A 113,913-nucleotide genomic window follows, 5' to 3' on the forward strand; every position below is an offset into this window, starting at 1 on the left:
TGTAGGAGACGGCCCTGGTGCCCATGGCGGGCATGCACACCAGCACCGGCGCCGAAGGCTCTTCGGGCCTGCGGTGCAGCCGGACATGGACCGTGGCGCCGTCCTCGGCGCGCACGGTCTCCGTGGTCACTTCGGTGGACGGAATTACAGGCCTCCCTCACTCGTGGCCATCCTGCGCATCTCGCGGAACACGTTGAGCAGCTGGATCTCGCTCGACCCCTCGAAGATCGTGAGGGCGCGCGCGTCCCGCCAGCGCTTCTCGACCCCGTAATCGGCGGCGATGCCCCGCCACCCGTACAACTGCAGGATCTCGTTGGAGGCACGCACGGCGAGCTCGGTCGCCGCGTACTTGGCCATGGAGCTCTCCCTGCCGAAGGGCAGCCCCCGGTCGGCCAGGCCGGTCGCCTCCTCCAGCAGTTTGCGCGCCGCGCACAGTTCCACGTACAGCCGCCCGAGGGTCAGCTGCACATGGCTGAGGGTGTCCATGCGGTCGTCCGGGTACACCCGGCGCTCGCCCACCCAGGTCAGTGCGTCGCGGAGCATGGCGGCCACGATCCCCGTCCCGCAGGCGGCCCCGCCGATCCGGATGGTCGCGAGGAGCTCGTTCAGCAGGAACTCCCCGTCGCCGGCCCGCCCGATCAGGCTGACCGGCTCCAGGGCCACGTCCCGGAAGGTCACCGCGGGCGTGGGCAGGCAGCGGAACGCCGCCTTGTCGATGTCCTCGCTCACGGTCACCCCCGCAGCGTCCCGCGGAACGGCGAAGAACGACAGACCGCGTTTGCGGTTGTCCACCACCGTGTTGGCCAGAACGATGAACACGTCGGCGACGGTCCCGTTCCCGGACATGCACTTGCCGCCGTTGAGCAGCCAGCCGGACTCCGTCCGCACGGCGCGGGTGCCGGCCGCCAGCAGGTTCGAGCCGTTCTCGGGCTCGGTGAGCCCGAGGGCCGCGTACCCGTTGTCCTTCAGGAGCCGGGTGACGAAGAGCTCCTTCTGCTCCGCGGTGCCGGCGGCGACCACGGGATGCAGCGCCCCGCGGTTGAACACCAGCGTCCAGGTCATCCCCGGGCAGACCGCCGACAGCTCGCTGATGCCCTCGGCGAACTCCGTGTAGGACAGCCCGGCGCCGCCCAGCTCCTCGGGGAAGGCGGCGTTGAGGATCCCCTCGGCCGCGGCCCGTTCGTGGATCGGGACGGGGAACGTCCGCTCCTCGTCGTAACGGCGGACGTGCGGCGCCATCACCTCATCGGCAAAAGTGCGGAACGTCTGCTTCCACTCTGATCGACTGCGTGATTCTTCCACGACCATCCTAAGAAACGGTGATGACGAACTTGCCGATGTTGGCCCGGTTGCGGAGCTGTGTGATCGCCCGTGGCGCCTCCTCGAAGGGGAAGACCCCGCCCACGGCGGGACGGAACACGCCCGCGTCGATCAGCTCGACGAGGCGGTCCATCAGGGGCCGGAGCCTGGCCGGATCACGTGCCAGGGCACCCACGTTCACCGTGCAGAAGGAACGGCTGCTCATGAACAGGTCCCGGCCGTTCACGGCCAGGTCGAGCACCCCCGCCGCACCGATCTCGACGAAGCGGCCTCCCGAGCGCAGCAGGGCCAGACCTCGGCCCACGGCGTCGCCGGAGAGGGAGTCGACGATGAGGTCCAGTCCCTGATCAGGGCTCAGTTCCCTTACTGCGTCGGCGAAATCGGCCTCGGCGTAGTTGATCGGGTACTGGACGCCCAGCGCCCGCAGGTGCTCCAGCTTGGCCTCCGTACTCGCCGTGCCGAACACCGTGGCGCCGTGGTGCAGCGCCAGCTGGACGCACGCCGTCCCGGTCGCGCCCGCCGCCGCCTGGATGAGCACCCGGTCGCCCGGGTCCACGCGCGCCCCGCGCTCCAGGCAGGCGATCGCGGTGAGTCCGCTGATCAGCATGGCCACCGAGTCCGTGAACGAGACGCCGGCGGGCAGCGGAGCCACCGTGTACGCCTCGGTCGTCACGCGGGCCGCGTAACCGCCCTGCAGGGTCAGCGCGAGGACCTCGTCGCCGGGCCGGACGTGCTCGACCGCGTCACCCACCGCGTGCACCACACCGGCCACCTCGTGCCCGGGGACGAACGGCGGGGTGGACAGGAACGGATGGAAGCCGGTGGACGCCAGCACGTCGATGAAGTTGACGCCGACGGCGTGCACGTCGATGACCACCTCGCTCGGTGCGGGCCTGCGCACGGGTACGTCCTGCAGGCGCATGTCGAGCCCGGACGGCCCGGCCACGACGGTGTAACCGCGCACGGTGCTGTGGCGCTCCGCCTCGTCCAGCGTGATCTCCCGGGCGCTCTCCACCGGCGTCCCGCCCGTCGCGGCGGGTGCGTCGGGTGCGTCGGGGCGTACGTCCGGCTCCGGGGACTCCGCCGCGAGCAGGCCCTCCAGATGGAGCCCGACCGCGTCCACGGTCCGGTGGTTGAACATGAACGTCGCCGGCAGTTCGAGCCCGAAGTGGGCCCCGATCCGGCGGGTGAGGGAGACGGCGAGCAGCGAGTCGATGCCCAGGCGGTCGAAGCGTACCGAGGTGTCGATCTCGGCCGGCGGGCGGCGCAGCGCGCGGGCCAGCTCCGCCCGGACGAACTCGGCGGCGGAGCCGGCCCCGTCCTCCGCGCGCGCGGCGCCCGCGGCGCGCGGCCGCGCCGCCCCGGCCTCCCCGGCCGCGCCGGCCCCGCGGTTGAACCGGGCCACGAGCCCGTCGGCGACCTCGTCCCGTACGTCCAGCACCGCCAGCTGCAGGTGGGTGCCGGCCAGGGCCTTCAGGAAGGCCTCGGCCCCCGCCTCGGGGGACATCGGGTGCAGGCCCGATTCCAGGAGCCGGGCCTGGTACCTGGGGTCCGCGACCATCCCCAGCTCCGCCCACGGGCCCCAGTTGATCGTTCGCACGGGCGTGCGCCGGCTGCGTACGGTGCCGGTGAGCGCGTCGAGCGTGGCATTGCCCGCCGCGTACGCACCCTGGCCCGCCGTCACGAACAGGCTGGCCATGGAGGAGAACAGGACGATGAAGTCCAGGTCCTCCGCGGCCACCGCGTCGATCAGGATCCGGGCGCCCCGCTCCTTCGGCGCCGTGATCGCGTGCATGCGTTCCGCCGACGTCGACCCGATCAGCGCGTCGTCGAGGATGCCCGCGGTGTGGATCACACCGTGCAGGGCGCCGAAGCGCCGGAGCGTCTCGTCCAGGGCGCGCCGCACGGCGGCCTCGTCGGTCACATCGGCCTGGAGGTAGAGCAGCCGTCCCCCCGCGGCGTCGACCGCCTCCTCCAGCTGCGGGTCGACCTCCGCCCGGCGGCCGGTGAGCACCACCCGTGCCCCCGCCTCGCGGGCGAGGGTGACCGCGAGCGTGGATCCCAGGCCGCCCTGCCCGCCCGTGATCCAGTAGACGCCACCGGGCCTCAGCTCCGCCGGGGCCGCGGAGGCCTCCACCGGGGTCAGGGACGGGAGCGTGCGCTCGCCGTGCCGGTAGCGGACGCAGAACGCGTCGGGCCGTACCGCGAGCTCCGCGGCGATGTCGCGGGCGAGTTCACGGGTGGTGAGCGCGTCGGCCTCCACCCGGATCGCCCGCCCCGACCAGCTCACGGTCTCCTGTTCGAGCGCCCGCAGCAGCGGGGGCAGTGCCACGTCACCGGTCACCAGGGCGAGCTCCCGGCGCGCCGTCGACGTGCTCTTCGTGGCGCTCCGCAGCAGCGCGAGGAAGGCCTCGCGCTCCGGTTCGACGACGAGCAGCCGAGCGGCGGCCGGCAGGCCCTCCAGGAACCGCGGACCGTCCTCCTCGCCGCAGGGCAGGGCGGCGACCGAGACGGTGGCCCCGCCCCTGCGCAGCTCCTCCACCAGCGGCACGCAGCGTTCGGCGTCCCCGGTGAGCAGGACGACCTCGCCCGGCCTGCCGGCGGCCTCCGCGGGCCGCGGCTGCGGCCGGGCGTCCACCGCGAGGAAGCGCAGCGAGTGCCGGTTGCCCATCCGCTTGAGGGAGACCCCCGTGAACTCCACGAGGACCTGCCCCTCGGGGTCGAGGATCGTCACGTCGCAGTCGAACGTGTCCGCGTCCGCGTCGAGTTCGCTCCGCAGCCGCACATGGGCCAGGGTCGGACCGGACCACGGCGCGAACACGTCGACCCGGCGGTAGCCGAACCCCACGAAGGTGCCGCTGGCTCCCGCGTCGACGGACAGCCCGGCGATGGACTGCATCGCTCCGTCCGCGACGTCCGCGGGAAGCGGGCGGCCGAGCGTCCGCGGGGACGGCGGCGCGAGCCGGGTGAGCAGCTCCTTGTCGCCCAGCCACATCTCGGTCACCATCCGCATGGTGTCCCCGTACGAGAGCCCGGACGCCGCCAGGTGCTCGTACAGGGCGTCGGTCTCGACGCGCCGCGGGCACCGCAGGAGGATCGCGGCCGGATCGGCCGGCGCCGGGGCCGGCCCGGTGGCCGACCAGCCGGCCGAGACGTGCTCCTCCCACGCGGCGCCGTGCTCGTGCGCCGCCCGGCTCTCCACGGACAGGAACGGCTCGTCGCCCGCGCGCAGCCGCCGCGAGACCCGTACCTGCCGGGACTCCTCCCCGGCGACCGCCAGGGAGTTCGTCACCAGGACGTCGCTGAGCCCGTATCCGCCCACCTGCTCGGGGTTGAGTTCCCGCAGCGCCGCGTCGAGCATCCAGGCGGCGGGCGCGATCGCCCGCTCCTGCACCCGGTGGTCACGGATGACCGGCAGCGAGCCGGTGACCAGGACGCCCTCCGCGCGCGGGCCCGCGGGCTCGACCCAGTGCTCCTGGCGCTGCCAGGGGTACGGGGGCAGCCGCCTGCCGGCGCGCGGCCGGCCGGCGTGGAAGGCGACCCAGTCGATCTCGCAGCCGGCCTCGAAGAGCGCGGCGACCGACTCGTACGGGGCCCGGTCGTCCGCGCGGCGCATCGCCGGTACGGCGGCGACGTCCCGGTCCTCGTCCTCCAGGCACTCGGTCACCGAGACCGACAGCAGGGGGTGCGGGCTCATCTCCAGGAACACGCGGTGACCGGCCGCCCCGGCCCCGCGGACCGCGTCGGCGAACAGCACCGGCTCGCGCAGGTTGCGCCACCAGTACGCGGCGTCCAGCCCGGTGGTGTCGAAACGCTCCCCGGTGAGGGAGGAGTGGAAGGCGACCGTCGCGGGACGGGGCGACAGCCCGGCGAGTTCCGCGACCAGGTCCTCCCGGAGGTCCTCCAGCAGCGCGCAGTGCGAGGCCACGTCCACCTTGACGCGTCGGCCGAAGACGCCCTCGGCGTCCATGGCGGCGACGAACTCGTCGACGGCCGCGGTCTCGCCGGACACGATGGTCGTGCTCGGGCCGTTGTGCGCCGCGAGCGACAGTCGCTCCCCGTAGGGCTCCAGCGCCTTGCGCACGTCCGACACCGGCAGGGAGACCAGCGCCATGGCGCCCTGCCCCCGGTGCCGCATCATCAGGGCGCTGCGGCGGCAGATGATCCGCGCCGCGTCCTCCAACCGCAGGGCGCCCGAGACATGGGCGGCCGCGACCTCTCCCATGCTGTGGCCGATGACCCCGGCGGGCCGGACGCCCCAGGACCGGAAGAGCGCCGCCAGCCCCACCTGCATCGCGAACACGGCGGGCTGGACGACATCGATGCGCTCCAGCAGGGGAGCGGCGTCCTGCGAGGTCAGCACCTCGCGCAGGGACCAGTCGACGTGCGGGGCGAAGGCCTGCTCGCAGCGGGAGACGGCGAGGTCGAAGGCGGGCTCCGACTCGATCAGGGCCCGCCCCATTCCGAGCCACTGGGCACCCTGCCCGGGGAACACGAAGACGACGCCCGCCTCGTCGGGCACGTGCCGCGCACCGGTGAACGGCTCGCGCAGCCGTGCGAGGAGCTCGCCGCGGTCCGCGAAGGCGAAGGCCGCGCGGACCTCCCGCCCCCGGGGGCCGCCCCGGCCCCGGACCTGTGTCGCCGCGGCCGAGCCCCGGCCCACCTCGTCCTCGTCCAGGCCCTCGGCCCACGCCGCGTGGTCCGCGGCCTGTGCGTGCAGGGCCGGTTCGGTGGCGGCCGACAGGGCCAGCAGCTGTACGGGGCGCCGCGCGGGCCGGTCCTCGCAGGCCCCGGTGGCCGCCGGGGCGGGGCCGAGCACCGCGTGGGCGTTGGTGCCGCCGAAGCCGAAGGAGCTCACTCCGGCCACGCCGACCTCGTCGGGAGACTCCCAGCGCCGCAGCGAGGACTGCACGCGCAGCCCGAGTCCGTCGAAGTCGATGTCCGGGTTGGGCTCGTCGCAGTGCAGGGACGGCGGCAGGGCCCCGTGTTCGAAGCACAGCGCCAGTTTGATCACGCCGGCGATGCCCGCCGCCGCCTCCAGGTGCCCGACGTTCGTCTTCACCGAACCGATCGCGCACGGCCGGTCGGCGGCGCGCCCCCGGTTCAGTACGCCGCCCAGGGCGGCGGCCTCGATCTGGTCGCCGATGGCCGTGCCCGTCCCGTGGGCCTCGACGTAGCCGACCTCCCGCGGCCGGGCGCCCGCCCGGCCGAGCGCCTGGCGCACGACCTCTTCCTGGGACCGGCGGCTCGGCGCCAGCAGGCCGTTGGTCCGCCCGTCGGAGGTCACCGCCGAGCCGCGGATCACCGCGGAGACGCGGTCGCCGTCGCGCAGCGCCTGGCTCAGCGGCTTCAGCACGACCACGCCCGCGCCCTCGCTGCGTACGTAGCCGTCGGCCTGCGCCGAGAAGGTCTTGCAGCGCCCGTCGGGCGCCATGACGCCGGATTTGTCGAAGGCCTCGGTGATCGCCGGGGACAGGATCACGTTCACCCCGCCGACGATGGCGACGTCGCACTCGCCGCGCCGGATCGCGTCGCACGCGAGGTGGACGGCGACGAGGGAGGAGGAGCAGGCCGTGTCGACGGCCAGGCTCGGCCCGCGCAGGTCGAGCAGGTAGGAGAGCCGGTTGGCGGCGACGCTGGAGGCTCCGCCGAGCAGCGAATAGGCGTCCGCCGAGGGCGAGTTCGCGAGGGCGTCGCGGTAGTCCGAGCTGGAGATGCCGATGAAGACGCCCGTGGGCGAACCGGCCAGGCCGTACGGATCGAGACCTGCGTCCTCGACGGCCTCCCAGGCGACCTCCAGCATGAGCCGCTGCTGCGGGTCGAGTTTGGCGGCCTCGTGCTCGTTGATGCCGAAGAAGTCGAGGTCCAGGCCGCCGATCCCGGTGAGGAAGCCACCGAGGGCGGCCCGGTCCGTGCCGCCGTTCCCGCCGCCCCAGCGGGCGAACCGGTCGTCGGGTACCCGCCCGATGGCGTCCCCGCCCCGTTCGAGCAGCTCCCAGAAGGCCTCCGGGCCGTCCGCTCCGGGGAACCTGCACCCCATGCCGATGATCGCGACCGGTTCGTCCGGGGTCGTTCCCGTGGCCGCGCGCTGGGGCGCGGCGGTCGCGCCCCGCTCGGGCCGCCCGTCCCGCAGGTGCTCCAGGATCTCCCGGAGCGTCGGGTACTCGTACGCGATCGTCGGTGAGACCTTGCGGTCCAGGAGCGCGCCGAGCTCTCCCGCGAGCGCGACCGCGTCGATCGAGGACAGGCCGTAGGCGGCCAGTGGTTCGTGGACCGAGATGTCCTCGCCCGAACCGAGACGGGCCAGCTCGGCGATGCGCCGGCGCAGCCAGGTTTCCAGCTCCGTGTCCAACATGTGCTCCCCCTGTGTTCTGCTGTGGTTCGAGTCAGCGCTGCGCGTTCCACGGAGACCGGCCGGTCAGGTACTCCTTCCGGGTCTCCCCGCGCTGCAGCTTCCCGCTCGACGTCTTGGGAAGGGTTCCGGCGGGAAGGAGGACCACGTCGCGTGCGGTCAGCCGGTGTTCCTGGGCCACGGCGTGCCGTACCGCGTTCGCCACGGCCTCCGACTCCGAGCGGTCCTCGCCGGCGGCGGCCCCCGGCCGGAGTTCGGCCGCGACCACCACGCTCTCCTCCCCGTCCGTGGTCACGCCGAAGGCGGCCACGCAGCCGGGCCGGATCGCGGAGTGCGCGCTCTCGGCGGTCCGCTCGATGTCGTGGGGGTAGTGGTTGCGTCCGCCGACGATGATGACGTCCTTGATGCGGCCGCAGACGAACAGGCCGTCCTCGGTCCGGAAGCCGAGGTCCCCCGTGCGCATGTACGGGCCCTGTCCGCCGTCGCTCGGCGTGGCCTCGAACGCCTCCCGGCTGAGGTCGGGCCGCTGCCAGTAGCCCACGGCGACGCTCTCGCCCGCGACCCAGATCTCGCCGACCTCGCCCGGGGCGCACCGGGTGTGCCGCTTGGGGTCGACGATGGCGACGTCCAGCGTCCGGCTGATGCCGCAGCTGACGAGGACGCGCGCGTTCGGACTGTCCTGCGGCACGATCCGGGCGACGCCCTCCTCGAGCTCGCTCTCGTCGAAGGACCGGAAGATCCACGGCTGTTCGATCGGCGCCCCGCTCACCAGCAGCGTGCTCTCGGCGAGACCATAGACCGGAATAATGGTTTCCGGACGGAACCCGCAGGAGGCGAAGGCCGCGGAGAAGCGCTTCATCGATTCCGCGCGAACGGGTTCGGCGCCATTGGTGGCGACGGCCCAGGACGACAGATCCAGCGTCGCGCGGTCCTCTTCGGACACTTTTCGGGTGCACAGGTCGAACGCGAAGTTGGGCGCGGCCGACAGGGTTCCGCGGTACTTCGAGATTGCGCGCAGCCACCGCACCGGGTTCTGCAGGAATGCCACGGTGGGCATCGAAACGGAATGGATCCCCAGCATCGCCGGCGCGACGATCATCGAGATGAGCCCCATGTCGTGATAGGGCGGCAGCCACCCCACGACGACGGTCGAATGGTCGAGTCCGAGCGATGTGCGGATGAGGTCGGTGTTGTGGGCGAGGTTCCGGTGGGTGACCATCACGCCCTTCGGCTGACCGGTCGAGCCGGAGGTGTACTGGAGGAACGCGAGGGAATCCGGATCGGGGGCCGGGGCGGACCAGCCCGCTCCGCCGGCGTCCGGAATCTCGTCGACCGCCAGCCAGGCGGTTTCCTGGAGTTCCGGAATCGAGCGCGCCGTGGTCTCGATGGCCGCCTGTATCGCGGAGGTGGTCAAAATGGCCGCGGGCTGGGCGTCCTCGGCGATGCCGGCCAGCCGGAGCAGCCCTCGCGCACGCTGCGCGGGGTGCGGCAGGTAGGCGGGGACGGCGACGACGCCGGCGTACAGGCAGCCGAAGTACGCGACGACGAAGTCCTGGCCGGGCATGAACAGCAGCAGGGCCCGGGAACCGGGCTCCACCTGCGCACGGAGGCTTGCGGCCACGGCCCGCGCCCGGGTGTCGAGCATCGAGAAGGTGAGTGAGGGTTCGGCCTCGTCGCCGTCGGGCAGGAAGGTGAACAGATCGTGATCCGGGATGCGCGCAGCGTGTGCGTGCAGTGCGTCGACCACCGTTTCGAAGCGGACCTCGTCCAGGGCGGTGGGGGACAGCGCGAATGACTCGTCAAGCATTCTCAGCCTCATTCAGTGCCGATCGGATGCTCGCACCGGGTGCGGGCCGGCAGGCAAATGGCGAAAGCGGCGCGCGGCTCCACGAGCGCGCTCCGCGCGAGATGCCCGTTCCCGGGGATACCGGAGCACGGGATGCCGGAGCTCCAGGGCTCACGGCGACAGCGGTCTGTACGGAGCCGCGGATCTGCGGACAGGGTGGTGCGCTGCTCTCCGGGGCGAATGACCCGAGGTCACGCAACCGGCGTCAATCGCATCCTGATCCGCAAACATCAACCTTGTCTTCCGGTGAGTTTCGATCCGCAGCACAGCGCGGACGCGGAGAAGGATTGATTCATTCCGCATGCGTCCGGTCGTTCTGCGAGCGCGTTCCATGTTCGTGCGGCCCCGAGAGGGGCGCCGGCTATCGCGCCGGGGCGATAGCGCCTGCAACTTGGTGGGCTTGGCGGAGGTACAGACGGAAACAGCCAAAGGCTGGAAGAGGGGTTCTGGGCAGTACTGGTCCAAACCTTAGGGCGGGCCCCTGGATTCGGTCAACTCGCGCTTAATGGCCGGAAGTTGACTGCGAATGCAAGAAGACGAGGGAATTTTCGGCCAACCTCCGGCCGGTGCGGACGGCGCTCGGGAGGGGGTGCCGCGGCTCCGAGCGGGGCGGACGACAAGGGGGCCCGGTGACCGTAGTTGATGCTTGCTGAGCGAAACTGATCGTTTCCCTGGCGGGTATCCCGCCATTCGGGCAAGCCATTCGCTCGCTCCCGAGAAGCCCGGGAGCGCCCCGACGAAGATGGGAGAACCGGCCGTGACCGGTATCGAGTTCCTCGCCTCGTTCCTCAGGACCGGACGACTGCACGGGATCGGCATCGGCTCCACCCTCGGCGAGGTGGACCGGGCCGTCCGCCACCGCTTCGTCGACGTGGTCGACGAGGACGGCCGGTCGCTGCGCCGCGACTACGGATTCGTCGAGTTCTACTTCAACGCCGGGAACGAGTGGGTGATGTCCGGCGGCTCCATCGAACTGCACCGGCTCGCGTCCGGCCGGTACAGGGCGAAGGAATGGGCCCGGACCATGGAGATCGCGTTCCCCCGCCATGTCGCCTGGCGGGACCTGCGCGACGAACTCGCGCGCATCCCCGGAGCCCCGGAGCTCACGGTCGGTGACCAGGGCGGTTTCCTCGAGTACCGGGCTTCGGCGTCCGGCGTCTCGGTCCTCGTCGTGGACGACGAGGAGGAGGAGCGGGGCTGCCACGCGGGGCACGGGGACGTGTGGAGCGTCAGCCTGTGGGCGCCCGTACGGGCGAGGTGACCGCCCGGCCGTCGCCCTGCTGCTCCTGGCCCTGCTGAAGAACTCCGAACGCAGGGCCGAACACGCGATCCAGCGCAAGCTCGACGCGATCGCCGCCGCCCTCCTGGAGCAGTTCGACGGCGAGCCGGGCCGCGCGCACCAGGAGCTGGTCAAGGCCATCGGGATCGAGGACGGCGAGTAGCGCAGCCGCCCCGGGGGCGCCCTGCCCCCTTGGGCCGAGCGGACCCCGGAACGGGCGCTTTCGAGTGACCCGCCGCGCGGGCCTCGGCCACGGGCGGCCCGAACTCCCCGACCATCTCAGGCGGCCGGTCATGTTCCGGCCACGGGCCGCCGACCAGGCCGGGCACCGCGCGCACGCGGCTCCGGGCCGCGCCGCTGGGAGATCACTTGTACGTCCTGCTCGTGGCGAGCGCGTTCAACAGCCTCACGCAGCGAGTCCACGCCGAGCTGCGCGACCACGGCCACCGCGTCGCGGTCGAACTCGCCCTGCCCGGCGCCCCCCTGGGCGACGCCGTACGCGCTCACCACCCCGACCTCGTCATCGCCCCGATGCTCCGCACCGCCATCCCCGAGGAGATCTGGGCCGACCGCACCTGCCTGGTCGTCCACCCCGGACCGGTCGGCGACCGCGGTCCCTCCTCCCTCGACCGCGCCATCCAGGACGGCGAGCCCCGATGGGGGGTGACCGTCCTCCAGGCCAACGCGGAGATGGACGCCGGCGACGTCTGGGCGAGCGTCGAGTGCCCCGTACCGCCCGTCGGCAAGAGCGACCTCTACCGCGGCGAGATCGCCGACGCCGCGCTGGAGGCCGTCCTGCTCGCGGTGGAACGCTTCGCCTCCGGTACGTACACCCCGCAGCCGCAGGCCGCCGGCCGGGCCCGGCCGCTGCTGCGCCAGGAGGAGCGACGGATCGACTGGGAGCGCGATGGCACCGCGGACGTCCTGCGCGCGCTGCGCGCCGCGGACTCGCAGCCCGGCGTACAGGACGAGCTGCTCGGCGGCGAGTGGTTCCTGCACGGCGGGCACCGCGAGGAGCGGCTGCGCGGGTGCCCCGGCGAGCTGCTGGCCACCCGGACCGGGGCCGTCTGCCGGGCCACGGCGGACGGCGCCGTCTGGATCCCGGAACTGCGCGCCCGCCGCCTCCCGGGCGGCCCGGTCGCCGCCAAGCTGCCCGCGACGCTGGCACTCGCGGACCGGCTGCCACCGCTTCCCGAGGTCCCCGCGCCGCCGGACAGCGGCCCGCACCGCCGCACCTGGTCGGACATCGGCTACCACGAGGACGGACAGGCCGGTTTCCTGTCGTTCTCCTTCCCCGGCGGCGCGATGAGCACCGCGCACTGCCGCCGTCTGCTGGACGCCTACCGGACCGCCTGTACCCGCCCCACGACCGTCCTGGTCCTCGGCGGCGGCCGCGACTTCTTCTCCAACGGCATCCACCTCGGTGTCATCGAGGCCGCGGACGACCCGGCCGAGGAATCCTGGGCCAACATCAACGCCATCAACGACCTGGTCGAGGCGGTGCTGACCACCACCGACCGGCTCGTGGTCAGCGCGCTGGGCGGCAACGCCGCCGCCGGCGGGGCCATGCTCGCCCTCGCCGCCGACGAGGTCTGGTGCCGCTCGGGCGTCGTCCTGAACCCGCACTACCGCCTGATGGGGCTGCACGGCTCCGAGTACTGGACGTACACCCTGCCGCGCCGCGTCGGCCCCTCCCTCGCGGAACGCCTCACCGCCGAGGCCCTCCCGCTGAGCGCAGCCGCCGCGCACGGGCTCGGACTGGTCGACCGTACGCTCCCCTGCCCGCCCGGGGAGTTCACCGCCGAGACGGAGCGCCTCGCGGTGCGCCTCGCCGGGCTGCCCGCCACCGCCTCCCGGATCGCCGGGAAGAAGGCGGCGCGCGAGCGCGACGAGGCCCTGCGGCCGCTCGCCGCCCACCGCGAGGCCGAGCTGGCCCTGATGCGGCGGACCTTCTTCGACCCGGACGCCCCCTACCACGCCCTGCGCCGCGCCTTCGTCCGCAAGGAACGCCCTGCGGCCACCCCGCCCCACCTCCGGGGGCCGGGATAGGCCCCGCGGCACCGCGGCCGTCCGTCCGCCCGGTGTCACTGGACTGGCCGTACCTGACGCGGCACCCGGGCCGGACTGCTGTTAGCAAGAAAGGTGTGGGTGAGGCAGGCCGCCTCTCCCCACCCCCTCCCGATCCCCTCCCCGAGGAGCCGTCCCATGGCCACAGCGACGCAGGAAAAGGTTGAGGATCCGCTGATCCACATCCTCTGGATCAACGCGGGGCTGAGCTGCGACGGCGACTCCGTGTCCCTGACGGCAGCGATGCAGCCGAGCATCGAGGAGATCGTCACCGGTGTACTGCCCGGTCTTCCGAAGATCGCCGTGCACTGGCCGCTGATCGACTTCGAATGCGGCCCGGTCGGCGGCGCCGACACCTTCATCGAATGGTTCTTCAAGGGCGAGCGGGGCGAGATCGATCCCTTCGTCCTGGTGGTCGAGGGGTCCATCCCCAACGAGAAGATCAAGCCCGAGGGCTACTGGTGCGGCTTCGGTGACGACCCGGAGACCGGTCAGCCCATCACCACCAGCGAGTGGATCGACCGGCTGGCCCCCAAGGCCCTCGCCGTCGTGGCCATCGGCACCTGCGCCACGTACGGCGGTATCCACGCGATGGAGGGCAACCCGACGGGCGCCATGGGCGTGCCCGACTACCTGGGCTGGGACTGGACCTCAAAGGCCGGCATCCCGATCGTCTGCGTACCGGGCTGCCCGATCCAGCCGGACAACTTCTCGGAGACCCTGACCTACCTGCTCTACCAGGCGGCCGGCTCCGCCCCGATGATCCCCCTCGACGACAAGCTGCGTCCGACCTGGCTCTTCGGGGCCACCGTCCACGAGGGCTGCGACCGGGCCGGCTACTACGAGCAGGGCCAGTTCGCCGAGACCTACGACTCCCCGCTATGCCTGGTCAAGCTGGGCTGCTGGGGCCCCGTCGTCAAGTGCAACGTGCCCAAGCGCGGCTGGATGAACGGCATCGGCGGCTGCCCCAACGTCGGCGGCATCTGCATCGCCTGCACCATGCCCGGCTTCCCCGACAAGTTCATGCCGTTCATGGACGAACCTCCCGGCGCCAAGGTCTCCACGAAGGCGAGCGGCGCGTACGGCGCCCTGATCCGCCGGCTGAGGTCCGTCACCGCCCACACGGTCGACGAGGAACCGAAGTGGCGGCAGACCGGCCGGGCCCTGACCACGGGCTACCGCCCGCCCTGGTGACGCCCCCCGGAAGCACACCCCAACTCCCGCTCTCCGCACCGAAGAAGGGTCACGGCACAAACGATGACACCGAAGACGAAGGCGGCCGCAGACGGCAGCGGTCTGGTGGAGATGGCCTGGGATCCGATCACCCGGATCGTGGGCAGTCTCGGCATCCACACGAAGATCGACTTCAAGCAGAAGCGGGTCGCGGAGTGCTACAGCACCTCGTCGGTCTTCCGCGGCTACAGCGTCTTCATGCGCGGCAAGGACCCCCGCGACGCGCACTTCATCACCAGTCGCATCTGCGGCATCTGCGGTGACAACCACGCCACCTGCTCGGTGTACGCGCAGAACATGGCCTACGGGGTGAAGCCGCCCCACCTCGCCGAGTGGATCATCAACCTGGGCGAGTCCGCGGAGTACATGTTCGACCACAACATCTTCCAGGAGAACCTGGTCGGGGTCGACTACTGCGAGAAGATGGTCCGCGAGACCAACCCGGGGGTCCTGGAGCTCGCCGAGCGCACCCCCGCCCCGCACGCCGGCGAGCACGGCTACAGGACCATCGCCGACATCATGCGCTCCCTCAACCCCATCGAGGGCGAGTTCTACCGCGAGGCGCTCCAGGTCTCCCGCTACACGCGCGAGATGTTCTGCCTGATGGAGGGCCGCCACGTGCACCCCTCCACCCTCTACCCGGGCGGCGTCGGCACCATCGCCTCCGTCCAGCTCTTCACGGACTACATGAGCCGCCTGATGCGGTACTGCGAGTTCATGAAGAAGGTCGTCCCGCTCCACGACGACCTGTTCGACTTCTTCTACGAGGCCCTGCCCGGCTACGAGGAGGTCGGCCGCCGTCGCGTCCTCCTCGGCTGCTGGGGCGCCCTCAACGACCCCGAGTACTGCGACTTCACGTACGCCAACATGACCGACTGGGGACGGAAGATGTTCGTCACCCCGGGCGTGGTGGTGGACGGCAAGCTCGTCACCAACGACCTCACCGAGATCAACCTCGGCATCCGCATCCTGCTCGGCAGCTCGTACTACGACGACTGGGAGGGGCAGGAGCAGTTCGTCACGCACGACCCGCTCGGCAACCCGGTCGACCCGCGCCACCCGTGGAACCAGCACACCATCCCGGCCCCGCAGAAGCGGAACTTCGACGACAAGTACAGCTGGGTCATGTCGCCCCGCTGGTTCGACGGCAAGGACCACCTGGCCCTGGACACCGGCGGCGGCCCCATCGCCCGCCTGTGGTCCACCGCGCTGTCGGGGCTGGTCCACACCGACTACGTGCAGGCCACCGGTCACAGCGTCGTGATCACCCTGCCGCGCACGATGACCAAGCCCGAGACCCGCTTCGAGTGGAAGATCCCGAAGTGGAGCAACGCGCTCGAACGCAACCGCGCGCGCACCTACTTCCAGGCCTACGCGGCCGCCATCGCCCTGCACTGCGCCGAGAAGGGCCTCGCCGAGGTCCGCGCCGGGCGCACCCAGACCTGGGAGAAGTTCGAGGTCCCGGACGAGGGGCTCGGCGTCGGCTTCACCGAGGCCGTACGCGGCGTCCTGTCGCACCACATGGTGATCCGCGACGGGAAGATCGCCAACTACCACCCCTACCCGCCGACCCCGTGGAACGCCAGCACCCGCGACACCTTCGGCACGCCAGGACCGTACGAGGACGCCGTGCAGAACACCCCGATCTTCGAGGAGAACACCCCGGAGAACTTCAAGGGCATCGACATCATGCGCGCCGTCCGCAGCTTCGACCCCTGTCTGCCCTGCGGAGTCCACATGTACGTGGGCGGCGGCAAGACGGTCAAGACGATGCACGTGCCCACCGGTCTGAGCGGACTGGGCGGATGAGGGCCGCGATCGACGGCCCGCAGGCCGGGCGCCGGGTCGAGGAGGTCCTCGACCGGCTCGCCGCCACCGGCGACCGGGCGGCCTGCGAGGCGGCCGAGGAACTGGTGCGCGTCCTCATGGACTTCTACGGCGCCGGGCTCGCCCGGATCGTCGAGAAGGTCGGAGAGGCCCCTCTCAAGGCCGTCCACGACGACGAGCTCGTCGCGAGCCTGCTCTCCCTGCACGGCCTGCACCCCGAGGACGTGCACACCCGCATCGGCCGCGCCCTGGCCGCCCACGGCGAACCGCTGGAACTGCTCGGCTTCGACGAGCACACCGGCATCCTGCGGCTGCGCCCCTCCGCCGCCCCCACCGGCTGCGGCTGCGGATCCGGCGGCCAGGACGGCGCCGGCCGCACCCTGGAGGACAGCCTCGCCTGCTTCGCCCCCGAGGTGACCGGCGTGGAGCGGGAGCCCGCCCCGGCCCCGGCTCCCGCACTGCTGCAGATCGGCACCCGGCCCCCGAGCCCGGCACGGGTGCCGTGAGCGGGCCCGGTCTGCGTCACGACGCCCCGCGCGCCCCGCGCGGGCTGCGCCGGTTCGCGGGTCCGCGCCCGCCCCGGCCCGAGACCTGCGAACTGTGCGGGGTCGTCGTGCCCCCCGACGGCCACCGTCACCTGGTGCAGACCGAGCAGCGCGCGCTGGTCTGTGCCTGCACCGCCTGCGCCCTGCTCTTCGACCGGCCGGGCGCGGGCACCGGACGCCTGCGGACCGTACCGGACCGCTACCTCACCGACCCCGGGCACCGGCTCGACGACGGCGCATGGGAACTCCTCCAGATCCCGGTCGGCGTCGCGTTCTTCTTCCGCAACGCCGCCCTCGACCGGCTGGTCGCCCTCTACCCGAGCCCGGCCGGAGCCACCGAGAGCGAACTGGACCCCGAGACCTGGCAGACCGTACTGGGCGCCGGCCGGCTGTCGGAGCTCCTCGAACCCGACGTCGAGGCGCTGCTGCTGCGCCGCTCGGAGGGCCGCACCGCGTGCTACCTGGTGCCGATCGACATCTGCTACGAGCTGGTGGGGCGGATGCGGCTGCTGTGGCAGGGCTTCGACGGCGGGGCGGAGGCCCGGGCAGCCCTGGACACCTTCTTCGAGCAGGTGGAACGGCGGTCCAGGGCGCTGGCCGAGACGCCGGCGACGCCCCCGGCGGCGACGGCGGCGAGGGTGGAGGACGGGGTCCGATGACGGAATTCGCCTTCACCTGCACCGGGGTGCGCGCCGACGCGTACGCCGCCGGCCCCACCCTCGTCTTCCGGCTGCGGATCACCGCAGCCGGGGGCGCCCGGGTGCACGCCATCGCCCTGCGCTGCCAGATCCGCATCGAACCGGCCCGGCGCGGCTACGGACCCGCCGAGGCGGAAGGCCTCGCGGACCTGTTCGGCGAGCGCTCCCGGTGGGGCAACACCCTCCAGCCCGTGCAGTTCGCCCAGGTCTCCGTCATGGTCCCGAGCTTCACCGGCGAGACCGAGACCGACCTCGTCGTGCCCTGCACCTACGACATGGACATCGCGGCGACCCGGTACTTCCAGGCCCTGGCGGAGGGCGAGGTGCCGCTGCTGATGCTGTTCTCCGGCACCGCCTTCACCGGGGACGCCGGGTTCCGCGTCGAGCCGGTGCCCTGGGACCGCGAAGCCTCGTACCGGATGCCCGTGGCCGTGTGGCGCGAGATGGTCGAACAGCACTTCCCCGGCTGTGGCTGGCTCCGGCTGCCCCGCGACACCATGGACGAGCTGCTGGCCTTCCGCTCCCGCCACGCGCTCGCCTCGTGGGAGGCGACCGTACGGACCCTGTTGGACGCGGCCGCCCCGGCGGAGCCAGCGGCCCCGCCGGGTCCCGTCCGGCTCGGCGCGATCCTGCCGCGCCTCACCGAGAGGACGGCGCCGTGACCACGACGACCACCCCGGGCTCCCGCTTCGCCGTCGCCCGGCAGGTGGCGGACGCGGTCCTCCTGGAGGGGTACGTGCTCTACCCCTACCGGGCCTCGGCCGCCAAGAACCGGCTGCGCTGGCAGTTCGGCGTCCTCGTACCCCCGGCGTGGGGCCACGCCCACGAGGAGCACGTCCTCCAGCAGACCGAGATCCTGATGGAGCCCCGGGGCGAGGCGACCCTCGCCCTCGAACTGCGCTTCCTGCACGCGCAGCGGCGTACGGTCCAACAGGCCGAGGGCGACGGGGACTTCACGGACGTCCCCGAGCTGCACCTGACCGACCGGGTCCTGATGCCCTGGGACGAGGGCACCGAGGAACGGGTCGAGGTGAGCGTGCCCGTCGCCGAACTGCTCGGCGACGAAGGCGTCACCTTCCCGTTCCGCCGCCCGGCCCGTGTCGACACCGAGCCCGTGGTCGATGCCGACGGCCGCACGGTGGGCCGCCTGGTGCGGCGCACCGCGGAGATCGAGGGGCGGCTGCGCCTGCGCGCTGTCGAACTCCCCGGCGCCTACCGGGTGTTCAGACTCCGGGCCGTGGTGGAGAACACCAGCCCGTGGACCCCGCCCGCCGGAGCCGGTCCCCTCGACCGGGAGGCCGCACTGCCGCACTCGCTGGTCGCCGCCCACCTCCTGCTCGGCCTGGACTCCGGATCCTTCCTGTCCATGACCGACCCGCCCGAATGGGCCCGGCAGGCGGTGGCCGCCTGCGAGAACCGCCACACCTGGCCGGTGCTCGCGGGCGAACCGGGCCGCGCCGACGTGGTCCTGTCCTCCCCGATCATCCTGGAGGACCACCCGGCCATCGCCCCCGAGAGCGCGGGCGCCATGTACGACGCCACCGAGATCGACGAGATCCTCGCCCTGCGCACGGCCGCCCTGACCGAGCAGGAGAAGCGCGAGGCCCGCGGCACCGACGCCCGGGCCGCCGCCGTGATCGACCTCGCCGACTCCATGCCCCCCGAGGTGCTGGAGCGACTGCACGGCGCCGTGCGGGCCCTGCGGGAGGTCACCGGCCCGGAGCAGCCCCCGCTGCTCACGGAACTCCCCGCCGAGGACGTGGTGTTCAGGCCCGACACCCCCTGGTGGGACCCGGCCCGGGCGGACACCGCGGACCCGGCCCGCGACCGGATCGCGATCGACGGCGCCTCGGTGGGACCCGGCAGCCGCGTCCTGCTCCGCCCGGGACTGCGGCGCACCGACGCGCAGGACCTGTTCCTCCAGGGCCGTACCGCGCTGGTCGAGGCCGTCCTGCACGACGTGGACGGGGGAGTGCACCTCGCCGTCACCGTGGAGGACGACCCGGGCGCGGACATCCGCCGCGAGCAGGGCAGGTTCCTCTACTTCCAGCCCGACGAGGTCACCCCGCTGGAGGACGCGTGAACGCCCGGGTCCTGGTCGCCGGCATCGGCAACGTCTTCCTCGGTGACGACGGCTTCGGCGTCGAGACCGTACGGGCGCTGGCCGCGCACCCGCTGCCCGAAGGCGTCGAGGTGGTGGACTTCGGCGTCCGCGGTGTCCACCTCGCCTACCAGCTCCTCGACGGCTACGACACCCTGCTGCTGGTCGACGCCACCGCACGCGGCGGCGAGCCGGGCACGCTGTACCTGATCGAGGCCGACGGGAGCGCGGGCCCGGAACCGGGCGGCGCCGGGGCACCGTCACCGCCCGTCCTCGACGGCCACCACATGTCCCCCGACGCCGTCCTCGCCCTGCTGGACACCCTCTGCGCCGGGACCGGCGCCACCCCGCCGCGGCGCACCCTCGTCCTCGGCTGCGAACCGGCCGGGGTCGAGGAGGGCATCGGACTGAGCCCACCGGTGGCCGCCGCCGTACCGGAGGCCGTACGCACGGCCCTGGACCTGATCCACGGCCGGGACCCCGACGAAACCGACCGGCCTCGCCGCGAACTGAGGAGAACCCCATGAAGAAGGCCGTCATCGGCGGGGCCGTGGCCGCCGCCCTCGCCGCCGTACTGCTGCAGATGCTCCCCGACCTCCGACGCTACCTGCGCATGCGCCGGATGTGACACCGCCGGGGCGCGGCCGTCGATGCGGATGCGGATACGGGCGCCCGAATGGCGTACGGGCGCGCCGTCCACCGGCGTGCCGACCGCACGGACTCCGTCCCGCCGGTTCAATGAGCCCCGGCAGGACGGAGTCCGATGCACGAGATGTCGATCGCCATGGCCGTCGTGGGCCAGGTGGAAGAGGCGGCCCGGGCGGGCGGCGCGCACGCCGTTACCTCCGTACGGCTGCAGGTCGGTGAGCTGGCGGGGGTGGTCCCCGACGCGCTGGCCTTCTGTTTCGAACTGGCCTGCGCCGGAACGGTCCTCGAAGGAGCCGAACTCGTCACGGAGTCCGTGACGGCCCGCGCCCGCTGCGGTTCCTGCCCCGGCACCTGGGCGGTGGGCATGCCCCCCGAACTGTGCTGCCCCGGATGCGGCAGGGCCACCGACGTGGAACTGCTGTCGGGCCGTGAGCTGGAGATCCTCAGCGTGCGCTGGGAAGACGGCCCCGCCGGTGCCCCTACCCGCGAACCGATTCCCGAGGAGGCCTGAACCATGTGCCGAGTGGTCGATCTGCGGCAGGCGGTGCTCGCCAAGAACGACGAAGCCGCCCAGGTCCTGCGCACCGAACTCACCGCCCGCGGAACGACGGTGGTCAACCTGCTCTCCAGTCCCGGCAGCGGCAAGACGGCGCTGCTGGAGCGCGAACTGCTCCTCGCACGGGAGCGGGGCGTGGCCGTGGCCGCGCTGACGGCGGACCTGGCCACCGAGAACGACGCGCTGCGGCTGGCCCGTTCGGGCGTACCGGTCAAGCAGGTGCTCACCGACGGGCTGTGCCACTTGGAGGCCGCGATGCTCGGCCGGCACCTGGACGGCTGGCTGCCCGGGGACACCCGGCTGCTCTTCGTGGAGAACGTGGGCAATCTGGTCTGCCCGGCCGGCTACGACCTGGGGGAATCGCTGCGGGTGGTGCTCGCCTCGGTGACCGAGGGCGAGGACAAGCCGCTGAAGTACCCGACCGCCTTCGGCCTGGCCCAGCTGGTGGTGGTCACGAAGACCGACATCGCGCGGGCCGTCGAGTTCGACGAGGCCGCCTTCCGCGCCAACGTCGAGCAGGTCAACCCCGGTGTGGAGGTCGTCCTCACCTCGGCGCGGGCGGGCGAGGGACTGGGCGTCCTGCTCGACCGGGCGCTGGCGGTCGGGGCGGGCGGCGGGGCGCACGCCCCGGTGATGGCCCGTCAGCAGCACGCAGAAGCACACGGACACGGACACGGACACGGACACGCCCACGCAGACGCGCACGGGCACAGTCACGGACATGGCCACGACCACGACCACGACGACGACCACGATCACGCCCGGGACGAGGGCCACGATCACGATCACGACGGGGACCACGAGCACCCGCACGTCCAGACCGTCGCGCAGACCCGCTGATGGAGGCGGTGCAGCGCCGCCGGGTCACCGTCCGGGGCGTGGTCCAGGGCGTGGGCTTCCGCCCCTACGTCTACACCCGCGCGACCGGGCTGGGCCTGGCCGGGCACGTCACCAACACCCCCGAGGGCGTCGTCGCCGAGGTCGAGGGCGCCCCGGACGCGGTCTCGCGGTTCTGCGAACGGCTCGCGGCGGACGCGCCCCCGCTGGCCGTGGTCGACGCCGTCGACCACTGGGAGGTCCCCGTCGCGGGCGGCGCCGGATTCACCATCATCGCCTCCCGGACCGGCGGCCCCGCCCGGACACTCGTCTCCCCGGACGTGGCCACCTGCGCCGACTGCCTCGCCGAACTGGCCGACCCGACCGACCGGCGCCACCGCCACCCCTTCATCACCTGCACCCACTGCGGGCCGCGCTTCACCATCGTCACCGGGCTGCCGTACGACCGTGCCCACACCACCATGGCCGCCTTCCCCCTGTGCCCCGACTGCGCCCGCGAGTACGAGGACCCGGCCGACCGCCGCTTCCACGCCCAGCCCGTCGCCTGCCCGGCCTGCGGCCCCCGCCTCAGGCTGCTCACCGGCCGACCGCCCCGCGAGAGCGCCGGCGCCGACCCGGTCGCCGAGGCCCGCCGGCTCCTGGCCGCCGGGGCGATCCTCGCCGTCAAGGGCCTGGGCGGATACCACCTGGCCTGCGACGCCACCCACCCGGGCGCCGTGGCCGAACTGCGCCGGCGCAAGGCGCGCGGGGACAAGCCGTTCGCGCTGATGGCCCGGGACCTCGCCGACGTCGAGCGGTTCGCGCACCTCGGCCCCGAGGAACGGCAGCTGCTCACGGGTGGCGTACGGCCCATCGTGCTGCTGCGCCGCCGCGCGGGCACCGACGGCCCGGACGGGGTCGCCCCGCGCTGTCCCGACCTCGGGGTGATGCTCCCGTACACCCCGGTGCACCACCTGCTGCTCGGCCTGCCCGGCGACCCCCCGGGACCCCGGCTGCTCGTCATGACCAGCGGCAACCTCGCGGGGGAGCCCATCGTCACCGACGACGACGAGGCCCTGGACCGGCTCGCCGCCCTGGCGGACGGCTGGCTGACCCACGACCGCCCCATCCACGTGCCGTGCGACGACTCCGTGGTGCGGGTCTGCGACGGCGAGACGCTGACCCTGCGGCGCTCGCGCGGGTACGCCCCGCTGCCGCTGACCCTGCCGGTACCGGTGCCCGCGACCCTCGCGGCGGGCGGGGACCTGAAGAACGCCTTCTGCCTCGGCGAAGGACGCAAGGCCTGGCCGTCCGCCCACATCGGCGACATGGACGACCTCGCCACCCAGCACGCCCTCGAACGCGCCGAGCGGCAGCTGGAGTCCATCACCGGCGTCACCCCCGTGCTCCTCGCCGCCGACCGGCACCCCGGCTACCGCTCCGCCGGTTGGGCCCGGCGCGCCGCGGGCGCCCGGCCCCTCGTGCGCGTCCAGCACCATCACGCGCACATCGCCTCGGCCATGGCGGAGCACGGCCTGGGCGGGGGCCGTCCGGTGATCGGGGTCGCCTTCGACGGCACCGGCTACGGCGACGACGGCGCCGTGTGGGGCGGTGAGGTCCTCCTGGCCGACTACGCCGGGTACACCCGGTTCGCCCACCTCGCCTACGTCCCGCTGCCGGGCGGCGACGCGGCCGTGCACCGCCCGTACCGCATGGCGCTGTCCCACCTGCGGGCCGCGGGCATCGCGTGGACACCGGACCTGCCCTGCACCGCCGCCTGCCCGCCCGGAGAACTGCGGGTGCTGGAGCGGCAGCTGGAGCGCGGCCTGAACTGCGTCCCGACCTCCAGCATGGGCCGCCTGTTCGATGCCGTCTCCTCCGTGGCCGGCATCTGCCACCGGGCCGGGTACGAGGCCCAGGCCGCGATCGAGCTGGAGGGGGCGGCGTACGCAGCGCACGGCGACGGCGGCGGCCACGGCGACGGTGAGGCCGGCGGCCACGGCTACGCCTTCGGCCTGTACGTGCCGCCGGACCCCGGCGGCGGCCCGGTCACCGCCGATCCGTCGCCCGTACTGGCCGCCGCGGTGGCCGACGTACGCGCAGGCACGGCCCCGGCGCTGATCGCCGCCCGCTTCCATGGCGCCGTCGCGGCCCTCGTCACCACGCTGTGCGAGCTCGCGCGCGAGCGGCACGGGCTGGACACCGTCGCCCTGACCGGCGGGGTCTTCGCCAACACCCTGCTCTCCTCGGCGTGCGCCCGGCCGCTGCGCGCCCGCGGATTCACCGTCCTGCGGCACGGCCGGATCCCCCCGAACGACGGCGGGCTGTCCCTGGGCCAGCTCATGGTGGCCGCCGCGCACCACACCCCCTGACCTCACCACAGCAAGGAGAAGCCCATGTGCCTGGCGGTGCCCGGCAGAGTGCTCGACATCGGGGAGAAGGACGGCACCCGCATGGCCACCGTCGACTTCGGCGGTGTGCAGAAGGAGGTGTGCCTGGAGTACCTGCCGGACCTGCAGGTGGGGGAGTACGCCATCGTCCACGTGGGCTTCGCCCTCCAGCGCCTCGACGAGGAGTCGGCCAAGCAGACCCTCGAACTGTTCGCTCAACTCGGGATGCTGCAGGAGGAGTTCGGAGACCCCTGGGAGCAGGCCGCGGCGGCCGGTGGCGAGCCCTGGCCCTTCGCCGACGAACCCGAACCCGAAACCGCACCCGAGCCCGTCCTCGCCGCGCCGCAGGAGGAAGTCCAGCCGTGAAGTACATCGAGGAGTTCCAGGACCCCGACCTCGCCCGCCGGCTGCTCGACGACATCCACGCCACGGTGACCCGCCCCTGGGCCCTGATGGAGGTCTGCGGCGGCCAGACCCACACGATCATCCGGCACGGCATCGATCAACTGCTTCCGGAACAGGTTGAGTTGATCCACGGCCCCGGCTGCCCGGTGTGTGTCACCCCGCTGGAGGTCATCGACAAGGCGCTGGAGATCGCCTCCCGCCCCGATGTGATCTTCTGTTCCTTCGGGGACATGCTCCGGGTGCCCGGGACCGGCCGTGACCTGTTCCAGGTGCGCAGCGAGGGCGGCGACGTCCGCGTCGTCTACTCCCCGCTCGACGCCCTGCGGATCGCCCAGGAGAACCCGGCGCGCCAGGTGGTGTTCTTCGGCATCGGCTTCGAGACCACCGCGCCGCCCAATGCCATGACGGTCCACCAGGCGAAGAAGCTGGGGATCCCCAACTTCAGCCTGCTCGTCTCCCACGTCCGGGTGCCCCCGGCGATCGAGGCGATCATGCAGTCGCCGAGCTGCCGGGTCCAGGGCTTCCTCGCCGCCGGACACGTGTGCAGTGTGATGGGCATGGGCGAGTACCCCGAACTGGCCGAGCGCCACCGGGTCCCCATCGTGGTGACCGGCTTCGAGCCGCTGGACATCCTGGAAGGCGTACGCCGGGCCGTTCGGCAGCTGGAGCGCGGCGAGCACACCGTCGACAACGCCTACGCGCGCGCCGTCCGTCCCGAGGGAAACCCGGCCGCCCTCGCCATGCTGGAGGACGTCTTCGAGGTCACCGACCGGGCCTGGCGCGGCATCGGGGTCATCCCCGACAGCGGTTGGCGGCTGTCCGACCGCTACCGGGACTTCGACGCCGAACACCGCTTCTCGGTCACCGGCATCAACACCCGGGAGCCGGCCGAGTGCCGCAGCGGCGAGGTGCTCCAGGGGCTGCTGAAACCGCACGAGTGCGAGGCCTTCGGCACGCTGTGCACCCCGCGCAGCCCGCTCGGCGCCACCATGGTCTCCAGCGAGGGCGCCTGCGCCGCGTACTACCTCTACCGGCGGCTGGAGCTGGGGACCGTGCCCGCGGCCGCGCCCGCTGCGAGCCCGGCGACCGCGCCCCCTGCGACCGCCCCGACCCCCGTGAGCGCCCCGCTGGAGGCGAGCCCCGTTGTCTGACACCGCACTCGACATCACGGGCTGGACCTGCCCGGCCCCGCTGCGCGACCGCCCCCGCGTGGTGATGGGCCACGGCGGCGGAGGCGCACTCTCCGCCGAACTGGTCCAGCACCTCTTCGCCCCCGCCTTCGGCGGTGACGTACTCGCCCAGCTCGGGGACTCCGCGGCCGTCTCCCTCGGCGGCGTCCGCCTCGCGTTCTCCACCGACTCCTACGTGGTGCGGCCGCTGTTCTTCCCCGGCGGCGGCATCGGCGACCTCGCCGTCAACGGCACGGTCAACGACCTGGCCATGAGCGGCGCCGAAGCGGCGTACCTCTCCTGCGGGTTCATCCTGGAGGAGGGCGTCGAGATGTCGGTCGTGGCGCGCGTGGCCGAGGCCATGGGCGCGGCCGCGCGCGCCGCGGGCGTGGAGGTGGCGACCGGAGACACCAAGGTCGTGGAAGCGGGTCACGGGGACGGCATCTACATCAACACCGCGGGCATCGGCGTCATCCCCGACGGGGTGGACCTGCGCCCGCAGCGCGTCGTACCGGGTGACGTCGTCATCGTCAGCGGCGAGATCGGGCTCCACGGAGTGGCGATCATGAGCGTCCGCGAGGGGCTCGAATTCGGGGTGGACATCCAGAGCGACTGCGCGGCCCTGGGCGGACTCGTGCGGACCATGCTCGCGGTCACGCCGGACCTCCATGTCCTGCGCGACCCCACCCGGGGCGGGCTGGCGGCGTCGCTGAACGAGATCGCCGCCGCCTCGGGCACCGGTGTCGTGATCCACGAGGGCCGCGTCCCGGTGCCCGCGGCCGTCGCGAACGCCTGCGCGATCCTCGGACTCGACCCGCTCTACGTGGCCAACGAGGGCAAGCTGGTCGCCTTCGTGCCCCGCGAGCACGCCGACGCCGTCCTCGACGCCATGCGCGCGCATCCGCTGGGCCGCCACGCGGCGGTGATCGGCGAGGCCGTCGACGCCCACCCGGGCCTGGTCGTGGCCCGCACCGGCCTCGGCGGCACCCGCGTGGTCGACCTGCCGATCGGCGAACAACTGCCGCGCATCTGCTGACCGGTCCGCAAGATGGGTGCCGGCCCCGATGCGCGGGGCCGGCGGGACGGGTGGTGCTCGGGGAGGAACACCCCCTGCATCCCTTCGGCGCCGACGTGGAGCGGCTGGTGCCCCCGGCGGTGATCCCGCTCCTGCGTCGTCGCCCGACCGACGGAAAGGAGCGGGGCCATGCCGCGATCCGACGACACGAGGACCACCGGCCCCGGTACCCGGCCCGGGTACGGGGATCCCGTACGGAGCCGGAGCCGGAGCCGGAGCCGGAACCGAAGGCGGGCACGGGCCCCGGGCGAACCGCGCCCGCACCGCCGCGCGTACCGGCGGGCGGGCGCCTGGCTGGCCGTCGCCCTCGGGATCTGGGCCGCGGTGGCCGGGGCCACCCTGCCCAACGGGCTCGTACTGGCGGCCGGGCTGGTCGTGGCCGCGCTGGCGGTGAACCGCCTGGGCGCGGCGGACCCGCGCGCCGGCCGCCGGGCGAAGCCGATGGCCCCGCCCTGACAGCCGGCCGCCCCGCCGCCGCCCACCGCTGCGGCTACGGCTACGGCTACGGACGCCCGGCGGGGTCCTGGTCGGGGGCCGGCTCCTCAGCGGCCTCCGGGGACTTCGCGGGGGAAGGTACGGCCGCGAGCAGCGGGGTGCTCACGGCGCGGCGCTCCCTGAACCACGCGGCCAGCGGCTCGGTGTAGCGGGCGGTGAGCGGGCCGATCACCACGAGGATGAGCACGTAGGCGGTGGCCAGCGGCCCGAGGGCCGGTTCGATGCCGGCGGTGACGGCGAGACCGGCGATGACGATCGAGAACTCGCCGCGGGCCACCAGGGTGCCGCCGGCCCGCCAGCGGCCGTTGATCCCGACCCCGGCGCGCTTCGCGGCCCAGTACCCGGTGGCGATCTTCGTGCCCGCGGTGACCAGTGCGAGCGCGAGCGCGGGCAGCAGTACGGGCGGAATGCTCGCCGGGTCGGTGTGCAGGCCGAAGAAGACGAAGAACACCGCGGCGAACAGGTCCCTGAGCGGGCTGAGCAGGGTGTGCGTCCCCTCGGCCACCTCGCCGGACAGGGCGATGCCCACCAGGAACGCGCCGACCGCGGCGGACACCTGCAACTGCTGCGCGATGCCCGCGACCAGCAGGGTCAGACCGAGGACGACGAGCAGCAGCTTCTCCGGGTCGTCGCTGGAGACGAACCGAGAGATGAGCCGGCCGTAGCGGACGGCGACGAACAGCACCGCACCCGCCACTCCGAGGGCGATCGCGAGGGTCAGGCTGCCCGCCGCGAGACCGACCCCGGCCAGCAGCGCGGTGACGATCGGCAGGTAGACGGCCATGGCCAGGTCCTCCAGGACCAGGACGCTGAGGACCACCGGGGTCTCACGGTTGCCGAGCCGGCCCAGGTCCCCCATCACCTTGGCGATGACGCCGGAGGAGGAGATCCAGGTGACCCCCGCGAGGACCACCGCGGCCACCGGCCCCCAGCCCATCAGCAGCGCGGCGACCGCGCCGGGTACGGCGTTGAGGGTGAAGTCGACCAGTCCGGCCGGGTACTGGGTCCTGAGGTTGGAGACCAGGTCGGTGGCCGTGTACTCCAGCCCCAGCATCAGCAGCAGCAGGATGACGCCGATCTCGGCGCCGATGGCCACGAACTCCTCGCTCGCGCCCATGGGCAGCAGTCCGCCCGTGCCGAAGGCGAGACCGGCCAGCAGGTACAGGGGTATCGGAGAGAAGCGGAACCGCCCGGCGAGCCTGCCCAGCAGACCCAGGCCCAGGATGATCGCACCGAACTCGATCAGGAAGACGGCGGAGTGCACAGGCGATCACTCCCGTCCGAGTATGGAGGCGGCCGCGTCGACGCCCTCGCGGGTCCCGATCACGATGAGCGTGTCCCCGCCGGCGAGGCGGAAGTCCGGCGCGGGGGAGGGGCGGGCCTCGGCCCGGCGCAGTACCGCCACGATCGAGACGCCGGTCTCCGTCCGCATCCGGGTCTCGCCCAGCAGCCGCCCGTTCCAGTGCGAGTGCGCGGACAGCTCGATGCGCTCGGCGACCAGGCCGAGGTCGGTGGTGTGCAGCACGTTGGGGCTGTGGTGGGCGGGCATCAGGGCGTCGATCAGCGAGGCGGTCTCCGCCCCGGTCAGGTGCAGGGACTGGGCGCACGCGTCGGGATCGTCCGCGCGGTAGATGTTCACCGTGCGAGTCCCGTCGCGGTGGGCGATCACCGACAGGTGGCGGTGCTCGCGGGTGGTGAGGTCGTACTGGACCCCGATGCCGGGCAGTGGCGTGGTGCTCATCCGTGGAGCAGGCACAGCTCTGTCCCCCCTTGCTTCGTGTTCGGCCGTGGTGCGGCGCGGCCCTGGCGGAAGGCAGGTTCCGGCGGCCGCGCGGGGCTCATGGTGCCACCTCGCGCGGGGGGCGGGATATGGGTGTCGGCACGGATGGACAAGGCCCCCGGCGGACGGCAGGGTGGGGGCGGGGACATGGATCCCGCCGCAGGTCAAGGCGGGTCACCGCAGGTGCGGGGAGGTGCCGGCGGGGATAGTGGAAGCGAGCGGTCCGCCCGGGCGGCGGACACCGGAGCGAGGGGAGGGAGGACCGTGTCGCTGTACTGGCGGATCTTCCTGCTCAACGCGGCCGTCCTCGTCACGGCCGTCCTGCTGCTGCTCGGACCGGTCACCGTCTCCACCCCGGTCGTCCTCGGGGAGGCCGTGGTGCTGCTCGCCGGACTGGCGGCCATGCTGATCGCCAACGCCGTCCTGCTGCGCATCGGGCTGGCGCCGCTCGGCCGGCTGACCCGCGCGATGAGCGCGGTCGACCTGCTGCGCCCCGGCAGCCGCGCCAGGGTGGAGGGCCCCGGCGAAGTGGCCGGGCTGACGACCTCCTTCAACGCCATGCTGGGCCGGCTGGAGGCCGAACGGGCCGGCAGCACCGCCCGCGCCCTGTCCGCGCAGGAGGCCGAACGCCGGCGCATCGCCCAGGAGCTCCACGACGAGGTCGGCCAGACCCTCACCGCGGTCCTGCTCCAGCTCAAGCACGTTGCCGACCGCGCTCCCGCCCCGCTGCGGGAGGAGCTCCACCAGGTGCAGGAGACGACCCGCACCAGCCTGGACGAGATCCGGCGCATCGCCCGCAGGCTGCGCCCCGGGGTCCTGGAGGAGCTCGGACTGCACAGCGCCCTGCGCGCGCTGACCGCGGAGTTCACCAGTGGTTCGCTGACCGTGCGGCACGTCATCGGCCCCGGAGTGCCCCGGCTGGACGAAGCGGCCGAACTCGTCGTCTACCGGGTCGCCCAGGAGGCCCTGACCAATGCCGCCCGGCACGCGGGCGCGAGCGCCGTCGAGGTGCACCTGTCGGGCCGACCCGGCGGTGCGGTGCGGCTGCTGGTACGGGACGACGGCAGGGGGATCGGCCCGGCGGGCGAAGGCGCGGGAATCCAGGGCATGCGCGAACGGGCCCTGCTCATCGGCGCGGAGCTGGCCATCGGGGACGGCCCGCGGGACGGCACCGAGGTACGGCTGGACGTACCCGCCGTCGACACGGCCGCCGCTGCCGCTGCTGCCGTGTCGACGGCCGGGTCCGGGTCCGGGTCCCGGTCCGGGTCCGGGTCCGCCGGAGACCTCGGGGAGGGGAACCGTTGACCGCCCCGGAACGGCCGCCGACCCGCGTCCTGCTCGCCGACGACCACGCCCTCGTACGGCGCGGGGTCCGGCTCATCCTCGACGCCGAGCCCGACCTCACGGTGGTCGCCGAGGCCGGGGACGGGGCGGAGGCCGTCGCCCTGGCCCGTACCGGCGAGGTGGACCTCGCGGTCCTCGACGTGGCGATGCCGCGGATGACGGGACTGCAGGCCGCGCGGGAACTCTCCCGGCTGCGACCGGACCTGCGCATCCTCATCCTGACCATGTACGACAACGAGCAGTACTTCTTCGAGGCGCTCAAGGCGGGGGCGGCCGGCTACGTCCCCAAGTCGGTCGCCGACCGCGATCTGGTCGAGGCGTGCCGGGCCGCGATCCGGGACGAGCCGTTCATCTACCCCGGGGCCGAGACCACCCTCATCCGCAACTACCTCGACCGGGCCCGCCAGGGCGATCCGCTGCCCGCCCGGGCCATCACCGAACGCGAGGAGGAGATCCTCAAGCTCGTCGCCGAGGGCCACTCCTCGAAGGAGATCGGCGACCTCCTCGTCATCAGCGCCAAGACCGTCGAGCGCCACCGGGCCAACCTCCTCCAGAAGCTGGGGATGCGCGACCGGCTGGAACTGACCCGGTACGCGATCCGGGTCGGGCTGATCGAGCCGTAGCCGGAGAGACCCGCGGGCCCACCCTCGTAGGTGCGAGGTGGTGCGCCCGGCCCCCACCCCCGAACATGGCGCCGGGACCGCCCGACCGGGCGCCGTCCACAGGGGCCGGGAGGGGAAGACGTGCTGCGGTATCTGAGCAGGTTGCGGACGGTGGTGCTGATGTGCGTGGCGGGACTGGTGCTGGCGGGAACGCCCGCGTCCGCCGCCACCACCGATTCGGCCGGCGGCCGCGGGGAGACGGCGGCGGCGGCCGCGGCGAAGCCGCTGTTCCAGCTGCCCTTCCCGTGCGGGACCAACTGGCAGCTGAACACCTGGGGCCACAATCCGGCGCTGGACATCGTGGTGGAGGGCAACACCGGATCCGACGCGCTGCCCGTCCTGCCGTCCGCCGCGGGCACGGTGGCCGCCACGTACTGGACCAACGGCTCGGGCAACACCATCCAGATCAACCACGGCAACGGCTGGTTCACGGCGTACTACCACCTGAAGGACGACCCGGCGACGTACGTCAAGAAGGGCGACCCCGTCCAGCCGGCCACCCGGATCGGCCGCATCGGCACCTCGGGCGCCTCCACCTGGTCCCACCTGCACTACGAGCAGCGCTACCTCGCCTCGGGTGACTTCACCGACGAGAGCCACCGCGTTCCGGCCCACTTCGACGGGGTCGAGTACTCGGGCGACGCGAAGGAATGGCCGAGCGTCACCAGCCGCAACTGCACCGGCACGCCGCCCCCCGCCTGGCAGGACTGCCCGTCCGGCAACGTCTGCTTCTACTCGGGACCCGACGGCACCGGCACCGTCTGCCGCTCCGCCGGCGACGAGCCCCGCAGCACGTGCGGGCTGCGCAGGTCCTTCTTCAACAACGGCACGACGCAGCCGGGTTATGACCACGTGCAGGTGTACTTCAAGGAGGGCGGCAGCGCCTGCCTGCACCGCGGCTGGGACGAGGGACGCGGAAACCTTCCCGCGGGCGGCCGGACCATCGACCGTTTCCACTGGCGCGGCGAGTGCTGAGTCCCCATTTGTTGCCTGAACGAGTCATTCCACTGACTAGCCTTCCCCTGGATCCCGGGGGAAGGAAGCAGTGTGAACAGCATCATCGTGGTTCCGGGGCGCACCATGTCCCCGGCCGAACAGATCCGCCTGGCACCGGGGCAGGCCCTCCGGTTCGGCCGTGAGCCCGCCGGCAGCGGACACGGCGGAGCCCCCGGAGGCCCGCCCACCCTGTACCTCCCGCACGCGGGCGTCTCGCGCTCGGCGGGGCTGATCACCGCCACCGGCACGTACTGGTCGCTGAGCAACTTCTCGCGCTCGGCGACCTACGTGGTCGAGAACCCCGAGGGCGCCGGCGAGCACATCAAGATCGCCCCCGGCAGGCTGGACGCACCGGTCCCCTTCGAGTTCGCCCGGATCGTCCTGCCCGCCGGCTCCGAACTGCTCACCCTGGACGTCTGGGCGCCGCGCCACGACTACGCCGACCTCGACGAGCCGGGCGAGCCCGGCGAGCGCGACGGGGAAGCGACCGTACTCCCCTTCCCCCTCGACCGCTCCAGCCGCTACTTCCTGGTCCTCACCGCGCTCTGCGAGCCGCGGTTGCGCGGCGAACCGCACGCGCCCCTGCCCACCGTCGAGCAGGTCGTCGAACGGCTGAAGCCGTCATGGCCCGCGGGCAACCGGGCCACCGTGCAGTGGAACATCGACTACCTCGCGGTCAAGCTGCGCCTCAAGCCCGGCCCCGACACGGCCGACCCGGGACCGCGGCTGGTCGGCAAGAAGGAGACCCTGGTCTCCCTCGCCCTGCGCTTCGACCTCGTCCGCGAGCAGGACCTGGCGGCCCTCCCGGCCGCCCCGACCGGTACCGCCCGCTGACCGGACGAGCCGGAGCACCCGGCGCCCTCACCGTCCCGCCCGGCTACCGGATCGGCCCCTGGGTCGTCGGGCACCTGCTGGGGGCCGGCGCCTTCGGCAGCGTGTACGCGGCCCGGCGCGCCGGACCTGAACGGGGGCTGCCCGCCCGCGCCGCGCTCAAGTTCCTGCCGACCGGCACCCGTACCCCGCGCCAGCTGCGGCACCTCAGCGAACTCGCCGAGCGCGAGACCGAGGTACTGCGCCGGGTGCGCACACCCCGGTTGATCCGGCTGTACGAGGTCCTCACGGTCGACGACCCCGGCCGGCCCGAACTCGACGGCGCCACCGTGCTCGTCCTGGAGGAGGCGGCCGGCTCCCTGGACACCCTGCTCGCCTGCGGCGGGGCGCCGCAGGCCGGTCCGGCCCTCCTCGCCCAGGTCTGCGAGGGGCTCGACCAACTGCACGGGGCGGGCTGGGTGCACGGCGACCTCAAGCCGGGGAACGTCCTGCTGATGGCCGACGGCACGGCGCGGCTGGGCGACTTCAACATGGCGGCGGAACTGGAGGGCACCCACGCCTACTCACCGGCCTTCGCCACGCCCGACTACACCCCGCCCGACCAGTTCTGGGCGGAGGTCGGCGAACGTGGGACGAAGATCCGCCCGACGGCCGACATCTGGGCCTTCGGCGTGCTGGCGCACGTGGTCCTGACCGGCTCGCTGCCGCTGCCCGGCGGCACCTCCGCCGCCCGCCGGGACGCCGCCCTGCGCTACGCCAGGGGCGAGGAGGAGCTGCGCCTGTCGCCGGAACTGCCGGAGCACTGGCGGGACATCGTCCAGGACTGCCTGGCCCGCAGGCACGAGGACCGGGCCGAACACACCGCGGCCTCGCTGCTGGGCCGGGTCCGGGCCGCGGCCGCCGGCCGGGCGCCCGCCCCGCGCGACTCCTTACCGAGGCGCCGCCGGGCGCTGATCGCGGCCGGCGCGGCGGCCCTCGCGGGCCTGGGCGCCGTATGGAGCTCGGGCCTGCTGCCGTTCGGGGACTCCGCCGGGGAGGCGGGGTACGAACGGTGCCGGCGCGGGGCGGTCTGCTTCTTCTCGGAGGAGGACGGCCGGGGCGAGATGTGCTCCTGGGTCGACGGCGGCGCCGACTGGATCGGAGGCCCCACCCCCTGCCCCTGGTCGGCCCGCACCCCGCCCCGCTCGGTCTACAACAACGGGTTCGACCTCACCGAGGGAGCGAGTCAGGTCGACGTCCTCTACTACGGGCAGCCCGCCCGGCAGGAGCTCCTGGGCTGCGTGAAGGTGGGCACCAGGACCAACCTGAGCGGCACCTTCCGCCTGCGCTCCCACGCCTGGGTCCCGCACTGCTGACACCAAGCGTCCGGGAGCGGTTGCTGTCACCCGCCCGCCCTTCCGCGCACCCCGAGCGGCCGGAAGACTCCTCACCGGGAACAACCCTCCCAGGACCGCCGGAAGAGAGCCCCGCCATGCCCCGCACACCCGCCACCCTCACCCGGGACTGACCGGGGTCGTGCACCTCGTCATGACCCTGCTGTCCCTGTCGCCCCCCACCCGAATCATCACGAGAGCCCTCATGGGAGCCCCCGTCCTGTCGGGCTGGAGCACCTCACCGTGACCGAGCGCCGAGAGCAGGTTTCGCCGCGCCGGTTCCTCAACCCGGCCAGTGCCCGTGGCACGCGGCTGCACCGCGACTCAGACGTCCGGTGTGAAGACCATCCAGTGCCAGGCCGCACCCCGGTAGCGGGTGCCGAACTCGTCCAACCGCTTCCAGCCGCTCATCCACTGTCCTCCGCCGTGGTATTTCGCCCGGCACGAGCACGTGCACTCGAACAGGCGCGCATGCCTGCACGCCCCGTTGCATTTTTCCTTCGGGTTGTATTCACGGCCGAGGACGATCCGCTGGTTGCGGCGCAACAGCTTCCTGGCCACGCTGAGGAAATGCTGGCTGGCGAAGGTCCAGCACTTCCTGTCCCCGTTCCATTCAAGACTGTGTGTGGTGGGAAGCAGATCTCCGATCTGCCGCTGGTGCTCGGACATGCTGCGCCGGGGGAGCCAGACACCGGTGCGGCTGCCCGCCGGCAGAGCGAGCGCGGGCACGTACCCGTCTCGCCAGGCAGGAACCCACTCGGGTACCGGAACAGGCGTGTTGTCCTCTGCCCGTGAGGAATGCCTCGTGCCGAACAGGACGTTGCTGTTGCGGCTCCGTTTGCCGAGGGTCGCCCGGGGCGCCTGAGTCCGCCTCGTCCACCGTAGCTGCGGTTCTTCCTTGGCCAGAGCCAGTGGAACCTCCCGGCCGGAAGCCGTGCAGCGGTAGGGCATGTCCCTTGAGCGCCAGTGCGGGACGATTCTGCCGTTCATGACCGTGACGATCTGGCCGCACGTTCCGCAAACGGGTTCCTTCACCAAGGGACGCCGCCCCCCTCCCTTGCACGGCAATCCTGCTACTGCCGGAGGGTAGGCCGCTGCAGCCTTTCAGGTGGTGCCAATCACGGATTGCCTTGGGAAGAGGCCAGGCCCTGCCCATCCCCTGCCCATCCCGAACCCGGGTCTTTGCGAAGAACTCGCATCCGATCGACGGTCGCTCAGGGACCGCAGTGGTGGGGGTGTCGGGTCAGCGGCAGAGTTCCATGATGATGTCGTCGAAGTCAGGGAATTCCTCGGCCGCCAGCTCGATCACGGCAGCGGCTGTCCGGCGCTGGTGCGGTGCGAATCCTTCGGCGATGGCTGCCAACTCCTGATCGGGGCGGGCGTTCCAGTCGGGCTCGTACGAGGTGGCAGCCTCCCAGGGGCCGCCGAAGCCGTCGGCCAGCAGCGACAGGAAGTCGCCCGGGTCGCGCGCGACAACACCGGTCTCACCCTCTGATCCGAGGAAGACCACGGGCTGCTCGGCCGGCGGCCGGCTCGGGCGGATCAGCCAGAACGCCGTGGCCGGCGCGGCGGGGAACTGTCGGTCATCGGTGGGCGTCACAGGACGGTAACTCCTGGCCGGGTACGGCTGCCGGTTCACAGGGGAACAATCGCTGCGCTCCCCGACGCCCAGCCCGTGGCGCCACCCCTGCCCACCGGCCCGCCTCTGGCCGGAAAGGGAACCGGCCCTCCGCGTCCGGACGAGACTGGCGGAAGACGATCACCAGGATGAACAGGAGCAAGGGGCCCGATGAATCCGTACGCGTACGTGCCCGCCGACGATCCGCTCTTCGGCGCGGTCCGGATCGAACTCGACCACGAGGCCGGGACGCTGGGCGTGAGGGGGGACGGTCTGCCGCCGGTCGACATCCGGCGGGCCCCGCACACCATGCCGGAGAGCCATGTGCCGATCGGGACGCGCGACCCCGAGCACCTCACTCTGCTCATCGACGGTTCAGAGGAGACCCTGCGGCCGTCCAAGGGATTCCTGACCCGGCGCTCGTACCGCGTCGAGGTCGTCTCAGGGGCGCGGAAGTGCAGCTATCTGCTGGTTCCGGACTCCCTCGGCACCAGTCGGCTGCTGCGTGACGAGCGGCTGCTCGGCGTCTTCACATCGAGCGGCGACGGGCGTGTGTCGGCCGACTGGGAGGCGGCGGGCGAGTCCGAACGTGCCAGGGACCCGTACGACGCGTCCGTGGGGTACGGGCTCGCCGCGGCATTCGGCACCGGTGCCGAACCGATGTGGCAGCTCACTCTGAACGCCGCGCTCGACCTGTGGCCGTGAGAGAACCTCAGTCCTCCGCCGGGGGCAGCAGGTGGGAGCAGGTCGAGCGTGCTACGAACGCGATGCCGTCATAGTCCTCGGCCGGGACGAGCGGGGCGGTGTTCAAGCGGTAGAGGAACCGTTGGACGTTGGCGCCGAAGCTGCGCTGCGCGTGCGGGGCGTTCAGCCAGGGCGCGGCGTCGGCGGGGGAACCCGCGGCGCGGAAGTCCGCGTAGTAGTCGCCGGGTACGGCGTGCGTGAGTCTGGCCTCCAGGGAGCGCAGGCCGGTGCCGATGCGGTGGCGGGCCGGCGGGCGCTGAAGGTCGTTGCCGCGGCGGGCCAGGAAGGAGCCCTTACCGAAGAGGAGGGCCAGCGCGTAGTAGGTGTCGCCGTACCGTTCGCGGAGTCTGCTGCCGAGGGCCGGCACCTGGTCCCCGTACGTGCCCTTCGCGATGTGCCCGTTGTGTGCCCAGACCATGACGCGAGCCTCGGGGTCGTCGTCCACGAGCCGTGCGACGGCCTCGGCCATGTAGCGGTCACGCGCGGCGAGCACGCCGTCCTCGCCGGCCGAGGCACCGAAGGGCCGGGTCACCAGGTCGGCGGCGCGGACGAGGATCCGCGCGTGTTCCAGAGCCTCGCCGGCGTCGTCTCCGGGACCCGACCGCTCGACGTGGCCCGCGACGAGGCGGGCGATCTCCTCGGCGCGCCGCAACAGGGCCTTGTCCGGGTCCGGACGCGAGCCCGGGCGGGCCCGCGCCAGCACGTCCAAGGCGCCCACGCGCCCGGCCTGATCGGGCGCCGTCCGGCGCACAAAGGCGGCGACGGCCTCGACCGAGTCGGCGCAGAGCTGGGGGTCGGTTCCCACGAAGCGGACCCGGCGCTCTTCGGGCAGGTCGCGATTGTGGGCGCGCAGCCACTCGACGAGGTCGACCATCTCCCGGGTGCGCCAGGTCCAGAAGCCCAGCCTGGCGACGAGCCGTTCGGGGGAGCCCGTGCCGTACCGGACGTACGCGTCGAGTGCGTGGGCCGCGGACTGGCTGGCCTCCATGGCGAGGGTGGTGAACCCCTCCTCACGGACCAGGAACTCCACGATGCGGTGCTTCAGCCGGAAGAACTCGCCCGTGCCGTGGGTGGATTCCCCCAGACCGACGATCCGTGTCCCCCGCAGTGCCTCGCCCAGGGGTTTCAGGTCCTCCACCGGCGCGCCGGGGGTCAGGGTACTCAACGGGTTGGCGTGCTCGTTCAGCCATCGGGTGATGTCGTCGGGCACCGTCTTGCTCTCCTCACCGCGTGCGGGAGGGCGGCACGCGGTCGTGCCCCGGCCTCTCTCACCCGTTCATGGGTCAGTTCGTCGCTTCCCGGCAGGCCGCGAGGATCTCCTGGAGGTCCCGTACGGCGTCCGGTCGGCCATGCTCGGAATACAGTCCCGCGACGTTGACGACAACTTCGTCCACCCCCGCCCGATCGAATTCGGCCAGCTGTGCGGCGATGTTCCCTGGCGTGCCGTAGAGGAAGACTCCGGAGTCGACGAGGGCGCGGGCGCCGAGGCCCGGGCGGCTGTGGTGGACGCGCAGTCCGGCGCGGCGCAGCATGTCGCAGTAGTGCGGCCCGGCGAGGTGGACGTGGGCCGCTGCGAAGGCGAGCCGGTAGGCGTGGCGTCCCGGGCGGTCGACGGCGGCGTGCACAACGGTGACCATGCGGGGCACCGGGCGGCCCGACTCGGCCGCGCCCTTCGCCATGGCGGGCAGCAGGGTGTCGCGGACGTATCCGTCTGTGGTGGCACCACGGCCGCGTCTACCACAGGCTGGCCCTCCTCTGGGAGGCTCTGCACCTGGCGTTCCCGGAGGACGCACTCGAACGCACCGGGGGCGGTCGCCGCCGGGACGCGCTGAGTCCGCGGGGCGTGCACCGGCGCTACTACCGGCGTGTCATCGAGTGCCGGGACGGGCTCGTCCGGATCAGTCCCTATCTGGCGCTGGAGGCGGCCACGGCCGACGCCGAGGCACCACTCACGCCCGAGGTCGCGGCGCGCCATCTGAGGACCGCGTTGCGGGCGTACGCCTCCGGAGAGGATGCGCCCTCCCAGGCCGTCCCGGTCGCCCTGCCCGGCGAGGGCGACGGCAGTCTGGAGAGTGATGTACGGCAACTGATCCGGCTGTCCGAAACTCTGACAGCGCAATTCTGAACGAGGAGTGGCGATGGACACCCTGATCTCGGCCCGGCGCGTGGTGATCGGACCGCACGGCCAGGTCCTGGCGGACGGCGCCGTGCTGGTGCGAAACGGCGTCATCGCGGACACCGGACCACGCCACGAGGTGGAGTCTCGTGCCCCCGCGCGCACTCTCCGTCACGACTACCCCGACGGCACGCTGTTGCCGGGGCTCGTCGACGCGCACGTCCACCTCGTTCTCGACGCGGGGCCCGATCCGGTCGCGGCGCTGCGGGAGGCGGACGATGCGACGGTGGCCAAAGGCATTGCGGAGCGGGCACTCGGTCTCCTGAACGCCGGCGTCACCACAGTGCGGGACCTCGGCGACCGGAACGGACTGGTGACGGAGTTCCGCGACGCCGTCAGGGCGGGACGGTTGCCGGGACCCCGTGTCCTGGCGGCCGGCACTCCTGTGACGGGACCCGGCGGACACTGCTGGTTCCTGGGCGGAGAGGTGTCCGGCGAGGACGCCGCCAGGGCGCTGGTCCGCCGCAACGTGGAGCGGGGCACGGACCTCATCAAGGTGATGGCCACGGGCGGGGGCATCACCAAGGGCGGGCCGCCGATCTGGGCGCCCCAGTTCACGGCCGAGGAGCTCCGGATCATCGTGCAGGAGGCGGCGCATGCGCACGGCACCGCAGGCATCGTCGCGGCGGTGGAGGCCGGGGTGAGCACGATCGAGCACTGCACCTGGATCGACCAGGATGGCTTCCGGCTCCTCGACGACGTCGTCGACGAGATCGCCGCCCGGGGCATCGGGGTCTGTCCGGCGGCCAGCCCCGACTGGCGCGGCTTCGCCGAGCGTTTCGGACGTGAGCGCGCGGAGGAGATGTTCGGCGGGATCCGCCGAATGCGCGAGCGCGGGGTGCGGCTGCTCACCGGCACGGACGCGGGCGTGAGCCGGGCGGTCTTCGATGACTTCGTGTCCAGTCTCGAGTTCTTCGCCCATCTGGGCTGCACCTCCCAGGAGATCGTCGACCTGGCCACCTGCGAGGCGGCGGAGGCACTCGGGCTGGGCAAGGTCACGGGGCGCCTGCTCCCCGGCCTCCGCGCGGACCTCCTGGTCGTCGAGGGTAATCCCCTGAGCGATCTCCAGGCCCTGCGCCGCGTTCGGCTGGTGATGGCGGATGGCCTTGTGTATGCCTGACGGGCTACCGCTGCCGGTGCCCCCCGTTGGTGCGTGAGGGGTCAACTGACTCCTACAGCCAGTCGCGCTTCTTGAAGATGACGTACAGGCTTGTGCAGACCACTGCCATCAGGAGGATCGCGAAGGGGTAGCCCGCAGCCCAGTGGAGTTCCGGCATGACCTCGAAGTTCATGCCGTAGATGGTGCCGACCAGGGTGGGTGCAAAGAGGATGGCGGCCCAACTGGAGATCTTCTTGAAGTCGTCACCCTCACGCCGCTGACTTGAGAAAACAGCCTGCGCGGGTCAACTCCCCGGGCTGCCGCAACCGGTCGATGTTCAGGGCGTTAGTCCATCGAAACGGACGGCGCAGCCTCCTCGCATGCAACTCCTCGAGCTCAAGGAGAAGACAGGTGTTCCCCACAGTCGAACGCCGGTTCTGGCGGTCGGTAGCCGTCGCGGCCACCGGAGTGCTCGCCGCAGGCCTCCTCGCTGCGCCGCCCGCCGGAGCCGACACGGCGGGGCCGGTGATGGGCCGGAACTTTCCCGATCCGGATGTCGTGAAGGTGGGCCGCACCTACCACGCCTACGCGACCAACGGTGAGGCGGCGAACATCCAGCACGCCACGTCCACGGATCTGGTCCACTGGTCCCCGGCCGAGACGGACCCCCTGCCCCGCCTCGGGGACTGGGCGGAGCCGATGCGTTCTCTCGTATGGGCGCCGGAGGTATTCGCCAACGGACACGGATTCACCATGCATTACACCGCTCGCGACCGGGCCAGCGGCAAGCAGTGCATCGGCGTCGCCCTGTCGTCCTCACCCGACGGCCCGTTCCTGCCCACCGGCAAGGGACCACTGGTCTGCCCGGCCGAGCAGGGGGGCGCCATCGACGCCGCGAGCCATACGGAGGACGGCCGGCGGTACCTGCTCTGGAAGAACGACGGGAACTGCTGCGAGCTGGCCACCCGGATCTACCTGCAGCCGGTCTCCTCGGACGGCACCCGTACGACGGGCGAGCCCGTCGCTCTGATCGGGCAGGACCGCGAGTGGGAGGGGAAACTTGTCGAGGCCCCGACCCTCGTGCGGCGTGACGGCCGCTACGTGCTGTTCTACTCGGCCGACTTCTACGGTGACCACCACTACAAGACGGGCTACGCGGTGGCCAGTCGGCTGACGGGCCCCTACGTCAAGGCGACGGCGCCGCTGATGTCCACCGAGTCCTTCAGCGGCATGGTCCGCGGCCCCGGAGGGCAGGATGTCGTGACCGGTCCGGACGGGCAGGACCGGATCCTCTTCCACGGCTGGAGTCATGACGGCTCCGAGCGACGCTTCCTGTACGCGGCGGACCTCGGCTTCGCGGACGGCCGTCCGGTCGTTCGGGGCAGCAAGGTACTCCATCAGGCGGAGAGCGCACGGGTGCACCGGGCGGTCGTCCGTGATGCGGCAGAGGCCCTTGACGGTCGGGCGGTCGGCGGGATCGACCATCCGGACAGCTTCGTCGAGTTCTCCGTCTTCGCCGCCTCGGCGGGACCGCACACGCTGACGGTCCGGTACGGCAACGGTTCCCGGGACGGCGCCGACGTGCCGGTACCGGCCTCCCACAGCCTCACCGTCAACGGGCAGGCTCCGGCCGACGGGCGGGTGGACTATCCGTACACCGGATGGGACAACTGGCAGCAGGCGAGCGTGCCTGTCTCCTTGCGTCGGGGCTGGAACACCGTACGCCTGACCAAGGACGACTACTACGCGGAACTCGACTCCGTGGAAGTGGCCTGAGGCTGCCTCAGCTGGTGCGGGTGGAGGGTCCGCGGCGGACCCTCCACAACGTCAGCCCCACTTCTGGTGATTCGAGCCGTCGCAGGGCACGGCCCGCAGCCCTTGGCTGTCGTCCAGACAGGCTCCGGTGGTCCGGCTCCTGATCTCTACCGATGCGTCAGGCAGGGGTGCGACCACCCACTTCTGTGTGGCGGCCTTGCTGCAGGACGCCCCCTGCAGCGCGGAGTCGCCGCTGTCCAAACAGGCGCCGGTGGCGTGGTTGCGCAGTTCGCTGGTGCCGTCGGGAAACGGGTGGACCGTCCACCTCTGGTAGCTCATTCCGTTGGGCGCGAAGGAACGCAGGCCCTTGTCGAGGCTGTGGTCCAGACAGTTGCCCGTGACCCGGTTGACGAAGATCCGGCTGTGGTCGTCGAGCCGCGGTCCCGCCTTTCCGACCGCCTTGGGGGACACCGCCTGCCGACCCGGTGCGCCTTGCCCGGGTGCTGAACCCGACGGCCACGGACCGAACAACGCCAGAGCGCCGCCGCACAACAGGCCGGCGCACGCACCGCCCGCGGCCCACACCCAGCGGTGCGATACCCACCGGCCGGCCGTACGCCGCCAACGGCGCCACCGGCCCTCCGTAGCGGCGGACGGGCCCGCGCCCGCGGGCGGTTTCGGCTGGCACCGGTCCGCCGCCTCCCACAGGGCGCGGTACTCAGAGGGGTCCGCGCCCAAGGCCCGGCACAGGTCGTGGACGGTCGACCACGGCGGGACCGTGCTGCCCCGCAAGTAGCGCGACAGCGACGAGTCACTGGTCATCACCTCGGATTCCAGTGAACGCAGCGTGCGACCGGATCGCCGCTGCAAAGCCTTGAGCGCACTCCCCAACTGCTGCGCCGCACTGCCGTGCGGTCCGTCGAGGCCCGTCACGTTCGCCCCCTTCCGACGGCCGCACACTGATGCTTCGCAGGCCGCTTCATGTCCCGGGATGGTCATGTCCCAGCAGGTCAGAACCTTAGGGATCCCGACATCGGTGAAGCAAACGGGACAGCCTTGCCCTGGCCGCATCGCCGCCCGCAGACTCCTTCTCGTCCGGCCCCGCAGCCCGTGCAAGCGCCGCATCGCGGCCTCGCATCTCCGGCACGGGTGTCACGGAGGGCGACCGAACCGTCCCTCCCCCCCCGACCCCAGGGCTTCGCAGCCTTCACCGCCACGGCCCGTATCGGCTTCCGTGTCGGCCTGGAGTCCCGACGCCCTTGCCCGGCCGCGTGGACCGGCGCCTCCATCCGCCACGAGCGAGAACACAGAAACAGGAGAATCCACATGTCCAAGAAGACCACCCGCCGTTGGGGTGTGGCAGCGTTGACAGCGGTCCTGTGCGCCGGGTCCGTCGCCTTGTCTGCGCCGTCCGCGCCCGCGGCTCCTTCCGTATCCGCGGCGTCCGCGGCGTGGGCGACCGCCGAGGTGGGCGGTGCCCTCGCGCCCTGGGCCGATCGGGCCGGATCGGCCCCCGCGGTCCAGGCGGCTCCCCGTATCACCCGCGCCCAGGTGCTGGCACGGGCGAAGACCTGGCTGACCGCGAACAACGGCCGACCCGTCCCCTACAGCCAGAACAAGCGGTGGAAGGACGGATACCGGCAGGACTGCTCCGGTTACGTCTCGATGGCGCTGGGGCTGTCGAAGCCCGGCCCCAACACCGTCTCGCTGAAGAACGACGGGTTCACGCGCCGGATCTCAATGAAGGACCTGGCTCCCGGCGACCTGGTCATCAAGGCCAACAGCAACAACCCCGACAACCGCCACGTGGTCATCTTCGACGGCTGGGCCAACAACGCCCACACCGTCTACAAGTCCTACGAGCAGGCGGGCGGGGTCGGTACCCGCTGGAAGCAGCACTCCTACGGGGTGAACGGCCGCGACGGCTACCACGCCTACCGGCCCGTCAACATCGTGGGCTGATCCGTCCGTCCATCCATCCATCCGTCCGTTCGCGCGGGGCGGGGCGGTGCTCCGCCCCGCGCAGCCATCCGTAGAACCCCTCCCCATCGACCGAGGAGAGCCATGAACACCGTTCCGACGACCACGAAGAGGCTCCGGGCAAGCGTCGCGTGCGTGCTGCTCGCAGCGGGCCTGGCTACGGCCACCGCCACCCACGAGGCCGACGCGGCCCCGACGAGCGCGCTCGACAGCGTCCAGAGCTTCCGCAACGATGCGACGTCGGCCTGCCTGGACGACAGCGAGCACGGGATCCGGACGTACACCTGCCTGGGCAACGAGCACCAGAAGTGGAACGTCCACCGGTGGGCCGACGGCACCCGTGAACTGCGGAACATCAAGACGGGCAGGTGCTTGACCGACAGCCCCGGGGGCAAGGTCACGCCCTATCCGTGCGACAAGGCCAAGGACCAGAGCTGGATCGTGCACCGCTACCCCGACGGGGCCGTCGAGTTGAAGAACCAGCAGACAGGCCTGTGCCTGGACGACAGCCCGGCCCACCACCTCCGTACCTTCCCGTGCGGAACCCACAGCCAGAAGAGCCCGTACCAGACCTGGCGCTGAGCGGGTAGGCGGCAGCGATCCTGGCAGCGGGGACGCCGCTGGCCGGGCCAGGCCGTACGCCGGCCCTGCGGCGGCCAGGATCGCAACCGTTTGGACACGCGGCTGGCAGGGCAAGCGCCACCCGCGGGGCTGCAGCGGCCTCTCGAATGCGTCGGCCATCGGAAATCCGGTGGGCCTGGTGCGCCCTGGTCTACAGCCAGTCGCGCTTCTTGAAGATGACGTAGAGGCTGACGCAGACGACTGCCATCAGCAGGATGGCGAAGGGGTAGCCGCCGGCCCAGTGAAGTTCGGGCATGGTCTCGAAGTTCATGCCGTAGATGGTGCCGACCAGGGTGGGGGCGAAGAGGATGGCTGCCCAGGCGGAGATCTTCTTGATTTCCTCGTTCTGTTCGAAGCCGGCCTCGGCCAGGGCGCGCATTTCGGCGTTCTGTTGTTGGGAGACCAGGGTGGCGTTGACCGTCAGGATGTCCGTCAGGGCCTGGCGGAAGACGTCGACGCGTTCGCTCGTGTGCGTCACGTGGTCGGCGACGTCGCGGAGGTAGCGCTGGAGTTCTTCGTCCGTGCCGTACTTCGCGAAGCCCGCCATCAGGCCGTGGAGCATCCCGACCAGGGGGCGGGTGGCGCGCTGGAACTCGACCATTTCGCGGGAGAGTTCGTAGATGCGGCGGGAGACCGTCGGGTCGCCGCGGAAGACCTCCGTCTCGATCTCGTCGATGTCGGTCTGGACGCCCTCGACGACCGGGGCGTAGCCGTCGACCACCGCGTCGAGGATGGCGTACAGGGCGGCCTCCGGGCCGAGGGAGAGGAGGTCCGGGTTCGCCTCCATGCGGCGGCGGACCGCGGAGAGGTCCGGGGCGCCGCCGTGGCGGACCGTGATCAGGAAGTCCGGGCCGACGAAGATGTGCAGCTCGGCGAAGTCGACCTCTTCCTGGGCGTCGAGGTAGCGGGCGGCCCGCAGGACGACGAAGAGGGTGTCGCCGTAGCGTTCCAGTTTCGGGCGCTGGTGGGCTTCCAGGGCGTCCTCGACCGCAAGTTGGTGGAGGTTGAACTCGGCTGCCAGGGAGTGGAGTTCGGGTTCCGTCGGGCGGTGCAGGCCGATCCAGGCCATCCCGTCGGGCTCCTCCCGCAGCTGCCGGAAGGTGTCGGCCAGGGTGGCCGGGGAGGCGATCCGGCGGCCGTCGCGGTAGACGGCCGAGTCGATCACGCTGTGGTGGCTCGGGGGAGCGGCCGCGGCCGCTGCCGGTGCGGGCTGCGGTGTGGACGGCGGCCCCGCCGGAGGGGTCTCGGCGGGCGGGGAGGCGGGGCGGCGCCACCCCGCGCGCTTCGCGGCGGACGGCGAGTGGCGGCGGTCAGGGCGCTCCGACATCGCAGGTCAGCTCCCGGTCGAACGTGTGTTTACGGGCAGGGGGCAGGATATCGGGGGAAAAGGGTGCCCGGTGTGCCCTGTGCCTGCCCGGTGTCGGGGACTCCCTCCTTTTCGGCCGCCTCGGCCTCGGTGGGGAGTTGCGGACAGGGCCTGTCCGCAAGGGCCGTTAGCGTGTCGGTATGGCTTCCAGGACGACACATCCCGTACTCGGCACCCGCGCTCTGAACCGTGCCACGCTCGCCCGCCAATTGCTGCTGAGCCGCGCCGAGATGTCCGCCCGGGACGCCGTCGCGCACCTCCTCGGGCTGCAGGCGCAGAACGTGAAGCCGCCCTACTTCCAGCTGCACGCCCGGCTCGCCGGCTTCCGGCCCGCCGAGCTGGCCGGGCTCATGGAGTCCCGCGAGGTGGTCCGGATGGTCACCATGCGGTCGACGATCCACACGCACACGGCCCACGACGCCCTGACGCTGCGGCCCCTCGTCCAGCCCGCCCGCGACCGGGAGGTGGCCTACTTCCGCAAGGGGCTCGCGGGAGTGGACCTGGACCGGCTGGGGGAGCGCGCCCGCGCCTTCGTCGAGAGCGAGCCGCGCACCATGGGCGAGATCCGCGAGGAACTGCTCCGGGACTGGCCCGATGCCGACCCGCAGTCCCTGTCCGTCGCCGCGCGCTGCCGGCTGCCCCTGGTCCAGGTGACACCCCGCGGGGTGTGGGGCCGCAGCGGCCAGGTCCGGCTCACCACCGTGGAGAAGTGGCTCGGGAAGCCCACCGGCGGGGCGCCGGCAGCAGCCGCGGCGCAGCCCGTGGACGAGGTCGTCCTGCGCTACCTCGCCGCCTTCGGGCCGGCCTCCGTCAAGGACATGCAGACCTGGGCCGGACTGACCCGGCTGCGCGAGGCCTTCGAACGACTCCGCCCGGTTCTGGCCGTCTTCCAGGACGAGAACGGCGTGGAGCTCTTCGACCTCCCCGACGGCCCCCGCCCCGACGCGGACACCCCGGCGCCGCCGCGTTTCCTGCCGGAGTTCGACAATGTGCTGCTCTCGCACGCCGACCGGACCCGCGTGGTCGCCCCCGAGGTCAAGGGGCGCTCGTGGACCGGCAACCAGGCCCACTGCACCCTGCTCGTGGACGGGTTCCTCGCCGGTCTGTGGAAGCTGGAGGGGCGGGAACTCACCGTTGAGCTCTTCGGCCGGGTGACGAAGGCCGCGAAGGAGGAGATCGTCGCCGAGGGAGAGCGGATGGTGGAAGGCATGGGGGAAGGGGCGGGCGAAGCGATGGGGGAAGGGGCGGGCGAAGCGGCGGCGGACGGAGCGAGTGCGTCCGGTGGGAGTGTGCGGTTCGGGGCGATCAAGGGCTGAACCGCCCGCCGGGCCCCCGCGCGTGGTCAACTCGCGGCTGACGCCGCACTGGTGGTCCGTACACCGAACGGGGCACGATGCCTGTCATGACGACCGAAAGTACGCGGGACAGCGCCACCGCCCAGTTCCTGGCAGCGCGGGACTTCCTCGTGGAACGCCGCGGGGACTACGAGGCCGCACACACCGGATTCACCTGGCCCCGTCCCCCACGCTTCAACTGGGCCCTGGACTGGTTCGACCACATCGCCACCGGGAACGGCGCCGACGCCCTGCGCATCGTCGAGGAGGACGGAAGCAGCCAGAGCCTCACCTTCGCGGAGCTCGCCGTACGGTCCGGCCGGGCCGCCAACTGGCTCCGCGACCAGGGCGTCGCGCCGGGCGACCGGATCCTGGTCATGCTCGGCAACCAGCGCGAACTGTGGGAGGTGATGCTCGGCGCGATGAAACTGCGCGCCGTCGTCATCCCCGCCACCCCCCTGCTCGGCCCGGCCGACCTGCGCGACCGGGTCGAGCGCGGCCAGGTCCGTCACGTCATCGCGCGCGCCGAGGACACCGCCAAGTTCGACGGGGTGCCGGGCGACTACACGCGGATCGCCGCCGGCGATCACGACCGGGCCCCCGACGGCTGGCTGCGGCTGGCGGACGCGGAGGCCGCCGACGGCGCATTCACGCCGCAGGGCGAGACCCTCGCCACCGACCCGCTGATGCTGTACTTCACCTCCGGCACCACCGACCGCCCCAAGCTCGTCGAGCACACGCATGCCTCGTACCCCATCGGGCACCTCTCCACCATGTACTGGCTCGGGCTGCGCCCCGGCGACGTGCACCTCAACATCGCCTCGCCCGGCTGGGCCAAGCACGCCTGGTCCAACCTCTTCGCCCCGTGGAACGCCGGAGCCACCGTCTTCGTCCACAACTACACCCGCTTCGACCCCGAGCGCCTGATGGCCGAGATGGACCGGCACGGCGTGACCACCTTCTGCGCCCCGCCCACCGTGTGGCGGATGCTGATCCAGTCCGACCTCACCGCCCTGGCCAAGCCTCCGCGCGAGGCCGTCGCCGCGGGGGAGCCGCTCAACCCGGAGGTCATCGAGAAGGTCCGCGCGGCCTGGGGCGTCACCATCCGCGACGGCTTCGGCCAGACCGAGACCACCCTCCAGGTGGGGAACTTCCCCGGGGTGCCCGTCAAGCCCGGCTCCATGGGCCGCCCGGCCCCCGGCTACGAGATCGTGCTGCTCGACCCCGTCACCGGCAAGGAGTCCGCCGACGAGGGGGAGCTCTGCGTGGACCTGCGCACCCGGCCCGCAGGCGTGACCACCGGCTACCGCGACGATCCGCAGCGCACCGCCGAGGCCATGGCGGACGGGCTCTACCGCACCGGTGACATCGCCGCGCGCGACGCCGACGGGTACCTCACCTACGTCGGTCGCTCCGACGACGTCTTCAAGGCCTCGGACTACAAGATCAGCCCGTTCGAGCTGGAGAGCGCCCTGCTGGAGCACGAGGCGGTGGCCGAGGCTGCCGTCGTACCGGCCCCGGACGAGCTGCGGCTGGCGGTCCCGAAGGCGTACATCACGCTCGCGGGCGGCTGGAAGCCCGGGCCGGAGACCGCCCGGCTGCTGTTCGAGCACTCCCGCGCGGTGCTGTCCCCGTACAAGAGGATCCGCCGCATCGAGTTCGGCGAGCTCCCGAAGACCGTGTCCGGCAAGATCCGCCGGGTGGAGCTGCGGGAGCTCACCGCGGCCGGGTCGGCGGCGGAGTACCACGAGGCCGACCTCGGCTGAGCCGTGCGCGAGCCACGCAGCGCCGCGCCGGCGACTACGGGCTGCCGGTCGAGGCCCGGCAGCCCGTAGGGCGGACGCGCACGTACTGCGCCGCTACGCCGGCAGCTGCGCCTCGATCGCGGCGATGACCTCGGGGGCCTCCGGCTCGGTGCGCGGGCGGAAGCGCGCCACGACCTCACCGGCGGGGGAGATCAGGAACTTCTCGAAGTTCCACTGGATGTCCCCGGCCTCGCCCTCCGCGTCCGGGGTCTTCACCAGCTCCCGGTAGAGCGGGTGCCGGTGCTCGCCGTTGACCTCGGACTTCTCCAGCATCGGGAAGGTGACGCCGAAACCGGCAGCGCAGAAGGTCTGGATGTCCTCGGCGTTGCCCGGCTCCTGCTCGCCGAACTGGTTGCAGGGCACGCCAATGACCGTGAAGCCCTTCTCCTCGTACTTGAACTGCAGGCGGGCCAGTCCCGAGTACTGCGGGGTGAGCCCGCACTGCGAGGCGGTGTTCACCAGGAGGATCGCCTTGCCCTTGTGGGCGGCGAGGCTGGTGGGCTCGTCGGACAGGGTGGTCAGCGGGATGTCGTACAGGCTCATCGGGCTCTCCTGGGCAGGAAGTAGGCAATGCCTACGAGCTTAGGGGGTAGCTCCCCGGTCCTGCCCGGTTCACCGGCTCGGGCTCCTGCCCGGTTCACCCGCTCCGGGAGGGCCTACGCGTCCGGGCCGACCAGGGTGTCCGCCGGATCGTTGACCGGTTGCGGCATGCCCGTCAGGTCCATGACGAACAGCGGTATGCCGAGCTCGTCCGCGCGGGCCCGGGCGTCCTCCGTGTACCCGGCGAGGGAGAAGTAGACGCTCGTCGCGGAGGCGGTGAGCCCGTTCAGCCAGACGCACTCCACCGCCCGCAGACCGGCCGGAGCGGTGGTCGGGTCCACCTGGGCGACCAGACCCGGGGCCCGCAGGTCCACGGCCGCCGAGGGGATGGGACGCCCGTCGGGCTGCCGTACGTCCCGGAAGCCGAGCCAGCGCAGGTACAGCGCGGCCGTGGCCACCGCGTCGCGGGCGGTACGGATGGTCACCGGCCGGAACGCGGGCCGCGGCACCGGCGTGGCCGGCGGGGGCGGGATGTGCGCCGGGGGCCCGCCCGCGGCTCCGCGCCCGGCGGCACCCGGACCCTGCCGGGGTTCCTGGCCCGGTTCCTGCCCCGGCCCCGGCCGGGCGCCGGCCGGCCCGCCCGCACCGGCCGGATCCGCCGCGCCCGCAGGGCTCTGCGTACCCGGAGTCCCCGGCCCCGCGCCGCTCCCGAACTCCACCCGCTCCAGCGGGTGGACCGGAATCAGCACCACCGTCCCGCACGATCCGCAGCCCAGCTCCGGATGCGGCCACTCGCTCTCCCGCCCGCAGGACGTGCACCGCACGGTCACCCAGGTGTCCGACCAGGTCCGGTGGGTCAGCTGCACCGGCGGCGCCGAAAGATCGAGCGGGGGATGGACCGGGCTTCCGCAGGCGCAGGGGAAGACCGGGGCGGTGTAGCCGTTCTCGCGCAGGCACGCCGGGCAGCGCACCGGTACCGCTTCCGCCATGAGACCTGGACCCCCTCCGTCGCTGTGCGTAGGTCCATGCTCCACCACCGGCGACCGCCCGGGGGACGGTGCGCTCCTTTTCCGGGGGATTCCCGCCGGCGGATCAGTGATTTGTACAAGTCGTCGAGCTAGATGCGGCTTTTGGTGGCTTCCGGGGTCCCCTACCGCCTTGACGTCGAAGGAGCCGCCGCTTAGCTTGTTCCGTATAGCAGAACAAAACTTCCGGATTACGGAAAAGCCTGACCGCCAGACCCGCAGGAGAACTCGATGCCTCGTATGACAGCCGCCGCCGCTGCAGTGGAGATCCTCAAGCTCGAGGGTGTCGAACAAGCGTTCGGTGTCCCCGGTGCTGCGATCAACCCGTTCTACCGAGAGCTCAAGAACGTGGGCGGCATCGCGCACACCCTGGCCCGCCACGTCGAGGGCGCGTCGCACATGGCCGAGGGCTACACCCGCGCCAAGGCGGGCAACATCGGCGTCTGCATCGGTACGTCGGGCCCGGCCGGCACCGACATGATCACCGGCCTGTACTCGGCCATCGCGGACTCGATCCCGATCCTGTGCATCACCGGTCAGGCCCCGGTCTCGAAGCTCCACAAGGAGGACTTCCAGGCCGTCGACATCGCCTCGATCGCCAAGCCCGTCACCAAGAAGGCCACGACCGTCCTGGAGGCCGCGCAGGTCCCGGGCGTGTTCCAGGAGGCCTTCCACCTGATGCGCTCCGGCCGTCCGGGCCCGGTCCTGATCGACCTCCCGATCGACGTCCAGCTGACCGAGATCGAGTTCGACCCGGCCACCTACGCGCCGCTGCCGGTCTACAAGCCGCAGGCCACCCGCGCCCAGGCCGCCAAGGCCCTGCAGTTCCTGCTGGAGTCCGAGCGCCCGCTGATCGTCGCCGGCGGCGGCATCATCAACGCCGACGCCTCCGACCTGCTGGTCGAGTTCGCCGAGCTGGTGAACGTCCCCGTCATCTCCACCCTGATGGGCTGGGGCACCATCCCGGACGACCACGAGCTGGCCGCCGGCATGGTCGGTGTGCAGACCGCGCACCGCTACGGCAACGCCACGTTCCTCGAGTCGGACTTCGTCTTCGGCATCGGTAACCGCTGGGCCAACCGTCACACCGGCTACAACCTCGACGCCTACACCAAGGGCCGCAAGTTCGTCCACGTCGACATCGAGCCCACCCAGCTCGGCAAGATCTTCGCCCCGGACTTCGGCATCGCCTCCGACGCCAAGGCCGCACTGGAGCTCTTCATCGAGATCGCCAAGGAGCTCAAGGCCGAGGGCAAGCTGCCGGACTTCTCCGCCTGGGCCGCCTCCGCGCAGGACCGCAAGGCGACCCTGCAGCGCCGTACGCACTTCGACAACATCCCCCTGAAGCCGCAGCGCGTCTACGAGGAGATGAACAAGGCCTTCGGCCCGGAGACCCGCTACGTCACCACCATCGGCCTCTCCCAGATCGCCGCCGCGCAGTTCCTGCACGTCTACCGCCCGCGCAACTGGATCAACTGCGGCCAGGCCGGCCCGCTCGGCTGGACCATCCCGGCCGCCATCGGTGCCGCCACCGCGGAGCCGGAGACCCCGATCGTCGCGCTCTCGGGCGACTACGACTTCCAGTTCATGATCGAGGAGCTGGCGGTCGCCGCCCAGCACAAGGTCCCCTACGTCCACGTCCTCGTGAACAACGCCTACCTCGGTCTGATCCGTCAGGCGCAGGGCGGCCTGGGCATCAACTTCGAGGTCAACCTCGAGTTCGAGAACATCAACACCCCCGAGCTGGGCGTCTACGGCGTCGACCACGTCAAGGTCGCCGAGGGCCTGGGTGTCAAGGCGATCCGCGTCACCGACCCGGACAAGCTGGGCGAGGCCTTCGAGGAGGCCAAGAAGCTGGCCCAGGAGTTCCAGGTCCCGGTCGTCGTCGAGGCCATCCTGGAGCGCATCACCAACATCGCGATGAGCAAGACGGTCGACATGAGCGACGTCACCGAGTTCGAGGAGCTCGCGACGGAGCCGGGCCACGCCCCGACCGCGATCAAGGCCCTGCAGGTCTGATCCCCCCGCACGCCCCGACGGCCCCCGTCCCTCCTTCCGGAGGGGCGGGGGCCGTTCGGCGTTCTCCCCTCGCCCCGGCCGAGGGCCGGACGGGGCCGGGCCCTCGGATCAACGTCGTCGCGTGGTCGGATCAGACCGCGAAGAGGGCCACCACTGGTCGGCGCAGCCGCTGTTGGGGTGGCACTGGAAGGCCTGTGCGCCCTGGACGAGCCATTCCGAAGTGATCGTGCTCAGCTTGCCGATGGGCCAAGGGGCCATTCGATGGCGTGCTGCTGGCCCGTGGACATGCATGCTGCCTGCGCCGAAGCGGGCTTTGCGTCCCTCGAGAAGCCGGCGAAGTAGATGACGCTCGCCGCACAATGGAGGCCGGAGCTGGTGCTGCTTGTCCCGGGCCGCTCACGGCAGCTGCCGAATCCCTCCCCGGGGCTTCAACTTAGCTGGTCGCGCACGAGATCAAGGAATGCCTGTCGGCTCGGATGGATGTGCGCCCAGACCTTCTCATCCTGTGGCTCTCCCGGGTCTTCGGGGCCCTTCCTGATCACCTCCTGTACTGCCCACGCGAGGCTGCGTGCCGCTTCGCTGACCTCGGACGCGCAGAGTACGTGGATCGTCTTCTGCGCCACCCACACCCTGTCAAGGACCTGCCTTGCCCGGGTCTGCCACTGCTCGTCAGCCAGGTTGTGGTGATACCGATCCACCGCGACTCGTTCTGCTTCCTGCACCGCAGACAGAAATGCGATGAGGTGCGTGAGACGCTCGTTGCGGCGCGCCTCGGCAAGTTCACGGACACTGCGGCGCGCCTCGCCGCGTTCCAAGGCGCGTCCTGCCGAGCGTTGCGCCAGCATCGACATGAGCCCGCCGAGCAGGACGCCGATGAGCGGCGCAAGCATTGTCCACATAACGTCCGATTATGACATCGATGGCATGAACACGGCACGGGGTTCGGGCAATTTCGGGCCGGGACCGGCGCGCGCAGACGGCCAGGTTGTCGCAGCCTTCGACAACGGCGGGCAGCAGACGGCGGAAGATCTGAGATCTTCGCGCTGCCCTGGGCGCTCTTGGCCACAGCGCGGACCGGGAGGTCCGGTACTGGGCATGAGGTGGCGTCCGGCCTCCCGTGTCTTGTCGGCCTGCTCAAGCGTGAAGCCGGGCAATCGGTCAGCCCCCTGCCGGCGGCCGGAGAGACAGAGACAGGGCGGCCAAGATCGTTCTGTGACGAATGACCTGGACGCCCTGCTCACCGCACTGTATGTGAAGATCGACGACGAGATCACGGACACCCGGTGGCTGGGACGCCCTCCCCGGCTGACCGATTCCGAGCTCGTGCGCCTCGCCGTCGCCCAGGCGATGCTGGGCTTCACCTCGGAGTCCAGGTGGCTGCGGTTCGTCCACTCCCGCCTCGGCAAGATGTTCCCCTTCGTGCCGAAGCAGCCGGGCTGGAACAAGCGGCTGCGGGCTGCGCTGCCGCTGGTCAAGCGGGCTGTACGGCTCCTTGCGACGGACACCGACTTCTGGTTCGACAACCCCCGGGCAGGGCCGGAAGGTGCCGGGGAACAGGAACAGCAGAGCGCCGAGTCACGGGACCGTCCGTGACTCGGCGCTCTGGGTTGTTACCGCCCGACGGAGCGAGGCTGGCGCGACAGGACGTTCGCACCGCCGGGCGGGGTATGGGGGGAGGAAGGTTCCTCCGCGTGCAGGGGGCTCTGTGCGCAGCCCCTGTACGCGGAGGATTGGCTGGGACCGTGGCGGGCGGGCGACGAGAACTCCGGCGTCGTCTCCCTCAGGTCAAGAGACGGGCCTCGGAACCCATTACCACCGCACTGGCTCGCACGCTCGCCACGGTCCTCGTCCTGCCCTCACCGCGTACCACCCCTCATCCGGGTCCACGGGTCGGGCTGAGCACCCGGGGCCTGACCTCCCGTCAGGCCCCCGGTACATCCATCGGCTCAGGCGTCGCGCAGGGCGCGGACGGCCTCCTCGACGCGCTTGCCGTAGTCGGCGTCGGCGGCGTGGAAGTGAGCCAGGTTCTTCTCGATGACGTCCTCCAGGGTGACCTGAGACAGGCCGCCGGCGATGTTCGCCACCAGGCGCTGCTTCTCGGCCTCCGACATCAGGCGGTAGAGCTCACCGGCCTGGAAGAAGTCGTCGTCCTTGGTGTGGGCCGGGGCCTCGTGGGTGCCCGTGTAGCCGGAGACGGCCTTCGGGGCGCCCAGTGCCAGACCGGTCTCGGCCGGGCCCTGGTACGAGTTCGGCTCGTAGTTCTTGTCGTGGCGCGAGCCGTTGCGCAGTGCCATGACGCCGTCGCGGCCGTAGTTGTCGGCCGTCGTCGCCTTCGGGGCGTTGACCGGCAGCAGGGTGTGGTTCACACCCAGGCGGTAGCGCTGGGCGTCGGCGTACGCGAAGAGGCGGCCCTGGAGCATCTTGTCCGGCGAGGCGGTGATGCCCGGGACGAAGTTGTTCGGGGAGAAGGCGGACTGCTCGACCTCGGCGAAGACGTTGTCCGGGTTGCGGTCGAGGACCAGACGGCCCACGCGCTGCAGCGGGTAGTCGCTGTGCGGCCACACCTTGGTGAGGTCGAACGGGTTGAAGCGGTAGTCCACGGCCTCGGCGGCCGGCATGATCTGCACGTACAGGGTCCACGAGGGGTTCACACCGCGCTCGATGGCCTGGAGCAGGTCGGTCTGGTGCGAGTTGGCGTCCTTGCCGACGAGCTCGGCGGCCTGCTCGCCCGACAGGCAGCGGATGCCCTGGTTGGTCTTGAAGTGGTACTTGACGAAGAAGGCCTCGCCCTGCTCGTTCGTCCACTGGTACGTGTGGGAGCCGTAGCCGTTCATGTGACGGTACGACGCCGGGATGCCGCGGTCACCCATGAGCCAGGTGATCTGGTGCGTGGCCTCGGGGGCGTGCGCCCAGAAGTCCCAGACGTTGTCCGGCTCCTGCTTGCCCGTGAAGGGGTCGCGCTTCTGGGAGTGGATGAAGTCGGGGAACTTGATCGGGTCCTTGATGAAGAACACCGGGGTGTTGTTGCCGACGAGGTCGTAGTTGCCCTCTTCGGTGTAGAACTTGAGCGCGAAGCCGCGCGGGTCGCGGACCGCGTCCGCGCCGCCGAGCGAGTCGGCGACGGTGGAGAACCGCAGGAAGGTCTCGGTCTTCTTGCCGACCGTGTTCAGGAACGCCGCGCTGGTGTACGCGGTGACGTCGTCGGTCACCTCGAAGTAGCCGTACGCCGCCGAGCCGCGGGCGTGCACCACGCGCTCCGGGATGCGCTCGCGGTTGAAGCGGGCGAGCTTCTCGAGGAGCTGCTGGTCCTGGACCAGGAGGGGGCCACCGACGCCGGCGGTGGCGGAGTTCTGATTGTCGGCGACCGGGGCGCCGGACTCGGTCGTCAGCGTGCGCTTCGACATGGTGACCTTCCGTACGGGGTAACTGCTGACGGAAAGCGTCTTCCGTCATGCGGAACAGCCTAATTTCGGCGAGAACTAAACGTCAACAGTTTGTTGAACGAAGTTGAAGAGTGAGTGGTAATCCGGACGGCGCCGGCGCTTGGGCGCGACAGGACAGGTGTCAGCACCGGCGCCATCCGGAAACTCAGGTCCCCTGCGGGAGGGGGAGCGCTCAGATCTGAGCGCCGGAGAGGCGCTCGACGGCACGGAGCAGGGCCGAGTGGTCGAGGCCGCCGTCGCCCTGGGCGCGCAGCGAGGCGACCAGCTGGGCGACGACCGCGCCGACGGGCAGGGCGGCACCCACGTTGCGGGCGGCGTCGGTGACGATGCCCATGTCCTTGTGGTGCAGGTCGATCCGGAAGCCGGGCTTGAAGTCGCGGTTCAGGAAGTTGTCCTTCTTGCGGGTCAGGACCGTGGAGCCGGCCAGACCGCCGTTGAGGACGTCCAGGGCGGCCTCGAGGTTCACGCCGGACTTCTCGAGGAAGACGACGGCCTCGGCGCACGCCTGGATGTTCACCGCGACGATGAGCTGGTTGGCAGCCTTCACCGTCTGGCCGGAGCCGTGCGGACCGCACAGGACGATGACCTTGCCGAGGGCCTCGAGGATCGGCAGCGCGGCGTCGAAGTCGGCCTGCTCGCCACCCACCATGATCGACAGGACGGCCTCGATGGCGCCGGCCTCGCCGCCGGACACCGGGGCGTCGATGACGCGGATGCCCTTCTCGGCGGCGTTCTTCGCGAGGTCGATCGAGGTCTGCGGGGTGATCGACGACATGTCGATGATCAGCGCGCCGGACTTCGCGTTCTCCAGGATGCCGTTCTCACCGTAGGAGATGGCCTCGACCTGCGGGGAGGCGGGCACCATCGTGATGATGACGTCGGCGTCCTTCACGGCCTCGGCGATCGAGCCGGCCGCGGTGCCACCGGCGGCGGCCAGGCGGTCCAGCTTGTCCTGCTCCAGGGTGAAGCCGGTGACCGGGTAACCGGCCTTCAGGAGGTTCTCGGCCATGGGGGAGCCCATGATTCCGAGTCCGACCCAGGCGATCGACGGAAGCGCAGCGGAGTTGCTCATGATGAGGGTCCTTCTCTTAATGCTTTGTACGAAAAGTGCGTGACGTGCCTGGCTGATCGCCTGGACTTGGTCCGCCTACTGGGCGGCGCGGGCCTCGGCCGGCAGCCACGCGAAGGAGGCGGCGGCGTCGGCGGCCTTGTACTCCAGGCCTACGTAGCCCTGGTATCCGGCCTTCTTCAGCTGGTCGAGCAGCTTCTCGAGGGGCAGCTCGCCGGTGCCGGGGGCACCGCGTCCCGGCTTGTCCGCGATCTGGACGTGCCCGGTCTTGGCGGCGTACTTTTCGATGACCTCGGAGAGGTCCTCATCGTTCATCGCCAGGTGGTAAAGGTCGAGCAGGAACTTGGCGTTGCCGAGGCCGGTGGCCTCGTTCACCTTGTCCACCACATCGATGCCGGCCGGGGCGCTCACCAGGGGGTAGAGCGGCGACTCGGGCTTGTTGAGGGTCTCGATCAGGAGGATCGCGCCGACGCGGTCCGCGGCCTGAGCCGCCACGACCAGGTTCTTCAGCGCGAGCTCGTCCTGAACGGCCGGGTCCACGCCTTCGACGCGGTTGCCGTAGAGGGCGTTCAGCGCCTTGCAGCCGACCGAGGCCGCGAAGTCCGCAGCCACGTTGATGTTGGCGTTGAAGCGCTCCGACTCCTCACCGGGAACCGAGACCGCACCGCGGTCCGGGCCCGGCAGCCGGCCGGCGTAGAAGTTCAGGCCCACGAGCTGGGTGCCGGCGTCCTCAAGAGCGTTCTTGAGGGCGTCGAGCTCCTCCTGTGCGGGGGTGGGGGTCTCGATCCAGGGCCACCACAGCTCGACCGCCGTGAAGCCCGCCGCGGCGGCTGCCGCGGGGCGCTCCAGGAGCGGGAGTTCCGTGAAGAGGATCGACAGGTTCACATCGAAGCGCTGGTCCGTGTATCCCATGAGGGGTGTGCGCTCCTTCCGTATTGCGGAAGTTATTTTCTGTCTGATGGAAGGTTGCATGGGGTGCCGCGCGGATGTCAAGTGCGGACTCCCGAAAAATCCCCCCTGCCCGTCGCCCGGCCGCCACCCCTCGCGGGGGCGCTGTCGCGCCGCCCCCGCTTGCCCCGGTAGCTTGACGGCGTGCGATTGAGAGTGGAGTTCACGACCGAGCCCTTCGATCTGGAAGAGGCTCCTGCCCATGCCGTGGCGGCCCGCGAGGTCATCCAGAAGGCCCAGCTGGACGCGGTGGACGTCGGCCCGTTCGGCAATACCGCAGAAGGGGAGGCCGGCCGGGTCCTGGCCGCGGTGGAGGCGCTGCTGCGCGACTCCCTGGAGGCCGGCGCCACGCGTGTCTCGCTCCAGGTCAACGTGATCGGGGAGGAGGTGTCATGACCGAGCCCCGCGATCACCCCTTCGTCACCGCGGTCAAACCGCTGGTGGACGCCATGGGCGGCGAGCTGATGGATCCCTCCCTGGCGCAGCCCGACGACGTCGTGCTCACTTGGGAGGGTCAGGACCTGCTGGCCGTGCGCCTGCCGCAGCTCTCGGACTCGCTGGACCACATCCTGGCGGCCCTGGAGCGCCGGTTCGGCGTACCGTTGGCACAGCTCGACCGGAAGTCCAAGCAGGACGTCGTACGCATACTCGAGGCGCGGGGCGCCTTCTCCGTGCGGCACGGTGTGGAAACGGTCGCGGGCGCTCTAGGCGTGAGCCGCTTCACCGTCTACAACTACTTGAACAGGGACTCCGGCGCCCCCAAGGGGACGGGCAAGAGCAGCCAGGAGTGAACGATGACTGACTCACAGTGACGAGCCGCCGCCCAATTCACCCGGGCGGCGGCTTTTGTGTACGGGAAGTTTCAACAAAGTGTTGACGCCGTGTTGTCGAGGGCGTTAGCTATGCGCAGCCCGTCAAAGCAACAACAGGCCACGGAGGCCTACCGTGACTTCGAGTCCGACCCCGGGTCTCACCCGGTTCAACACCTTGGACGACAGCGCGGCCACGGCCGAGCTGCACGAGGTGTGCGCCAGTTCGGCGTGGGGGAGCAAGATGCTCGCCCAGCGCCCCTTCGCCACCGCAGAGTCCCTGTTCGCCGCGAACGAAGCCGCCATGGCGGAGCTCACCGCGGACGACCTGGGCGAAGCGATGGGAGGCCACGCGCCGATCGGCCGGCCGAAGCCGGGAGACCCGACCTCCGCCCGCGAGCAGCGCGGCATGGCCGGTGCCTCGGAGGAGCTCAAGAGCGAACTCCTCGAACTGAACCTGGCCTACCAGGACAAGTTCGGCCACGTCTTCCTCATCTGCGCCACCGGTGCGACCGGTGAGTTCATGCGTGACGCGGTCAAGGTCCGGATCGACAACTCGCCGGAGCAGGAGCGGGAGATCGCCCGCGGCGAGCTCGTCAAGATCAACAAGATCCGCCTCACCCGTCTCGTCGAACTCGCAGAAGGAGCGTAACCATGAGCACCGAGACCACCGCGTCGGTGTCCACGCACATCCTGGACACCAGCATCGGCAAGCCCGCCGAGGGCGTCGCCATCTCCCTGTCGGCCCGCACGGGTCCCGGCGGCGAGTGGGCGGCCCTGGGCGGCTCCGCCACCGATGCGGACGGGCGCTGCAAGGACCTGCCGGCGCTGCCGGAGGGCACCACCCACGTGCGTCTCGATTTCGAGACCGAGACGTACTTCTTCAAGAAGCAAGCCGAGGCGCAGCAGGACGCCCCCCGCGTAAGGGACAGCGGTGCGTTCTTCCCCGAGGTCATCATCACCTTCGCGGTGAACCCGGGCGAGCATTACCACGTACCGCTGCTGCTCAACCCGTTCGGCTACTCCGTTTACCGAGGGAGCTAGCATGGCCACGATTCTGGGCCAGAACCAGTACGGCAAAGCAGAGAACCGCGTCGTCAAGATCACGCGGGACGGCGACACGCACCACATCAAGGACCTGAACGTCTCGGTCGCCCTCTCCGGCGACATGGACGACGTCCACTACTCCGGCTCGAACGCCAACGTCCTGCCGACGGACACCACCAAGAACACGGTGTACGCGTTCGCCAAGGAGTACGGCATCGAGTCCGCCGAGCAGTTCGGCATCCACCTGGCGCGCTGGTTCGTGGGCAGCCAGGAGCCGATCCAGAAGGCGCGCATCCGGATCGAGGAGTACTCCTGGTCCCGGATCGCCACCTCGGACGCCAACTCCAAGTTCATCGGCTCCGACGAGGTGAACCACTCCTTCGTCCGCGAGGGCCAGGAGACCCGCGTCACCCAGATCACGTACGACGGCACGAACTGGGAGGTCATCTCCGGCCTCAAGGACCTCGTCGTCATGAACTCCACGAACTCCGAGTTCTGGGGTTACGTGAAGGACAAGTACACGACGCTGAAGGAGGCCTACGACCGGATCCTGGCCACCCAGGTGTCGGCTCGCTGGCGCTTCAACTGGTCGGACGACGAGCAGCGGATGCCCAACTGGGAGAAGTCCTACGCCGAGACCCGCAAGCACATGCTGCAGGCCTTCGCGGAGACCTACTCCCTGTCGCTGCAGCAGACCCTGTACCAGATGGGTTCGCGCATCATCAACCACCGTTCGGAGATCGACGAGGTCCGCTTCTCGCTCCCGAACAAGCACCACTTCCTCGTCGACCTGGAGCCCTTCGGCCTCAAGAACGACAACGAGGTGTACTTCGCCGCGGACCGTCCCTACGGTCTGATCGAGGCCACCGTCCTGCGTGACGGTGTGGACGCCCGCATCCCCGTGGACATGACCAACCTCTGACACGGCACGCCCGGTCCCGGGGCTCCGCAGTGGCCCCGGGAACCGGCGACACCCACCCAGCTTCCTGAATCGGCACCCGGACGTATCACACGGGGCGGCAGTACTGTCAGCTGTCAAGGCCCCCGGCTCCGGCACTCAAATCCCCCGGGCCTTGCCGTGCCCCCACCGCCACTGAAAGCACGAGGAAGTCCCATGGCAGCATCGGCAGCCCTTGACAGCGCGGTCGAGCGCATCGTCATCGAGAACTGTGCGATCGCGACCGTCGACGCGAACGACACCGAGTACGCCTCGGGTCACATCGTCATCGCCGGCAACAAGATCGAGTCCATCGGCGCGGGCAAGGCCCCCGAGAACCTCGACAACGTCGTACGCCGCATCGACGGCACCGGGCACCTCGTGACCCCCGGTCTGGTCAACACGCACCACCACTTCTACCAGTGGATCACGCGTGGCCTGGCCACCGACCACAACCTCTTCAACTGGCTCGTCTCGCTGTACCCGACCTGGGCGCGCATCGACGAGCAGATGACGTACACGGCCGCGCAGGGCTCCCTCGCCGCAATGGCCAAGGGTGGTGTGACCACCGCGATGGACCACCACTACGTCTTCCCCAAGGGCTCCGGCGACCTCTCCGGCTCGATCATCCGCGCCGCCTCCGAGATGGGCGTCCGCTTCACCCTCGCCCGCGGCTCGATGGACCGCAGCGAGAAGGACGGCGGCCTGCCGCCGGACCACGCCGTCGAGACCCTCGAAGGCGCGCTCGCCGACACCGAGGCGACCGTGAAGAAGTACCACGACGCCTCCTTCGACGCGATGACCCAGGTCGCCGTGGCCCCGTGCTCCCCCTTCTCGGTCTCCACCGAGCTGCTGAAGCAGGGCGCCGAGCTGGCCCGCCGCCTGGGCGTGCGCATGCACACGCACGGCTCCGAGACCGTCGAGGAAGAGCAGTTCTGCAAGGAACTGTTCGGCATGGGCCCGACCGACTACTTCGAGTCGACCGGCTGGCTCGGCGAGGACGTGTGGATGGCGCACAGCGTCCACATGAACGACTCCGACATCGCCGCGTTCGCCCGCACCAAGACCGGTGTCGCGCACTGCCCGTCCTCCAACGCCCGTCTGGCCGCCGGCATCGCCCGTGTCCCGGACATGCTCGCCGCCGGTGTCCCGGTCGGCCTCGGCGTGGACGGCACCGCCTCCAACGAGTCCGGTGAGCTGCACACCGAGCTGCGCAACGCGCTGCTGATCAACCGCCTGAACCCGGTCCACCGCGAGCGCGCCCTGAACGCGCGCCAGGCCCTGCGCCTCGGTACGTACGGCGGCGCCCAGGTCCTCGGCCGCGCCGACAACATCGGTTCGCTGGAGGTCGGCAAGTGCGCCGACCTGGTGCTGTGGAACTTGAACACCTTCCTGCACTCCTCGATCGCCGACCCGGTCACCGCCCTGGTCTTCGGTGCGGCGGCCCCGGTCACCGCTTCGTTCGTCAACGGCAAGCAGATCGTCGAGAACAACCGCCTCCTCTTCGCCGACGAGGACGCCATCGCGGTGTCCACGCGGGCAGAGGCCCAGCGCCTCGCGCGGATCTCCGCGCAGGCCTGATTCCCCCCGGAGTCCGGCCGGGGGGGACGGCCCCCGGCCGGCCGCCGCGGACCCGAGCGGGGTCCGTGGCAGCCGTTCCCGGGTAGCGCCTGAGGAGATCCGAAGGCGCCCCCGGGGGCGGTGACTCGTGCCACCAGCTCTACGGCGCGCATCTCGCGCCACTGCCGCGGCACCTCCAGCTCACGATCCGGTTCCGGCCGGAGCCGGGAGCCGGACCGCAGCGCGGAAGCGAAGATCGGGCGAATCGTTTCCGCACCCCTTGGGACCAGCAGTAGCACCACCCACAACCGCATACAGGCTCGACTCGCACCGCTTTCGCACCACCTCCAAGACACCCACGTCCCTGCCGACGTGTTACCCGACCGGAGGAAGCCGTGGCCCTGCCGCCCAGGTTTCGCAAAGAAGCAGTCGCAGTACCGGAGGAGAAGCATCCGGTCGACGAGACCCTGCCTCCCCTGAAGATGTTCACGAGCGGCCTCCAGCACGTGGCCGCCATGTACGCGGGTGTCGTGGCCCCGCCCATGATCGTCGGCCCCGCCGTCGGACTCTCCGCCTCCGAGACCGCCTTCCTGATGGGCGCCTCGCTCTTCACCGCCGGCCTCGCCACCCTCCTCCAGACCCTCGGGTTCTGGAAGATCGGCGCCAAACTCCCCTTCGTCAACGGCGTGTCCTTCGCCGGTGTGACCCCGATGATCGCGATCGGCAAGGGGGAGGGGGACGATGCCATCCCCGTCATCTTCGGCGCGATCATCGTCGCCGGGGTCATCGGCTTCTTCGCCGCCCCCTACTTCGGCAAACTCGTCCGTTTCTTCCCACCGGTCGTGACGGGTACGGTCATCACCCTCATCGGCGTCTCGCTGCTGCCCGTCGCCTTCAACTGGTCGCAGGGCGGGAACCGCACCGCCGGCGACTACGGCTCCATGCGGAACATCGGCATGGCTGCCGCCACCCTGGTCATCGTCCTGCTGATGCGCAAGTTCCTGCGCGGCTTCCTCCAGCAGATATCCATCCTGCTCGGCCTCGTCGCGGGCACGCTCATCGCCCTCCCGCTCGGCATGACCGACTTCGACGCGGTCAGGAACGCCTCGGTGGTCGGCTTCCCGAGCCCCTTCCACTTCGGCGCCCCGCAGTTCCAGGTCGCCGCCGTCATTTCGATGTGCATCGTCATGCTGGTCTGCATGACCGAGTCCACCGCCGACATCCTGGCGCTGGGCAGGATCGTCGGCCGTCCTGCGGACGCGAAGACCATCGAGGGCGGGCTGCGCGCCGACACCCTCGGCAGCGCGATCAGCCCGCTGTTCAACGGGTTCATGTGCAGCGCCTTCGCCCAGAACATCGGTCTGGTCGCCATGACCAAGGTGCGCAGCCGCTTCGTCGTCGCCGCGGGCGGAGGCATCCTGATCCTGCTGGGCCTGTGCCCGATGGCGGCCTCCGTCATCGGAGTGGTCCCGCTGCCCGTCCTCGGTGGCGCCGGCATCGTGCTCTTCGGCTCGGTCGCGGCCAGCGGCATCCAGACCCTGGCCGGGGCGGCCATGGAGAAGGGCGAGAACGCCCTGATCGTCGCCGCCTCCGTGGGCATCGGCCTGATCCCGATCGCCGCGCCGGAGTTCTACCACGCCTTCCCGAAGGACCTGCTGGTCGTCCTCGACTCCGGCATCAGCACCGGCTGCGTCGTGGCCATCCTGCTGAACCTGGCCTTCAACCACCTCGGCGCCAGGAAGGGCGCGGCCTCGGGGGCCGCTCCGGACCCGGTGCCGGTGCACTGACGCCCGACCCGCCCCCGTCAGCAGGTCGAGTGGAACAGGCCGGCGACCCGCTCGGTGGCGGCCAGCCGGTTGTAGACCTCCACCGCCGCGGTCGTCTCCGCCACGTGCACCTCGACCCCGGCCGCCCGCAGCACCTCCACCGTCTGCCGGGCGATCCCGAGGCGCTGGTCCATGCCCTGGCTCAGCACCACCGCCGTCACCCCCAGGTCGAGGAACTCGCGCACCTCCTGCGGCTGGACGCCGGGCTCGTGCCGCGTGCCGTGCTCAAACCAGTCCCAGGGGCGGCCGCCGCCCGGGTAGAGCCTGAAGTCCTTGCCGGGGGCGAGCCCTTCGGCCTCGATCCGGCCCCACGAGAGGTGCGTGATGCGCGGGGACCGCTCCGCGTCCGGTTCCGGCACCGGGGGAGTCCACAGCATCAAGTTGCTCATCAGCTCGGCCTGTTCGATCGCGTCGTCCAGGGCGTGGTGCGTGTGGCGGCGGCGCGACAGCAGTGCGCGCGGCATCCGGCCCTTCACGGCGGCCCGCAGCGGCACCCGCGCCTTCGTCGCGTAGAGCGTCTTCATGTCCAGGCACCCGGAGTGGCCGAAGGGGCTGTCCGCGCCGAAGCGGATCAGGTACCAGTACAGGAAGGTCCAGTCGAAGGACGCCGGATAACCGCACATCACCGGCTGCGCCCCCGCGGACACCTCCCGTACCCAGGCCCGGAACTCGGTCATGGCCACCGCCGGATCGGTGCCTTCCCGCACCAGCCGGTCGCGGTCCAACCCGCTCACGGCCAGCGCCTCGGGCACGAACTCCTCGCTGATGGGACGCAACTCCCGATAGAAGGTGAGCTGTTCCGGATCGGCGGCCGTATACGAAGACCCGTCCTGACGTCCCGCGACCGAGGCCCCGAAGCTGATCATCGAATACGGTCCGGGAATGGGTCCGTCGGCCTCGATGTCGACGGAGATGTACAGGCTGGGACGTGCGGTGCGGGCTGCCATGCGCCGAGGATGCCAGCATCCCGCGCCACCGCTCACCCCGTTTTCCGCGGGCGCCGGTGTGCGGAATCGACTCCGGGCCGTCCCGGGGGGAGCATGGGAAGCGGGGTGCCCCGGACCGAAGGAAGGGCCATGTTCGAAAACAGCAGGGCATTCAGCGGATTCGCGGTCGACGACCTGGACAGGGCCAAGGAGTTCTACGGCACGACCCTCGGCCTGAGCGTCTCGCAGGACGAGGAGATGGGCCTGCTCCGCCTGGACCTCGCGGGCGGCACGACGGTCATGGTCTACCCGAAGGAGGACCACCGGCCCGCGGTCTATACGATCTTGAACTTCCCCGTGGACGACGTGGAACGGGCCGTCGACGAGCTGACCGCCCGCGGTGTCACCTTCGAACGCTACGAGGGCTTCGAGGCGGACGCCAAGGGCATCGTGCACGGCGATGAGGGCACGCCCACCATCGCCTGGTTCAAGGACCCGGCGGGCAACATCCTGTCCGTGCTCAACGGCGGGCCCTGACCGGGCCCGGCCGTCGTGCTCCGCCGGTCGATCACAGGTGGCCCAGGACGTTGACGACCCGGCCGTCGGGGTCGCGTACGAAGAACCGACGCACCCCCCACTCCTCGTCCTGGAGGGGGTGCACGATCTCCGCACCGCTCGCGCGCACGACCGCGTAGGCCGCGTCGACGTCGTCCACCTCCACGCTCATGTCGGGTGTGACCGGCGCCGTCCTGTCCCCGGTCATGACGCTGACCTGGGCCGCCGGCCGGGAGGGGGACGCGAGCGTCACGATCCACCCGTGGTCCATGACCTCCTCGAAGCCCAGCAGGCCGTAGAACTCCCGGCTCCGCGCCAGGCTCTTCGACTGGACGTTGGGTACGACACGGCGAACGGACATCGACGGCTCCCGGCGCGACGGAACGTATGGTGCGTAAGCCCATGGTCGCCCACGTCACGCCCGGAGACAGCCCTACGGGGCCGGGGTCACAGGGTCGCGGTCACGGCGCCGGGTCACGGCGCCGGGGTCAAGAACATGCCCGTCTGGTCCGCGCCCGCGGTGTTCTTGCAGCTGAAGCCGGAGCTCGCGGGCTGCGCGACGACCAGGGCCAGGCAGCGCCCCGCGGCCAGCTGGCCGAAGTAGTTCGGGTGCATGGACTCCTGGATCAGCCCCTGCGTCTCGTTGTTGTCGATCCAGCGCGCCCACTCGCTCGTCTTCGCCGAGGCCGGCACCGCGGAAGTCACCTGCTTGCTCGCCTTCGCACACACCTCGCGGCCCTGCATCATGTCCCGCAGGTCCAGGAACTGCACGCCCTTGGCCGCCGCGGCCGCCTTGATCCGGCCCGCTATCTGCGGCACCAGCGAGTCCCGCGCCCAGTCCGAGTCCCGGTTCCAGAAGGGGCAGCCGCCGCTGTTGAGCCGGCTCCAGTCGCTCTGCGTGTAGCGGTTCTCCGCGCCGCGCGGGATCGGCGACGGGTAGGACTGCAGCACGATCCGGTACCCGGAGTCCGCGTACCCGGCAGTGCGCATCACGGCCCGGATCTCGTCCACGGACTTGCCGACGTTGCCCATGACCGCGTCGATCTTCTGGTCGACGCCGTACTGCTGGTCGTCGTAGCAGTACGAGTTCCAGATGACGAAGTCGAGCGCGCAGTCCTTGATGATGTCGGCGAAGCCGAGGTCGTTCCCGCCGATGGACAGGGCGATGACCTTGACGTTGTGGCTCGCGGCCACCGCGGCCAGCTGATCGGCCTGCGGGGCCTCGCCCTTGTAGGAGACACCGCCGTTGGAGGCGCGGAACACGTTGTCCGAGACCGCCCCCGAGCAGGCCAGGTTGACGGCGACGTCGGCGATCGCCCCGGCGCTGCGCACCTCGGCGGAGTCGGAGCGGTGGCATCCGCCGGCGGTGGTCCCGTAGACCTTGCCGGGATCGTAGGTGCTGCCGCTGACCCAGCCCCGGTCGGTCCCGTTCCGGTTCCCGCTGTTGGTCAGGCTGTTGCCCTTCCAGCGGCCGGCCTCGCCGGAGATGTAGCTGTCGCCCATGGACACCACGGCGGTGGGTCCGGTCCCGGGGCTGGCGGCCGAGGTTCCGGCTCCGCCGGCCAGCAGCGCGCTGGCGGCGAGCGGCACGACCAAGCCGGCCCCGGCCAGTCGTCGCACCCGACTGCGGTCCCGGTCCTTGCTGACGTTGCGGAATCCGATCACTGCGGAACTCCTGCGTTCGGCCACGCCGAAGTCGGCGACGACTGCGTCGCGTGGCTGGGAAGTGGGGGTACCGCCGGCCGGTGGCATCGGAAAGGTGACACGGGCCCGCTTGTTACCGCTAGGTACAGGCAAGTTACGAACGAGTAACGACCGACCGGTCGTTCGGGAGTCCGCCCCTCCCGTTGTGGAACGCAAACGGCTCCGCCCCCGTGCCGTGAGGCGACGGGGGCGGAGCCGACGGGTTTCGACCGCTGTGCGTCTCGGTCGAACCCCGGTCTCAGCCGACCAGCTGGTCGTATGCGGGGAGGGTGAGGAAGTCCGCGTAGTCCGCGTCCAGGGAGACTTGGAGCAGGAGGTCGTGGGCCTGGTTCCACTTGCCGGCCGCGAAGGCCTCCTCGCCGACCTCGGCGCGGATGGCTGCCAGTTCCTCGGCGGCGATCTTGCGGGTCAGATCGGCGGTGGCCGTCTCGCCGTTCTCGAAGACGACACCCGCGTTGATCCACTGCCAGATCTGCGAGCGCGAGATCTCGGCGGTGGCCGCGTCCTCCATCAGGCCGAAGATGCCGACGGCGCCGAGGCCGCGCAGCCACGCCTCGATGTAGCGGATGCCGACCTGGACCGCGTTGCGCAGGCCCTCGTACGTCGGCCGCGCGTCCAGGGAGTCGATCGCGATGAGCTCGCCCGGGGCCACCGAGACGTCCTCGCGCAGGCGGTCCTTCTGGTTCGGCTTCTCGCCGAGCACCGCGTCGAACGAGGCCATCGCGATCGGGACCAGGTCGGGGTGGGCGACCCAGGAGCCGTCGAAGCCGTCGCCCGCCTCGCGGTCCTTGTCGGCCTTGACCTTCTCGAAGGCGACCTTGTTGACCTCGGCGTCCTTGCGGGACGGGATGAAGGCCGCCATGCCGCCGATGGCGTGCGCGCCGCGCTTGTGGCAGGTGCGGACCAGTAGTTCGGTGTACGCCCGCATGAACGGAGCGGTCATCGTCACCGCGTTGCGGTCCGGCAGGACGAACTTCTCGCCGCCGTCACGGAAGTTCTTGACGATGGAGAAGAGGTAGTCCCAGCGGCCCGCGTTCAGACCGGCCGCGTGGTCGCGCAGCTCGTAGAGGATCTCCTCCATCTCGTACGCGGCGGTGATCGTCTCGATCAGGACGGTCGCGCGGACGGTGCCCTGGGGGATGCCGACGTAGTCCTGGGCGAAGACGAAGATCTCGTTCCAGAGGCGCGCCTCCAGGTGCGATTCCGTCTTCGGCAGGTAGAAGTACGGGCCCTTGCCGAGGTCGATCAGGCGCTTCGCGTTGTGGAAGAAGTAGAGCCCGAAGTCCACGAGCGAGCCGGAGGCGGGGCCGCCCTCGAACCGCAGGTGACGCTCCTCCAGGTGCCAGCCGCGCGGCCGCATGACGACGGTCGCGAGCTCGGCGGCGGGCTTCAGTGCGTACGCCTTGCCCGTGCGGGGGTCGGTGAAGTCGATGCGGCGCTCGTAGGCGTCGATGAGGTTCAGCTGGCCGAGGACGACGTTCTCCCAGGTGGGAGCCGAGGCGTCCTCGAAGTCGGCGAGCCAGACCTTGGCGCCCGAGTTCAGGGCGTTGATGGTCATCTTGCGGTCCGTCGGACCGGTGATCTCCACGCGACGGTCGTTCAGCGCGGCCGGGGCCGGCGCCACCTTCCAGTCGCCCTCGCGGACCTGTGCGGTGTCCGGGAGGAAGTCGAGGGTGGAGGTCCGGGCGATCTCGGCACGGCGCTCGCCGCGACGGGCGAGGAGCTCGGTGCGGCGGGGGGCGAACCGCCGGTGCAGCTCGGCCACGAAGGCGAGTGCCGCTTCGGTGAGGACTTCGTCCTGCCGGGGCAGGGGCTCGGCGTCGACGATGGCCAGCGGGGACGGCGCTGGTGCGGACATATCTGTCACTCCTTCAGCGGCGGTGCCTGGCGGCCGCGGGGGAATGCTCGCGCGAGACGGCACGCAGTGCCGTCGGGTGTGGAGAGTTCCGGAGTACGGTCGCGGGCGCCGTCTGGGGGTTCAGGGCGCTTCTGACCAGTGGATAGTAATTTCCTCATGGTGGAAGTTCAATGGTTTGTTGATGTCGAGATTCTCTGAGTCGACAGATTCCGCTTCTTGGTGGCCCTCAGTGCCAAGGTCGTCACGCCGTGCTCAGAGGAGTCGTGCCAGGTCGGGCGGCGTGTCGATGTCGAAGGCCTCCGCGATGTCCGCACACTCCACCAGCATGAGCTCCCCGGCATGTCGCGCAAGGTGCACCCGCGCGCCCTTGTCGCCGGTCGCCGTCGCTGCGATGTCGGCCCAGCGGTCCGCGCCGAACAGCACGGGATGGCCGCGCTCCCCGGCGTAGGCCGCCGCCACCAGGCTGGTGGGGGAGCGGTACGCCCGGAGCACCCGGGCCACGGCCGCCGGGCCGATGCCCGGCTGGTCCACGAGCGAGACCAGCGCCGCGCGGGCTCCCGTACCGGCCAGCGAGGTCAGGCCGACCCGCAGCGAGGAGCCCATCCCCTGCGCCCAGTCCGGGTTGTCCACGACCACGCAGCCGGACAGGTCGGCGCGCTCGCGGACCTCGGCCGCCGAGGCGCCGAGCACCACGTGCACCGGGCCGCAGCCCGCTTCGCGCAGGACGCGCACGGCGTTCTCGACCAGCGGGCGGTCGCGATAGGGGAGCAGGGCCTTCGGCCGCCCGCCGAGCCGGCGGCCGCCGCCGGCGGCCAGGAGCAGGCCCGCGATCAGGGGTGCGTCGGAGTGCGCGTTGGCTGACATGCCACCGATTCTCGCTCCTGCGCGAACCCGCGTGACCGCCGCGCCAGGGAGCGGCGTACGGAGGTCAGCGCGGCGCCGATCCGCAGCGGACGCGCGATCCGGTCCTCGGCGGCGGACAACAGGGCGCGTTCGTCACGGTCGGTCAGCATCTCGGCGTCTCCTTGCCAATCGGGGGCCAATAAGGCGAGTCTGGTCCTCGATTGGCCTGGCCGTCAGAGCCAATCAGGGGAGGTTGGCATGGCAAACGGGCGAGTGGTCCAGACAGCGGACAGAACCATGGGCAGCCGCCAGCTCGCGGCCCTGCTGCCCGCCGACGTCCTGGCCCGCCCCGGCTACCGGGCGCTCGCCGACGCCGTCCGCACCCTGATCCTCGACGGCCGCGTCGCCCTGCACGTCCGGCTTCCCGCCGAACGCGAGCTCGCCGAGGCGGTCGGTGCGAGCCGGGCCACCGTCACCGGCGCCTACGACCTGCTGCGCGAGAGCGGCTACGTACGCAGCCGGCGCGGCTCCGGCACCTGGACCGAGCTCCCCGACGGACACCGCCCGGTCGGAGCCCATGCGCTCCTCGGCGCCGGCGGCCACAGCGCCGACGGCGATCCCGGCGTCGACCTCGCCATCGCCGCCATGGGCGCCCCGGAGGGCAGCCTCGCCGACGCCCTGGCCCGGGCCGCGCCCCGGCTGCCCGGGCTCGCCCGGACCCCCGGCTACCACCCCTTCGGCCTGCCCGACCTGCGGAGCGTGGTGGCCGACCGCTTCACCCGGCGCGGCCTGCCCACGCGCCCCGAGCAGATCCTGGTCACGGCCGGGGCCCAGCAGGCCTTCACGCTGGTCGTCAGCCTGCTCTGCCGGCCCGGCGACCGGGTCGTCACCGAGAACCCGACCTACGCCAACGCCCTCGACGCCCTGCGCCACGCACGGCTGCGCACCGGATCCATCGCCGTCTCCGACGCGGGCTGGGACATGGGGATTGCCGAGTCGACCCTGCGCCAGACCGTGCCGAGGCTGGCGTACGTGATCCCCGACTTCCACAACCCGACGGGTGCGCTGATGCCGCCGGAGCAGCGGCTGCGGCTGCTCGCGACGACCCGGGCGACCGGGACCTGGTTGGTGGTCGACGAGACCATCGCCGACATCGCCCTGGACGTGCCCGCGCCCGCGCCACTGGCCTCCCTCGCCCCGCGCGGCGGCGCGGACCACGTGATCACCATCGGTTCGCTCAGCAAGACGCACTGGGGCGGGCTGCGCGTGGGGTGGATCCGGGCCGGCGCGAAGATGATCACGGAGCTGACGGCCGTACGGGTCTCCGCCGACATGACGGGATCGGTCCTCGACCAGCTCGTCGCCCTCCCCCTGCTGGACGGCATGGACCGGGAACTGCCCGCACGGCTGACGCAGCTGCGGATCCAGCGCGAGGCCCTGGTGCAGTCGCTCCGGCGGCACACCCCCGAATGGTCCTGGCAGGTCCCGCCGGGCGGCCTCTCGCTCTGGGTCGACCTGGGCGAACCGGTCAGCTCCGCCCTGGCCGAGCGGGCCGCCGCGGCCGGAGTGCACATCGGCCGCGGCGCGCGCTTCGGGGTGGACCCGGGAACCTTCGAGCACCGCCTTCGGATCCCGTACACGCTCCCCGCCGACCGCCTCGACGAGGGCATCCGCCGCCTCGCGAGCGCCTTCCACGACGGCGTCCCGCTGGCTTCGGCGGTGGAGCGCCCGCACTGGGTCGCGTAGGCCGTCCGGCCGGTCGGCCCGGCTCGCGCCCCGTTCGGTGGAGCGTCACATAATGAAGACCTGGTCGGGTGCCATGGCCGCAGGTCTTCGGCCCGGGCCCGGGCCCGGGCCCGGGGGCTCACGTCGGGAGGCCGAGGTGAACACGCAGGCTTCGCCGCCACCGCCGCGGCCGGAAGCGGACCGGTGGGCCGAGATCGCCCGGGAGGCCGCCGACACCGGCACCCTCGATGAGCTGCTGACCCGGGCGGACTTCCTGGTCCGCGCCGATCCGCAGCTGCTGCTGCCCCTCCTGGCCCGGGCCCGCAGTGCGCCGGCCCGCCTCGCCGCGGCGGTCTGGTACACCTCCGCGTACCGGCACGCCGAGGCCGGACCGGAGGCCAGGCGGTGGCTGCTCGCGCTGGATGCGGCCCGCTGGGGCGCCCGGCAGCTGGCCTCGGATCTGGCCGCGGATCGGGCCGCGGATCGGGGGGAAGGGCCGGCCTCGGCATCGGCCTCGGCCTTGCCGTGGCGCGTCGGCTGGGCCACCGGATCCCAGGTCAGCGCCTGTTTGCGGGGCTTCCTCGGCGGTCGCGCCGACCCGGTGACGGCTGTGGCCGTAGCGGCGGTCGAGCACCGGCCGCTCGCCGTCACCGGACACGCGGACGGCACCGTACGGCGGTGGGACCTGTGCACCGGCGCCCCGCTGGGGCCGCCTCTCGACTCCCACGGCGGCGCCGTGGAAGCGGTGGCCACGGCCGTGCTCGACGGCCGGCCGACCGCCGTCACCGGCGGCCGCGACGGGACGGCACGGATCTGGGACCTGCGCAGCGGTGAGCCGGTGGGGCTCCCGCTCACCGGTCACAGCGGCCCGGTCACGGCCCTGGCCACCACTGAGATCGACGGCCGGCCCGTCGTTCTCACGGGCGACGACGAAGCAGGCACCGTACGGATCTGGGACCTGCGCACCGGCCGGTGGCTCGGCCGGCCGCTGGAGAACCCGGTCTGGGACGACGGGGTGGAGGCCACGGGCTGGGTGGCGACCGCGCAGGTGGAGGGCCGGCCGCTCGCCGTCACCAACAGCGACGGCACGCTCCGGGTCTGGGACCTGCCCACGGGCACGCAGCGCGACCACCCCGCGTCCGGCGCGCCCGGCGGCGGGGTCACCGCGCTCGCCATGGGGACGGTCCACGGCCGCCCCGTCACCGTGACCGGCGACCTCGACGGCGCCGTCGAGGTCCGCGACCTGGAATCCGGCGGGCCGCTGGGCCCGGCCCGCACCGGGCACGAGGGCAGGGTGCGTGCCGTGGCCACCACCGCGCCGGCCGAGCCCGCCCTCGCCGTCACCGGAGGTGACGACGGCGCGGTACGGATCTGGGACCTCGGCACCGGTGCGCGGCCCGGCATCTGCCTCACCGGTCACAGCGCAGCCGTGACCATGGTGGCGAGCGGTGTGGCCGAGGACCGGCCGGTGGCCGTCACCGGCGGCGAGGACGGCACGGTGCGCATCTGGGACCTGGCCGCCGACCGGCGGTTGGGAGACCCGGTCAGGGGTCACGCCGGACCGGTCACATCCGTCGCCACGGCCGTGCTGGACGGCCGCCGGGTCGCCCTGACCGGAGGTGACGACCGCACCGTACGGGTCTGGGACCTGGACACGGGGCAGCAGCGCGGACGGCCGCTGACGGACCATGACGGCGCGGTGGAAGCGGTGGCCGCGGCCTTTGTGGAGGGTGACGCCGTGGCGGTCGCGGGCGACTCCGAAGGCGTCCTGCGGGTCTGGAACCTGCGCACCGGTGCGCAGGCGGCCGAGCCGTTGCCGGGGCACGAGGGACCGGTGAGGGCGGTGGCCACCGCCGTCCTGGCCGGCCGGCCCCTGGCCGTCACGGGCGGCGACGACGGCCTCGTACGGATCCGGGACCTGGGCACGGGGCAGCAGCGCGGCCCGGCGCTGCCCGGGCACCACGAGGAGGCCGCGGCCCTGGCGACCACGGTGCTGGCGGGCAGGCCGGTCGTCCTCGTGGGCGGCGCCGACTGCGTCGTGCGGATCTGGGACGTGGAGAGCGGCGAGGAGCTGGACCGGTCGCTCCGCGGCCACCGCGCCTGGGTGCAGGCCGTGGCGCCCGGAACACTGGACGGCAGGCCGGTGGCCGCCACCGGCGGCCGGGACGGCACGGTACGGGTCTGGGACCTGCTCACCGGCGAGCAGCTCGGTCGGGCCATCAGCGCCGCAGATGCTGCGGCGGTCGGCTCCGGATGGGTGAGCGCGATGACCACCGCGGTGGTGGCGGGCAGCCCGGCCGTCGTTGCCGCCCTTCCCGGCGACGCGACGGTACGGGCCTGGGACCTGCGCTCCGGCGAGCCGCTCTGCGCCCCGCTGCCCTTTCCGCAGCCGGTCTCCGACCTGGCCCGGGACCCCGACGGCCGGCTCGTCGTCTGCTTCGGCCGGGAGGTCGCCGTCCTGGACGCGGCCTAAGGCGTGCGGATCAGGCGGCGGGTGGCGGCCGCCGCGACCGCCGAGGTGCGGGAGTCGACACCCAGCTTGGCGTAGACGTGCACCAGGTGGGACTTGACCGTGGCCTGGCTGAGGAACAGCTCCTTGGAGATCTGCTGGTTCGACAGGCCGTCCGCGACCAGCTGCAGCACCTCCAGCTCCCGCTTCGTCAGCGCCTCCGCCGGGGTGCGCATCCGGTCCATCAGGCGCAGCGCCACCGCCGGAGCCAGCGCCGACTGGCCCGCCGCGGCCGTCCGTACGGCCGCCGCCAGCTCCTCCGGCGGGGCGTCCTTGAGCAGGTAGCCCGAGGCACCCGCCTCGACGGCCGCCAGGATGTCCGCGTCCGTGTCGTACGTGGTCAGCACCAGCACCCGGGGCGCGCCGGGGCGGGCGGTGATCAGGGCCGTCGCCTCCGAACCGTGCATGCCGCGACCGAACTGGAGGTCCATCAGCACCACGTCCACCGCCTCGCAGGCGGCCAGCTCCACCGCCCGCTCGGCGGTGGCGGCCTCGGCCACCACCGCGAAGTCCGGTTCGGTGTCCAGCACCGCGCGGAGCCCGGCCCGGACCACCGGGTGGTCGTCGGCGAGCAGGAGACGGATGGTCACAGGGCCTCCACTGCGTCCGGATGTTCCGATCGTGTGGTGTGCGTGGTGTGCGTGGTGTGCGTGGTGTGCGCGGTGTCCGCCGCGTGTGCCGGGTGTTCCACGTGCTCCAGGGGCAGCGGCAGGGTGACGGCCACCGCGGTGCCCTGCCCGGGGGCGGACTCCACGGTGAACAGCCCGCCCAGGGTCTCGGCGCGCGAACGCATGGCGGGCAGCCCGAAGCCGCCGTCGCCCGAGCCCGAGGATCCCGACGTGACCGAGGATGGATCGAAGCCGTGACCGTCGTCGACGACGTCGAGGGTGACCGAGGCGTCCATGAAGGTCAGGGTGATCTCGGCGCGCCCGGCCCGCGCGTGCCGCACCACATTGGCCAGCGCCGACTGCGCGATCCGCAGCAGCGCCACCTCGTAGGGGGTGGGCAGCACCCGCGGGCTGCCGCTCAGCGAGAACCGCACCCGCGGCCCCGGAACCCCCGAACACAGCCGTTCCAGCGCGGCCGCGAGAGACCCGTGCTCCAGGTCCGGCGGGGTGAGGGCCCGGACGAAGCGACGCGCCTCGGCGAGGTTGTCCTGGGCCGCCTCCCGCGCCCGGCCGATGTGCTCCAGCGCCGGAGCCCCGTCCGGCAGCGCCCGCTCGGCGGCCCGCAGCAGCAGCTGGATGGACGACAACCCCTGGGCGAGGGTGTCGTGGATCTCCCGGGCCAGCCGCTCCCGCTCGGCCAGGATCCCGGCACTGCGCTCCGCCGCGGCCAGCTCGGCCCGGGTGGTGATCAGTTCCTCGATCAGCTCCCGGCGGCGCTCGCTCTCCCGGTACAGCGCCTGGTAGCCCAGTACGGTCGCCACCGCCACCGCCCCGCCCAGCAGCGGCCCGAGGAAGGCCCCCGGGGTCACCGCGTCACTGTGCGCGAGGTACCCGCCGATGGCCGCGCAGGCGGTCACCGCGACGGCCGTGACCCCCCAGCGCAGCCGCAGCAGGTGCAGCTCCAGGAAGTACAGCGGGAAGGCGATCCACAGCCCGTCGGAGGAGACGGCGAGCAGCGCCGCCCAGGCCGCGCCGAGCCCGGTCAGCCACAGCGCCCCGGCGCGCGGCGAGCTGTGCACGACGGGGGCCCGTACGCCGCCCACGTAGACGGCGGCGAGCACCGCGCAGGCGGCCGTCACCCAGCCGGCCCGGGGCGCGGAGTCGGCGACGGCGCGCCCGGCGGCGAGCGCGAGCAGCCCGAAGAACAGCGCGTGCAGGCACAGCCGCAGCACCTTCGAGACGGGGGTGAGGGCGCGCGTGGTCGAGGAAACGGGCGAACGGGTGGGAGAAGTCATGACCGGACCAGCGTAAGTGGGGGCGGACCCGCCCCGGTCAACCGAAAGTTTGATGTCCGGGCGCACCCTTCGATACGAGGATCACTACTGTGGCGCGATGCCTTGTGTCCACGCGGAAGACCAAGGTGGGGAACATGTTCGTCGCATGGAGAGATCTACGGTTCGCCAAGGGCCGCTTCGCCCTCATGGGGTCGGTCGTGCTGCTCATCACGCTGCTGGTCGGCCTGCTGTCCGGGCTCACCTCCGGCCTGGCCCGGGAGAACATCTCGGCCATCACCGGCCTGCCCGCCACACACCTGGCCTTCGCCGCGCCCACCGGGGACCAGAAGGTGTCCTTCACCAACTCGCAGGTGGCCGAGCCCGGCTGGCTGGCCTGGCGGGAACAGCCCGGCGTGAAGTCGGCGGAGCCGCTCGGCATCCGCACCACCAACGCCGTCTCGGGTGAGCGCACCGCCGCGGTCTCGGTCTTCGGCGTGGACTCCGCGGGAGGGCTCGCACCGCGGGGCGCCGGGCTCACCCAGGGACAGGTGGTCCTCACCGAGAAGGCCGCGAAGGAGCTGGGGGGCCTGACCGCCGGGGCCCAGCTCACGATCGGCCCGCTCGAACTGGCCGTGGCCGCCGTGTCGGGAACCGCCGCCTACAGTCATACCCCGGTCGTCTGGATGGACCTCAACGACTGGCAGCGCATCGGAAACCCCGGCACCTCCATCGACACCCTCGCCACCGTCGTCGCCGTCTCCGGCAGCGGTGTGGACCTCGCGGCGGCGGACGAGGCGGCCGGCACCAGGGCCCGAACCGTCGACGAGGCGCTCGGCGCCATAGGCTCGTACCAGGCGGAGAACGGCTCGCTGCAGCTGATGCGCGGCTTCCTCTTCGTCATCTCGGCCCTGGTCATAGGAGCCTTCTTCACGGTGTGGACGATCCAGCGCAGCGGGGACATCGCGGTGCTGAAGGCACTGGGTGCCTCCACCCCGTACCTGCTGAGGGACGCCCTCGGCCAGGCCGTCGTGATGCTCGCCGTCGGCACCGGGCTGGGCACCGCGCTCGCGGCCGGCTTCGGCGCACTGATCAGCGGCGGCCCCGTGCCCTTCGTCCTCGACGCCGCCACGGTGCTCGTCCCCGCCGCGATCATGATCCTGCTCGGCGCGCTGGGCGCTGCCCTGTCCATCCGGCGGATCACCGCCGTCGACCCGCTGACCGCCCTCGGGAGCGCCCGATGACCCTCATCGTCCACGACGTCACGCTCACCTACCCCGACGGCGAGAGCCGGCTCACCGCCCTCGACGCGGTCCGCCTTGAGGTGCCCGCCGGCACCCTGACGGCGGTCATAGGCCCCTCCGGCTCCGGCAAGTCCAGCCTGCTGGCGGTCGCCGCCACCCTCGTCACCCCGGATTCCGGCCGGGTCGTCGTCGCGGGCCGGGACACCACGGAGCTCGGCCCCGCCGAGAAGTCGGCCCTGCGCCGGGAGAAGATCGGCATCGTCTTCCAGCAGCCGAACCTGCTGGCCTCGCTGACAGCCGCCGAACAGCTCCAGGTCATGGCGCACCTCTCCGGCCGCCCCGCGCGTGCCGTGCGCCGCCGCGCGCTGGAGCTGCTGGAGGCGGTGGGCCTGGCCGACAAGGCGGACAAGAGGCCCCACCAGCTCTCCGGCGGTCAGCGGCAGCGCGTCAACATCGCCCGCGCCCTGATGAACGAGCCGGCCGTACTGCTGGTCGACGAGCCGACCAGCGCACTGGACCACGAGCGGGGCGCGGCCGTGCTCGACCTGCTGGTCACCCTCACCCGTGAGCGCGGCACCGCCACGGTGCTGGTCACGCACGACCACGCCCACCTGGAGCGGATGGACCGTACGGCGACGATGACGGACGGGAGCCTGACGCTCGCCCCGGAGCCGGCCCCGGCGCCCTGAGCCGGGCGCCCCGATCGGCGTACGCGAAGGCCCCGGCGGCCCCTCGCTCCGAGGGGCCGCCGGGGCCTTCGCACACGTACGGGTACGGGGCCTACGCGGGGCTCTGGTTGGACAGGGCCACCGACAGTTCGGCGGCCACGCCCTGCAGGATCGGCACGAAGGACTCGGCCACGGCCTCGGTCACACGGCCCGCCGGACCCGAGATGGAGATCGCGGCGGCGGTCGGCGAGTTCGGCACCGACACGGCGAGGCAGCGGACTCCTATTTCCTGCTCGTTGTCGTCCACCGCGTATCCGGCCCTGCGGACCTGCTCCAGCGCCTCCAGGAAGCCCTCGGGCGTGGTGATGGTCTTCTCGGTCGCCGCCGGCATCCCGGTGCGGGCCAGCAGGGCCCGTACCTCGTCGGCCGGGGTGTGGGCGAGCAGCGCCTTGCCCACACCGGTGGAGTGCGGCAGCACCCGGCGGCCGACCTCGGTGAACATGCGCATGGAGTGCTTGGACGGCACCTGTGCGACGTAGACGATCTCGTCCCCGTCGAGGAGGGCCATGTTCGCCGTTTCCCCGGTCTCCTCGACCAGCCGGGCGAGATAGGGGCGCGCCCAGGTGCCCAGCAGGCGCGAAGCGGACTCGCCGAGGCGGATCAGGCGGGGGCCGAGGGAGTACCGTCGGTTGGGCTGCTGGCGTACGTATCCGCAGGCCACCAGCGTGCGCATCAGGCGGTGGATCGTGGGCAGAGGCAGGCCGCTGGCGGCGGAGAGCTCGCTGAGGCCGACCTCGCCCCCGGCGTCCGCCATACGTTCGAGCAGGTCGAAGGCGCGCTCAAGGGACTGGACGCCACCGCTGGCGGCGGGGGTCTTTGAGGAAGCGTCGGTGGTGCTGGCGCTGGACGTCGGCACGGCGCGGTCCTTTCGGTGCTGGCAGGCAAGGGAGCAGCCTACCCGGCGGTCGGCTTCGGCCCCAGTGCTGGGTCGGGGTCGTCGTCGCCGGTCAGAGAGGGTTTGTCCTGGTGGCGGACGTCCTCGTGAAGTTATCCGCCCGCATCCCGGTGGTGGTAGCTACATTCTGTATAGCGAAATCTTAATTCCATCCTGTGGAAACATCCAATTGCGGTCCCGGTGCGTCAGTGGTCCGTCCGGGCGCTCTTGACTGGGTACGGATCGACGGGAAGACTCCGTCAACAGAACGTTGAATTTCGCTCTGTGGAAGTAGATGGGGAGGTTCCGGTGGCCGACGTGGCTGTGGAACTGGTACTGCGCTCGACGCGCGTCATCACCCCCGAGGGGACGCGCGCCGCCTCGGTGGCCGTCGCCGGCGGGAAGATCACGGCCGTGCTGGCGTACGAGGCCGAGGTACCGGCCGGAGCCCGGCTGGAGGACTTCGGCGACGACGTCCTGCTCCCCGGTCTGGTCGACACCCACGTCCACGTGAACGACCCGGGCCGCACCGAGTGGGAGGGCTTCTGGACGGCCACCCGCGCCGCGGCGGCCGGCGGCATCACCACGATCCTCGACATGCCGCTGAACTCCCTGCCGCCGACCACCACGACCGACAACCTGCGCGTCAAGCAGGAGGTCGCCCGCGCCAAGGCGCACGTGGACGTCGGCTTCTGGGGCGGTGCCCTGCCGGACAACGTCAAGGACTTGGCGCCGCTGCACGACGCCGGCGTCTACGGCTTCAAGTGCTTCCTGTCGCCCTCGGGCGTGGACGAGTTCCCCGAGCTCGACCAGGAGCAGCTGGCCACCTCCCTCGCCGAGATCACCGGCTTCGGCGGCCTGCTGATCGTGCACGCCGAGGACCCGCACCACCTGGACGCCGCTCCCGTCGTCCCGGGCCCCAAGTACGCCGACTTCCTCGCCTCCCGGCCGCGCGACGCCGAGAACACCGCGATCGGCAACCTGATCGCCCAGGCGAAGCGGCTGAACGCGCGTGTCCACGTCCTGCACCTGTCGTCCTCCGACGCGCTGCCGCTGATCGCCGCGGCCAAGGCCGAGGGCGTACGGATCACCGTCGAGTCCTGCCCGCACTACCTCACCCTCACGGCCGAGGAAGTGCCGGACGGCGCGAGCGAGTTCAAGTGCTGCCCGCCCATCCGCGAGGCCGCCAACCAGGACCTGCTGTGGGACGCGCTCGCCGACGGCACGATCGACTGCATCGTCTCCGACCACTCGCCCTCCACCGCGGACCTGAAGACCAGCGACTTCTCCACCGCGTGGGGCGGCATCTCCTCCCTCCAGCTGGGCCTGCCCGCCATCTGGACCGAGGCGCGCCGCCGCGGCCGGACCCTGGAGGACGTGGTCCGCTGGATGTCCGCGGCCCCGGCCGAGCTCGCAGGCCTCTCCCGGAAGGGCGCGATCGAGGTCGGCCGCGACGCCGACTTCGCCGTGCTCGCCCCCGAAGAAACGTTCACCGTGGACCCGGCCGAACTCCACCACCGCAACCGGGTCACCGCGTACGCGGGCAAGACGCTGCACGGCGTCGTGAAGTCCACCTGGCTGCGCGGCACGCAGATCGCCGACCACGGCACCCCGACCGAGCCCACGGGCCTCCTCCTCGAAAGGCAGAACTGACCAGTGGCGATTGAATCCTTCACCGGCAACGCGAACCCGTACGGAGGCGGCGACCCGTACGCGGACTACCGCACCGCGGACTTCCCGTTCACCCAGTACGCGAACCTCGCCGCCCGTGAGCTGGGCGCCGGTGTCATCGCCGCCAACGACGAGTTCTTCGCCCAGCGCGAGAACCTGCTGATCTCCGAGGCCGCGCACTTCGACCCGGAGGACTTCGGCCACAAGGGCAAGGTCATGGACGGCTGGGAGACCCGTCGCCGCCGCGGCATCTCCGCCACCCAGCCCTGGCCGACCCCCGAGGACCACGACTGGGCCCTCGTACGCCTGGGCGCCCCCGGCGTCATCCGCGGCATCGTCGTCGACACCGCCCACTTCCGCGGCAACATGCCGCAGGCCGTCTCCATCGAAGCCACCAACTGGGCGGGCGCCCTCGCGCCGACCCCGGAGGAGCTCCAGGGCGACGACGTGAAGTGGACGACCATCGTCCCCCGCACTCCGGTCGGCGGCCACGCGGCCAACGGCTTCGAGGTGGACGCCCCGCAACGCTTCACCCACCTGCGCGTCAACCAGCACCCCGACGGCGGCATCGCCCGCCTGCGCGTCCACGGCGAGGTCCTGCCCGACCCGAAGTGGCTCGACGCCCTCGGCTCCTTCGACGTCGCGGCCCTGGAGAACGGCGGCTCCGTCCAGGACGCCTCCAACCGCTTCTACTCCCCGCCGACCAACACCATCAACCCGGGCCGCTCCCGCAAGATGGACGACGGCTGGGAGACCGCGCGCCGCCGTGACAACGGCAACGACTGGATCCGCTACCAGCTCGTCGCCGAGTCCGAGATCCGCGCCGTCGAGATCGACACCGCGTACCTCAAGGGCAACTCGGCCGGCTGGGCCTCGCTGTCGGTCAAGACGGGCGAGGAGGGCGAGTGGACGGAGTTCCTGCCGCGCACCCGCCTGCAGCCCGACACCAACCACCGCTTCGTCCTGGACACCCCGGCGGTCGGCACGCACGTCCGGATCGACATCTTCCCGGACGGCGGCTTCTCCCGCCTGCGCCTGTTCGGCTCCCTGACGGAGTCGGGCGCCGCGGCACTGACGGCCCGCCACCAGGAACTGGGCGGCTAGCCACGCCACGCGCGAAGCCCGCCCCGAGGGCCGACACCCCCCGGGGCGGGCTTCCCGCATCCAGCCTCGCCGGCGTTTGAGGCGCGGGGTCCGGGCCGGAGCCCCGTGCAGCGGACCCGCGCCGGTCCGCCGGGGGCGCGCCCCCGATCCCCGCCCGCACGCCCGGCGAGGGCACCGCACGCCCGGCCGGAGGGCTACGCGGCGTACCCGCCGTCCACCGCGAACTCCGCCCCCGTGACGTACGAGGCGTCCGGCCCCGCGAGGAAGGACACCACGCCCGCCACCTCCCCCGGCGCGCCGAACCGGCCGAGGACCGTCATCGCCGCCTGCGGGCCCGCGTACGGTCCGTCCGCCGGATTCATGTCCGTGTCCACCGGCCCCGGGTGCACGATGTTCGCGGTGATCCCGCGCCCGCCCAGCTCCCTCGCAAGCGCCCTGTTCAACCCGGTCAGCGCCGACTTGCTCATGGCGTAGAGCGTCCCGCCCGGCCCCGGCACCCGCTGGGTCATGCAGCTGCCGACGGTGATGATCCGCCCGCCGGGGCCGAGGTGCGCGGCCGCCGCCTGCGTCGTGTGGAACACCCCGCGCACGTTGACCGCGAGTACGCGCTCCACATCGTCCGGAGCCAGCTCCTCCAGCGGCCCGAGCAGTCCCACGCCGGCGTTGTTGACCAGCACGTCGAGCCGCCCGAACCGCCGTACGGTCTCCCCGACGGCGTTCGCGGCCTGAGCGGCGTCCCCCGCATCGGCCCGGAGCGCGACGGCCCGCCGCCCGAGCGCCTCGACCTTCCCGACGACCTCGGCCGCCGCCTCGCCGTCGCTGACGTAGGTGATCGCGACGTCCACCCCGTCCTCGGCGAGCCGCAGCGCGACGGCCGCCCCGATCCCCCTGCTCCCACCGGTCACCAGCGCCACGGTGCTGCTGCTGTCCATGCCGTTCCTCCGCATCGATTGGTTGCTGCTTCAATCAAATCTCCGCGGGATCAACACCGCTGGCAGGAATCCGACCTGGCGTTCCGGATGTCAGGAGGGGGCGAAACGGTGGGTGCTTGCGTGGCGTCGCGATGAGTTCCGGTGGGTCCGGGAGTCTGCATTCGTGCAGGGACGGACCGAGCGAGGAGCGCAGAGCCATGGGGAAGCTGACCCTGACCACCTTTGTGACGCTGGACGGCGTGATGCAGGCGCCCGGGGGGCCCGATGAGGATCCGAGCGGGGGGTTCGAGTACGGGGGGTGGGTCGCGCCGTTCGCCGATGAGGGGATGGGGGAGTTCATCACCGAGGTGTTCGGGCGGGCCGAGGCGTTTCTGCTCGGGCGGAAGACGTACGAGATCTTCGCCGCGTACTGGCCGGAGCACGACGACCCCGCCGACCCGATCGCGGGCAAGCTGAACCGGCTGCCCAAGTTCGTGGCCTCCACCACCCTCGAGGAGCCGGCCTGGGGGCCGGCCACCGTGCTCGACGGGGAGCACCTGCAGAGCGAGATCGTGCGGGCCAAGGACGAGCTGGACGGGGAGCTCCAGGTGCACGGCAGCGGGCAGCTCGCGCAGTGGCTGCTGGCCCGGGACCTCGTGGACGAGATCAACCTGCTGATCTTCCCGGTGGTCCTTGGCGCGGGGCAGCGGCTGTTCCCCACCGGCGGGCTGCCGACCGCCTACGCGTTGACCGGCTCCCGTACGACGCCGGCCGGGACGGCACTCCAGACCTACCGGCCCACGGGACGGGCCACCTTCGGCACGGTCGGCTGAGCGGATACCCCCTACCGCGGGTCCAGGGCCAGTTGGACCACGCGGCCCTCGCGCAGGACCAGGAGGTCCGGGGACTCGTGTTCGTAGAAGCGGAGGCGGCCGACCGGGCCCGGTGGGCGGATGTGGGGGGCCAGGAGCAGCAGGAGGTCCTCCACCTCCGAGAGCTGCTCCGCGTGGATCTCCTGGCGAGCGGTCAGGGCCCAGCCGCCGCGGTCGGTCGGTGCGAACTCGCCTACGAGCATGCCACCGACGCGCCAGGCCGGGCCGCGGGTCGAGAGGAGGCCGTCCGGCGACGTCAGCTGGCGCCGCACCTCCGCGAGCACGTCGGCGGGCGCGCTGTCGAGCAGGTCGAACGCCAGGTCCAGGGCGTAGAGATCAGCCATGCCGCCGATGCTACGGGTCCGGGGTCGGCGGCCCGGAAAAGGGTCGCCCGGCATGATCGGCTCCGGTACGGTGTGCCCCGCACCCGTGCGAGCCGCCGATGTCTCCACCCCCCGAAGACCCGTTGGAGACCTCCGGTGACCGTCGCCGCGCCACCCCTCGAAGCCGCCCCGCGCCGGGCCTGGCTCGCCGATCTGCCCGTGCTGGCCGTCGCCGTCGTCTGGGGCGGCAGCTACCTCGCGGCCAAGGGCATCACCACCACCCACACCGTCATTGCCGTGCTCGTGCTGCGGTTCGCGCTCGTGCTGCCGGTCCTGGTCGTCGCCGGGTGGGCGCGGCTGCGCGCGCTGAGTCCCGCCCAGCTGCGCGGCGCCGGGGTGCTGGGCCTCGTACTCGGGGGGATCTTCCTCCTGGAGACCTACGGGGTCGTCCACACCTCCGCCACCAACGCCGGGCTGATCATCAGCCTGACCATGGTCTTCACCCCGCTCGCCGAATCGGCCGTCAGGAAGCGGGCGCCCTCCGCCGGCTTCCTGGGCGCCGCCGCCCTCTCCGTCGTCGGGGTCGTGCTGCTGACCCAGGGCGCCGGCGCCGGGTTCACCGCGCCCAGCGCCGGTGACCTGCTCATCCTCGGCGCCGCGCTCGCCCGGACCCTGCACGTTCTGCTGATGGCCCGCATCGAGGCCGTCCAGGACGCCGACTCGCTGTCCCTGACCACCGTGCAGCTCGGCGCCGCGGTGCTCGTCTTCGCCCTGCTGGCCACCGCGCCCGGCACCGGCGACAGCCCCTGGGCCGCCGCGGCCGACTTCGGGCCCGCCGAGTGGGCCGGGCTCGCCTTCCTCTCCGTCTTCTGCACCCTGTTCGCCTTCTTCGTGCAGATGTGGGCCGTACGCCGCACCTCGCCCTCCCGGGTCAGCCTGCTGCTCGGCACCGAGCCGCTGTGGGCCGCCGTCGCGGGCATCGCGATCGGAGGGGAGGAGCCGGGGCTCATCGGCTACGCAGGAGCCCTCCTCGTCCTCGCCGGCACCGCCTGGGGACGGCGCGCCGTGACGCCGGCGACGACGCCCTGAGCGTGGCCGGAAAGCGCCGCAGCCACAGGTGATCACCCGCCGTACTGTGGCCCCGTGCCCCCCTTACAGAGCCGGCAGGTCCGGGAGCTCCTCCAGCCGCACCCGGCGCCGCTCCCTGCGCGAGAGTTCACAGGCCTCGGCGATCCGGAACGCCGCCAGTGCCTCCCGGCCGTCGCACGCGTTGGGCCCCTCGCCCCGCACCAGGTGGACGAAGGCCGCCAGCTCGGCCTCGTACGCCGGGGCGAAACGTTCCAGGAAGCCCGTCCACGGCTTGCTCGCCGCGGGCGGACCGTGCGGTTCGGTGGAGGCGATCGGCGTCCGGTCGTCCAGCCCCACGGAGACCTGGTCCAGCTCCCCGGCCAGCTCCATCCGTACGTCGTACCCGGCGCCGTTGCACCGCGTGCCGGTGGCCGTGACCAGGGTCCCGTCGTCGAGCGTCAGCACGGCGGCCGCCGTGTCGATGTCGCCCGACTCCCGGAAGAGCGCCGGACCCGCGTCCGACCCGGCCGCATACACCTCGACCACCTCGCGCCCGGTCACCCAGCGGACCATGTCGAAGTCGTGCACCAGGCAGTCCCGGTAGAGCCCGCCGGAGGTCGCCAGGTACGCGGCGGCCGGCGGCGCCGGATCGGCCGTCGTCGTCCGCACGGTGTGCAGCCGCCCCAGGGCACCAGAACGGACCAGCCCGCGCGCCGTTGCGTATCCCGCGTCGAAGCGGCGCATGAAGCCCACCTGAAGCAGACCGCCCGCGGCCGCGACCTCCCGCAGCGCCGCCAGGGTCCGGTTCAGGTCCGGTGCCAGCGGTTTCTCGCAGAACACCGGCAGCCCGCCGCGCACCGCCCGTACGACGAGGTCCGCGTGCGCCTCGGTCGCGGACGCGATCACCACCGCGTCCACGCCCCAGGTGAAGACCTGCTCCACGGAGGGCGCGGCGGTGGCCCCGAGCCGGTCGGCGAGCCGCGCCGCCCGCGCGGGATCGGCATCCGCGAGCAGGAGCGAGCCGGCTTCCCGGTGGCGGGCCAGTACCGCCGCGTGGAAGGACCCGATCCGGCCCGTTCCGATCAGCCCGATGCGCATGCACTCAACCTGGCCCCGTCGGCGGAACCTGTCAATCCGCCCGCGCATGTCAACCTGCCGGTGCGTGCCCCGATGGCCCTTCATGGTCGACTGTGGCGGATACTGAGCGGCTGGACCGGAATGGAGCCGGAATGACCGGATTGGTGACCGGCTCGACGACGGACCGAATTGGTGACGAGGGAAGGGCGCGGCGACGTGGCTAGGGTTCGGACAGGGGTACGCGTCGTGGGCGCCGTGCTCGCGGCGGTACTGGGGGCCTCGCTCGCGGGCTGCAGCAGTACGGGTGGCAAGCGGGCCGAGGAGCGCGCGAAGGACGCCGCGGCGGGCCGGGCCGCCGTCTCGACCCCGCGCTGGACCTTCGCGATGGTCACGCACGCGGGCGACGGCGACACCTTCTGGGACATCGTCCAGAAGGGCGCCAAGGAGGCCGCGGCGAAGGACAACATCAACTTCGTCTACGCCCATGACGACCAGGCACAGCAGCAGGCGCAGTTCGTGCAGAACGCCATCGACCAGAAGGTCGACGGGATCATCGTCAGCCTGGCCAAGCCCGAGGCCCTCAAGGACGTCCTCGGCAAGGCCACCAAGGCCGGGATCCCGGTGATCACGGTCAACTCCGGCTCCGCCCAGTCCGCCGCGTACGGGGCGCTGACCCACATCGGCCAGGACGAGGAGATCGCCGGCGAGGCGGTCGGCACCGAACTGAACAAGCGCGGCCGCAAGAAGGCCGTCTGCGTTCTGCACGAGCAGGGCAACGTCGGCCACGAGCAGCGCTGCGCCGGTGCGAAGAAGACCTTCTCCGGGACGATGGAGAACCTGTACGTCGAGGGCACCAACATGCCCTCCGTCCAGGCGGCGATCCAGGCCCAGCTGCAGGCCGACCCCTCCGTCGATGCCATCGTCACCCTCGGCGCGCCCTTCGCCCCGACCGCGGTCAAGGCGAAGGACGCGGCCGGCAGCAAGGCCGAGGTGGACACCTTCGACCTCAACGAATCGGTGGCCCGCGACCTGAAGTCCGGAGCCCTCGGCTTCGCCGTCGACCAGCAGCCCTACCTCCAGGGCTACGAGGCCGTCGACCTGCTCTGGCTCTACCGCTACAACGCGAACGTGCTCGGCGGCGGCCGCCCGGTGCTCACCGGCCCGCAGATCGTCACCGCCGACCAGGCCGCCGAGCTGGAGGAGTACATCAAGCGGGGCAGCCGATGAGCACGGCCAGGCCCGCCGACGGGCTCGACGAACGGCTCGCCCCCACCTCCACCCTGCGCAAACTGCTCGGCCGTCCGGAACTGGGGTCGGTGGTCGGTGCCGTCGCCGTCTTCGTCTTCTTCTCCATCGTCGCGCCCACCTTCCTGCAGGCCTCCAGCCTCAGCACGATCCTGTACTCGGCCTCCACCATCGGGATCATGGCCGCCCCGGTGGCCCTGCTGATGATCGGCGGCGAGTTCGACCTCTCCGCCGGGGTCATGGTCACCACCTCGGCGCTGGTCAGTTCGATGTTCAGCTACCAGATGACCGCCAACGTCTGGGTCGGCGTCGGGGTGTCCCTGCTGGTCACCCTGGCCATCGGCTTCTTCAACGGCTTCATGCTGACCCGCACCAAGCTGCCCAGCTTCATCATCACGCTCGGCACCTTCCTGATGCTGACCGGCCTGAACCTCGGCTTCACCAAGCTGATCACCGGCACGGTCTCCACCAAGACCATCGCCGACATGGAGGGCTTCTCCTCCGCCCGCGCCCTCTTCGCCTCGCAGTGGACCATCGGCTCGGTCACCCTCAAGGTCACCGTCCTGTGGTGGTTCGCCATCGTCGCCGTCGCCACCTGGATCCTGCTGCGCACCCGCGCCGGCAACTGGATCTTCGCCGTGGGCGGCGGGGCCGACGCGGCCCGCGCCACCGGTGTGCCCGTCGTGAAGACCCGTATCGGGCTCTACATGGGCGTCGCCCTGTGCGCCTGGATCTCCGGACAGCACATCCTCTTCTCGTTCGACGTGGTCCAGTCGGGCGAGGGCGTGGGCAACGAGTTCCTCTACATCATCGCGGCCGTCATCGGCGGCTGCCTGATGACCGGCGGCTACGGCTCGGCCATCGGCTCGGCGGTCGGCGCCTTCATCTTCGGCATGACCAGCAACGGCATCGTGTACGCCCAGTGGAACCCGGACTGGTTCAAGTTCTTCCTCGGCGCCATGCTCCTGCTGGCCACGCTGCTCAACGCATGGGTGCGCAAGCGGGCGGAGGCGACCAAGTGACCGCGACCGAGAAGACCACGACCGCGCCCGGGGCGGCCCCCGCCCTGGTGAAGCTGACCGACGTCAGCAAGTTCTACGGGAACATCCGCGCCCTCCAGGGGGTCTCCCTGGAGGTCTCGGCGGGCGAGATCACCTGCGTCCTCGGCGACAACGGCGCCGGCAAGTCCACCCTCATCAAGATCATCGCAGGGCTGCACCGGCACGACGCCGGCACCTTCGAGATCGAGGGGGAGGAGACCGTACTCGCCAACCCGCGCGCCGCCCTCGACCACGGCATCGCCACCGTCTACCAGGACCTCGCCGTCGTCCCGCTCATGCCCGTCTGGCGGAACTTCTTCCTCGGCTCCGAGCCCACCCGAGGCCGCGGCCCCCTCCGCCGTCTCGACGTGGACCTCATGCGCGAGACCACCCGCGCCGAGCTGCTGCGCATGGGCATCGACCTGCGCGACGTGGACCAGCCCATCGGCACCCTGTCCGGCGGTGAACGCCAGTGCGTGGCCATCGCCCGCGCCGTGTACTTCGGGGCGAAGGTCCTCGTACTCGACGAGCCGACCGCGGCCCTCGGGGTCAAGCAGTCCGGGGTGGTCCTCAAGTACGTCGCCGCCGCCCGGGACGCGGGCCTCGGCGTGGTCCTGATCACGCACAACCCGCACCACGCGTACCTGGTGGGGGACCGTTTCGTCCTCCTCAAGCGCGGCACCATGGCGGGCAGCCACACCCGCGACTCGATCACGCTGGATGAGCTCACCCGGCAGATGGCGGGCGGCTCCGAGCTGGACGAACTGAGCCACGAGCTGGAGCGAGTGGCAGAATCAGGGGCAGGCACCCCACCGACCACGGCCGCCACGGACGGCGCAGCCGGTCCGAGCGACCCGGACGGCGCGTCCGACCCGGCCACCCGAACCACCGCACCCAAGAGGGACGACACGACTCGATGAGCACGTACCGGGACCTCACGCTCACCCACCGGGGGTCGGCGCGAAGCACCGTCCTGCGGACCATCGGGAGCCGGGAGCGCCGCTCGCACCTGACGGCCCCGAGGGTTCCGACGGTCGGCATCGACATCGGCGGCACCAAGGTGATGGCCGGGGTCGTCGACGCCGACGGCATCATCCTGGAGAAGATCCGCACCGAGACCCCGGACAAGTCCAAGAGCCCCAAGGTCGTCGAGGACACCATCGTCGAGCTGGTGCTGGACCTCTCCGACCGGCACGACGTGCACGCGGTCGGCATCGGCGCGGCCGGCTGGGTCGACGCCGACCGCTCCCGCGTGCTGTTCGCGCCCCACCTGGCCTGGCGCGACGAGCCCCTGCGCGACGCGCTGCAGTCCCGGCTCGCGGTCCCGGTCATGGTCGACAACGACGCGAACACCGCCGCGTGGGCGGAGTGGCGTTTCGGCGCCGGACGCGGCGAGGACCACCTCGTCATGATCACGCTCGGTACCGGGATCGGCGGGGCCATCCTCGAAGGCGGCCAGGTCAAGCGCGGCCGGTACGGGGTCGCGGGCGAGTTCGGCCACATGCAGGTCGTCCCCGGCGGCCACCGCTGCCCCTGCGGCAACCGCGGCTGCTGGGAGCAGTACAGCTCCGGAAACGCCCTGGTCCGCGAGGCCCGCGAGCTGGCCGCCGCCGACTCGCCGGTCGCGTACAACATCATCGCCCGGGTCGGCGGCAACGTCTCCGAGATCACCGGGCCGCTGATCACCGAGCTGGCCCGCGAGGGCGACGCCATGTGCGTCGAGCTCCTCCAGGACATCGGCCAGTGGCTGGGCGTCGGCATCGCCAACCTCGCCGCCGCCCTGGACCCGTCCTGCTTCGTCATCGGCGGCGGGGTGAGCGCCGCCGACGACCTGCTGATCGGCCCCGCCCGGGACGCCTTCCGCCGCCACCTCACCGGTCGCGGCTACCGCCCCGAGGCCCGTATCGCCAAGGCCCAGCTCGGGCCCGAGGCCGGTATGGTCGGCGCCGCCGACCTCGCCCGGCTCGTCGCCCGCCGCTTCCGCCGCGCCACCCGCCGACGGGTCGAGCGCTACGAGCGGTACGAGCGCTACGCGCAGCAGCTGGGCCGGCGCGACCCCGCCGGCCCCGAGGACCAGGACAAACAGTGAACCCGCCCACCCTGCCCCACCAGGCCTCCGCCCCCGACGCGGAAGGCCCGCCGCCGCCCACCGCCGAGGACCGCCGGCACGTCGTCAAGCGCCGCTGGATCACCGCGATCATCATTCTGCTGCTGGTCGGCGTGCCCGCGGGCTACCTGGCCATCTCCACCCAGCAGAGCCGCGAGAGCGGCCGTGACAAGGCCGCCCGGGTCGGCGCGTCCAAGGTGCGCCCCGGCTGGCCCTCGAAGGTCCAGCGCAGCATCTACGAGGTGCCGATCCCGCCGAAGGCCTGGCGGGTCGGCTTCCTGGAGACGAACAACTGGCGCACCAGCCGGCTGTTCACCCAGTTCGCGGTGACCCCGGAGGACCTGGACGCCTTCCTCACCGCCGTCGGCACCAGCCGGGCCGCGCTGAACCCGGGCGAGGTGGCGATCTCCCCGCACGACTCGGAGGTCGCGGGCTGGAGCTGGAGCCCGAAGTCCCTCTGGTACGGGACCAGCCTCGAACAGGCGGACCCGCGGCCGGGCCGGGACATCACGGTGGACCTCACGGACCCCGAGAAGCCCCGGGTCTACGTGGTCTCCACCACCACCCCCTGACCGCCCCGGCCCGATCCCGGGGGAAACGGCCTAGCCTGGGATCATGAAGCTCACCAAGCGGCTGCATTCCTGCGTCCAGTTGGAGAAGGACGGGCGCACGCTCGTCATCGACCCGGGCGCCTTCAGCGAACCGGACGCGGGCCTGGGGGCCGACGCCCTGCTGGTCACGCACGAACACCCCGACCACTTCGACGAGGGCCGGCTGCGGGCCGCCCTCGACGCCGATCCGGCGGTCCGGCTGTGGACCCTGCGCAGCGTCGCCGAGAAGCTCGCCCCCGCCTATCCGGGCCGGGTGCACACGGTCGGCCACGGCGACGCCTTCACCGCGGCCGGGTTCGACGTACAGGTGCACGGGGAACTGCACGCGGTGATCCACCCGGACATCCCGCGCGTCACGAACGTCGGCTACCTCGTGGACGGTTCCCTCTTCCATCCCGGGGACGCGCTGACCGTGCCCGGGGTCCCCGTCGAGACGCTGATGGTCCCGGTCCACGCCCCCTGGAACAAGGCCTCCGAGGTGATCGACTACCTCCGCGAGGTCAAGCCGCGCCGGGCCCTCGACATCCACGACGCCTACCTCTCCGACCTCGCCCGGCCGATCTACGACAACGTCCTGGGCGCCCTCGGGGGCACCGACCACGGGCGACTCACCGCGGGCGACTCCGCCGAACTGTGACTGTCGGCGCCGGGCGGTAGGTTGGCACGTATGCGTATCGCCACCTACAACGTCAACTCCATCACCGCCCGGCTGCCGCGCCTGCTGGCCTGGCTGGAGAGCTCCGGCACGGACGTCCTGTGCATCCAGGAGACCAAGTGCTCGGCGGAGCAGTTCCCGCACGACGAGCTGCGTGAGCTGGGCTACGAATCGGCGGTCAATGCCACCGGCCGCTGGAACGGCGTGGCCCTGCTCTCCAAGGTCGGCCTGGAGGACGTGACCCTCGGACTGCCCGGCGGGCCCGACTACGAGGGCGTCCAGGAGCCCCGGGCGATCTCCGCGACCTGCGGCGGCGTGCGGGTCTGGTCGGTGTACGTGCCCAACGGGCGCGAGGTCGAGCACGACCACTACGGCTACAAGCTGGACTGGTTCCGCGCCCTGGCCACCGCCATCGCCGCGGACGCGGCCGGTGCGCGCCCCTTCGCGGTGCTCGGCGACTTCAATGTGGCCCCGACCGACGAGGACGTCTACGATCCGGCCGTCTTCGCGGGCCTCACCCACGTCACCCCCGCCGAGCGGGCCGCGCTGGAGGCGCTACGGGCCGCCGGCCTCTCGGACGTGTTCCCGCGCGCGCTGAAGTACGACCGTCCGTACACCTTCTGGGACTACCGGATGCTCGCCTTCCCCAAGAACAAGGGGATGCGCATCGACCTGGTCTACGGGAACGAGGCCTTCGCCAAGGCCGTCACCGACTCCTACGTCGACCGCGAGGAGCGCAAGGGCAAGGGTGCCTCCGACCACGCGCCCGTCGTCGTGGACCTCGATCTCGGGTAGCCATCCGGGCCGGCGGATCCAGGCGCGCCCTGTGGCCAGCGGCGGATCCTGGTGCGACGCTGGGCGGTATGAACATCCCTTTCCTGGACAACTGGCTGAACCGACGTGAAAAGGAACAGGGTGCGGGACTCGCCGCCGCCCTCGCGGACGACCCCGAGGGCGTCGCCGAGTTGTTCTCGGAGTGCGAGATGCTGCGCGTCCAGGCACGGGCGGCCGGGCTCGAACTCGACGAGTCCCAGGCCTCGTTGGAGGCGCTGGACCAGCTGATGCCCCGCTGGCGCCGGGACCCCGAGGCGGTGCCCTGGCTCGGCAACGACGCCGGCTTCTACCTCGGGACCGTGATCATCCGGACCATCCCCGGGGCGGGCTGGCGGGTGTGGCCCAACGGCCAGCCGGTGATCCGGCTGGCCTCGGGCCGGGAACTGAACGTCATCGAGTCGGGGGTGTCCTGGGCGATGACCGGATCCCCCGAACTGAGCCAGGCCTACGCGGAGGCCTCCGAGGGCTGACGGCCGACAGTTCCGGCGTGTCGCAGGCCCCGTCCCGGGCGAAGTGCCCTTCCGGGGCTGGATAGTTTGCGTGGAAGCCGCCACACCGGCACCGAGACCGACACCGAGACCGACAAGTGGGCAGGGCAGCACATGGCCGTCGAACCGTTGATCGAGCTGCGGGACGTCAACAAGCACTTCGGGGCGCTGCACGTCCTGCGGGACATCAACCTCACCGTCGGCCGCGGGGAGGTGGTGGTGGTGATCGGCCCCTCCGGCTCCGGGAAGTCCACCCTGTGCCGGGCGATCAACCGGCTGGAGACCGTCGAGTCGGGCACGATCCTGATCGACGGGGAGCCGCTGCCCGCCGAGGGCAAGGAGCTGGCACGGCTGCGGGCCGAGGTGGGGATGGTCTTCCAGTCCTTCAACCTGTTCGCGCACAGGACCGTCCTCGCCAACGTCTCCCTCGCGCAGGTCAAGGTCCGGGGGCGCCGGAAGGGCGAGGCGGACCAGCGCTCCATGGAGCTGCTGGAGCGCGTGGGCCTCGCCGACCAGGCCCCGAAGTTCCCGGCCCAGCTCTCCGGAGGCCAGCAGCAGCGCGTGGCCATCGCCCGCGCCCTCGCCATGAGCCCCAAGGCGCTGCTCTTCGACGAGCCCACCTCCGCGCTCGACCCGGAGATGATCAACGAGGTGCTGGAGGTCATGCAGCAGCTCGCACGCGAGGGCATGACCATGGTCGTGGTCACCCACGAGATGGGCTTCGCCCGCTCCGCCGCGAACCGGGTGGTCTTCATGGCCGACGGGCAGATCATCGAGGACCGCACACCGGAGCAGTTCTTCACCGCCCCCGAGAGCGACCGCGCCAAGGACTTCCTCTCCAAGATCCTCAAGCACTGACGGCGCGGCCGACCGCCGCCGGGCGGACCCGGCAGCGGCCGTGTGTCACTGCTCGCGCAGCGGCACCGACACATAACTGGGATCGGTGCGCGGCGAGGAGAAGGTCAGCTGCGCACCCGCGGGGTTGTGCTCGATGTAGAGCGGGTCGACGGTGTCGACGACCAGGGCGAGCCGGTGGCCCGCGGGAACGTCGTAGGCGGTGGAGAACAGTTCCAGGTCCACCCCGAAGGCCTGGCCCGGAGCCTTCCCGTGGAAGGTGTACGGGGCGTTGCTGACGAGCTTGCCGATGCCGAGCGGGCCGACGTCGTAGAGGTACGCGATGAAGGTGCCGTCGGCCTTGGTGGGCGTGAGCGTGGTGTGCAGCTTCACGGTGCCGCGCACCCGGCGGGCCGTGTCGTAGCGCTCCGACTGCCAGACGCCCGCGAAGGCCCGGGGCAGGAGCGGGACGGAGGCGATCGGCGGGACCTTGACGAACTGGTCGAGGACGCTGGAGAGGAGGACGACACCGCCGTTGGCGCCCGAGTCGACGTTCGCGAACAGGTGCTCGCTGTCGGAGAGCGCGAGTCTCTCGGTGCCGCCGGAGCCGACGGACTTCCAGTCGGCGTAACCCTCGTACCCGTCGTCGCTACGGGACTTGATCTGGACCGGGGCCTCGGTGTCGATGCCGTTGCGCTCGCCCTTGAGGTAGCGGTCGAACCAGCGGTGCGCGTTGGTCCAGGTGTCGTTGGGCAGCCCCAGCAGACCGGTGCCCTCGGCGGTGGCGTGGTCCCCGGGCCGGAACTCCAGCCGCTTGGGGCCGGTCAGCCGCTCGTAGAACGTCGCGTACTGGTTGGGCGGGAAGATCGTGTCGCCCCAGGCGTTGCCGAGCATGACCGCGGTGCCGTTGGCGTTGATCCGGTCCAGCTGCTCGGCCGGCGACCGCTTGCGGCCCCACTCGATCATCTGCTGTTCCCGGTCCAGCCGGGAGCCGAGGAAGTCGCTGAGGAGCGACTGGAGTTCGGGTCCGGGACGGCCCGTGAGGTATCCGGCGGCGCCGAGCAGTCCGGCGGCCTGGCGGTGCTGGGTGCGCCCGGAGTAGATGGACTCGATGAGGTCGGCCCAGCCGCTCATCGCGACCACGGCCTTGACCCGCGGGTCGTGCGCGGAGGCGAGCAGGGTGATGCCGGCGCCGTACGAGACCCCGCCGAGGCCGATGCGGTCCGCGTCGGCGGGGGAGTTGGCGAGGGCCCAGTCGATGACGGCGCTGACGTCGGCGACGTCGGGCGGGCCGGCCACCTCGATGCTGCCTCCGGAGAGCCAGAAGCCGCGGGAGGTGTAACTGACCACGACGTAGCCGGAGTCGGCGAGCTTCTTGGCCTGCGCGATGTATTCGATCTGCGGCAGGCCCCAACTGGTGGGCAGCACGATCAGCGGGTACTTCCGGCCGCTCTCGGCTCCGGCCGGGGTGAAGACGTTGCCCTTGAGGGTGATGCCGCCGGAGCCGGGGATGTCGTGGAAGCGCACCTGCGACGAGGGGTCGGCAGCGGCCGTCACGGAGCTGGTGGGAGCCGCCTGGGCCTGGTGGGGGGCCAGGCCCAGGGCGGCTGCCGCCAAGAGGGTCGCCACGGCCGCGGCGGTGGTGGTGCGTTGCATCTAGCGCTCCTCGCGTACGCCGGGGTTGTCAAAGTGACCCGACGGTAACGGGAGCGTGTTACCGAAAGTAACCCATGAGTAAGTTACGTGCCGGTAACGATTGGGTGGTTGCGGTGGATCAACTGCGGTCCGGCGCTCAGCCGTTCTGCGGAGCGCCGGACAGGGCGCTCTTGGCCTTCCACTGGTCCCACGACAGGTTCCACTCGCCGTAGCCGTTGCCGATCTCGGCCTGGCCCTTCGAGCCCCCGCCGACCACCTCGAAGGGGTCTCCGACCTGGGACTGCCCGAAGAACTCCTTGGCGTCGGCGTCGCTCATCCCCACGCAGCCGGAACTGCTGTTGACGCGGCCGAAGGCGCCCTCGTTCCACGGGGCGGCGTGCGCGTACATGCCGGACCAGGTCAGCCGCATCGAGTAATCGACCATCTTGTCGTAGGCGTTGTCCAGGCCCACCGTCTGGGAGTCCATCCGGATGGTGCCCTCCTTCGTCATGATGACCATCTTCCCGGACCAGGAGGCCTTCTTGCCGCCGGGAGTGCCGGCCGAGATCGGGATCGTCCTGAGCGCCTGGCCGTCCTGGGTCACCGACATCTTCTTCGTGTCGAGGCTGACCTGGATCCGGCGGTCCTTGCCGATCTTGAAGTCGGTGTTGTAGTCCCGGGCGAACAGACCGCCGCCCTTGCCGGAGTCCACGCCGTTCAGGTGCATCTCGACCTTCACGTCCGTGCCGGACTTCCAGTAGTCCTTGGGCCGCCAGTCGACACGGTCCTTGCCGTCGTGATCCTTGATCCAGCCCCAGGAGCCCTCGGTGTTGTCCGAGGTGGTGACCTTGAGCTGCTTCTCGACCTCGGCCTTGTTCGTCACCGGGTTGTCGAAGACGAGGGACACGGGCATCGCCACGCCCACCGAGCTGCCCTTGGAGATGTTGATCGAGACCTTGTTCACCTTGTCGGCGGGTCCGGTCTTGAACTGCGCGGTAGCGCTCTGGCTGTCCGTGTTCTGCGCCTCGACCTTGTACTCCGCGCCGGGCGGGGCGTTGCGCTCCGAGGTCCAGGTCTTTCCGTCGTCGGATATCTTCCCCGGCAGTTCCGCGCCCTTGGCGTCGGTCACCTTCACCTGGGCCAGCTTGCCCTCGGCGACGGTCACGATCACCGGCTGACCCGCCTTGACCTGATCGCCCGTGAGGTTGACCGAGACCGCCATGGCCGCCTTCGGCTTCGGCTCGGCCTTGCCCTTGTCGTCACCGCCACCGTCACTGCCGCCCGAACAGGCGGTCAGCGAGGCGGCAAGAAGTGCGGTGCCCGCCATGGCGGTGCGGCGTATACGGCTCAACGAAGGGCCCTTTCCAGGAGCGGCGAAGGTGAACATCCGCAAAAGAGGATGCGAACCACTCGACTTCAGGTTCCGCAATCGGGGAAAAAATTCGTCCTTTCTCTTGTGACGTCGACCGCAGCGAAACGGTCATCATCCCGTCACAAACGCCGCGCACTTCGGTCACGGTCGGCTGTGACAGTCCGGTGAGAGCCCGTCAGGACGAACAGGAAGGCCGGCAGCTGTGTGTGCACTGCTCGTGAACCCCGCCCAGCAGGACCATGACCAGGACCGGGAGCTCCGCGTGCGCACCCTGTCGGTCGCCGAATACCAGGCTTTCCTTTCCCGGCACGGCGGGGCGAGTTTTCTCCAGTACCCGTCCTGGGCCCGCGTAAAGGACCTGTGGCGCTCGGAAAGGGTCGGATGGCACTATCCGGACGGAGAGATTCAGGGTGCTGGGCTCGTGCTCTACCGGCAATTTCCCGGAACCCGCAAATACTTCGCCTACCTTCCCGAGGGCCCCGTCGCCGACTGGTCCGATCCGCACATCGACCGCTGGCTCACCCCGCTCATGCGCCACCTGCGCACCTCCGGCGCCTTCGCCGCCCGCATCGGCCCCACCCCCGCCTACCGCCGCTGGGACGCGGCCACCGCCAAGTCGGGCTCCGGGCCCGGCCGGCAGATATCCGACGTCCTCGCCACCGAGGTCGATCCGGTGGGCGCCGCCCTCGCCGACCGGCTGCGCACCCGCGGCTGGAGGCGGTGCGGCGGCGAGGACGACGGCGACGCCCAGCCCCGCCACGTCTTCCGCGTGCCACTGGCCGGCCGTTCCCTCGACGACGTGTGGGCCGGCCTCAACCAGGAATGGCGGCGCAACGTGCGCAAGGCCGAGAAGGCCGGTGTGCAGACGGTCATCGGCACCTTCGCGGACCTGCCCGAGTTCTACCGCCTGCTGCGCATCACCGAGGAGCGCGACGGCTTCCGCCTCGGCCGCTCGCTCGCGTACTACGAGCAGCAGTACAAGGTGCTGAACGAGGAGGAGCCGGGCCGCATGCGGCTCTACCTGGGCGTCCACCAGGGGGAGATCCTCGCGGCCCACACGATGATCACCGCCGGCAGGCGCGTCTGGTACCAGACCGGCGCCTCCGCGGACCACCGCCGCGAAGTACGGCCCAGCAACGCCCTGCAGTGGCGCATGATGTCCGACGCCCACGCCCTCGGTGCGCTGGAGTACGACATGCGCGGGGTACCCTCCACCCTCGACCCCGCGGCGCGTTCGTACGGTCTGCTGCGCTGGAAGCTCGGCACCGGCGGACAGGTCGTCGAGACGCTCGGAGAGTGGGAGATACCGATGGACGGAGTCGCCAACACGGCGCTCTACAAGGCGTTCCAGGCCTACCTGGCCCGCCGGTGACGGCCACCGACACCGGCACGGCCACCGGCGCGGGTGCGGCCGCCGACAGCGGCACCGGATCCGACACCGACACCAGCACCGGAGCGGCCGCCCCGCAGGGCACCGGCGGCGCGGCACCCGCGAAGACCTCGGTGCTGCGCAGCGGCGTGCTCATGGCGGCCGGTTCGATCGTCTCCCGCGCCACCGGCTTCATCCGCTCCGCCGTCGTCGTCGCGGCGCTGGGCACCGGACTCCTCGGCGACGGCTACGCCGTCGCCAACACGGTCCCGAACATCATCTACATGCTGCTCATCGGCGGCGCGCTCAACGCCGTCTTCGTACCCGAACTGGTCCGGGCCGCCAAGGAGCACGCGGACGGCGGATCCGCCTACACCGACCGGCTGCTCACCGCCTGCACCGCGGCCCTCGTGGCGCTCACCGCCGCCGCGGTCCTCGCCGCACCGCTGATCGTCTCGGCGTACACCGACTACAGCGGCGCCCAGGCGAGCACCACCGTGGCCCTGGCCCGGTACTGCCTGCCGCAGATCCTCTTCTACGGGCTCTTCACCCTGCTCGGCCAGGTGCTGAACGCCCGCGGCCGGTTCGGCGCCATGATGTGGACCCCGGTCCTCAACAACCTCGTGATCATCGGCGTCTTCGGGCTCTTCCTCTCCATCTCCCACGACGCCGCAGGCGGCCTCACCGCCGCCGAGACCCGGCTCCTGGGCCTCGGCACCACCGCCGGCATCGTCCTGCAGGCCCTCGCCCTCGTCCCCTCGCTGCGCGCCGCCCGCTTCCGCTGGCGCCCCCGCTTCGACTGGCGCGGCAGCGGCCTCGGCCGCCCGCTGCGCAACGCGGGCTGGCTGGTGATGCTCGTCCTCACCAACCAGATCGCCTACTGGGTCGTCACCCGGCTCTCCACCACCACCGGGCAGCACGCCGTCGAGGCCGGCCTCGCCGGCGGCGCCGGCTACACCGCCTACAGCAACGCCTACATGCTGTGGATCGTCCCGCAGGGCATCATCACCGTCTCCCTCGTGACCGCCCTGATGCCCCGGATGAGCTCGGCCGCCGCCGAGGGCGACCTCGCCACCGTGCGCCGCGACGTCTCCTACGCCCTGCGCTCCAGCGCCGCCCTCGTGGTGCCGGCCGCCGCACTGTTCGCCGCCCTCGCGCCCTGGGTGATGGGCAGCGTCTTCGAGTACGGCCGCACCGGCGCCGCCGACATCGAGGTCATGGCGGGCATGCTCATCGCCTTCGCACCCGGCCTGATCGCCTTCTCCGCGCAGTACGTCCTCTCGCGCGGCTTCTACGCACTCTCCGACACCCGGACCCCCTTCTTCCTGAACCTGGTCATCGCCGGGCTCAACGCCGGGCTGTCCGCCGCCGCCTACTTCCTGCTGTCCCCGCGCTGGGCGGTCACCGGCATGGCCGCAGCCTCCTCCATCGCCTTCCTCGCGGGCGCCGCCGTCACCGCGTACACCCTCGCCCGCAGGCTCGGCCCGCGCACGGGGACCCGTACCGAACGGCGCGCGAGTGCCGTACGGACCCACGTCCGGCTGCTGGCCGCCTGCGCGCCGGCGGCCGTCGTCGGGTACGCGGCCGCCCGCGCCGCCGACCCCTTCGGCAACTTCGCCGCGGTCGGGGCGGGAACCGCCGCCCTCGCACTGGTCGTCGTACTCCTCGCCGGGCCGCTGCGCCTGACGGAGATCACCGACCTGCTGGACTCCCTGCGGCGCAAGATCGGCCGGTAGCCGGGGGAGGCCGCGCACCACCCTGGGATACTGACCGGATGCCACGCGTACTGCTGATCGAGGACGACCCTTCCATCCGGGAGGGCGTGGGCCTCGGCCTGCGCCGCCGCGGCCACGAGGTGAGTTCCGCCGAGACGGGGGAGGAGGGGCTCGCCCTGATGGCGGGCTTCCGTCCCGAGCTCGTCCTCCTCGACCTGATGCTGCCGGGAATCAACGGCGTCCAGGTCTGCCGCCGCATACGCGAGAACAGCCAGGTGCCGATCATCATGCTCACCGCACGCGGCGACGACTTCGACATAGTCGTCGGCCTGGAGGCCGGCGCCGACGACTACATCGTCAAACCCGCCCGCACCGAGGTCATCGAGGCCCGCATCAAAGCCGTACTGCGCCGCCTCAGCGACCCGGTGGGCGCCCGCCCCGGGGTCGAGCACCACGGCGAGCTGACCATCGACCGCGCCGGGCTGAGCGTCGCCAAGAACGGCGAACGCGTTCCGCTCGCCCCCAGCGAGATCAAGCTCCTGCTGCACCTGTCGGCCTCGCCCGAGCAGGTCTTCTCCCGCCAGCAGCTCCTCGAGTACGTCTGGGACCACAGCTACCACGCCGACGCCCGGCTCGTGGACGCCTGCGTCCGCCGGCTGCGCACCAAGGTCGAGGACCCCGACGCGAGCCCCCGCTACATACAGACCGTGCGGGGCTTCGGCTACCGCTTCGGGCCCCTGTAGGCCCCGGTGCGACGCATAGCGCCACTGGGCCTGCGCACCCGGCTGATCGCCGCCTTCCTGCTGGTCGCCGCGATCAGCGCGGTGACCACCGCCGCCCTCACCTACCAGCAGGCGCGCAACGCGATCCTCAAGCAGACCCAGGACACCGCCATCAGCACGCTGCGGGACCAGGTCGAACAGCAGGAGATACGCCTGCCGCTGGACCAGGCGGAGCTCCAGCGGGTCGTCATCGAACTGGGCAAGCGCGGCAAACCGCACCCGTGGATCGTCTTCGGCGAGTACGGCAGCCTGCGCGTCTCCACCAACCCCGACACACCGACCTCCGGCGTGATCACCGACAACCTGCGGGAGAGGGTCCGCCGCCACGACTACACCGCCTTCCAGCGGGTCGAGGACGCGCGCGGCAACCCGTGGCTGACGGTCGGTGTCCCCGCCGTCTTCGAGCACAACGGATTCAAGGAATCCACCGGGGCCGTCTTCTTCGCCAGCGTCCCGCTCTCCGCCGAACGGCAGACCGTCGAGGCCATGGTGGACGCCGCCAAGCAGGGCGCCGTCCCGGGCCTGGCCATCGCTATCGTGCCCGCGCTGCTGGCCGCCCGCAGCGTGCTGCGGCCGGTCCGCGACATGCGCCGCGCCGCCCAGCACCTCGGCCGCGGCCGCCTCGACACCCGCATCGAGGTCCGGGGCGCCGACGAACTCGCCGGACTCGCCCGCACCTTCAACGAGACCGCCCGCGCGCTGGAGCAGTCCGTGCGCGAGCTCCAGGAGGCGGAGGTCCGCGCCCGCCGCTTCGCCTCCGACGTCTCCCACGAACTGCGCACCCCGCTCGCCGGGATGCTCGCCGTCACCGAGGTCCTCGACGAGGACGCCGAGCGCCTCGACGCCGACACCGCCAAGGCCCTGCGCCTGGTCAGCGCCGAGACGGGCAAACTCGCCGTCCTCGTCGAGGACCTGATGGAGATCTCCCGCTTCGACGCCCGCGCCGCCGAGCTCAACCTCGACGACGTGGACATCGCGGAAGCCGTCCGCAAGACCCTGGAGCGCCGCCACTGGATCGACGACCGGGTCGTCACCGAACTGCCCGACGGGGTGCGTGCCCGGCTCGACCCGCGCCGCTTCGACGTGATCCTCGCCAACCTCGTCGGCAACGCCCTGCGGCACGGCGGCGCGCCCGTACGCGTCACCGTACGGACCGCACCGGGCCGAGGCGGCCAGGACGGCGAACGGCTGCTGATCGACGTCGCCGACAGCGGACCCGGCATCGCCCCCGAGGTGCTGCCGCACATCTTCGACCGGTTCTTCAAGGCCGACGCGGCGCGGACCCGCTCCGCCGGCAGCGGGCTCGGCCTCGCCATCACGCTGGAGAACGTCCGCCTGCACGGCGGCACCCTCCTCGCGGGCAACGGGCCTTCCGGAGGGGCCGTCTTCACCCTCGACATGCCACTGGAGGCCCGGGTATGACACGCCGGAGGAGGAGCTCCCGGGCCGCCGCGGCCACGGCGGTGCTGACGGGCTGCGCCCTGCTGCTCACCGGATGCGGGATCAAACGGACCGGGGTGATCGAGAGCGGCCACGCCGCGTCCGTCAAGGTCCCCGGGGCCGGCAAGAACACCGTCCTGTACTTCGTGTCCAAGGAGGGCGACCGGCTCGTCCCGACCCCGTTCACCCTGTTCGACGGCTACACCCTCGGGCCCGCGGCGCTCGTCCGCCTGCTGCTGGACGGTCCCACGGGCCGGGCCGGGGAGGCCGGTCTCACCACGGCGCTGCCCCGGCTGCCCTCCGGGACGGCGGACGCCGTGGCGGTGAGCCCGTACGCGCAGGAGCGCGGGATGACGGTCCGTGTGCCGTTCCCCGTGGGCGACCTGTCGGCACTGGCCCGCAAGCAGCTGGTGTGCACCGTCGGCGTCTCCGCCGTCGCGGACACCCTCAGCCCCGTCATCCTCCAGGGCACCGACACCACCCTCCCCTCCGACGAGTGCGACCTGAACCGCTGACCGGCCCGCCCGGTCGCGCCTGGGCCGCACTCTTGCGGGTGGGCCCCGCACCCGTCACGGTGGCCCCATGGATCACGCCGCGGACGTCCCCGACGTCTTCGACCCCCGCATCTACGCCGCCGGAGTTCCGCACGAGCGCTACCGGCTGCTGCGCGAGCGGCACCCCGTGGCGTGGCAGGCCGAACCCGAGATCCGGGGCTGGCCCGCCGGCCCCGGCTTCTGGGCGGTCACCCGGCACGCCGACGTCGTCCGGGTCCTGCGCGACCACCGCACCTACTCCTCCTGGCTGGGCGCCACCCAGATCCGCGACCCCGACCCGGCCGACCTGCCCTTCCTGCGCCGCACCATGCTCAACCAGGACCCGCCGGAGCACGGCAGACTGCGAAGGCTCGTATCGCGGGCCTTCACCCCGGCCCGCGTCGACGCCTTCGCCGGGAGGGTGCGCGAGCGCGCCCGCACCCTGCTCGCCGCCGCACGGGAGAGCGCCGAGGACGGCGCCGCCGACCTCGTGCGCACCGTCACCGACGAATACGCGCTGCTGAACCTCACCGACCTGCTGGGCGTCCCGGCCGCCGACCGGGCCCTGCTGCTGGAGTGGACCGTACGGATCATCGGCTACCAGGACCCCGAGGACGCCCCGGCCCCGCTCCTCGGCCCGGACGGCACACCGCTCAACCCGCGCTCGCCGGCCCTGCTCGGCGAGATGTTCGCGTACGCCCGCGAACTGGCCGCCCACAAGCGCGCACGTCCCGGCGACGACGTGATGACCGCCCTCGCCGGGGCCGGACTGGACCCGGCCGAACTGGAGATGTTCTTCTTCCTGCTCACCGTCGCCGGCAACGACACCGTGCGCAGCGCGGCCCCCGGCGGCCTGCTCGCGCTGGCCGGGGACCCGGACGCCTACCGCCGGCTCTCGGTCGGCGCCGCCCCCATGGACCGGGCCGTCGACGAACTCCTGCGCGTCCACCCACCGGTGCTCAGCTTCCGCCGCACGGCCTCCGCCGACACCGAACTGGCCGGGCAGCCGATCCGCGCCGGGGACAAGGTGGTGGTCTTCCACGCCTCCGCCAACCACGACGAGCGCGTCTTCGCCGACCCCGGCCGCCTGGACCTGGCCCGCACGCCCAACCCGCACGTCTCCTTCGGGGACGGCCCGCACGTCTGCCTCGGCGCCCATTTCGCCCGGCTCCAGCTGCGCATCCTCTACGAGGAGTGGTGCGCGGCGATGCCCGCGCCGGAACTGGCCGGCCCGCCGCGCCGGCTGGTGTCGAACTTCATCAACGGGATCACGCGGCTGCCGGTACGGGTGTCAGGGCGGCCCGGGTGACATCGGCCGCCAGCTCGGTCACATCGGGCCCGTACGCGTGGGAGTTGACCACCTTCAGCACCAGGCAGAAGGACTCCTTCCCGTACTTGCGGGCCAGCCGCTCGTGGTGGCGGGCCAGGTAGCGGGCGGCGGCCTGGTTGCTGACCGCCGTCTGCCCGGACAGCAGGAAGACGGGCCGGCCGCCCTGCGCGGCCGTCAGCCTGGCCAGCAGCACGTACTCCACCTGCTCCTTGGCCCACCGGTAGACCTCGCCGCCCACCTGGATCGCGCCCCGGTCCTCGTGCTCCTGGGTATCGACGTTCACCCGTACCCCCGGCAGCATCGAGGCCAGGTGTGCCACCGTACGGGTGTTGGACGTCGGGCCGCCGACGCAGAACTCGGCGCGCTCGCCGAAGCCCTGACGCGCCTCGTCGTGCGTGACGATCTGGACGTTCGCCCCGCAGTCCTTGATCAGCGCGGATATCTCCAGCAGGGCGAAGGCGTCGTTGCGGTGCACCGACGATTCCTTGCCGCCCATCTGCCGGTTGACGACGAACAGACAGTCGGAGCCGGGCGGCAGCCCGAAGAACACCTGCTTGCGGCGCAGCGCACGACGCCACAGATAGGTCCGGGCGAACCAGCCGAACCCGCCGCTGACGGCAGTGGCTATCACCCCGAGCACGATGTTGCGCACGTCGTCATTCATGCGGCGGATGGTAGCCGCCGCCCGGCCTTCCTGACGCGGGGGGTGCAGTGAAGTTACGCTGCGCGAACTAGGCCTGACCGGCCGTCGACTGGAGGAACCGGATGCGTGGTCCCGCCGCACGTCAGTTAGCGCTCGTCGCCCTCGCCGGAGCGCTCGTCTCCACCGGGGCCGCCGCCCCGCCCACCCCCACGACCGCCCCACCGGCCAAGGTGCCGGTCGCCGTCGGGTACGGCGGGGCCGTGGCCAGTGTCGACGCCGACGCGTCGGCCGCCGGCATCGCCGTCCTGCGTTCCGGCGGCAACGCCGTGGACGCGGCGATCGCCACCGCCGCCGCGCTGGGGGTGACCGAGCCCTACTCGGCGGGCATCGGCGGAGGCGGCTACTTCGTCTACTACGACGCGCGCTCCCACCGCGTGCACACCATCGACGGCCGCGAGACCGCCCCCGCCACGGCCACCGAGGCCCTGTTCCAGGAGAACGGCCTGCCCATCCCCTTCGCGGAGGGCCAGACCAGCGGACTCGGCGTCGGCGTCCCCGGTACCCCCGCCACCTGGAAGAGCGCCCTCGACGCCTGGGGCACCCGCCCGCTCGACAGACTGCTGAAGCCCGCCGAGAAACTGGCCCGAGACGGCTTCACCGTGGACAGCACCTTCCGCGCCCAGACCGAGCTCAACCAGGACCGCTTCAAGGACTTCCCGGCCACCTCGAAGCTCTTCCTGCCGGGCGGCGCCCTGCCGGTGGTCGGCTCCACCTTCAAGAACCCGGACCTGGCCGCCACCTATGCCGAACTCGGGCGCAAGGGGACCGGCGCCCTCTACCGGGGGCCGATCGCCGAGGACATCGTCCGGGCCGTCCGCACGCCTCCGGTGGACCCGGCCGCCACCCGCAAGGTCCGCGCCGGCGACCTGACCACCGGCGACCTGCGCGCGTACGCCACCAAGCGGCAGGATCCGACCCGGGTGGGCTACCGCGGCCTGGACGTCTACAGCATGGCCCCCTCCTCCTCGGGCGGCACCACCGTCGGCGAGGCGCTGAACATCCTGGAGCGGACCGACCTCTCGAAGCTGTCCGAGGCGCAGTACTTGCACCGCTTCATCGAGGCCTCGCGGATCTCCTTCGCCGACCGGGGCCGCTGGGTCGGCGACCCGGCGGCGGTGCGGGTGCCGACGCGCGAGCTGCTCTCCCAGCGGTTCGCCGACTCGCGCGCCTGCCTGATCTCTCCGGACCGTGCGCTGACCAGTCCGCTCGCCCCCGGTGACCCGCGCGACCCGGCGCCCTGCGCCACCACCGGCAGGGCCGCGCCGACCACGTACGAGGGGGAGAACACCACGCACCTGACGGCCGCCGACCGCTGGGGCAACGTGGTCTCCTACACCCTGACCATCGAGTCCACCGGCGGCAGCGCGATCACCGTGCCCGGCCGCGGATTCCTGCTCAACAACGAGCTCACCGACTTCTCCTTCGCCCCGGCCGCACCCGGCGTCCCGGACCCGAACCTGCCCGGCCCCGGCAAGCGGCCGCGATCCTCCATGGCCCCGACCATCGTGCTGGACGACGGCCGCCCGGTGCTCGCGGTGGGCTCCCCGGGCGGTGCCACCATCATCACCACCGTGCTGCAGACTCTGATCGGCCACCTGGACCGGGGCCTGCCGCTGGTCGACGCGATCGCCGCGCCGCGGGCCAGCCAGCGCAACCAGACCACCACCGAGCTGGAGCCGGGCCTGTGGAACAGCCCGCTGCGCGCGGAGCTGGAGGCGATCGGCCAGGGCTTCCGGCAGAACCCGGAGATCGGTGCGGCGACCGGCGTGCAGCGGCTGCCGGACGGCCGGTGGCTGGCGGCGGCCGAGACCAGCCGGCGGGGCGGCGGCTCGGCCATGGTGGTCCACCCGCACGGGAGGCCGTAGCGCCACGACCGTGCCACGACCTGCGCCAGGACCTGTGCCACGACCCGAGCCGCCCCCTAGAGGACGGTGAGGATCCGCGGACCGTCGGCGGTGATCGCGACCGTGTGTTCCGAGTGCGCGGCCCGGCTGCCGTCGACGGTGCGCAGGGTCCAGCCGTCCCGGTCGCAGCTGTAGTCGTCCGTACCGCCCGCGATCAGCATCGGCTCGATGGCGAGGACCATGCCGGGGCGCAGCTTCGTACCGCGTCCCGGCGGGCCCTCATTGGGGACGCCCGGGTCCTCGTGCATGGCGCGGCCGATGCCGTGGCCGCCGAAGCCGTCCGGGACGCCGTACCCGGCGGCGCGGCAGGTGGTGCCGACGGCGTGGGCGATGTCGCCGATCCTGTTCCCCGGTACGGCGGCGGCGATCCCGGCAGCGAGGGCCGCCTCGGAGGTCTCGATCAGCCGGAGGTCGGCGGGGCGGGCCCGGCCGACCGTGAAGCTGACCGCCGCGTCCCCGACCCAGCCGCCGAGCTCCGCCCCGAAGTCCGCGCTGACCAGGTCGCCGTCCCGCAGCCGCTGGTCGCCGGGGATGCCGTGCACGATCGCGTCGTTCACCGAGAGGCACACCACGGCGGGGAAGGGCACCGGCGCGAACTGCGGCCGGTAGCCCAGGAAGGGCGAGGTGGCGCCGGCCTCGCGGAGCACCTCGCGCGCCACCCGGTCCAGGTCCAGCGGGGACACCCCCACGTCGGCGGCCTCCCGTACGGCGGCCAGGGCGCGGGCGACCACCCGGCCCGCGGCGCGCATCTCGTCGATCTCTCGTTCCGTCTTCAGAATCACCATGCCAATAACTATACCGGTATAACAATGACGGGATAGTTATTGGTGTGCGGGGTAGGATGAGGGCATGGTCCGTACCCCTCTCACCCCCGAAGAACGCGAGCGCGGCGAGCGGCTGGGCGCGCTGCTGCGCGAAGCCCGAGGCAGCCGCAGCATGGTCGAGGTCGCGGCCGGCGCCGGGCTCTCCGCCGAGACCCTGCGCAAGATCGAGACCGGCCGCGCGCCCACGCCCGCCTTCTTCACGGTCGCCGCCCTGGCGGACGCGCTCGGCCTCTCCCTGGACGACGTACTGCGGCGCTGCGCGGCCGTGCCCGTCTAGGTCGTCCGGGAGGCGGAGGCCCACCGGCCTGACACGGCCCACGGGACGCACCTAGGGTGCCGGTATGGATCTCGAGGAGCTCGGCAGAGCGCGGTACGTCAGTCTCACCACCTTCCGCAAGGACGGCACGCCCGTGGCGACCCCGGTGTGGGCCGTGGCCGACGGGGGCGAGCTGTACGTGTGGACGCGCACCGACACGTGGAAGGTCAAGCGGATCCGCAACAACGGGCGGGTCACCGTCACCGCGTGCGACGTGCGCGGGCGCGTCCGGGAAGGGGCGCCGGTGCACGAGGGCGAGGCCCGGCTGCTCGACGAGGCGGGGCTGCGGCGGGTGCGGAAGCTGATGTCGCGCAAGTACACGTGGCAGTACTGGTTGGTGGACGTTCCCGCCACCCTGGCGCGCCGGGGCAAGCGTCCCCACACCGCGATCGCCGTCAAGCTTTGAGACTCCCGTAGCCCGCCCGTAACACGGGTGGGATCCAATGCGCCCATGGAGACCGCGACTTCACTGGCGATCAGTCAACTCCCCGGATACTTGCGGGGATTGACGCAGAGGCTGGACCCCGGGGCAGGCTGGTACGGGGAGTTCCTGCGCCGGGACCCGGACGGCGTGCGGGCCTGTCTCGACGGGGCGGCTATGCCCCCGTGGGACCTGGTGGAATCGCTCCTGCGCGACCTGGCCGGGGCGCGGGGCGCGGAGTTCGCGGCGCGGGAGACCGTGTACGCGGCCCAGCTGCGGGCCGTGGCCGTCGCCGCCTGGGACCGGCTGCCCGGCGGCGAGGAGGAGCTGCGGACCCTGCTCGCGGCGGCGGTCGAACAGCGGGCCGAGTCGCAGACGGCCCTGCGGAGCCTGACGGTACGGCTCGCCGGGACCGCCGACCGGGCGGAGACGGAGGCCCTCACCCGGGAACTCGCCTGGGCCCAGGACGACGTGGCCCGCGCCGCCGCGCGCCACGAGGATCTGGCGGCCCGGCTGCGCGCCCTGCGGGCCGGCCCCGACGGGCAGTGGCCCCGGCCGGAAGGGGTGCAGTGGGTGCCCGGGGTGCCCCGGCAGCGGGTGGCGCGGACCGAACCGCCCGCCGGACCCCCCGCCGCGGGGCAGGAGACCGCGGCGGTCGACGCCGAGGCGTCCGCGCGGGTCGAGGTGCCGGTCCGCCGCGCCGAGGGGCGGTGGCTGCGCGGCGCGCGGCGCGCCGGAGGCGCCCGGTACGCGGGATCGGCGGCCCCCGCGGCCCCGGCCTTCACCCCGCCGCCGGGCCACCCGGGCGGGGACGGCACGCCGGGCACCGGTCCCGGCGCCGCGCTCCCCGCACCGCGCGGGGCCCGCTTCGGCAGCCCGGACCCCGAACCCCGGGCCCACGGCGGCGGCCCGGCCGCGCAGGACGCCGCGCGCCGACCCGCGCAGCACCCGGCCGCGCAGGACCCCGTTGACCGGCCCGCGCCGGCCTCATCGGGCGATCCCGGAGCCGTCGCCGTGGCCCTCCTCGCGCTGCGCGCGCAGGGCCGCAGCGGCGAGGCGCACGCCCTGCTGTGCGAGGCGGCGGCCCGGCCCGCCGACCAGCTGCCGGGGCTCGCCGCCGAGCTGACCCGGGCCGGTCTCGCGGCCGACTGGGCCACCCTGCTGTGGGAGGCGGCCTCGCTCCCGCCCGAGCAACTCGCGGCGGCCGCCGCATCCCTCGGGGCCGCGGGCCGGGAGGCCGACTGCGACGCCCTGCTGCGCCAGGGCGTCGCCCGCCCCGTGGCCGAGGTCGCGGACGCGGCCCTCGCCCTCGGCGGGGCCGGCCGGATCCGCGAGGCCGACGCCCTGCTCGGCGCCTTCGTCCGGGTGCGCACCGCCGAGGAGGCGGCGGGGCTGGCCCGGCGGGACCCGCAGTGGTTCGCCCCGCGGCTGCTCCAAGTGGCCCGGGCGCTGCCCGGAACCCGCCATCGCGATCTGGTGCACGCCCTGCGGGTGGCGGGCATCGCGAGTGCGTAGCGCGAGTGCGTAGAGGGGTGCCGGGCCGGCTCTCCCGGATCGTGCCGGGCACGGGCCCGGATGCCGCGGGCCCGGCCGCCGAGATCCGAACGAGACGGTCTAACCCGCCCGCCCGATGACCGCATTCGATCGCGTGGCGACGTAACGTGATCGACTACTCCAACCGCGCACGGCGCTCTTGCCCCAGGCTGTGACGAGGCCTACGTTCGACTCCCTACGCACACCGTCTACGTGCGTAGAACCCGGCGTTCCCGTCGCGAGGAGCAGCTCATGGCCCAAGTCGTCCGCGCCGCGCTGGTCCAGGCCACCTGGACCGGAGACACCGAATCGATGATCACCAAGCACGAGGAGTACGCCCGCCGGGCGGCCGCCGAAGGCGCGCAGATCATCGGCTTCCAGGAAGTCTTCAACTCCCCCTATTTCTGCCAGGTCCAGGAGCCCGAGCACTACCGCTGGGCCGAGGCCGTCCCCGACGGACCGACCGTCCGCCGGATGCAGGACCTCGCCCGCGAGACCGGCATGGTGATCGTCGTACCGGTCTTCGAGCTGGAGAGCGAGGGCTTCTACTACAACACCGCCGCCGTCATCGACGCCGACGGCAGTTACCTGGGCAAGTACCGCAAGCACCACATCCCGCAGGTCAAAGGCTTCTGGGAGAAGTACTACTTCCGTCCGGGCAACCTCGGCTGGCCCGTCTTCGACACCGCCGTCGGCCGGATCGGCGTCTACATCTGCTACGACCGTCACTTCCCCGAGGGGTGGCGCCAACTGGGGCTGGCCGGAGCCCAGCTGGTCTACAACCCGTCCGCCACCTCCCGAGGCCTGTCCGCATACCTGTGGCAGCTGGAGCAGCCCGCCTCCGCCGTCGCCAACGAGTACTTCATCGCCGCCATCAACCGGGTCGGCCAGGAGGAGTACGGCGACAACGACTTCTACGGCACCAGCTACTTCGTCGACCCGCGCGGTCAGTTCGTCGGGGAGGTCGCCAGCGACAAGGACGAGGAACTCGTCGTCCGCGACCTCGACTTCGACCTGATCAAGGAGGTCCGCGACCAGTGGGCCTTCTACCGCGACCGCCGACCCGACGCCTACGGAGGACTCGTACAGCCGTGACCAACCCGACCCCGCTCCACAGCCGCCACCGCACCGTCCTGCCCGACTGGCTCGCGCTGTACTACAAGCACCCCATCGAGCTCACCCACGGCGAGGGCCGCCACGTCTGGGACGCGGACGGCAACCGCTACCTCGACTTCTTCGGCGGCATCCTCACCACGATGACCGCCCACGCCCTGCCCGAGGTCACCAAGGCCGTGTCCGAGCAGGCCGGGCGGATCATCCACTCCTCCACCCTCTACCTCAACCGGCCGATGATCGAGCTGGCCGAGCGGGTCGCCGCGCTCTCCGGCATCCCCGACGCCCGGGTCTTCTTCACCACCTCCGGCACCGAGGCCAACGACACCGCCCTGCTGCTCGCGACGACGTACCGCCGGTCCAACCAGATCCTGGCGATGCGCAACAGCTACCACGGCCGGTCCTTCTCCACCGTCTCGATCACCGGCAACCGCGTCTGGTCCCCGACCAGCCTCTCGCCGCTGCAGACGTACTACGTCCAGGGCGCCGTCCGCACCCGTGGCCCGCTCGCCCACCTGGACGACACCGCCTTCACCGCCGCCGCCGTCGCGGACCTGGAGGACGTACTGGGTCAGGCCCGCGGGGGAGTGGCCGCCCTCATCGCCGAACCCATCCAGGGCGTCGGCGGCTTCACCTCCCCGCCCGACGGCCTCTACGGAGCCTTCCGCGAGGTGCTCGACCGCCACGGCATCCTGTGGATCAGCGACGAGGTGCAGACCGGCTGGGGCCGCACGGGCGACACCTTCTGGGGCTGGCAGGCGCACGCCCAGAACGGCCCGCCGGACATCCTCACCTTCGCCAAGGGCATCGGCAACGGCATGTCCATCGGCGGGGTCGTGGCCCGCGCCGAGGTGATGAACTGCCTGGACTCCAACTCCATCTCCACCTTCGGCGGCTCCCCGATCACGATGGCGGCCGGCGTCGCCAACCTCGCGTACCTGCTGGAGCACGACCTCCAGGGCAACGCCCGGCGCGTCGGCGGCCTGCTCCTGGAGCGGCTGCGCGGGATCGCCGCCACCGTGCCCGCCGTACGGGAGGTCCGCGGCCGGGGACTGATGGCCGGACTGGAACTGACCAGGCCGGGCACCGACGAGGCCGACCCGGACGCGGCGGCCGCCGTCCTGGAGGCGGCCCGCGAAGGCGGTCTGCTGCTCGGCAAGGGAGGTGGGTACAACACCAGCGTGCTGCGCATCGCGCCGCCGCTCTCCCTCACCGTCGCCGAGGCGGAAGAGGGCGCCGAGATCCTCGAACAGGCGCTTCACCAGCTGAGCGGTATCCAGTAGGGGGATCACATGAGCATCCGCACCCTGATCCGCGGCGGCCTCGTCATCACCGCCGCCGACGAAGTGCACGCGGACGTCCTGATCGAGGACGGCCGCGTGGCGGCGCTGGCCGCGCACGCCTCGGCGGCCGCCGAGGCCTGGACGGCCGACCGCACGATCGACGCCACCGGGAAGTACGTCATCCCGGGCGGGGTCGACGCGCACACCCACATGGAACTTCCCTTCGGCGGCACCGCCGCCTCCGACACCTTCGAGACCGGCACCCGGGCCGCCGCCTGGGGCGGAACCACCACCATCGTCGACTTCGCCGTGCAGAGCGTGGGCCACTCCCTGCGCGAGGGGCTCGACACCTGGTACGCCAAGGCCGACGGCAACTGCGCCGTCGACTACGCCTTCCACATGATCCTCTCGGACGTCAACGAGAGAACGCTCAAGGAGATGGACCACCTCGTCGGCGAGGGGGTCACCTCCTTCAAGCTGTTCATGGCCTATCCCGGGGTCTTCTACAGCGACGACGGGCAGATCCTGCGCGCCATGCAGCGCGGTGCCGCCAACGGCGGGCTGATCATGATGCACGCCGAGAACGGCATCGCGATCGACGTCCTCGTCGAACAGGCCCTCGCCCGCGGGGAGACCGACCCCCGCCACCACGGCGAGGTCCGCAAGGTACTGCTGGAGGCCGAAGCCACCCACCGGGCCATCCAGCTGGCGCGGGTCGCGGGCGCCCCGCTCTACGTGGTCCACGTATCGGCGGAGGAAGCGGTCGCCGAGCTGGCCGCCGCCCGCGACAAGGGCCTGCCGGTCTTCGGCGAGACCTGTCCGCAGTACCTGTTCCTGTCCACCGACAACCTGGAGGAGCCCGACTTCCAGGGCGCCAAGTACGTCTGCTCCACACCACTGCGCCCCCGCGAGCACCAGGCGGCGCTGTGGCGGGGCCTGCGGACGAACGACCTCCAAGTGGTCTCCACCGACCACTGCCCGTTCTGCTTCCGGGGCCAGAAGGAGCTGGGCCGCGGGGACTTCTCCAAGATCCCCAACGGGCTGCCGGGGGTGGAGAACCGCATGGACCTCCTCCACCAGGCCGTCCTGGACGGGCACATCAGCCGCCGACGCTGGATCGAGATCGCCTGCGCGAGCCCGGCCCGGATGTTCGGCCTCTACCCGCAGAAGGGCACCATCGCGCCGGGCTCCGACGCCGACATCGTCCTCTACGATCCGCACGCCGAGCAGGTCATCTCCGCCGAGACGCACCACATGAACGTGGACTACTCGGCGTACGAGGGCAAGCGGATCACCGGACGCGTCGACACCGTGCTCTCGCGCGGTGAACTCGTCATCGACCAGCGCGAATTCACCGGCCGGGCCGGCCACGGCGCCTTCGTCCCCCGCTCCACCTGCCAGTACCTGTAAAGAGCGTCAAGGAGCAGCCCGTATGGACTTCGGCCTCGTCCTGCAGACCGACCCACCCGCCGCCCAGGTCATCAGCCTCATGAAGCGCGCCGAGCGCAACGGCTTCCGCTACGGCTGGACCTTCGACTCCGCCGTGCTGTGGCAGGAGCCGTTCGTCATCTACAGCCAGATCCTGGAACACACCCGCAAGCTGCACATCGGCCCCATGGTCACCAACCCCGGCACCCGCACCTGGGAGGTGACCGCCTCCACCTTCGCGACCCTCAACGACATGTACGGCAACCGCACCGTCTGCGGGATCGGGCGCGGCGACTCGGCGATGCGGGTCGCCGGGCGCAAGCCCAACACCCTGGCCCGGCTCGGCGAGGCCATCGACGTCATCCGGGACCTGGCCGAGGGCCGCGAGGCCCTGGTGGACGGCAACCCGGTCCGCCTGCCGTGGATCCGCGACGGGAAGCTCCCCGTGTGGATGGCGGCGTACGGCCCCAAGGCGCTGGCCCTGGCGGGGGAGAAGGCCGACGGGTTCATCCTCCAGCTCGCCGACCCCTACCTCACCGAGTGGATGGTCAAGTCGGTCCGCGAGGCCGCCGCGGCGGCCGGCCGCGACCCGGCGGAGATCGCCATCTGCGTGGCGGCGCCCGCGTACGTGAGCGAGGACCTCGCGCACGCCCGCGACCAGTGCCGCTGGTTCGGCGGGATGGTCGGCAACCACGTCGCCGACCTGGTCACCCGGTACGGCGAGCACTCCTCGATGGTCCCCGACGAACTCACCGAGTACATCAAGGCCCGCCAGGGCTACGACTACAGCCACCACGGGCGGGCCGGGAACCCGTCCACCGACTTCGTCCCCGACGAGATCGTCGACCGTTTCTGCCTGCTGGGCCCGGTGGAGGCGCACATCGAGAAGCTGCGGACCCTGCGCGACCTGGGCGTGGACCAGTTCGCCGTCTACGACATGCACGACGCCCGGGAGGCCACGATCGACGCGTACGGCCAGCACATCATCCCGGTGCTGC

Annotated in this window: 104 protein-coding genes and 3 pseudogenes (2 of these 107 only partly in view); 71 read left to right on the plus strand and 36 right to left on the minus strand. The window is 71.8% G+C overall.

Features of this window, described 5'->3' with window-relative positions; genetic code table 11:
* The 4 genes in view from IE257_RS12275 to IE257_RS12290 are tightly spaced (at most 31 nt apart) and all read right to left on the minus strand, a layout consistent with a single transcriptional unit that may run on beyond the window.
* Positions 1 to 130, minus strand: the start of a protein-coding gene (locus IE257_RS12275) for an alpha/beta hydrolase family protein (protein WP_189967753.1). The gene continues 716 nt to the left of window position 1, outside the view; only the first 130 of its 846 coding nucleotides appear in the window; its start codon is at positions 128 to 130; its stop codon lies off the left edge, out of view.
* A 14-nt stretch (positions 131 to 144) separates the two neighbouring features.
* On the minus strand, positions 145 to 1,308 hold the full coding sequence (locus IE257_RS12280; protein WP_268251399.1) for an acyl-CoA dehydrogenase family protein: 1,164 nt from the start codon (positions 1,306 to 1,308) through the stop codon (positions 145 to 147).
* Between the two features lies 1 nt (position 1,309).
* The gene (locus IE257_RS12285) at positions 1,310 to 7,675 is read right to left on the minus strand and encodes a type I polyketide synthase (RefSeq protein WP_189967757.1); all 6,366 of its coding nucleotides are present in this window, start codon (positions 7,673 to 7,675) and stop codon (positions 1,310 to 1,312) included.
* A gap of 31 nt (positions 7,676 to 7,706) precedes the next feature.
* Positions 7,707 to 9,479 carry a fatty acyl-AMP ligase gene (locus tag IE257_RS12290; RefSeq protein ID WP_189967759.1) on the minus strand — a complete coding sequence of 591 codons (1,773 nt, stop codon included), beginning with the start codon at positions 9,477 to 9,479 and terminating at the stop codon, positions 7,707 to 7,709.
* Between the two features lie 796 nt (positions 9,480 to 10,275).
* On the opposite strand from IE257_RS12290, the gene IE257_RS12295 reads away from it, so the two are divergent.
* From IE257_RS12295 to IE257_RS12370, 17 genes are all read left to right on the plus strand, one after another.
* Positions 10,276 to 10,779: a hypothetical protein gene (locus tag IE257_RS12295; RefSeq protein WP_189967761.1), complete on the plus strand. Its 504-nt coding sequence runs from the start codon at positions 10,276 to 10,278 to the stop codon at positions 10,777 to 10,779.
* Between the two features lie 387 nt (positions 10,780 to 11,166).
* Positions 11,167 to 12,846: an enoyl-CoA hydratase-related protein gene (locus IE257_RS12300; protein ID WP_189967763.1), complete on the plus strand. Its 1,680-nt coding sequence runs from the start codon at positions 11,167 to 11,169 to the stop codon at positions 12,844 to 12,846.
* Between the two features lie 156 nt (positions 12,847 to 13,002).
* On the plus strand, positions 13,003 to 14,058 hold the full coding sequence (locus tag IE257_RS12305) for an NADH-quinone oxidoreductase subunit B family protein (protein ID WP_189967765.1): 1,056 nt from the start codon (positions 13,003 to 13,005) through the stop codon (positions 14,056 to 14,058).
* 63 nt (positions 14,059 to 14,121) lie between these two features.
* Positions 14,122 to 15,906 (plus strand): nickel-dependent hydrogenase large subunit, encoded by a 1,785-nt coding sequence (locus IE257_RS12310; protein WP_189967767.1) that lies wholly within the window; start codon positions 14,122 to 14,124, stop codon positions 15,904 to 15,906.
* The gene (locus tag IE257_RS12315; RefSeq protein WP_189967769.1) at positions 15,903 to 16,430 is read left to right on the plus strand and encodes a NifU-related iron-sulfur-binding protein; all 528 of its coding nucleotides are present in this window, start codon (positions 15,903 to 15,905) and stop codon (positions 16,428 to 16,430) included. Before IE257_RS12310 ends, IE257_RS12315 begins: the two co-directional genes overlap by 4 nt.
* A complete protein-coding gene (locus IE257_RS12320) occupies positions 16,427 to 17,128 on the plus strand; it encodes a DUF5947 family protein (RefSeq protein WP_229920299.1) in 702 nt (233 codons plus the stop codon). The genes IE257_RS12315 and IE257_RS12320 overlap by 4 nt, the downstream gene beginning before the upstream one ends.
* A complete protein-coding gene (locus IE257_RS12325; protein WP_189967771.1) occupies positions 17,125 to 17,829 on the plus strand; it encodes a DUF6084 family protein in 705 nt (234 codons plus the stop codon). Before IE257_RS12320 ends, IE257_RS12325 begins: the two co-directional genes overlap by 4 nt.
* Positions 17,826 to 19,250, plus strand: coding sequence for a hypothetical protein (locus IE257_RS12330; protein WP_189967773.1), 1,425 nt, complete (start codon positions 17,826 to 17,828; stop codon positions 19,248 to 19,250). The genes IE257_RS12325 and IE257_RS12330 overlap by 4 nt, the downstream gene beginning before the upstream one ends.
* Positions 19,247 to 19,795, plus strand: a complete 549-nt coding sequence (locus tag IE257_RS12335; protein WP_189967775.1) for a hydrogenase maturation protease — start codon at positions 19,247 to 19,249, stop codon at positions 19,793 to 19,795. The genes IE257_RS12330 and IE257_RS12335 overlap by 4 nt, the downstream gene beginning before the upstream one ends.
* Positions 19,792 to 19,896, plus strand: coding sequence for a DUF6893 family small protein (locus tag IE257_RS39375; RefSeq protein ID WP_372453003.1), 105 nt, complete (start codon positions 19,792 to 19,794; stop codon positions 19,894 to 19,896). Before IE257_RS12335 ends, IE257_RS39375 begins: the two co-directional genes overlap by 4 nt.
* 135 nt (positions 19,897 to 20,031) lie before the next feature.
* Positions 20,032 to 20,427, plus strand: coding sequence for a hydrogenase maturation nickel metallochaperone HypA/HybF (locus tag IE257_RS12340; RefSeq protein ID WP_189967777.1), 396 nt, complete (start codon positions 20,032 to 20,034; stop codon positions 20,425 to 20,427).
* A gap of 3 nt (positions 20,428 to 20,430) precedes the next feature.
* Positions 20,431 to 21,312: a hydrogenase nickel incorporation protein HypB gene (gene hypB / locus IE257_RS12345; protein WP_189967779.1), complete on the plus strand. Its 882-nt coding sequence runs from the start codon at positions 20,431 to 20,433 to the stop codon at positions 21,310 to 21,312.
* Positions 21,312 to 23,660, plus strand: a complete 2,349-nt coding sequence (gene hypF, locus IE257_RS12350; RefSeq protein ID WP_189967781.1) for a carbamoyltransferase HypF — start codon at positions 21,312 to 21,314, stop codon at positions 23,658 to 23,660. The genes hypB and hypF overlap by 1 nt, the downstream gene beginning before the upstream one ends.
* Positions 23,661 to 23,684: 24 nt before the next feature.
* The gene (locus tag IE257_RS12355) at positions 23,685 to 24,044 is read left to right on the plus strand and encodes a HypC/HybG/HupF family hydrogenase formation chaperone (RefSeq protein ID WP_189967782.1); all 360 of its coding nucleotides are present in this window, start codon (positions 23,685 to 23,687) and stop codon (positions 24,042 to 24,044) included.
* On the plus strand, positions 24,041 to 25,234 hold the full coding sequence (gene hypD / locus IE257_RS12360) for a hydrogenase formation protein HypD (protein ID WP_189967784.1): 1,194 nt from the start codon (positions 24,041 to 24,043) through the stop codon (positions 25,232 to 25,234). The genes IE257_RS12355 and hypD overlap by 4 nt, the downstream gene beginning before the upstream one ends.
* Positions 25,227 to 26,288, plus strand: coding sequence for a hydrogenase expression/formation protein HypE (gene hypE / locus IE257_RS12365; protein ID WP_281063902.1), 1,062 nt, complete (start codon positions 25,227 to 25,229; stop codon positions 26,286 to 26,288). The genes hypD and hypE overlap by 8 nt, the downstream gene beginning before the upstream one ends.
* A gap of 168 nt (positions 26,289 to 26,456) precedes the next feature.
* Positions 26,457 to 26,783 (plus strand): hypothetical protein, encoded by a 327-nt coding sequence (locus tag IE257_RS12370; RefSeq protein ID WP_189967786.1) that lies wholly within the window; start codon positions 26,457 to 26,459, stop codon positions 26,781 to 26,783.
* Between the two features lie 46 nt (positions 26,784 to 26,829).
* Here the strand turns inward: IE257_RS12370 and IE257_RS12375 are convergent, their stop codons facing one another.
* A complete protein-coding gene (locus IE257_RS12375; RefSeq protein ID WP_189967788.1) occupies positions 26,830 to 28,086 on the minus strand; it encodes a cation:proton antiporter in 1,257 nt (418 codons plus the stop codon).
* 6 nt (positions 28,087 to 28,092) lie between these two features.
* The gene (locus tag IE257_RS12380; protein WP_466056314.1) at positions 28,093 to 28,578 is read right to left on the minus strand and encodes a cation:proton antiporter regulatory subunit; all 486 of its coding nucleotides are present in this window, start codon (positions 28,576 to 28,578) and stop codon (positions 28,093 to 28,095) included.
* Between the two features lie 288 nt (positions 28,579 to 28,866).
* Here IE257_RS12380 and IE257_RS12385 point away from each other — a divergent pair, with 288 nt between their 5' ends.
* The 5 genes from IE257_RS12385 to IE257_RS12400 all read left to right on the plus strand — a co-directional run bounded on the left by IE257_RS12385 (position 28,867) and on the right by IE257_RS12400 (position 33,790).
* Positions 28,867 to 29,907 (plus strand): sensor histidine kinase, encoded by a 1,041-nt coding sequence (locus IE257_RS12385; protein ID WP_229920300.1) that lies wholly within the window; start codon positions 28,867 to 28,869, stop codon positions 29,905 to 29,907.
* Positions 29,904 to 30,569 carry a response regulator gene (locus IE257_RS12390; protein WP_189967792.1) on the plus strand — a complete coding sequence of 222 codons (666 nt, stop codon included), beginning with the start codon at positions 29,904 to 29,906 and terminating at the stop codon, positions 30,567 to 30,569. Before IE257_RS12385 ends, IE257_RS12390 begins: the two co-directional genes overlap by 4 nt.
* Positions 30,570 to 30,689: 120 nt before the next feature.
* Complete coding sequence (locus tag IE257_RS12395; protein ID WP_189967794.1) at positions 30,690 to 31,583, plus strand: peptidoglycan DD-metalloendopeptidase family protein; 894 nt, start codon at positions 30,690 to 30,692, stop codon at positions 31,581 to 31,583.
* 72 nt (positions 31,584 to 31,655) lie between these two features.
* On the plus strand, positions 31,656 to 32,438 hold the full coding sequence (locus IE257_RS38125; RefSeq protein ID WP_229920301.1) for an FHA domain-containing protein: 783 nt from the start codon (positions 31,656 to 31,658) through the stop codon (positions 32,436 to 32,438).
* Positions 32,435 to 33,790 (plus strand): serine/threonine-protein kinase, encoded by a 1,356-nt coding sequence (locus IE257_RS12400; RefSeq protein WP_229920337.1) that lies wholly within the window; start codon positions 32,435 to 32,437, stop codon positions 33,788 to 33,790. Before IE257_RS38125 ends, IE257_RS12400 begins: the two co-directional genes overlap by 4 nt.
* Before the next feature lie 342 nt (positions 33,791 to 34,132).
* Here the strand turns inward: IE257_RS12400 and IE257_RS12405 are convergent, their stop codons facing one another.
* Together IE257_RS12405 and IE257_RS12410 are read right to left on the minus strand one after the other, a co-directional pair.
* The gene (locus IE257_RS12405) at positions 34,133 to 34,798 is read right to left on the minus strand and encodes a hypothetical protein (RefSeq protein WP_189967799.1); all 666 of its coding nucleotides are present in this window, start codon (positions 34,796 to 34,798) and stop codon (positions 34,133 to 34,135) included.
* 253 nt (positions 34,799 to 35,051) lie between these two features.
* Positions 35,052 to 35,408 (minus strand): hypothetical protein, encoded by a 357-nt coding sequence (locus IE257_RS12410; protein WP_189967800.1) that lies wholly within the window; start codon positions 35,406 to 35,408, stop codon positions 35,052 to 35,054.
* Between the two features lie 189 nt (positions 35,409 to 35,597).
* Here IE257_RS12410 and IE257_RS12415 point away from each other — a divergent pair, with 189 nt between their 5' ends.
* On the plus strand, positions 35,598 to 36,131 hold the full coding sequence (locus tag IE257_RS12415) for a hypothetical protein (protein ID WP_189967802.1): 534 nt from the start codon (positions 35,598 to 35,600) through the stop codon (positions 36,129 to 36,131).
* 7 nt (positions 36,132 to 36,138) lie between these two features.
* Here IE257_RS12415 and IE257_RS12420 read toward each other — a convergent pair whose 3' ends face one another.
* Both IE257_RS12420 and IE257_RS12425 read right to left on the minus strand, forming a co-directional pair.
* Positions 36,139 to 37,380, minus strand: coding sequence for an erythromycin esterase family protein (locus tag IE257_RS12420; RefSeq protein WP_189967804.1), 1,242 nt, complete (start codon positions 37,378 to 37,380; stop codon positions 36,139 to 36,141).
* 73 nt (positions 37,381 to 37,453) lie between these two features.
* A complete protein-coding gene (locus IE257_RS12425) occupies positions 37,454 to 37,849 on the minus strand; it encodes a hypothetical protein (protein WP_229920302.1) in 396 nt (131 codons plus the stop codon).
* 65 nt (positions 37,850 to 37,914) lie between these two features.
* On the opposite strand from IE257_RS12425, the gene IE257_RS12430 reads away from it, so the two are divergent.
* Together IE257_RS12430 and IE257_RS12435 are read left to right on the plus strand one after the other, a co-directional pair.
* Complete coding sequence (locus IE257_RS12430) at positions 37,915 to 38,295, plus strand: MAB_1171c family putative transporter (protein WP_373301820.1); 381 nt, start codon at positions 37,915 to 37,917, stop codon at positions 38,293 to 38,295.
* A 13-nt stretch (positions 38,296 to 38,308) separates the two neighbouring features.
* Complete coding sequence (locus IE257_RS12435; protein ID WP_189967808.1) at positions 38,309 to 39,466, plus strand: amidohydrolase family protein; 1,158 nt, start codon at positions 38,309 to 38,311, stop codon at positions 39,464 to 39,466.
* Between the two features lie 52 nt (positions 39,467 to 39,518).
* Here IE257_RS12435 and IE257_RS12440 read toward each other — a convergent pair.
* A pseudogene (locus IE257_RS12440) lies at positions 39,519 to 39,704 on the minus strand (CorA family divalent cation transporter); the annotation flags it as partial.
* A 152-nt stretch (positions 39,705 to 39,856) separates the two neighbouring features.
* On the opposite strand from IE257_RS12440, the gene IE257_RS12445 reads away from it, so the two are divergent.
* The gene (locus IE257_RS12445; protein ID WP_229920303.1) at positions 39,857 to 41,221 is read left to right on the plus strand and encodes a family 43 glycosylhydrolase; all 1,365 of its coding nucleotides are present in this window, start codon (positions 39,857 to 39,859) and stop codon (positions 41,219 to 41,221) included.
* A gap of 51 nt (positions 41,222 to 41,272) precedes the next feature.
* Here the strand turns inward: IE257_RS12445 and IE257_RS38130 are convergent, their stop codons facing one another.
* Together IE257_RS38130 and IE257_RS38135 are read right to left on the minus strand one after the other, a co-directional pair.
* On the minus strand, positions 41,273 to 41,671 hold the full coding sequence (locus IE257_RS38130; RefSeq protein ID WP_229920338.1) for an RICIN domain-containing protein: 399 nt from the start codon (positions 41,669 to 41,671) through the stop codon (positions 41,273 to 41,275).
* Positions 41,672 to 41,917: 246 nt separating this feature from the next.
* A pseudogene (locus IE257_RS38135) lies at positions 41,918 to 42,325 on the minus strand (helix-turn-helix domain-containing protein); the annotation flags it as partial.
* A gap of 201 nt (positions 42,326 to 42,526) precedes the next feature.
* Here IE257_RS38135 and IE257_RS12455 point away from each other — a divergent pair.
* Together IE257_RS12455 and IE257_RS12460 are read left to right on the plus strand one after the other, a co-directional pair.
* Positions 42,527 to 43,162 (plus strand): NlpC/P60 family protein, encoded by a 636-nt coding sequence (locus tag IE257_RS12455; RefSeq protein ID WP_189967814.1) that lies wholly within the window; start codon positions 42,527 to 42,529, stop codon positions 43,160 to 43,162.
* Positions 43,163 to 43,264: 102 nt separating this feature from the next.
* Entirely contained in the window at positions 43,265 to 43,762 is a 498-nt protein-coding gene (locus IE257_RS12460) for an RICIN domain-containing protein (protein ID WP_189967816.1), read from the plus strand.
* Positions 43,763 to 43,952: 190 nt separating this feature from the next.
* Here the strand turns inward: IE257_RS12460 and IE257_RS12465 are convergent, their stop codons facing one another.
* A complete protein-coding gene (locus tag IE257_RS12465) occupies positions 43,953 to 45,128 on the minus strand; it encodes a magnesium and cobalt transport protein CorA (RefSeq protein ID WP_189967818.1) in 1,176 nt (391 codons plus the stop codon).
* Positions 45,129 to 45,307: 179 nt separating this feature from the next.
* Between IE257_RS12465 and IE257_RS12470 the strand changes: the two genes are divergently transcribed.
* Together IE257_RS12470 and IE257_RS12475 are read left to right on the plus strand one after the other, a co-directional pair.
* The gene (locus IE257_RS12470; protein ID WP_189967820.1) at positions 45,308 to 46,483 is read left to right on the plus strand and encodes a winged helix DNA-binding domain-containing protein; all 1,176 of its coding nucleotides are present in this window, start codon (positions 45,308 to 45,310) and stop codon (positions 46,481 to 46,483) included.
* An 86-nt stretch (positions 46,484 to 46,569) separates the two neighbouring features.
* Positions 46,570 to 48,267 (plus strand): AMP-binding protein, encoded by a 1,698-nt coding sequence (locus tag IE257_RS12475; RefSeq protein WP_229920304.1) that lies wholly within the window; start codon positions 46,570 to 46,572, stop codon positions 48,265 to 48,267.
* A gap of 93 nt (positions 48,268 to 48,360) precedes the next feature.
* Here IE257_RS12475 and IE257_RS12480 read toward each other — a convergent pair whose 3' ends face one another.
* Both IE257_RS12480 and IE257_RS12485 read right to left on the minus strand, forming a co-directional pair.
* On the minus strand, positions 48,361 to 48,849 hold the full coding sequence (locus tag IE257_RS12480; protein WP_189967824.1) for a glutathione peroxidase: 489 nt from the start codon (positions 48,847 to 48,849) through the stop codon (positions 48,361 to 48,363).
* 113 nt (positions 48,850 to 48,962) lie between these two features.
* Positions 48,963 to 49,835: a hypothetical protein gene (locus IE257_RS12485; RefSeq protein ID WP_189967826.1), complete on the minus strand. Its 873-nt coding sequence runs from the start codon at positions 49,833 to 49,835 to the stop codon at positions 48,963 to 48,965.
* A 267-nt stretch (positions 49,836 to 50,102) separates the two neighbouring features.
* On the opposite strand from IE257_RS12485, the gene gcl reads away from it, so the two are divergent.
* Positions 50,103 to 51,890, plus strand: coding sequence for a glyoxylate carboligase (gcl, locus tag IE257_RS12490; RefSeq protein WP_189967828.1), 1,788 nt, complete (start codon positions 50,103 to 50,105; stop codon positions 51,888 to 51,890).
* A 428-nt stretch (positions 51,891 to 52,318) separates the two neighbouring features.
* Here the strand turns inward: gcl and IE257_RS12495 are convergent, their stop codons facing one another.
* Positions 52,319 to 52,789 (minus strand): hypothetical protein, encoded by a 471-nt coding sequence (locus tag IE257_RS12495; RefSeq protein ID WP_189967830.1) that lies wholly within the window; start codon positions 52,787 to 52,789, stop codon positions 52,319 to 52,321.
* A 313-nt stretch (positions 52,790 to 53,102) separates the two neighbouring features.
* Between IE257_RS12495 and IE257_RS12500 the strand changes: the two are divergent.
* Positions 53,103 to 53,414: pseudogene (locus IE257_RS12500) on the plus strand (IS982 family transposase); the annotation flags it as partial.
* A 422-nt stretch (positions 53,415 to 53,836) separates the two neighbouring features.
* Here IE257_RS12500 and IE257_RS12505 read toward each other — a convergent pair.
* From IE257_RS12505 to IE257_RS12515, 3 genes are all read right to left on the minus strand, one after another.
* Complete coding sequence (locus IE257_RS12505; RefSeq protein WP_189967834.1) at positions 53,837 to 55,294, minus strand: catalase; 1,458 nt, start codon at positions 55,292 to 55,294, stop codon at positions 53,837 to 53,839.
* A 211-nt stretch (positions 55,295 to 55,505) separates the two neighbouring features.
* Complete coding sequence (locus tag IE257_RS12510; protein ID WP_189967836.1) at positions 55,506 to 56,405, minus strand: 2-hydroxy-3-oxopropionate reductase; 900 nt, start codon at positions 56,403 to 56,405, stop codon at positions 55,506 to 55,508.
* Positions 56,406 to 56,480: 75 nt separating this feature from the next.
* A complete protein-coding gene (locus IE257_RS12515; protein ID WP_189967838.1) occupies positions 56,481 to 57,314 on the minus strand; it encodes a TIM barrel protein in 834 nt (277 codons plus the stop codon).
* 180 nt (positions 57,315 to 57,494) lie between these two features.
* Here IE257_RS12515 and IE257_RS12520 point away from each other — a divergent pair, with 180 nt between their 5' ends.
* From IE257_RS12520 to IE257_RS12550, 7 genes are all read left to right on the plus strand, one after another.
* Positions 57,495 to 57,746 carry a YkoF family thiamine-binding protein gene (locus tag IE257_RS12520; protein ID WP_189967840.1) on the plus strand — a complete coding sequence of 84 codons (252 nt, stop codon included), beginning with the start codon at positions 57,495 to 57,497 and terminating at the stop codon, positions 57,744 to 57,746.
* The gene (locus IE257_RS12525; protein WP_189967842.1) at positions 57,743 to 58,141 is read left to right on the plus strand and encodes a helix-turn-helix domain-containing protein; all 399 of its coding nucleotides are present in this window, start codon (positions 57,743 to 57,745) and stop codon (positions 58,139 to 58,141) included. The genes IE257_RS12520 and IE257_RS12525 overlap by 4 nt, the downstream gene beginning before the upstream one ends.
* 154 nt (positions 58,142 to 58,295) lie before the next feature.
* Positions 58,296 to 58,811, plus strand: coding sequence for a 2-oxo-4-hydroxy-4-carboxy-5-ureidoimidazoline decarboxylase (gene uraD, locus IE257_RS12530; protein ID WP_189967843.1), 516 nt, complete (start codon positions 58,296 to 58,298; stop codon positions 58,809 to 58,811).
* 2 nt (positions 58,812 to 58,813) lie between these two features.
* A complete protein-coding gene (gene uraH / locus IE257_RS12535) occupies positions 58,814 to 59,203 on the plus strand; it encodes a hydroxyisourate hydrolase (RefSeq protein WP_189967847.1) in 390 nt (129 codons plus the stop codon).
* Position 59,204: 1 nt separating this feature from the next.
* Positions 59,205 to 60,128, plus strand: coding sequence for a factor-independent urate hydroxylase (pucL, locus tag IE257_RS12540; RefSeq protein ID WP_189967849.1), 924 nt, complete (start codon positions 59,205 to 59,207; stop codon positions 60,126 to 60,128).
* 192 nt (positions 60,129 to 60,320) lie between these two features.
* A complete protein-coding gene (locus IE257_RS12545; RefSeq protein ID WP_189967851.1) occupies positions 60,321 to 61,724 on the plus strand; it encodes an 8-oxoguanine deaminase in 1,404 nt (467 codons plus the stop codon).
* A 374-nt stretch (positions 61,725 to 62,098) separates the two neighbouring features.
* On the plus strand, positions 62,099 to 63,490 hold the full coding sequence (locus IE257_RS12550; protein WP_189967853.1) for a nucleobase:cation symporter-2 family protein: 1,392 nt from the start codon (positions 62,099 to 62,101) through the stop codon (positions 63,488 to 63,490).
* A 17-nt stretch (positions 63,491 to 63,507) separates the two neighbouring features.
* On the opposite strand, the gene IE257_RS39120 is transcribed toward IE257_RS12550, so the two are convergent.
* A complete protein-coding gene (locus IE257_RS39120) occupies positions 63,508 to 64,476 on the minus strand; it encodes an MTH938/NDUFAF3 family protein (protein WP_308277848.1) in 969 nt (322 codons plus the stop codon).
* A gap of 129 nt (positions 64,477 to 64,605) precedes the next feature.
* Between IE257_RS39120 and IE257_RS12565 the strand changes: the two genes are divergently transcribed.
* On the plus strand, positions 64,606 to 64,992 hold the full coding sequence (locus IE257_RS12565) for a VOC family protein (protein WP_189967855.1): 387 nt from the start codon (positions 64,606 to 64,608) through the stop codon (positions 64,990 to 64,992).
* Positions 64,993 to 65,023: 31 nt separating this feature from the next.
* On the opposite strand, the gene IE257_RS12570 is transcribed toward IE257_RS12565, so the two are convergent.
* From IE257_RS12570 to IE257_RS12590, 5 genes are all read right to left on the minus strand, one after another.
* Positions 65,024 to 65,371 (minus strand): VOC family protein, encoded by a 348-nt coding sequence (locus IE257_RS12570; protein ID WP_189967857.1) that lies wholly within the window; start codon positions 65,369 to 65,371, stop codon positions 65,024 to 65,026.
* A gap of 113 nt (positions 65,372 to 65,484) precedes the next feature.
* Positions 65,485 to 66,675, minus strand: a complete 1,191-nt coding sequence (locus tag IE257_RS12575) for a GDSL-type esterase/lipase family protein (protein ID WP_372453000.1) — start codon at positions 66,673 to 66,675, stop codon at positions 65,485 to 65,487.
* Positions 66,676 to 66,952: 277 nt separating this feature from the next.
* Positions 66,953 to 68,572 (minus strand): malate synthase A, encoded by a 1,620-nt coding sequence (gene aceB / locus IE257_RS12580; protein WP_189967861.1) that lies wholly within the window; start codon positions 68,570 to 68,572, stop codon positions 66,953 to 66,955.
* A 252-nt stretch (positions 68,573 to 68,824) separates the two neighbouring features.
* A complete protein-coding gene (locus tag IE257_RS12585) occupies positions 68,825 to 69,436 on the minus strand; it encodes a nucleotidyltransferase family protein (protein WP_189967863.1) in 612 nt (203 codons plus the stop codon).
* Positions 69,403 to 69,585 carry a hypothetical protein gene (locus IE257_RS12590; protein ID WP_189967865.1) on the minus strand — a complete coding sequence of 61 codons (183 nt, stop codon included), beginning with the start codon at positions 69,583 to 69,585 and terminating at the stop codon, positions 69,403 to 69,405. Before IE257_RS12590 ends, IE257_RS12585 begins: the two co-directional genes overlap by 34 nt.
* A gap of 88 nt (positions 69,586 to 69,673) precedes the next feature.
* Here IE257_RS12590 and yczR point away from each other — a divergent pair, with 88 nt between their 5' ends.
* Positions 69,674 to 71,161 (plus strand): MocR-like transcription factor YczR, encoded by a 1,488-nt coding sequence (yczR, locus tag IE257_RS12595; protein WP_189967867.1) that lies wholly within the window; start codon positions 69,674 to 69,676, stop codon positions 71,159 to 71,161.
* Positions 71,162 to 71,297: 136 nt separating this feature from the next.
* A complete protein-coding gene (locus IE257_RS12600; protein ID WP_189967869.1) occupies positions 71,298 to 73,613 on the plus strand; it encodes a WD40 repeat domain-containing protein in 2,316 nt (771 codons plus the stop codon).
* Here IE257_RS12600 and IE257_RS12605 read toward each other — a convergent pair.
* Entirely contained in the window at positions 73,610 to 74,239 is a 630-nt protein-coding gene (locus tag IE257_RS12605) for a response regulator (RefSeq protein WP_189967871.1), read from the minus strand. The genes IE257_RS12600 and IE257_RS12605 overlap by 4 nt on opposite strands.
* Positions 74,236 to 75,552, minus strand: coding sequence for a sensor histidine kinase (locus IE257_RS12610; protein WP_189967873.1), 1,317 nt, complete (start codon positions 75,550 to 75,552; stop codon positions 74,236 to 74,238). The genes IE257_RS12605 and IE257_RS12610 overlap by 4 nt, the downstream gene beginning before the upstream one ends.
* A gap of 134 nt (positions 75,553 to 75,686) precedes the next feature.
* Here IE257_RS12610 and IE257_RS12615 point away from each other — a divergent pair, with 134 nt between their 5' ends.
* Together IE257_RS12615 and IE257_RS12620 are read left to right on the plus strand one after the other, a co-directional pair.
* Complete coding sequence (locus tag IE257_RS12615) at positions 75,687 to 76,772, plus strand: ABC transporter permease (protein ID WP_189967875.1); 1,086 nt, start codon at positions 75,687 to 75,689, stop codon at positions 76,770 to 76,772.
* Complete coding sequence (locus tag IE257_RS12620; protein ID WP_189967877.1) at positions 76,769 to 77,461, plus strand: ABC transporter ATP-binding protein; 693 nt, start codon at positions 76,769 to 76,771, stop codon at positions 77,459 to 77,461. Before IE257_RS12615 ends, IE257_RS12620 begins: the two co-directional genes overlap by 4 nt.
* A gap of 91 nt (positions 77,462 to 77,552) precedes the next feature.
* Here the strand turns inward: IE257_RS12620 and IE257_RS12625 are convergent, their stop codons facing one another.
* Positions 77,553 to 78,356: an IclR family transcriptional regulator gene (locus IE257_RS12625; RefSeq protein WP_189967879.1), complete on the minus strand. Its 804-nt coding sequence runs from the start codon at positions 78,354 to 78,356 to the stop codon at positions 77,553 to 77,555.
* 336 nt (positions 78,357 to 78,692) lie between these two features.
* Between IE257_RS12625 and allB the strand changes: the two genes are divergently transcribed.
* Together allB and alc are read left to right on the plus strand one after the other, a co-directional pair.
* Positions 78,693 to 80,027 carry an allantoinase AllB gene (gene allB, locus IE257_RS12630; RefSeq protein ID WP_372453016.1) on the plus strand — a complete coding sequence of 445 codons (1,335 nt, stop codon included), beginning with the start codon at positions 78,693 to 78,695 and terminating at the stop codon, positions 80,025 to 80,027.
* A gap of 3 nt (positions 80,028 to 80,030) precedes the next feature.
* Complete coding sequence (gene alc / locus IE257_RS12635) at positions 80,031 to 81,149, plus strand: allantoicase (protein WP_189967883.1); 1,119 nt, start codon at positions 80,031 to 80,033, stop codon at positions 81,147 to 81,149.
* Between the two features lie 194 nt (positions 81,150 to 81,343).
* Here the strand turns inward: alc and IE257_RS12640 are convergent, their stop codons facing one another.
* The gene (locus IE257_RS12640; protein WP_189967885.1) at positions 81,344 to 82,081 is read right to left on the minus strand and encodes an SDR family oxidoreductase; all 738 of its coding nucleotides are present in this window, start codon (positions 82,079 to 82,081) and stop codon (positions 81,344 to 81,346) included.
* 197 nt (positions 82,082 to 82,278) lie between these two features.
* Between IE257_RS12640 and IE257_RS12645 the strand changes: the two genes are divergently transcribed.
* Positions 82,279 to 82,893, plus strand: a complete 615-nt coding sequence (locus tag IE257_RS12645; protein ID WP_189967887.1) for a dihydrofolate reductase family protein — start codon at positions 82,279 to 82,281, stop codon at positions 82,891 to 82,893.
* An 11-nt stretch (positions 82,894 to 82,904) separates the two neighbouring features.
* Here IE257_RS12645 and IE257_RS12650 read toward each other — a convergent pair whose 3' ends face one another.
* Entirely contained in the window at positions 82,905 to 83,276 is a 372-nt protein-coding gene (locus IE257_RS12650) for a hypothetical protein (protein WP_189967889.1), read from the minus strand.
* A gap of 135 nt (positions 83,277 to 83,411) precedes the next feature.
* Between IE257_RS12650 and IE257_RS12655 the strand changes: the two genes are divergently transcribed.
* Positions 83,412 to 84,344: a DMT family transporter gene (locus IE257_RS12655; RefSeq protein ID WP_189967891.1), complete on the plus strand. Its 933-nt coding sequence runs from the start codon at positions 83,412 to 83,414 to the stop codon at positions 84,342 to 84,344.
* A gap of 63 nt (positions 84,345 to 84,407) precedes the next feature.
* Here the strand turns inward: IE257_RS12655 and IE257_RS12660 are convergent, their stop codons facing one another.
* On the minus strand, positions 84,408 to 85,421 hold the full coding sequence (locus tag IE257_RS12660) for a Gfo/Idh/MocA family protein (protein WP_189967893.1): 1,014 nt from the start codon (positions 85,419 to 85,421) through the stop codon (positions 84,408 to 84,410).
* Positions 85,422 to 85,616: 195 nt separating this feature from the next.
* Between IE257_RS12660 and IE257_RS12665 the strand changes: the two genes are divergently transcribed.
* From IE257_RS12665 to IE257_RS12705, 9 genes are all read left to right on the plus strand, one after another.
* Positions 85,617 to 86,627, plus strand: coding sequence for a substrate-binding domain-containing protein (locus tag IE257_RS12665; protein ID WP_443728821.1), 1,011 nt, complete (start codon positions 85,617 to 85,619; stop codon positions 86,625 to 86,627).
* Positions 86,624 to 87,667 carry an ABC transporter permease gene (locus IE257_RS12670; RefSeq protein ID WP_189967897.1) on the plus strand — a complete coding sequence of 348 codons (1,044 nt, stop codon included), beginning with the start codon at positions 86,624 to 86,626 and terminating at the stop codon, positions 87,665 to 87,667. Before IE257_RS12665 ends, IE257_RS12670 begins: the two co-directional genes overlap by 4 nt.
* Complete coding sequence (locus tag IE257_RS12675; RefSeq protein ID WP_229920305.1) at positions 87,664 to 88,605, plus strand: ATP-binding cassette domain-containing protein; 942 nt, start codon at positions 87,664 to 87,666, stop codon at positions 88,603 to 88,605. The genes IE257_RS12670 and IE257_RS12675 overlap by 4 nt, the downstream gene beginning before the upstream one ends.
* Positions 88,602 to 89,774, plus strand: a complete 1,173-nt coding sequence (locus IE257_RS12680) for an ROK family glucokinase (RefSeq protein ID WP_189967899.1) — start codon at positions 88,602 to 88,604, stop codon at positions 89,772 to 89,774. The genes IE257_RS12675 and IE257_RS12680 overlap by 4 nt, the downstream gene beginning before the upstream one ends.
* Positions 89,771 to 90,364: a hypothetical protein gene (locus IE257_RS12685; RefSeq protein WP_189967901.1), complete on the plus strand. Its 594-nt coding sequence runs from the start codon at positions 89,771 to 89,773 to the stop codon at positions 90,362 to 90,364. The genes IE257_RS12680 and IE257_RS12685 overlap by 4 nt, the downstream gene beginning before the upstream one ends.
* 43 nt (positions 90,365 to 90,407) lie before the next feature.
* Positions 90,408 to 91,040, plus strand: coding sequence for an MBL fold metallo-hydrolase (locus IE257_RS12690; protein WP_189967903.1), 633 nt, complete (start codon positions 90,408 to 90,410; stop codon positions 91,038 to 91,040).
* A 30-nt stretch (positions 91,041 to 91,070) separates the two neighbouring features.
* Entirely contained in the window at positions 91,071 to 91,853 is a 783-nt protein-coding gene (locus IE257_RS12695) for an exodeoxyribonuclease III (RefSeq protein WP_189967905.1), read from the plus strand.
* A 68-nt stretch (positions 91,854 to 91,921) separates the two neighbouring features.
* Positions 91,922 to 92,362, plus strand: a complete 441-nt coding sequence (locus IE257_RS12700) for a DUF6278 family protein (RefSeq protein ID WP_189967907.1) — start codon at positions 91,922 to 91,924, stop codon at positions 92,360 to 92,362.
* A gap of 132 nt (positions 92,363 to 92,494) precedes the next feature.
* On the plus strand, positions 92,495 to 93,238 hold the full coding sequence (locus IE257_RS12705) for an amino acid ABC transporter ATP-binding protein (RefSeq protein WP_189968326.1): 744 nt from the start codon (positions 92,495 to 92,497) through the stop codon (positions 93,236 to 93,238).
* A 45-nt stretch (positions 93,239 to 93,283) separates the two neighbouring features.
* Here IE257_RS12705 and IE257_RS12710 read toward each other — a convergent pair whose 3' ends face one another.
* Both IE257_RS12710 and IE257_RS12715 read right to left on the minus strand, forming a co-directional pair.
* The gene (locus tag IE257_RS12710) at positions 93,284 to 94,870 is read right to left on the minus strand and encodes a CocE/NonD family hydrolase (protein WP_189967909.1); all 1,587 of its coding nucleotides are present in this window, start codon (positions 94,868 to 94,870) and stop codon (positions 93,284 to 93,286) included.
* A 136-nt stretch (positions 94,871 to 95,006) separates the two neighbouring features.
* The gene (locus IE257_RS12715) at positions 95,007 to 96,236 is read right to left on the minus strand and encodes a L,D-transpeptidase (protein ID WP_372452999.1); all 1,230 of its coding nucleotides are present in this window, start codon (positions 96,234 to 96,236) and stop codon (positions 95,007 to 95,009) included.
* Positions 96,237 to 96,423: 187 nt separating this feature from the next.
* Between IE257_RS12715 and IE257_RS12720 the strand changes: the two genes are divergently transcribed.
* From IE257_RS12720 to IE257_RS12745, 6 genes are all read left to right on the plus strand, one after another.
* Positions 96,424 to 97,593 carry a lipid II:glycine glycyltransferase FemX gene (locus IE257_RS12720; protein WP_189967911.1) on the plus strand — a complete coding sequence of 390 codons (1,170 nt, stop codon included), beginning with the start codon at positions 96,424 to 96,426 and terminating at the stop codon, positions 97,591 to 97,593.
* 131 nt (positions 97,594 to 97,724) lie between these two features.
* Positions 97,725 to 99,326, plus strand: a complete 1,602-nt coding sequence (gene murJ / locus IE257_RS12725) for a murein biosynthesis integral membrane protein MurJ (protein WP_229920339.1) — start codon at positions 97,725 to 97,727, stop codon at positions 99,324 to 99,326.
* 38 nt (positions 99,327 to 99,364) lie between these two features.
* Complete coding sequence (locus IE257_RS12730; protein ID WP_189967914.1) at positions 99,365 to 100,048, plus strand: response regulator; 684 nt, start codon at positions 99,365 to 99,367, stop codon at positions 100,046 to 100,048.
* 6 nt (positions 100,049 to 100,054) lie between these two features.
* Entirely contained in the window at positions 100,055 to 101,509 is a 1,455-nt protein-coding gene (locus IE257_RS12735) for an ATP-binding protein (RefSeq protein WP_189967916.1), read from the plus strand.
* Positions 101,506 to 102,042, plus strand: a complete 537-nt coding sequence (locus IE257_RS12740; protein ID WP_189967919.1) for a hypothetical protein — start codon at positions 101,506 to 101,508, stop codon at positions 102,040 to 102,042. Before IE257_RS12735 ends, IE257_RS12740 begins: the two co-directional genes overlap by 4 nt.
* A gap of 67 nt (positions 102,043 to 102,109) precedes the next feature.
* The gene (locus tag IE257_RS12745; RefSeq protein ID WP_189967921.1) at positions 102,110 to 103,369 is read left to right on the plus strand and encodes a cytochrome P450; all 1,260 of its coding nucleotides are present in this window, start codon (positions 102,110 to 102,112) and stop codon (positions 103,367 to 103,369) included.
* Here the strand turns inward: IE257_RS12745 and IE257_RS12750 are convergent.
* Positions 103,329 to 104,054 carry a hypothetical protein gene (locus IE257_RS12750; protein ID WP_189967923.1) on the minus strand — a complete coding sequence of 242 codons (726 nt, stop codon included), beginning with the start codon at positions 104,052 to 104,054 and terminating at the stop codon, positions 103,329 to 103,331. The two genes, IE257_RS12745 and IE257_RS12750, sit on opposite strands and share 41 nt — an antisense overlap.
* 101 nt (positions 104,055 to 104,155) lie before the next feature.
* Between IE257_RS12750 and ggt the strand changes: the two genes are divergently transcribed.
* Positions 104,156 to 105,958 (plus strand): gamma-glutamyltransferase, encoded by a 1,803-nt coding sequence (gene ggt / locus IE257_RS12755; protein WP_189967925.1) that lies wholly within the window; start codon positions 104,156 to 104,158, stop codon positions 105,956 to 105,958.
* A gap of 56 nt (positions 105,959 to 106,014) precedes the next feature.
* Here the strand turns inward: ggt and map are convergent, their stop codons facing one another.
* Positions 106,015 to 106,782 (minus strand): type I methionyl aminopeptidase, encoded by a 768-nt coding sequence (gene map, locus IE257_RS12760; protein ID WP_189967927.1) that lies wholly within the window; start codon positions 106,780 to 106,782, stop codon positions 106,015 to 106,017.
* 64 nt (positions 106,783 to 106,846) lie between these two features.
* On the opposite strand from map, the gene IE257_RS12765 reads away from it, so the two are divergent.
* From IE257_RS12765 to IE257_RS12795, 7 genes are all read left to right on the plus strand, one after another.
* On the plus strand, positions 106,847 to 107,098 hold the full coding sequence (locus IE257_RS12765; RefSeq protein ID WP_189967928.1) for a helix-turn-helix domain-containing protein: 252 nt from the start codon (positions 106,847 to 106,849) through the stop codon (positions 107,096 to 107,098).
* Positions 107,099 to 107,162: 64 nt separating this feature from the next.
* On the plus strand, positions 107,163 to 107,543 hold the full coding sequence (locus IE257_RS12770; RefSeq protein WP_189967929.1) for a PPOX class F420-dependent oxidoreductase: 381 nt from the start codon (positions 107,163 to 107,165) through the stop codon (positions 107,541 to 107,543).
* Positions 107,544 to 107,642: 99 nt separating this feature from the next.
* Positions 107,643 to 109,073, plus strand: coding sequence for a hypothetical protein (locus IE257_RS12775; RefSeq protein ID WP_189967930.1), 1,431 nt, complete (start codon positions 107,643 to 107,645; stop codon positions 109,071 to 109,073).
* Between the two features lie 270 nt (positions 109,074 to 109,343).
* Complete coding sequence (locus tag IE257_RS12780; protein WP_189967931.1) at positions 109,344 to 110,186, plus strand: nitrilase-related carbon-nitrogen hydrolase; 843 nt, start codon at positions 109,344 to 109,346, stop codon at positions 110,184 to 110,186.
* Complete coding sequence (locus IE257_RS12785) at positions 110,183 to 111,487, plus strand: aspartate aminotransferase family protein (protein ID WP_189967932.1); 1,305 nt, start codon at positions 110,183 to 110,185, stop codon at positions 111,485 to 111,487. The genes IE257_RS12780 and IE257_RS12785 overlap by 4 nt, the downstream gene beginning before the upstream one ends.
* Before the next feature lie 9 nt (positions 111,488 to 111,496).
* Entirely contained in the window at positions 111,497 to 112,897 is a 1,401-nt protein-coding gene (hydA, locus tag IE257_RS12790) for a dihydropyrimidinase (RefSeq protein ID WP_189967933.1), read from the plus strand.
* 22 nt (positions 112,898 to 112,919) lie between these two features.
* Positions 112,920 to 113,913: the 5' portion of a TIGR03842 family LLM class F420-dependent oxidoreductase gene (locus tag IE257_RS12795; protein ID WP_189967934.1), read on the plus strand. Its footprint extends 8 nt past the window's final position; only the first 994 of its 1,002 coding nucleotides appear in the window; its start codon is at positions 112,920 to 112,922; the stop codon falls past the right edge of the window.

This window comes from Streptomyces avidinii (assembly GCF_014650695.1).
GTDB lineage: Bacteria > Actinomycetota > Actinomycetes > Streptomycetales > Streptomycetaceae > Streptomyces > Streptomyces avidinii.

What these genes read in the sequence shown, in the direction of transcription:
- IE257_RS12585 (WP_189967863.1), bottom strand. Translation starts at nt 69,436, where the DNA reads ATGTCAGCCAACGCGCACTCCGACGCACCCCTGATCGCGGGCCTGCTC.
- IE257_RS12470 (WP_189967820.1), top strand. Translation starts at nt 45,308, where the DNA reads ATGGCTTCCAGGACGACACATCCCGTACTCGGCACCCGCGCTCTGAAC.
- IE257_RS12370 (WP_189967786.1), top strand. Translation starts at nt 26,457, where the DNA reads ATGCCGCGATCCGACGACACGAGGACCACCGGCCCCGGTACCCGGCCC.
- hydA (WP_189967933.1), top strand. Translation starts at nt 111,497, where the DNA reads ATGAGCATCCGCACCCTGATCCGCGGCGGCCTCGTCATCACCGCCGCC.
- IE257_RS12640 (WP_189967885.1), bottom strand. Translation starts at nt 82,081, where the DNA reads ATGGACAGCAGCAGCACCGTGGCGCTGGTGACCGGTGGGAGCAGGGGG.
- IE257_RS39375 (WP_372453003.1), top strand. Translation starts at nt 19,792, where the DNA reads ATGAAGAAGGCCGTCATCGGCGGGGCCGTGGCCGCCGCCCTCGCCGCC.
- IE257_RS12650 (WP_189967889.1), bottom strand. Translation starts at nt 83,276, where the DNA reads ATGGCTGATCTCTACGCCCTGGACCTGGCGTTCGACCTGCTCGACAGC.
- IE257_RS12435 (WP_189967808.1), top strand. Translation starts at nt 38,309, where the DNA reads ATGGACACCCTGATCTCGGCCCGGCGCGTGGTGATCGGACCGCACGGC.
- IE257_RS12715 (WP_372452999.1), bottom strand. Translation starts at nt 96,236, where the DNA reads ATGTTCACCTTCGCCGCTCCTGGAAAGGGCCCTTCGTTGAGCCGTATA.
- uraH (WP_189967847.1), top strand. Translation starts at nt 58,814, where the DNA reads ATGAGCACCGAGACCACCGCGTCGGTGTCCACGCACATCCTGGACACC.
- IE257_RS12645 (WP_189967887.1), top strand. Translation starts at nt 82,279, where the DNA reads ATGGGGAAGCTGACCCTGACCACCTTTGTGACGCTGGACGGCGTGATG.
- IE257_RS12565 (WP_189967855.1), top strand. Translation starts at nt 64,606, where the DNA reads ATGTTCGAAAACAGCAGGGCATTCAGCGGATTCGCGGTCGACGACCTG.
- IE257_RS12740 (WP_189967919.1), top strand. Translation starts at nt 101,506, where the DNA reads ATGACACGCCGGAGGAGGAGCTCCCGGGCCGCCGCGGCCACGGCGGTG.
- hypF (WP_189967781.1), top strand. Translation starts at nt 21,312, where the DNA reads ATGGAGGCGGTGCAGCGCCGCCGGGTCACCGTCCGGGGCGTGGTCCAG.
- IE257_RS12515 (WP_189967838.1), bottom strand. Translation starts at nt 57,314, where the DNA reads ATGGGATACACGGACCAGCGCTTCGATGTGAACCTGTCGATCCTCTTC.
- IE257_RS12745 (WP_189967921.1), top strand. Translation starts at nt 102,110, where the DNA reads ATGGATCACGCCGCGGACGTCCCCGACGTCTTCGACCCCCGCATCTAC.
- IE257_RS12290 (WP_189967759.1), bottom strand. Translation starts at nt 9,479, where the DNA reads ATGCTTGACGAGTCATTCGCGCTGTCCCCCACCGCCCTGGACGAGGTC.
- IE257_RS12570 (WP_189967857.1), bottom strand. Translation starts at nt 65,371, where the DNA reads ATGTCCGTTCGCCGTGTCGTACCCAACGTCCAGTCGAAGAGCCTGGCG.
- IE257_RS12545 (WP_189967851.1), top strand. Translation starts at nt 60,321, where the DNA reads ATGGCAGCATCGGCAGCCCTTGACAGCGCGGTCGAGCGCATCGTCATC.
- IE257_RS12765 (WP_189967928.1), top strand. Translation starts at nt 106,847, where the DNA reads ATGGTCCGTACCCCTCTCACCCCCGAAGAACGCGAGCGCGGCGAGCGG.
- IE257_RS12730 (WP_189967914.1), top strand. Translation starts at nt 99,365, where the DNA reads ATGCCACGCGTACTGCTGATCGAGGACGACCCTTCCATCCGGGAGGGC.
- IE257_RS12355 (WP_189967782.1), top strand. Translation starts at nt 23,685, where the DNA reads ATGTGCCTGGCGGTGCCCGGCAGAGTGCTCGACATCGGGGAGAAGGAC.
- aceB (WP_189967861.1), bottom strand. Translation starts at nt 68,572, where the DNA reads ATGTCCGCACCAGCGCCGTCCCCGCTGGCCATCGTCGACGCCGAGCCC.
- IE257_RS12680 (WP_189967899.1), top strand. Translation starts at nt 88,602, where the DNA reads ATGAGCACGTACCGGGACCTCACGCTCACCCACCGGGGGTCGGCGCGA.
- IE257_RS12750 (WP_189967923.1), bottom strand. Translation starts at nt 104,054, where the DNA reads ATGAATGACGACGTGCGCAACATCGTGCTCGGGGTGATAGCCACTGCC.
- IE257_RS12325 (WP_189967771.1), top strand. Translation starts at nt 17,125, where the DNA reads ATGACGGAATTCGCCTTCACCTGCACCGGGGTGCGCGCCGACGCGTAC.
- IE257_RS12305 (WP_189967765.1), top strand. Translation starts at nt 13,003, where the DNA reads ATGGCCACAGCGACGCAGGAAAAGGTTGAGGATCCGCTGATCCACATC.
- IE257_RS12690 (WP_189967903.1), top strand. Translation starts at nt 90,408, where the DNA reads ATGAAGCTCACCAAGCGGCTGCATTCCTGCGTCCAGTTGGAGAAGGAC.
- gcl (WP_189967828.1), top strand. Translation starts at nt 50,103, where the DNA reads ATGCCTCGTATGACAGCCGCCGCCGCTGCAGTGGAGATCCTCAAGCTC.
- IE257_RS12405 (WP_189967799.1), bottom strand. Translation starts at nt 34,798, where the DNA reads ATGAACGGCAGAATCGTCCCGCACTGGCGCTCAAGGGACATGCCCTAC.
- ggt (WP_189967925.1), top strand. Translation starts at nt 104,156, where the DNA reads ATGCGTGGTCCCGCCGCACGTCAGTTAGCGCTCGTCGCCCTCGCCGGA.
- IE257_RS12480 (WP_189967824.1), bottom strand. Translation starts at nt 48,849, where the DNA reads ATGAGCCTGTACGACATCCCGCTGACCACCCTGTCCGACGAGCCCACC.
- yczR (WP_189967867.1), top strand. Translation starts at nt 69,674, where the DNA reads ATGGCAAACGGGCGAGTGGTCCAGACAGCGGACAGAACCATGGGCAGC.
- IE257_RS12510 (WP_189967836.1), bottom strand. Translation starts at nt 56,405, where the DNA reads ATGAGCAACTCCGCTGCGCTTCCGTCGATCGCCTGGGTCGGACTCGGA.
- IE257_RS12310 (WP_189967767.1), top strand. Translation starts at nt 14,122, where the DNA reads ATGACACCGAAGACGAAGGCGGCCGCAGACGGCAGCGGTCTGGTGGAG.
- IE257_RS12495 (WP_189967830.1), bottom strand. Translation starts at nt 52,789, where the DNA reads ATGTGGACAATGCTTGCGCCGCTCATCGGCGTCCTGCTCGGCGGGCTC.
- IE257_RS12710 (WP_189967909.1), bottom strand. Translation starts at nt 94,870, where the DNA reads ATGCAACGCACCACCACCGCCGCGGCCGTGGCGACCCTCTTGGCGGCA.
- IE257_RS12280 (WP_268251399.1), bottom strand. Translation starts at nt 1,308, where the DNA reads ATGGTCGTGGAAGAATCACGCAGTCGATCAGAGTGGAAGCAGACGTTC.
- IE257_RS12695 (WP_189967905.1), top strand. Translation starts at nt 91,071, where the DNA reads ATGCGTATCGCCACCTACAACGTCAACTCCATCACCGCCCGGCTGCCG.
- hypB (WP_189967779.1), top strand. Translation starts at nt 20,431, where the DNA reads ATGTGCCGAGTGGTCGATCTGCGGCAGGCGGTGCTCGCCAAGAACGAC.
- IE257_RS12780 (WP_189967931.1), top strand. Translation starts at nt 109,344, where the DNA reads ATGGCCCAAGTCGTCCGCGCCGCGCTGGTCCAGGCCACCTGGACCGGA.
- IE257_RS12610 (WP_189967873.1), bottom strand. Translation starts at nt 75,552, where the DNA reads ATGACTTCTCCCACCCGTTCGCCCGTTTCCTCGACCACGCGCGCCCTC.
- IE257_RS12315 (WP_189967769.1), top strand. Translation starts at nt 15,903, where the DNA reads ATGAGGGCCGCGATCGACGGCCCGCAGGCCGGGCGCCGGGTCGAGGAG.
- IE257_RS12670 (WP_189967897.1), top strand. Translation starts at nt 86,624, where the DNA reads ATGAGCACGGCCAGGCCCGCCGACGGGCTCGACGAACGGCTCGCCCCC.
- IE257_RS12485 (WP_189967826.1), bottom strand. Translation starts at nt 49,835, where the DNA reads ATGGCGGAAGCGGTACCGGTGCGCTGCCCGGCGTGCCTGCGCGAGAAC.
- IE257_RS12705 (WP_189968326.1), top strand. Translation starts at nt 92,495, where the DNA reads ATGGCCGTCGAACCGTTGATCGAGCTGCGGGACGTCAACAAGCACTTC.
- IE257_RS12455 (WP_189967814.1), top strand. Translation starts at nt 42,527, where the DNA reads ATGTCCAAGAAGACCACCCGCCGTTGGGGTGTGGCAGCGTTGACAGCG.
- IE257_RS12465 (WP_189967818.1), bottom strand. Translation starts at nt 45,128, where the DNA reads ATGTCGGAGCGCCCTGACCGCCGCCACTCGCCGTCCGCCGCGAAGCGC.
- pucL (WP_189967849.1), top strand. Translation starts at nt 59,205, where the DNA reads ATGGCCACGATTCTGGGCCAGAACCAGTACGGCAAAGCAGAGAACCGC.
- IE257_RS12415 (WP_189967802.1), top strand. Translation starts at nt 35,598, where the DNA reads ATGAATCCGTACGCGTACGTGCCCGCCGACGATCCGCTCTTCGGCGCG.
- IE257_RS12460 (WP_189967816.1), top strand. Translation starts at nt 43,265, where the DNA reads ATGAACACCGTTCCGACGACCACGAAGAGGCTCCGGGCAAGCGTCGCG.
- IE257_RS12770 (WP_189967929.1), top strand. Translation starts at nt 107,163, where the DNA reads ATGGATCTCGAGGAGCTCGGCAGAGCGCGGTACGTCAGTCTCACCACC.
- IE257_RS12505 (WP_189967834.1), bottom strand. Translation starts at nt 55,294, where the DNA reads ATGTCGAAGCGCACGCTGACGACCGAGTCCGGCGCCCCGGTCGCCGAC.
- IE257_RS12475 (WP_229920304.1), top strand. Translation starts at nt 46,570, where the DNA reads ATGACGACCGAAAGTACGCGGGACAGCGCCACCGCCCAGTTCCTGGCA.
- IE257_RS12340 (WP_189967777.1), top strand. Translation starts at nt 20,032, where the DNA reads ATGCACGAGATGTCGATCGCCATGGCCGTCGTGGGCCAGGTGGAAGAG.
- IE257_RS12425 (WP_229920302.1), bottom strand. Translation starts at nt 37,849, where the DNA reads ATGGCGAAGGGCGCGGCCGAGTCGGGCCGCCCGGTGCCCCGCATGGTC.
- IE257_RS39120 (WP_308277848.1), bottom strand. Translation starts at nt 64,476, where the DNA reads ATGGCAGCCCGCACCGCACGTCCCAGCCTGTACATCTCCGTCGACATC.
- IE257_RS12620 (WP_189967877.1), top strand. Translation starts at nt 76,769, where the DNA reads ATGACCCTCATCGTCCACGACGTCACGCTCACCTACCCCGACGGCGAG.
- IE257_RS12615 (WP_189967875.1), top strand. Translation starts at nt 75,687, where the DNA reads ATGTTCGTCGCATGGAGAGATCTACGGTTCGCCAAGGGCCGCTTCGCC.
- IE257_RS12590 (WP_189967865.1), bottom strand. Translation starts at nt 69,585, where the DNA reads ATGCTGACCGACCGTGACGAACGCGCCCTGTTGTCCGCCGCCGAGGAC.
- IE257_RS12660 (WP_189967893.1), bottom strand. Translation starts at nt 85,421, where the DNA reads ATGCGCATCGGGCTGATCGGAACGGGCCGGATCGGGTCCTTCCACGCG.
- IE257_RS12700 (WP_189967907.1), top strand. Translation starts at nt 91,922, where the DNA reads ATGAACATCCCTTTCCTGGACAACTGGCTGAACCGACGTGAAAAGGAA.
- IE257_RS12525 (WP_189967842.1), top strand. Translation starts at nt 57,743, where the DNA reads ATGACCGAGCCCCGCGATCACCCCTTCGTCACCGCGGTCAAACCGCTG.
- IE257_RS12285 (WP_189967757.1), bottom strand. Translation starts at nt 7,675, where the DNA reads ATGTTGGACACGGAGCTGGAAACCTGGCTGCGCCGGCGCATCGCCGAG.
- map (WP_189967927.1), bottom strand. Translation starts at nt 106,782, where the DNA reads ATGGTGATTCTGAAGACGGAACGAGAGATCGACGAGATGCGCGCCGCG.